We start from the raw sequence: 112226 nt of genomic DNA, 5'->3' as shown, positions 1-112226 counted from the left end.
GGCCGGTGCGCAAACTCGTCGTCAGCCTCCGCGGCACCGAGGCCCGGCGCCGCAGCGAACGCAGCCACGCCGAACTGATCGCCACCGTCGCCCATGAGCTGCGCTCCCCGCTGACCTCCGTCAAAGGCTTCACGGCGACCCTCCTCGCCAAGTGGGAACGCTTCACCGACGACCAGAAGCGGCTGATGCTGGAGACCGTCGACGCCGACGCCAACCGCGTCACCCGCCTCATCGCGGAGCTTCTCGACATCTCCCGCATCGACTCCGGACGGCTCGAGGTGCGCCGCCAGCCCGTCGACCTCGCCGCCGCGGTGCGCCGCCACGTCGACGCGCACGTGGCAGCCGGCCAGACCCCGGACCGGTTCCGGGTCGACGTCACCGGGCCGCTGCCGGACCTGTGGGCCGATCCCGACAAGGTCGACCAGGTGCTCGGCAACCTGCTGGAAAACGCGGTGCGCCACGGCGAGGGAACTGTCACGATCGACATAGCACCCTCGCCGTCTGCCGGCGAGCAGAGCGGTACCGGCACCGCCGTCACCGTGAGCGACGAGGGTCCCGGCATTCCGGAGGAGTCGATGGCACGGGTCTTCACCCGCTTCTGGCGGGGGAGCAAGCGCGGTGGCACCGGCCTCGGGCTCTACATCGTCAAGGGCATCGTCGAGGCCCACGGCGGGACGATCACGGTCGGCCGTGGCCCCGGCGGCGGCGCCCAGTTCCGATTTATCCTGCCCGTCGGCACCCCGGCGCATCTCCAGTAGCGATCCTCACGGATCGGCCGGCGAGAGCGTCCGAGCAGCCCGCGGGCTCATTCACCGTTCCACACCCCGTTAGACTCGACTTTTGGCACCTTTGCGCCCTCGGTCGTCCCTGGTCGACGTGCGGGGTCCCCAGCCAGCCCATCGGAAGTACGGGAAGAGATGTCCGCACCCAATAAGTCGTACGACCCTGTTGAGGTCGAGGCACTGAAACCGGAAGAGATCGAGCGCATGCGGGACGAGGCGCTCGCCGCCTTCGCCGCCGCAGACTCGCTCGAGGCGCTCGCCCACGCGAAGTCCGCGCACACCTCCGGCACCTCGCCGCTCTCCCTCGCCAACCGGGAGATCGGGGCACTGCCGCCGCAGGCCAAGGCCGAGGCCGGCAAGCGCGTGGGCCAGGCCCGCGCCGCCGTCGGCCGCGCGCTCGCCACCCGCCAGACGGAGCTCGAGGCCGAGCGCGACGCCCGGGTGCTCGTCGAGGAGGCCGTCGACGTCACGCTGCCCCACGACCGCGTCCCCGCCGGTGCCCGCCACCCCCTCACCACGCTCTCCGAGCGCATCGAGGACGTCTTCGTGGCCATGGGCTACGAGGTCGCGGAAGGGCCGCAGGCCGAGGCCGAGTGGTTCAACTTCGACGCGCTCAACATCGGCCCCGACCACCCGGCCCGCGGCGAACACGACACCTTCTTCGTGCAGGACGCCGAGGGCGGCGCGGACTCCGGCGTCGTGCTGCGCACCCACACCTCGCCCGTGCAGATCCGCTCACTGATCGACCGCGAGCCGCCGGTCTACGTGATCTGCCCCGGCCGGGTGTACCGCACCGACGAGCTGGACGCCACGCACACCCCCGTCTTCCACCAGGTCGAGCTGCTCGCCGTAGACGAGGGCCTGACCATGGCCGACCTCAAGGGCACCCTCGACCACATGGTCCAGGCGCTGTTCGGCGAGGGCATGAAGACCCGGCTGCGGCCGAACTTCTTCCCCTTCACCGAGCCGTCCGCCGAGATGGACATGGTCTGCTACGTGTGCCGCGGCGAGTCCGTCGGCAACCCCGACCGGCCGTGCCGCACCTGCTCCAGCGAGGGCTGGATCGAGCTCGGCGGCTGCGGAATGGTCAACCCCAAGGTGCTCACCGCCTGCGGCGTCGACCCCGGCAGGTACAGCGGGTTCGCCTTCGGGTTCGGCATCGAGCGGATGCTGATGTTCCGCCACAACGTCGAAGACATGCGAGACATGGTCGAGGGTGACGTCCGGTTCACCCGGCCGTTCGGGATGGAGATCTGATGCGGGTCCCGCTTTCTTGGCTGCGGGAGTACGTCGACCTGCCGGCTACGGAGACCGGCCGTGACGTGCAGGCCAAGCTCATCGCCGCCGGGCTCGAGGTCGAGACCGTCGAGCAGCTCGGCGCGGGGCTCAAGGGCCCGCTCGTCGTCGGCCAGGTGCTGACCATCGAGGAACTGACGGAGTTCAAGAAGCCCATCCGCTTCTGCACCGTCGACGTCGGCCGGGCCAACGGCACCGGCGAGCCGCAGGAGATCGTCTGCGGCGCCCGTAACTTCGCCGTCGGCGACAAGGTCGTCGTGGTCCTCCCCGGCGCCGTGCTGCCCGGCGACTTCGCCATCGCCGCACGCAAGACGTACGGCCGGACGTCCCACGGCATGATCTGCTCCGGCGACGAGCTCGGCATGGGCGACGACGGCAGCGGCGGCATCATCGTGCTCCCGCCCGAGCACGAGGTCGGCACCGACGCGATCAAGCTCCTCGAACTCGTCGACGAGGTCCTCGACATCGCCGTCACCCCCGACCGCGGCTACGCCCTGTCCATGCGCGGCGTCGCCCGCGAGACGGCCACCGCCTACGGCCTGCCGCTGCGCGACCCGGCGCTGCTCGACGTGCCCGGACCCAACTCGTACGGCTACGGCGTCAAGGTGGCCGACCCGATCGGCTGCGACAGCTTCACCGCGCGCACCGTCGTCGGCCTCGAGCCGGAGGCCCGCTCCCCGATCTGGCTGCAGCGCCGGCTGCAGAAGGCCGGGATGCGCCCGATCTCGCTCGCCGTCGACATCACCAACTACGTGATGCTCGAGCTCGGCCAGCCGCTGCACGCCTACGACCGCTCCCGCCTCGACGGGCCGATCGGGGTGCGCCGCGCGGAGCCCGGCGAGAAGCTCACCACCCTCGACGGCACCACCCGCGTCCTCGACGCCGAGGACCTCGTCATCACCGACGACCGCGGGCCCATCGGCCTCGCGGGCGTCATGGGCGGGGCGAACACCGAGATCGCCGACGCGGCTCCCGACCCGGAGACCGGCCGGATCAACGGCACCACCGACGTCGTCATCGAGGCCGCGCACTTCGACCCGGTCGCCATCGCCCGGACCGCGCGCCGGCACAAGCTGTCGTCCGAGGCGTCCAAGCGTTTCGAGCGCGGCGTCGACCCGCAGGCCGCCGCGGCGGCCGCGCAGCGCACCGTCGACCTGCTGGTGCTCCTCGCCGGCGGCACGGCGGAGGGCGGCGTCACCCAGGTCGTCGCCCCCAGCGCCCCGCGCACCATTGCCATGCCGGCGGACCACCCCGACCGCGTCGCGGGTGTCACCTACGGCCGCGAGACCGTGGTGCGCCGCCTCCAGGAGGTCGGCTGCGACGTCTACGGGCAGGACGACCTCGTCGTCACCGTCCCCTCGTGGCGGCCCGACCTCGCAGAGCCCAACGACCTCGCCGAAGAGGTCATCCGGCTCGAGGGCTACGAGAACCTCCCCTCGACCCTGCCCACCCCGCCGTCCGGCCGCGGTCTCACCGCACGCCAGCGGCTGCACCGCCGGGTCGGCCGCGCGCTCGCCGGCGCCGGCTACGTCGAGGCGCCGAACTACCCCTTCATCGGCGAACCGGTTCTCGACCAGCTCGGCCTGGAGGCCGACGACGCCCGCCGCCGGGTCGTCAAGCTCGTCAACCCGCTCTCCGACGAGGAGCCGGCGCTGCGCACCACGCTGCTGCCCGGACTCCTCGGCGCCCTGCGGCGCAACGACGGGCGCGGCAGCCACGACCTGGCGCTCTTCGAAACCGGTCTCGTCTTCCGCCCGACGGGCGAGGAGCGGCCGGCGGTCACGCCGCCGGTGGACCGCAGGCCCACCGACGAGGAGATCGCCTCGCTGAACGCGGCGCTGCCGCGTCAGCCGCGCCGCGTCGCCGTCGTCCTCGCGGGCGCCCGCGAGCAGGACGGCTGGTGGGGCAAGGGCCGCCCGGCCGACTGGGCCGACGCGATCGAGGCCGGCCGGGTCGTCGCCCGCGAGGCGGGCGTCGAGCTGACGATCCGCGCCGACCAGCACGCGCCGTGGCACCCCGGCCGCTGCGCCGCGCTGTACGCGACGGTGGACGGCGAGGAGACCCTCGTCGGCCACGCGGGCGAACTGCACCCGCGCGTCGTCAAGGCGCTGCACCTGCCGGACCGCACCTGCGCGACGGAGCTGGAGCTCGACGTTCTGGAGCAGGCGTCGACCGGCGTCGTCCAGGCCCCGCGGATCTCCACCTTCCCGGTGGCCACGCAGGACGTCGCGCTCATCGTCGCGAACGATGTGCCCGCGGCCGACGTCGAATCCGCCCTGCGCGAGGGCGCGGGCCAACTGCTGGAGTCCATCCGGCTGTTCGACGTCTTCACGGGCGAGCAGATCGGCGAGGGCCACAAGTCGCTCGCGTACGCGCTGCGCTTCCGCGCGGCGGACCGCACGCTGACCGTCGACGAGGCGTCGGCCGCGCGTGACGCGGCGGTGTCGCTGGCGACGGAGCGCACGGGAGCGGTGCTGCGGGGCGCGTGAGCTGTACCGCGTGTTGTGGAAGGGCCCGCCCGGGGCGATCCGGGCGGGCCCTTCCGCGTGGCGGGGGCGGGGTGGTGCCCGCGGCGGGCCCTCACGACTTCTCGCCCGGCCGGCCACCGGTTCCTTGGGCGGTCACGCGCCGTTGACGTCGATCGCGTGGCCGCGACGCGGTGCGGGTCGCCAGGGGTGTCCTCAGGCGCGAGGACGGATCGCCCCCGAGCGGCAGACCAGCGTGTGCGACAGGCGCGAGGCGACCGGGGCGGGATGCGCGACCAGCACGTCGGTCAGGTCATCGCGCAACTCCGCTACCTCGCCGGACCTCCAGTAGTAGTGCTTCCAGCCGTGCGGCACCGGTCCCATCCTGGTCAGGTCGGCCGGGCGCCCGTAGGCGCGCAGCGGTGCAGGCACGACGGTTCCGGCCTCCGGCGGGCCGCGCCGGCAGGGGCGAGCGCACACCCGGCCGTGCAGCGCCTCACAGGCGGGCAGCCGTGGGGTCTCGCGGAGACCGACGATCGCGTCGTTTCAGCCGGACTGTTCGTCCGGGCCGCTCCAGTCGAAGGGGAAGTGCTTGCTCGACTTCCCCGAGCGCTCCCAGGTGAAGCCGTAGGCGTCGGCGCGGTCGGTGGTGGCCCGTCCCCAGGTCGCGATCTGGCCGGGCCCGACCTCGGCGCCGGGTGGGTTGTGCACCTGTACGCGTGCGCCCTCCGGAGTGGTCGGCCCGGTCAGCGCCTCGGCGCGTGCCGTTACCCGCCCGGGGATCTCCGCACGCCAGGCGCCCAGGTCCTCGTCGATCTCGATCCGGATGGGAGCGAACTCCATGCCCCGCATCTCGGGGCCGAACATCTCACCGAACTCCGCGGGCCATCCGCCCGCCTCACCGCCGAAGATGCTCTGAAGGGCGGCGCGCTGCCGCTCGTCGGCGCGCTCGTCGAAGAACACCGCGGCGTACGCGTCGGTGTGCTCGCGGGCCCATGCGTTGCCGACGAAGGAGCCGAGCATCAGCACGTTGAGATCGTCCAGCCGCACGTCGCCGAAGGTGCCTTCCCGGATGTGCCAGGCCAGCACGCCCTCGCAGTCGCCGTAGGTGGGGGGCTGGGCGAACGTGCAGGGGCACGGAATGGCGCACTTGCACACGTCGAACCAGTCGCCGGTCAGGTGCCAGCGCGTACCGGTGGTGGCCTGTTCAGTCATCTCGCTTCCCTCCTGACGAGCCCGTACGAGCTCACTGGGAGTGGCGAGACCGGGTGTCCCGAGCGCGCTCTCGGGTTCGGGAAGCGGCCTCCATTCCAGAGTGCGCCTTACCGGCCCAGGAGGAAAACGGCTACATCGCGGGCTCGGACATGTGGAGGCCGGGCAGCAGCCATTCCTGGAAGGGTGCGAGTGCGGCCAGGACCAGGAAGGCGATGCCGACCGCCCAGGTGAGCCATGGGCCCCACCGCCACAGCTTCTCCAGGAAGATGACCGCCGCCAGGGCGGCCATGGCCGCCACGTTCATCACGCCGAGCGGGAGGAGGACGATCATCAGGCCCCAGCAGCAGCCCACACAGTAGAGCCCGTGATGCGCTCCCACGCGCAGATCGCGGGCCCACGGCCGGAAGCGCGCGTACCGGACGAGGTGCGACAGCGGATTGCGGCAGTGCAGCAGACATACGCGCTTCAGCGGCCCGAACTGGTACAGCCCCGCGAGCAGGAACGCGGCGGCACCCAGCCAGCGGCCTGCCTCGGGACGGCCGTCCACCAGCGTCGCGGTCGCTGCCAATGCCCCGTACGCGACCAGACCGAATGCCGTCCAGGCGATCAGATAGCCCCCGGCGAACTGGGCGATCCGAGCAGCGCGGGCGGCGCCGGCCGACTGCCGGCCGATCGCCCGCGCCCAGGTGATCGCCACCGGCGCCATGGACGGGAACATCATGGCGACCATCATGGTCACCCACAGCAGCAGGAAGAGCGGCAGCGCCAGACCCATGGTTCCCGGCTCCATGGCCATGTCGTGGGACTGGGCGACAGTGAGTACCCATGCCGACGCGGCGAGCAGGGCCATGAGGATCCAGGCGGCAGCGAGATCACGCCGCGGCAGGAGGTTGCCCGACTGTGCCGGCGAGGGGGCGGCAATGTGGCGGTGCAGCATGGAGTTCCTCCCAGGAGGCCGTCCCGCCGCCCGCTGCGACCGCCCGGCGCTTCACCACGGGCTCGCGACTGCCGCATCACCGCTGTCGGCCGCGAGATGACGGACCTGCCCGACTCCTCCAGCACAGCACAGAAACATGCGCTGGAGAAGCCGGGCCGGGTCCGGACCGCCGCCACCTGCCACCCCCACCCGCCCCGCCACGCGAAACGGCGCGGGCCGGAGGGGGAAGCCGGTCCGCGCCGTGCGAGGGGCGGGCCGGTAAGGGTCCGATGGACCGGCCGGGCCGCCCGCGGCCGGCGTCGCCCGCCCTGCCGCGGAGTGTCGGGCAGATCAGCAGGACGGACGACGCGATCGGGGCCGCCGCACTGTACGAGGGGGAGCCGGCGGCCCGGCCGCCTCTGTGAGAGGCAGTTCAGTCAACCGGCCCCGGCCGCACGCCGGGAGCGCACGCAAGGCGTGGAAAAGCGCACTTGTTTCACACCCCGTGCGAAACGGTCTCCACTACCCTGAGCGGACGCAAGTCACCGGAGGTGGCCGTGCAGCCGAACACCCTTCTCGACGCCCTGCTCGAAGAGGCGGGCTTCTCCCACGCGGGCCTCGCCGCCCGAGTCAACCGGGCGGGCTCGGCCAGGGGGCTGTCGTTGCGCTACGAACACACCGCGGTGGCACGGTGGTTGAAGGGCCAGCGGCCCCGCGGCCGGGTTCCCGATCTGATCTGCGAGGTGCTCGCGGAGCGGTTGCAGCGTGCGGTCACTCTCGACGACGTGGGGCTCGGCGTACCGGACGCGCCCGCCTCGCCCCGGGGTTCGTCGCTGTCCGGGTTCGTGGAGCGGGCCACCGCCCTGTGGCGCTTCGACGCCCAGCAGCGGTCCGGGGACGCGGGTGCGCCCGCGGTCACCGGCACTCCCGCGGTGATGCCGGTGTGGGAGTGGGAGAACCCGCCGGAGGACTCGGACGTCTCACGCGACGGACGCACCCGCGTCGACATGTCCGACATACAGATACTCAGATCCGCCCGCGCGCACTACGAGTTGATGTACCGGCGCGCCGGCGGCATCGCGACCCGCTCGCGTGTCGTCGGCTTCCTCCACGCGGAGACGGCGCCGCTTCTGCGCGGCTCGTACGGCGACGCTCTCGGCCGCCAACTGCACCGCGCCGCCGGTGGTTTGGTGGCGGTGGCCGGCATCTGCGCCTACGACTCCGACGCGCAGGGCCCGGCGCAGCGCTACTTCCATCAGGCGCTGCGGCTGGCCAAGGCGAGCGGTGACCGGGGGCTCGGCGCGTATGTGATCGCGCTGCTGGTCAACCAGTCGCTGTTCATGTCGGAGCACCGGCAGGCGGTCGCCTTCACGGAGGCGGCGCTGCGGACGGCGGGCCGGCGGATCACTCCGGCGCTGGCTGCCGACCTGTACGCCATGCAGGCCAAGGCGTACGCGCACCTGGGGGACGGACCGAGCGCGCGGCGCTGCATCGCGCGTGCCGAGTCGGAGGCCGAGCGGATCCGTCCCGGCCACGAGCCGGACGAGACCGGTTACGTCCAGCCGGGTCTGGTCAACGTCCAGGTGGCGGAGGCGCTGCTCGGTCTGGGGGAGCTGGCGGCGGCGAGGGAGCACGCGGCTGCCGCCGTCGGCACGCCGGCGCACGACCGTGGCCGGGTGCACCGGCTCGCCATGCTCAGTCAGATCGAGCTGCGCCAGGGCGAGGTGGACCGTGCGGCGCGGACGGCTGCGGAGATGGTGGAACGTGCCCGGGGGATGGAGTCGCAGCGGCTGAGGGACCGGATGCGGGCGGTGCGCGAGCACCTGGCGGCGAGCGGCTGCGCCGGTGCGGAGGAGGCCGCAGAACTCATCGACGGTGCGCTCCGCGTTCCCCTCTGACCGAGCTCCTGCTGCCATGTTGGCCATCTACTTGTCGGAAGGTGGCAGAAACGTGCAGTGGACGAACTTGAGCGAACAAACCGTGTACGAGAACCGGTGGTTCAGGGTCAACCTCGCGGATGTCGAGCTGCCCGACGGCCGGCACCTGGACCATTTCCTGATCCGTCTCCGCCCTGTCGCCGTCGCGACCGTGGTCAACGACGCCAACGAGGTGCTGATGCTGTGGCGGCACCGTTTCATCACCGACAGCTGGGGCTGGGAACTCGCCGCGGGCGTCGTCGAGGACGGCGAGGACGTGGCGGCAGCGGCGGCGAGGGAGATGGAGGAGGAGACGGGCTGGCGGCCCGGTCCCCTCCAGCACCTGATGACAGTGGAGCCGTCCAACGGCCTCACCGACGCCCGCCACCACCTCTACTGGGCCGAGGAGGCCGCCTACACGGGGCACCCGGAGGACGACTTCGAGTCCTCGCGCCGCGAGTGGATACCGCTGAAGCTGGTGCCCGACATGATCGCCCGGGGCGAGGTCCCGGCCGCCGCGATGGCGGCCGGGCTGCTGATGCTGCACCACCTGCGGCTCACCTGAGGCCGGGTCGGTGGCGGTTCAGGAGTGCCGGCTCGGTGGCGGGGTTCAGGAGTACGTGTAGAAGCCGGAGCCCGTCTTGCGGCCGAGCCGGCCCGCGTCCACCATCCGCTGGAGCAGCGGGGGAGCGGCGTACAGCGGCTCCTTGTACTCCGTGTACATGCTGTCGGCGACCGAGGCCACGGTGTCGAGGCCGATCAGGTCGGACAGCTTCAGCGGCCCCATGGGATGGGCGCAGCCCATCTCCATGCCGTTGTCGATGTCCTCGCGCGACGCGATGCCGGACTCGAACATCCGGATCGCCGAGAGGAGGTACGGGATGAGCAGCGCGTTGACCACGAAGCCCGAGCGGTCCTGGGCGCGGATCGGGTGCTTGTCCAGCACCTGCTGCACCACGGCCTCCGAGCGCTTGATGGTCTCCTCGGAGGTGGTCAGCGCCGGGATCAGCTCGACGAGCCTCTGCACCGGGGCCGGGTTGAAGAAGTGGATGCCGATGACCTGGTCCGGACGGGAGGTCGCGACGGCCAGCTTCACCAGCGGGATCGAGGAGGTGTTGGAGGCGAGGATCGCGTCCTGACGCGTCACCACCTGGTCCAGCACCTGGAAGATCTCCGTCTTGACCTGCTCGTTCTCCACCACGGCCTCGATGACGAGATCGCGGTCGGCGAACTCCCCGAGGTCGGTCGTGAAGCTCAGCCTGTCCAGGGTGGCGTCCCGCTCCTCGTCCGTGATCTTGCCGCGTTCGGCGGCCTTGGAGAGGGAGTTGAACAACCGGGTGCGACCGATCTCCAGAGCCTCGCCCGTGGTCTCGGCCACCTTCACCTCGAGGCCGCTGCGGGCGCACACCTCCGCGATGCCCGCGCCCATCTGGCCGCAACCCACCACTCCGACGCGTGCAATGTCGGCCATTGAGTCCGTCACCTCGTGCCTTTCGCTGATCTTTCTGTCGGCAGGTCCCCCGTATGGTTCCGGCGCCCGCCCGACGCCCCGACGTTACTCCGAACGCGTGGGTGGCCGAGCGCCCGGGGCGGGCATGCTCTGCGGATACGACGGCGGACACCGAGCCCGACAGGGGTGGAAATATGGGGCGAATCGGTAGAAGAGGGTTCGTGGTGACGGCTGCGGGGGCGCTCGCCGCGTTCGCGACAGCCGGTGACGCGGCGGCCCGAGTCCCCGCGGCGGCGTCCCACGGACGGGGGCGCGGCCGCCGATCCGGGCGCGAGTTCCGCGGGATGTGGCTCGCCACCGTGGGCAACCGTGACTGGCCCTCCCGGCCCGGCCTCACGGCCGACCGGCAGCGGGCGGAGCTGCTCGCCTACTTCGACACCGCCGTGGAGCGCCGGCTGAACGCAGTGGTCCTCCAGGTGCGGCCCACGGCGGACGCGCTGTGGCCGTCGCCGCACGAGCCGTGGAGCCAGTATCTGACCGGGGCCCAGGGGCAGGACCCGGGCTGGGACCCGCTCGGCACGGCCGTGCGGGAGGCCCACCGGCGAGGGCTGGAGCTGCATGCCTGGTTCAATCCGTACCGGGTGGCCAGTCACACCGACCCCTCTCGTCTCGTCGAGAATCATCCCGCCCGGCTGCACCCGGACTGGATCGTCGCGTACGGCGGGAAGCTCTACTACGACCCGGGCATCCCGGAGGTCCGGCGCTTCGTCGAGGACGCGATGATGGACGCGGTGGTCCGCTACGACATCGACGCCGTCCACTTCGACGACTACTTCTACCCGTATCCGGTGCCCGACCAGGTCTTCGACGACGACGCGACCTTCGCCCGGTACGGCGACGGGTTCGCCGACAAGGCGGCCTGGCGGCGCGACAACATCAACCGGCTGGTGCGGGAGATGGCGGCCAGGATCAAGGCCGCGAAGAAGCACGTCCGCTTCGGGATCAGCCCGTTCGGCGTATGGCGCAACGCCACCACGGACCCGCTGGGATCCCGTACGGCGGCCGGTGTGCAGACCTACGACGACCTGCACGCGGACACCCGCCGCTGGGTCAAGGAGGGGTGGATCGACTACGTCGTCCCCCAGGTCTACTGGAACATGGGCTTCCCGCCCGCGGACTACGAGGCGCTCGTGCCCTGGTGGGCGGAGGTCGCGGACGGCACCGGCGTCGACCTCTTCATCGGGGAGGCCCTGTACAAGGTGGGCGTGGCGGGGCAGCCGGAGGCCTGGCACGACCCGGCCGAGCTCTCGCGGCATCTGACGTACGCGAAGCGGTACCCGGCGGTGGGCGGGCACTGCTACTTCTCGGCGATGGAGGTCGTGGCGGACCCGATCGGGGCGATGACCAGGGTGGTGGCCGACCACTACCCGACCAGGGTCCGGCCGCCGGCCTGACGCGCCGGGTGGCGTCAGGTCTTCTCGTGGTGCCTGACGACGGTGTCGGGTCCGGGGGACATCAGCGCTTCGTGCCCGTCCTCGAAGCGGACGCGGAACGGCGGATTGCCTTCGGACCCCAGCACCTCGACGACTTCGGCGACCTTGTCGTGCTGGCCCACGGTCCTGCCGTGCACCAGCAGCGTGTCGCCCACGTTCGCTTGCATCGCGACTGACCTCCTCTGAGCGGCTCTATCTATGGATTTGTCCGTTTTCTCGAGTCTACGGCCGAGGGAGTGCACCGCGCCTCAGGTGCGCCTCAGGTACGGGAACGCTGGGTGACGGCGATGCAGACCAGGACGGCCACGGCCGCGAGCGGCGCCGCGGGGGAGAGCTCCTCACCCAGCAGCAGCACCGACCAGACGAGCGTCAGCAGCGGCTGGGCGAGCTGGAGCTGACTGGCCCTGGTGATCCCGATGCCGGCCATGCCCCGGTACCAGACGTACAGCCCGAAGAACGTGGATCCGGCGGCCACCCAGACCAGCCCGATCACACCGCGCACACCGAGGTGGACCGGCTCGTACGCCAGGGCGACGGCCGATCCGGCGACGGCCGGCGGCAGGCAGAGGATCAGGGCCCAGCCGATCACCTGCCAGCCCGGCATCAGCCGTGCGAGCCGGCCGCCCTCCGTGTAGCCCGCGGCACAGACCAGCAGCGCGCCGAACAGATACAGATCTCCGATGTGCAGCGCGCCGCCGCTCTGCTGCACCGTGAACGCGATCACGACCGCGGCGCCCGCGAGCGCCGCGGCCCAGAACGTCCGGGACGGCCGGCGGCCCGTACGCAGTGCGGCGAACGCGGCGGTGGTCAGGGGCAGCAGGCCGACCACCACGGCGGCGTGCGACGAGGTCGAAGTCTGGAGCGCGAGCGTCGTCAGCAACGGGAAACCCACCACCACGCCGGCGGCGACCGTCGCCAGGGAGGCCCAGTGGCGGCGGTCGGGCAGCGGGACGCGGAGCGCCAGAAGGAACGTGCCCGCGATGGTCGCGGCGAGAGCGCTGCGCACGGCGACCAGCGACCAGGGGCCGAAACTCTCGAGCCCCCAGACCGTGGACGGGAACGTCAGGGAGAAGGCGACGACGCCCAGCGCGGCGAGAAGTGTGCCGCTGCTGACTGCTATCGAGCCGGTGCCGGTAGCGCTATCCTGTGCTGTCATGCAAGAGCGTAGCAGTGTGGCCGAATTGGTGCGGTCACTGAAAGCAGAGCTCGACCGCTACCCGATGGGTGGAAAGCTGCCGTCAAGCCGTGCCCTCGTCGAGCGCTTCAGGGTGTCCCCGGTGACCGTGTCCCGCGCTCTCGCGCAGCTCGCCGCGGAAGGTCTCGTCGTGACCCGGCCCGGCGCCGGCGTGTACCGGGCGGAGCCGCGGCCCGACGTGCGCCCCGTGGGCGACACCTCCTGGCAGGAGGTGGCCCTCAGCGCCGACGCCGCGGCCGAGATCGTGCCGCGGGCGGTCGACGCCTCCGGCGTGCTCGTCACCCTCGCCGCCCCGCCGCCGGGTGTCGTCGAGTTCAACGGCGGCTACCTGCACCCCGGCCTCCAGCCGGAGAGCGCCATGGCGGCCGCACTCGCCCGTGCCGGCCGGCGTCCCGGAGCATGGGGCCGTCCGCCCACCGACGGGCTCCCCGAACTGCGTGAATGGTTCGCCCGCGGTCTCGGCGGCTCCGTCACCGCCGCCGACGGACTGGTCACCGCGGGCGGCCAGTCGGCGCTGACCACCGCCTTGCGTGCGCTCGCACCGCCCGGCGCGCCCGTCCTCGTCGAGTCGCCCACCTATCCGGGCATGCTCGCCATCGCCCGCGCCGCCGGCCTGCGGCCCGTTCCCGTCCCGCTCGACACCGAAGGTGTCCGGCCCGAACTGCTCACCGCCGCCTTCCGGGCCACCGGCGCGCGGGTCCTCGTCTGCCAGCCGCTGTTCCAGAACCCGACCGGTGCGGTGCTGGCACCCGCGCGGCGTGGCGCCGTTCTGCGCATCGCGCGAGAGGCCGGGGCGTTCGTCGTCGAGGACGACTTCGCCCGCCGGCTCGTCCACGAGGACGCGGGACCGCTGCCGCCTCCGCTGGTCGCCGACGACCAGGACGGAGTCGTCGTCCACGTGAGCTCGCTCACCAAGGCGACCTCGCCCAGCCTGCGGGTGGGGATGCTCGCCGCCCGCGGGCCGGTCCTCGAACGGCTCCGCGCCATCCATGTCGTCGACAGTTTCTTCGTCCCCCGCCCCCTCCAGGAAGCGGCCCTGGAGCTGGTGGGCGCGCCCGCATGGAGCCGTCATCTGCGCGGCGTCGCCGCCGAACTGAAGAGCCGACGGGACACCATGACCGCAGCGCTGCGGCTCCAGGTGCCCGATCTCGCCCTTCCCCACATCCCCTCCGGCGGCTACCACCTGTGGCTGCGGCTGCCGGAGGGCAGCGAGGAGTCCGCCTTCGTCGCCGCCGCCCTCCGCGCCGGCGTCGCCGTCGCACCGGGCCGTCCGTACTTCTCCGCCGAACCCCCCGGCGGACACGTGCGGGTGAGTTTCGCGGGCGTCGCCGGCGCGGCCGAGATCGCCGAAGGGGTGCACAGGCTGCGTACCGCCTGCGACGAAGTGCTGCGCTGAAACCGTACGGTCGGGCACCGTCTCCGCTCGCGTGGGTGCTCCTTCGTCGGTGCGGCAGGCCTCTCCGCTTGGCGGCCGTGCCTCACGTGAGCCGGACCGATCCGCACGGTCCGGCGGCCCGACCCTGCGGGCGCCGGTGCCGGGCGGGGGGCTGAAGCGGAGAGTCACCGGGGGAACCGTACGGCGCTCTCCCGGTGCGCCCGCCCACGGGAAACCCTTGACCTGCGAGGCTCCGGCCAGCACCATCACGCCATGAGTGTCCGGGTCACACTGATCGCCGCCGCGCGCACGTCCTCGCTGCTCACCGAGCGCTTCGACGACGACCGGCCGCTCGACCAGGCGGGCTGGCACGAAGTGCAGCTCGCCGCCCACGCACTCGTGCCGCTCAGCGCCGCGGAGCTTCGCTACTGCTCGCCGACGCCGCGCAGCCGGGCAACTGGGGAGGCCCTGGGCTTCGCGCCCCTGGCACAGCCCGCGCTGCGCGACTGCGACATGGGCCGCTGGCGCGGCTACACCCTCGCGGAGGTCACAGCCAGGGAGCCCGCCGCCGTCGACGCGTGGCTCTGCGACCCGCGCAGCGCGCCGCACGGCGGCGAACCACTGCTCGCGTTCATCTCCCGCATAGGGGGCTGGCTGGACACCCGCCCGGCGGACGACGGAGGCTCGATCGTCGCCGTCGCGGAGCCCGCAGTGGTCCGGGCCGCTTTCGTGTACGCGCTGCGGGCGCACCCCTCGATGTACTGGAACGTGGACGTCCGACCGCTGTCGACGGTGACCCTGACCGGTGTGCCCGGCCGCTGGAGCCTGCGCCTGGAGGCGGTCGCCTGAACGCGGCCCCGGCGCGGCCCGCCGGCGCCGGACGCCCCGTTTCCTGCCGCCTTTTACGGCTTTACGGTTTCGGTGCCGGGCCCGGCCGATCGAGCAGCACGAAACCCTCGCGGTCGGCCTCGGGTCGAACGCCGGGTCATCGCCAGAAGTGTCCCGACCACACACCGCACACCGCCGTGACGATTCCGAGCCGGCGGGCGCCGCGCCGCGCGATGAGCAGGCCGATCACGGCCACGGTGATCCCCGGATCCTCCTTCACCAGCATCGGCGTCAGCGCTCGGGGGTGCTCCGACGGCCCCGGCCGCCGCCGGCTCGCCGGTCCGCTACGAGCTGCGGCGCGGCTTGCCGCGCCTGCTGCCCTTCGCGCCGGCGGAACCGCTCCGCGGCCGCTTTCCGGCAGCGCTGCCCGCGGCCTTGCCCGCCGTCCGGCCGCCCGAGGACTTTCCGCCCGACGACTTACCGGACGTCTTTCCGCCCGAGGTCTTCGCGCCGGTGGCCTTCCGCCGTGCGTCGCCCGCCTCGGGACGCTTGCCCTTCGGCTGTTCCTGGGCCGGGCGGCCGCGTGAGCTGTTGACGGTCCGGCCCCTGACGATGCCGATGAACTGCTCCACGAGATCGGTGGTCCCGTCCTCCGGCCAGGACAGGGCGACACGCGACACCGGGGCGTCGGAGACCGGCCGGTAGGTGAGGTCCTTGCGGTGGTGCAGCCGGGCCAGCGACTGCGGCACGACGAGCACTCCCACTCCCGCCGCCACCAGTTCGACGGCGTCCGCCGTCGAGGCGGGACGCTCCATCGCGGGCAGCCCCGGCAGGCGCTCCCATTCGAGGGTGTCGTCGAGGGGGTGCAGGACGATGTCTTCGGCGAGGTCCTCGGCGGTCACCTCGTCGACGGCGGCCACGGCGTGGTCCTTCTGGACCACCACCACCGTGGTCTCGGTGTAGAGGGGGATCGCGCTGAGATCGGTCCGGTCGATCGGCGACCGCACGAAACCGGCGTCGGCGTCGCCGCTTCGCAGCATCCCGGGAGCTTCGGCCGCGGAGACGGCGACGAGGGTCAACGGGACGTCCGGGAGCCGCTCGTGCCAGATCCGTACCCACTTGGTCGGCGTCACGCCGGGGACGTACGCGAGCCGGAACGAAGGGGATGTGTCGGAGCCTGTCACTCCGCCAGGTTACCGGTCGTGGTCAGAGGCATCGAACACCTCTCGATACCCTTGACACCATGACGTCGCACCAGACCACCCAGACGATGAAGCCCGCAACAGCGGCGAAGAAGCTGGGTGTGTACCTTCCGGCCACGCCCACCGAGTTCCAGGAGGGTGTCGTCTCGCGCAACGAGCTCAATGCTCTGCAGGCCGACCCGCCCCAGTGGCTGCTGGACCTGCGCCGCGACGGGCCGCACCCCCGGCCGGTGGTCGCGGCGAAGCTGGGCGTCTCCATCGCCGGCCTCGCGCGGGGCGGAGTCACCGAGGCCCTGACCACGGAGCAGATCGACGAGCTGAAGCGGGAGATGCCGGACTGGCTGCGGCAGGAGCGCGCCACCCAGGCCGAGGTCCGCAAGGAAGCCGCCCGCATCAAGGAGAAGAACGCGGCGAGGGCCGAGCAGGCCGGCGAGCGGCGATCCTGACCTGACCTCCGCCACTGAGCGGCGGTGGTCGCCGGCGAACCGCTCTGTCGCGGCGGATCGGGCGCCCCGCCCGCGCCGGTCCGGTCGAGGAACTCTCGGTTCCTCATTCCGTGCCGAGCGCGGCCGGGATGTCGAGGACGGTGAGGAAGGCGGTCGCCGCGGGCGTGCGGCCGACGCGGTTCCAGACGACGTATTCGACGCGGGCCGGCGCGTCGGAGACCTCGATGGTGGTCACGCCGGTGAGCTGGGGCACGTAGGCGGCCGGGAGCATGGCGATGCCGAGGCCCTGCCCGACCAGTCGGGCCATGAAGTCCGCGGTGGTCACTTCGAAGGCGACGTCGCGGCTGAGACCGGCGGCCGTGAAGGCCTGGTCGGACTGGATCCTTCCGGCCGTTCCGGCCGGCAGGTCCACGAACACCTCGGAAGAGAGCCTGCGCAGGTCGACCGTCGGTTCGTCGGCGAGAGGGTGGTCCGGCGCGACCACGGCAACGAGCCGGCCACGGGCGAGTTCGTGGGCGGCGACACCCTGAGGCCGCGCCGTGGTCGGCAGCCCGAGGAAGGCCACGTCGATGACCCCCTGCTCGACCTGCTTGGCCAGGTCCTCGCTCGCGCCAACGCGCAGGCCGATGCGTACGTGCGGGTACCGCCCGCGGAAGTCGCGCAGCGCGGCGGGGACATCGACCGCGGCGACCGTGGGGATCAGGCCCACGGCGAGCCGTCCGCGTACCTCGCCGACAGCCGCGGCCACCTCGGCGGCCGCGCGCTCGGCGGCGTCCAGGCACTGGCGGGCGGCGGGGAGGAACGCCGCGCCGGCCGGTGTCAGCCGCACCCGGCGGCTGGTGCGCTCGAAGAGCCTCGCGCCGAGTTCCTGTTCCAGACGGGCGACCTGGTGGCTGAGGGCGGACTGGACCACATGACACCGTTCGGCGGCGCGGGTGAAGCTGTTCGTCTCGGCCACGGCGACGACGTAGCGCATCTGCTGGAGCTCCATGGATCTATCGTGAATCGAGATCGGTGGAGTGACAAGCATGTGTTGGACTCATTGATCGCAGCCGGACGAGACTGCGGGTGTGACAAGTCCAGGAGCACAGAGAGTCCTTGACCGGACCGGCAGCGGTGTCAGCAGTGTTTCCCGTGGAGGAAACCTGCCGCGGAGCGTCCTGACCGCGCTCGCTCCATTGGCGTGGGGCACGACCTATGTCGTCACCACCGAGCTCCTCCCGCCCGGACACCCCCTGTTCGCGGGACTCCTGCGCGCGTTGCCCGCCGGTCTGATCGCACTGGCCATCACCCGGACGCTGCCGCGTGGCGCGTGGTGGTGGAAGGCCGCGGTGCTCGGAGTGCTGAACATCGGGCTGTTCTTCCCGCTTTTGTTCATCGCGGCCGAACGCCTGCCGGGAGGTGTCGCCGCCACCTTGGCGGCCGCGCAGCCGCTCGTCGTCGCGGTCCTCGCGGTGCCGGTCCTTCGCGAGGGCCTGTCCCCGTGGCGCCTCTTCTGGGGAGCGACCGGGGTCGTGGGCGTCGGACTGGTGGTGATCGGGCCGAACGCGGCGTTCGACGGCCTCGGCGTCGTGGCGGGCCTGGCGAGCGCGGCCACGATGGCGCTGGGGGTGACGCTCACCAAGCGCTGGGGACGCCCGGCCGAGGCCGGTCCCACCGCCTTCGCCGGCTGGCAGCTCACCGCGGGAGGCCTGTTCCTGGTGCCCGTCACCTTCCTCGCGGAGGGGGCACCTCCTCACGTCGACCCGGCCGCCGCACTCGGCTACCTCTGGCTGGGTCTGGTCGGCGGCCTGGCCGCCTATGTCCTGTGGTTCCGCGGCATCGCGACGCTGCCCGTCACCTCTGTCGCGGTGCTCGTCCTGCTGTCGCCGCTGGTCGCCGCGGTCCTCGGCGCCGTCCTGCTCGGCGAGACGTTCGGGCCGGTCCAGCTCGCGGGGTTCGGCCTCTCGCTCGCCGCGATCGTCGCGGGGCAGCTCCCCGCCCCCGCCCGCTCACGGGCCGGTGTCGCGACCTCCCGCCGGGAGTGACCTGTGGACGAGGACTGCCGCCGTCCTCAGCGGCCGCCGGCAGCCGCCGGACCGCGGGGTTCACACGGGTGACCCGCAGACTGGGCAGCCTTGAGGCAGCCGTGGGAAAGGGCGTCGCCGTGAAACCCGGTCAACAGGTCGACGCCAGACGTACGTCGAGCAGCATGCGGACGTCCGGTGCCGTACGGGTTGCAGGAAGGACCCGCCGTCGAGGCCAATGACGCCGCGCGTCACGGTTCTCGGCACCAAAAATCACCGGTGTGCCTGCCGCTCGTGCCGGTTCGACCGGCACGAGCAGCGGAGGCGGCGAGGTCGCGTCACGCGACGGCGGTCCCCTCGAGTTCCACCATCTGGCCGGGGATCGCCAGCCGCGTCACCCCGAGCATCGTGGTGGTCGGCGCCACCCTCGCGGCGCCCAGCCGCGCCGCCAGCACGCCGTAGTGCTGGAACAGCAGATCGACGTCGGTCGTGTAGACGTTGAGCCGGACCAGGTTCGCGAGAGACATGCCGGCCTCGGCGAGCACGGCCTCCACGTTGTCGGTACTCAGCCCCAACTGGGCCGCCATGTCACCGTCATGCTGGGGCTTGCCGTCGTCGCTCATCGCGGTCTGCCCGGAGATGTACAGGGTCCGGGTGTGCCCGGAGACGACCTCGCCCTGGTTGAAACCCAGGTCCAGCGACCACGTCACCGGGTTGACGGCCGTTCGTTCCATTGCCACATCAGGCTCCGTTCGATTCATGGGGAGTACGGACGTCCATCGGCTCGGTAGCCGCCGACTTCGCCGTCGTGTCGAGGAGCCTCGCAGCGAATCACGACACCCATGGTCATGTATTTCGATAAAGTTCTCGTATGCGCGCCGACCGGTTGGTCTCGCTGGTGCTGCTGCTGCGTCAGCGCGGTCGGCTGACCGCGGACACGCTCGCCCGCGAGCTGGAGGTATCCACTCGCACCGTGCTGCGCGACATCGAGGCACTGTCCGCGGCCGGCGTCCCGGTCTACGCCGAACGCGGCCGGCACGGCGGGTTCGCGCTGGCGCCCGGTTTCCGGACCGAGCTCACCGGTCTGAACCGTGACGAGGCCCTTGCCCTGTTGACCGCCGGAACGGGGCGCGGCGAGCAGGTCTTCGGCCTCGGCTCGGCCCTCGCTTCGGCCGTGCGGAAGGTGGTCGACGCGCTGCCCGAGAACCACCGGGCCACCGCGAGCGACGCGGCTCAGCGATTTCTCGTCGACCCGGAGACCGACCTGCTCTCGCGTCGGCTGGTCACCGAGGAGGTACCGGGCACCACGATGATCGAGGTCCGGCGCGCGGTGCTCGCCGGACACAAGCTGCGCATCCACTACGCGGCGACAGGCCAGGCACCGCAGTGGCGCACGGTGGACCCGATCGGCCTGGTCACCGTACGAGACCGGGGCTACTTGCTGGCCACGAGATCCGGTGAGGACCGCACCTACCGGCTGTCGCGGGTGCTGGCCGCGGAGGAACTCCCCGAAACGGCACAGCGGCCGAACCGGGTGGATCTGGACCGGATCTGGCGGGAACGCTCCGCGCAGTTCCTCTCCGGCGGCGACCACATCACCGTGCTGGTACGGGTGAACCCGGCGCGGCGGGAGGAACTGCTGGACACCGCGCTGGCCGTCCGCGCGGAAGGCCCCGACGCAGACGGCCGGCTGCGGCTGGAGGTGACGTTTCAGGATTCACGGCACGCCGAATGGGCGCTGTGGCAGCTCGGTACGGACGCGGAAGCCCTGGCCCCGCAGTCGTTGCGCACCTCCCTGCGCGACCGCGCCGCCGCCATTGCCGCCCGCTACGGCGAGTCGTTGTGAGAGTTGTCGCCCTCCGCGCGCTGCTGCCGATGCGCTCCACCCGAGCCCGCGGCCCGCACGGCGCTAGCGTGGGGACCATGATCGTATGGCTCAACGGCACCCACGGGGCAGGCAAGACGACGACCAGTGCACTCGTGCAGCAACTGATCCCGGATTCAAGGGTGTTCGACGCCGAGAAGGTCGGCGAGACACTCATGGACATCACGCCGGGGCTGCCCTGGACGGGCAACTTCCAGCACTGGCCACCGTGGCGGCCGCTCGTGGTCGAGACCGCCCGCCGCGTACTCGACTACACCGGCGGCACTCTGGTGATGCCCATGACCGTCCTGGTCGAGCAGTACTGGCGCGAGATCAGCGCGGGCCTCGCCCAACATGCCGTCCCGGTGCATCACTTCGTCCTCCACGCCGACCAGGACACCCTTCGCCGGCGTATCGAGGGGGACACGTTCCTCGGCCCCTCCCCCTTCCGTCTGCAACACCTCGAGCCCTACGCCGAGGCGGCCCGCACGTGGTTGCACGACGAGGCCGAGGTCGTCGACACCACGCACCTCACGCCCGCCCAGGCCGCTCTGCGGATCGCGGAGGCCGTCAAGCGGTGAGGCCGACCGCGAAAGCAGGCGCAGGTGGTTCGGTTGTCGCGCTCGCCGGAGCCGGGCTCGTGTCAGGTCGTTCTCAGGAGCCGGAAAAGGGGCAGGCCGGCGCGCCGGCGGCAACTGGTAGCGATCGACTGCTCACTCACAGCCGCTCGGATCCCGGCGTACTCCACCTGATTGCATAAACCTGCATAGCTGCGTATAGTCATGCCATCGATGAGGAGGATTTCGATGACCGTACGAGCAGCAGTGGCAGGGGCGAGCGGGTACGCGGGCGGAGAGCTGCTCCGGCTGCTCCTGGCACACCCCGAGGTCGAGATCGGCGCCCTCACCGGCAACTCCAACGCCGGCCGGCCCCTCGGCACCATGCAGCCGCACCTGCTGCCCCTGGCCGACCGCGTGCTCATGCCGACCACCGCCGAGGTGCTCTCCGGGCACGACGTCGTGTTCCTCGCGCTCCCGCACGGGGAGTCCGCCGCCGTCGCCGAGCAACTCGGCCACGACGTGCTGGTCATCGACATGGGGGCCGACTTCCGGCTGAAGGACGCCGCCGACTGGGAGCAGTTCTACGGCTCCGAGCACGCCGGCACCTGGCCCTACGGCCTGCCGGAACTGCCGGGCGCCCGCGCCGCGCTGGAGGGGTCCAGGCGTGTCGCGGTGCCCGGCTGCTATCCCACCGCCGTCTCGCTCGCGCTGTTCCCCGCGTACCAGGCGGGAATCGCCGAGCCGGAAGCGGTGATCACCGCCGCCACCGGGACCTCCGGCGCCGGCAAGGCGCTCAAGCCGCATCTGCTCGGCTCCGAGGTCATGGGCTCCATGAGCCCCTACGGCGTCGGCGGCGGCCACCGCCACACCCCCGAGATGATCCAGAACCTGAGCGCGGTCGCGGGGGAGCGGGTCACCGTGTCGTTCACGCCCACCCTCGCGCCCATGGCCCGCGGCATCCTCGCCACCTGCTCCGTCAAGGCGAAACCGGGCACGACGGCGCACGACGTGCGGGCCGCGTACGAGAAGGCGCTGGCCGACGAGGAGTTCGTGTATCTGCTGCCCGAGGGGCAGTGGCCCGCCACCGCCTCCGTGTACGGGTCGAACGCCGTGCAGATCCAGGTCGCGTACGACGAGAACGCCGGCCGCGTCATCGCCATCAGCGCCATCGACAACCTCACCAAGGGCACCGCCGGCGGCGCGGTGCAGAGCATGAACATCGCCCTCGGACTCCCCGAGAGCACCGGTCTTTCCACGATTGGAGTTGCGCCGTGAGCGTGACCGCAGCGAAGGGATTCACGGCAGCGGGCATCGCCGCCGGGATCAAGGCGAACGGCAACCCGGACCTGGCCCTCGTGGTCAACACCGGGCCCCGCCGCGCCGCCGCCGGTGTCTTCACCTCCAACCGTGTCAAGGCCGCGCCCGTCCTGTGGTCCGAGCAGGTCCTCACCGGCGGTGAGGTCAGTGCGGTGGTCCTCAACTCCGGTGGCGCCAACGCTTGTACGGGCCCGAAGGGCTTCCAGGACACCCACGCCACCGCGGAGAAGGTCGCCGAGGTGCTCGGGCACAGCGCCGGCGAGGTGGCCGTCGCGTCCACCGGCCTGATCGGCGTCCTGCTCCCCATGGACAAGCTGCTCCCCGGCGTCGAACAGGCCGCCGCCCAGCTCTCCGAGCACGGCGGCGAGAAGGCCGCCATCGCCATCAAGACCACGGACACCGTCCACAAGACCGCGGTCGCCCAGGGCGACGGCTGGACCGTCGGCGGCATGGCCAAGGGCGCCGGCATGCTCGCACCGGGCCTCGCCACGATGCTCGTCGTCCTCACCACCGACGCCGACCTCGAGCCCGCCACCCTGGACAAGGCACTGCGCGACGCCACCCGGCAGACCTTCGACCGGGTCGACTCCGACGGCTGCATGTCCACCAACGACACCGTGCTGCTCCTCGCCTCCGGCGCGAGCACGATCACCCCCCGCTACGAGGAGTTCGCCGAGGCCGTACGGGCCGTCTGCGACGACCTCGGCCGGCAGCTGATCGGCGACGCGGAGGGCGCGAGCAAGGACATCAAGATCGAGGTGATCAACGCGGCCACCGAGGACGACGCCGTCGAGGTCGGCCGCTCCATCGCCCGCAACAACCTCCTCAAGTGCGCCATCCACGGCGAGGACCCCAACTGGGGCCGGGTCCTGTCCGCCATCGGTACCACCCGTGCCGCGTTCGAGCCGGACCGGCTGAACGTCGCCATCAACGACGTCTGGGTCTGCAGGAACGGCTCGGTCGGCGAGGACCGCGACCTCGTCGACATGCGCTACCGCGAGGTCCGGATCACCGCCGACCTCGCCGCCGGCACCGAGTCCGCGGTCATCTGGACCAACGACCTCACCGCCGACTACGTCCACGAGAACAGCGCGTACAGCTCATGAGCACGACCAGGAAGCACACCGCGCTGCCCAAGGCACAGATCCTCATCGAGGCCCTGCCGTGGCTGACCCGCCACAACGGCAAGACCGTCGTCATCAAGTTCGGCGGAAACGCCATGATCGACGAGGACCTCAAGGCGGCCTTCGCCCAGGACGTCGTCTTCCTGCGCCATGCCGGCCTCAAGCCGGTCGTGGTGCACGGCGGCGGACCGCAGATCTCCGCGGCGCTCGACCGGCACGGGCTGGTCAGCGAGTTCAAGGCGGGCCTGCGGGTCACCACCCCGGAGGCGATGGACGTCGTACGGATGGTGCTCGCCGGGCAGGTCCAGCGCGAACTGGTCGGCCTGCTCAACCAGCACGGCCCGTTCGCCGTCGGCCTCACCGGCGAGGACGCCCACACCATCACCGCGACCAAGCACCAGCCGCAGATCGACGGCGAGTTCGTCGACATCGGCCGGGTCGGCGAGATCACCGACATCGACACCGGCGCCATCACGGCGCTCCTCGCCGACGGCCGGATCCCGGTCATCTCCTCGATCGCGCGCTCACAGGACGACGGACATGTCTACAACGTCAATGCTGATACGGCGGCTGCGGCACTCGCTGCGGCGTTGGGCGCAGAGACCCTGATGGTCCTCACCGACGTCGAGGGCCTCTACGAGGACTGGCCCGACAGCGACGAGGTGATCAGCCGGCTCACCGCCACCCAGCTGGAGAAACTGCTGCCGGAGCTGTCCAGCGGCATGGTCCCCAAGATGGAGGGCTGCCTGCACGCCGTGCGCAACGGGGTCAACACCGCCCGTGTGATCGACGGCCGCGTCCAGCACTCGATCCTGCTGGAGATCTTCACGGACGAAGGCATCGGCACCATGGTCGTGCCCGACGAGGTACAGGGGGAAGCATGAACGGCAACGGGAACGAGCAGCTCGCCCAGCGGTGGCAGGACGTCATGTCCGACAACTACGGCACGCCGAAGCTGTCGCTGGTCCGCGGCGAGGGCTCCAAGGTCTGGGACGCGGACGGCACCGAGTACACCGACTTCGTCGGCGGCATCGCCGTCAACGCGCTCGGCCACGCGCATCCCGCCGTCGTCGAGGCCGTCACCCGCCAGATCTCCCGTCTCGGCCACGTCTCCAACCTGTACGTCGCGGAGCCGCCCGTCGCCCTCGCCGAGCGGCTTCTCCAGCTCTTCGGCCGGCCGGGCAGGGTCTACTTCGCCAACTCCGGTGCCGAGGCGAACGAAGCCGCCTTCAAGATCGGCCGGCTGACGGGCCGCAAGCACATGGTCGCCACCACCGGAGGGTTCCACGGACGGACGATGGGCGCCCTCGCGCTCACCGGACAGCCCGCGAAGCAGGACCCGTTCCTGCCGCTGCCGTCGGACGTCACGCACGTCCCGTACGGCGACGTGGAGGCGCTGCGCGCCGCGGTCAGCGAGGACACCGCCTTCGTGATCATCGAGCCGATCCAGGGCGAGAACGGCGTGGTCGTGCCGCCCAAGGGCTACCTCGAGGCCGCCCGCGAGATCACCCGCGCCACCGGCACGCTGCTCGTCCTCGACGAGGTCCAGACCGGCATCGGACGCACCGGCCACTGGTTCGAGCACCAGGCGCACCAAGGCGTCGAGCCCGACATCGTCACCCTGGCCAAGGGCCTCGGCGGCGGGCTGCCCATCGGCGCGACCGTCGTCTTCGGTGACGCGGCGGAGCTGCTGAAGCCCGGCCACCACGGCACCACGTTCGGCGGGAACCCGGTCGCGTGTGCGGCCGGACTCGCCGTCCTCGACACGCTGGCGGCCGACGGAGCGCTCGACACCGTCAAGCGGCTGGGCGAGAAGCTGCGCGGGGAAATCGAGGGTCTCGGGCATCCGCTGGTCTCCCACGTCCGCGGCAGCGGCCTGCTGCTGGGTATCGTGCTCACCGGGCCCCTCGCACCGAAGGTGCAGCAGGCGGCCCAGGATGCAGGGTTCCTGGTGAACGCCCCCGCGCCCGATGTCGTACGGCTCATGCCGGCACTGACCGTCGCGGACGCGGAGGTGGACGCGTTCCTCCATGCGCTGCCCGGCATCCTCGAAGCGAGCACGCCGGCCACGGCGGGCAACGGGGAAGGACGATCCGGGGAATGAGACGACGATGACCGACGCGAACGGCACCGAGCACGGCGGGCCCGCCGTACCGCAGACCCGCACGGCCCGCCACCGCCGGATCGTGGACATCCTCAACCGGCAGCCGGTGCGCTCCCAGAGCCAGTTGGCGAAACTCCTCGCGGACAACGGACTGCACGTCACCCAGGCGACGCTCTCCCGCGACCTCGACGAACTGGGCGCGGTGAAGATCCGCAACACCGGCGGCGAGCTCATCTACGCGGTGCCCAGCGAGGGCGGCTTCCGCACCCCGCAGGCCCCGCTGGGCGAGTCCGCGAAGGAGGAGCGCATGCGGCGCCTCTCCGGCGAACTGCTGATCTCGGCGGAGGCGTCGGCAAACCTCGTGGTCCTGCGCACACCGCCGGGGGCGGCGCAGTTCCTCGCGTCGGCCATCGACCAGGCGGAACTGCACGATGTGCTCGGCACGATCGCGGGGGACGACACGCTGATGCTGATCAGCCGCGATCCGGCGGGCGGCCAGGCGCTGGCGGACCACATGCTGCGGCTGGCCCAGAACGACCGCTAGGCCCCTTCGGGGCTGTTTCCCCCGCCCCCTACGGCCTGGCGGCCGTGGGGGCCACTTCCTGTAACGGGGCTGGGTCCCTCCCCGAACCGGGCTCCACCCGGACCCGGCCCCGCACTCCGCGCGGCCTTCCGGGGGCTCCGCCCCCGGACCCCCGCGCCTCAATCGCCGGCGGGGCTGGGAATGACCCCTCGCGGTAGGCGCAATCACCGGCAGGGCTGGAGCCGCGAGCGAGACCGGTGCCGCCGGCGGGGCTGGAAATGGCCCCTGTCGCGGTAGGTCGCAGCGGTCGGCAGGGCTGAAGCCGCGAGCGAGGCCGGGAGCCACCGGCGCGCCTGGAGCCGCCAGTTAGGCCGGTGCCGCTGGCGGGGCCGGGAATGCCCCTGTCGCGGTAGGTCGCAGTCACCGGCAGGGCTGGAGCCGTCAGCGAGGCCGGAGCCACCAGCAGGGCTTGAGCCGCCGGCGCGGCTGGGAGTGCCCCCGTCGCGGTGGTTGCAGCGACCAGCAGGGTCTTGAGCCGTCAGCGAGGCTGGGGCCTCTGGCAGGGCTGGAGCCGCCGACGGGGCCGGAGTTGCCCAGCAGGTCGGAGTGTCTGCGCCGACGGGCTGAAGTGCCGCGCAGCGGCACTTCAGCCCGCCTGGGGGCACCTCCCACGGCCGCCAGGCCGTAGGGGGAGATTGAGGACACCGCGCGGAGCGCGGTACGGGGTCCGGGGGTTGCCCCGCCCGCGGCGGAGCCGCACATCGGTACAGCGGGAAGGGGCGGGGTGGGGAGCAGGCCCGCCGCGGGCGTCACGCACCCGCGGGCGTCACGCACCCGCAGCCCACGCGCCCCCTCAGTCCGTGCGGGCCGGCAGTGGCAGCGGCAGGGCCGGGAGGCCGTCCAGGCTCACGCCGACCTTCTTCTCGCAGTACGCCGCGAACTCCTCCTCCGACTTCCGCCCGAAGTACTCGGCGTGCTGCGTCCGTTCCTCCCGGTACTCCATGAACGGCACGGCGAAGCCGCAGACCTGGCTGATGCGGCGGGCGTGGACGACGATGATCGCGCGGGCACCCGGGCCGTCGGCGTCCTTGAAGCGGCCGATCAGTCCGGCCCAGCGCGGATCGTCGCGGAAGACCGCCTCGCCCTGGCCGTGCACCCGCACCACCTGCGGCGGCCCGGAGAACGCGCACCACATGAGGGTGATCCGCCCGTTCCCCTTCTCCCGCACGTGCGCGATCGTCTCGGCGCCGCTGCCGCCGAAGTCGAGGTACGCGAGCGTCAACTCGTCGATGACGACGAGCGTGCCGCTGCGCCCCTTGGGCGACAGGTTGACGTGCCCGTCACCGGCCAGCGGGGCGGTCGCCGTGAAGAAGACCGGCTGCTGTTCGATGAAGTCCCGGAGACGGCCCTCGATGCGTTCAAATGTTTTCCCCATGAAGGGATTATCGACGCCGTGCTCCCCCGGCCCCCGGCCGGGCTCCGCGCCGGAGTCATCACGCACGCGCGAGGCCGATCCGCGTGCGCGTCACCGCCATGACGTGGTCGCTGAACAGGTGCACGCACTGCCGGAGCAGCCGGTCCACCTCGGCGTCACCCGGCGGGACCTCGCGCATCCATGTCAGCTGCTGCACCGAAGACTCCGCAGCGCCCCGCAACTTGGGGTCGGCATCCGCCAACAGGGCCACGGAAGCCCGGAGTCGGACGAGACCGCCCTGCTCCCGCAGCAGCCGGAAAGCGGCCCGGCGCGTCGGGGTGGGCCACCCTGGCGACAGCCGCTCGGTGAGCCGGTCCGCGCAGAGCCTGCGGGCGTACGGGAGCAGCGCCCGTGCCGCCTCGCGGGCGACGGCCGCCGCCGGGTCGTCCACCAGGGGGAGCACGGTCTCGACGGAGGCCGATTCGAGCAGCCGCAGTCCGGCCACGGCCTGCGCGCGCACGCCGTCGGAGGGATGCGTCAGCAGCGGTCGGAGCAGTGCGGCGTCCTCCCGCCGGCCGCACTCGGCGAGTCCGGTCACGGCGTAGGGCGCCACGGTGTCGAGGTGCTCGCACAGCTCGAGATGACGGGCGTGCGGATCACCGCCGTCCTGGCTGATGACCCAGCGGGCGCAGGCGCGTACCAGTCCCGACCGGTCGGCGAGGTGGTGCACCGCCTCCTTCGCCCGCCCCGCCCGCCGCAGCGCCGTGACCCCGGCCGACCGTACGAACGGCAGGCGCCCGCCGAGCAGGATGTCGACGGCGCGGTCGTCGGATCCGTCGGCCGCCATCCCTGCGAGTGCCGCGTCCGACCACAGCCGGGCCAGGGCCGGATCCCGGTCGTCCGCGGCGTGGCGTGCCAGTGCCCGTACATCCAGCAGGCCGCGGTCCAGCATGATCCGCGCGGCGAGACGCCGCGTCGCGCTGTCCCGCGTGTCCCGCAGGAGGCTCGGCGCGAGCTGCGGAACGGCGCGCAGCGCCGCCTCGAAGAGGTCGCGCGCCCAGGCGCCCTCCTCGCGGCGGCCCAGACGCAGCACCAGCGGCGTGAGTGCGCGCAGGGTCTGCTCCTGTCCGCTGCGCAGCCGCTCCGTGAGCAGTGCGCGGGCGCGCAGCCGTACCGGCTCCGCCCAGTCGGTGCAGCGGACGACGACGAGGTGCCAGAAGGCGGGCGTCCGGGGGCCGGTGGCGAGCGCGTCCTCGCGGACCCGTCCGTCCGGGTGGCACAGGGCGGTCTCCGGCCGCTGCCGCAGCCGGTGGGACGCCCCTGGGTCGTACTCCTCCCACCCGTACCGTCCGAAGGCCCGGGCTGCCTCGTCCAGTGCCGTCCGGCAGGCCGGGTCGTCGAAGTCCAGCGCCTCGCTCGCCGTGCGCCCCTCCAGCAGGAGCCTCACGGCCTCCCTGGCCGCCGCGTCGTTCCACCGCTTGCCCATGCGCCGCACCCCTCCCGAGCTGATGGACGCGGCCCACCCCAGGAGCGGGAGAGCGGCGCCGACCAGCGGGTTTTCCCGTCGATTGACAAACCATACGGAGGACTGCATAGTTATACCCATCAGCGTATGCACCGTAAGGAGAAACCCGTGACCGAGCGCGTCGTACTCGCCTACTCGGGCGGCCTGGACACCTCCGTCGCCATCGGCTGGATCGCCGAGGAGACGGGCGCCGAGGTCATCGCCGTTGCCGTGGACGTCGGCCAGGGCGGCGAGGACCTGGACGTCATCCGCAAGCGCGCGCTCGCCTGCGGTGCGGTGGAGGCCGAGGTGGCCGACGCCAAGGACGAGTTCGCCGAGGAGTACTGCCTCCCCGCGATCAAGGCCAACGCCCTCTACATGGACCGCTACCCGCTGGTCTCCGCCCTCTCCCGGCCGACGATCGTCAAGCACCTCGTCGCCGCCGCCAAGAAGCACGGCGCGACCACCGTCGCCCACGGCTGCACCGGCAAGGGCAACGACCAGGTGCGGTTCGAGGCCGGCATCGTCGCCCTCGCGCCCGAGCTGAAGTGCATTGCCCCGGTCCGTGACTACGCGATGACCCGGGACAAGGCGATCGCCTTCTGCGAGGAGAAGCAGCTCCCGATCGCCACCACCAAGAAGTCGCCGTACTCCATCGACCAGAACGTCTTCGGGCGGGCCGTCGAGACCGGCTTCCTGGAGGACATCTGGAACGCGCCGATCGAGGACATCTACGAGTACACCTCGAACCCGGCCGAGCAGCGCGAGGCCGACGAGGTCGTCATCTCCTTCAAGGCCGGCGTCCCGGTCGCCATCGACGGCAAGCCCGTCACCGTCCTCCAGGCCATCCAGCAGCTCAACGAGCGGGCCGGCGCCCAGGGCATCGGCCGGATCGACATGGTCGAGGACCGGCTCGTCGGCATCAAGTCCCGCGAGGTCTACGAGGCCCCCGGCGCCATCGCGCTGATCACCGCGCACCAGGAGCTGGAGAACGTCACCGTCGAGCGCGAGCTCGCCCGGTACAAGCGGCAGGTCGAGCAGCGCTGGGGCGAGCTGGTCTACGACGGCCTGTGGTTCTCCCCGCTCAAGCGCGCCCTGGACGGCTTCATCAACGAGGCCAACCAGCACGTCACCGGCGACATCCGGATGACCCTGCACGGCGGCCGGGCCGTCGTCACCGGCCGGAAGTCCGACGAGTCGCTGTACGACTTCAACCTCGCCACCTACGACTCGGGCGACACGTTCGACCAGTCCAAGGCGCAGGGCTTCATCGAGATCTTCGGCCTGTCGCAGAAGATCGCCGCCAAGCGGGACCTGGCGTAACCCGCCTGCGTTGAACAGTGCGCCTCCTCGTCGCGGCGGGGAGGCGCCTTCACACCCTCATCCAAGGAGCTCGAGCTGTGAGCAGCAACAACGGTGACGTCCGGCTCTGGGGCGGCCGCTTCGCCGACGGTCCGGCAGAGGCGCTGGCGAAGCTGTCCGCGTCCGTGCACTTCGACTGGCGGCTCGCGCCGTACGACATCGCCGGCTCCCGTGCCCACGCCCGCGTCCTGCGGAAGGCGGGTCTGCTCACCGACGACGAGCTGACGCGGATGCTCGACGGGCTCGACCGGCTCGAGGCCGACGTGGCGTCCGGCGACTTCACCGGCACCATCGCCGACGAGGACGTCCACACCGCCCTCGAGCGGGGCCTGCTCGAGCGTCTCGGCCCCGACCTCGGCGGCAAACTCCGCGCCGGCCGGTCCCGCAACGACCAGGTCGCCACGCTCTTCCGGATGTACCTGCGCGACCACGCCCGGATCATCGGCGGCCTGATCGCCGACCTCCAGGACGCCCTCGTCGGCCTGGCGGAGGCCCACCCGGACGTGGCCATGCCCGGCCGTACGCACCTCCAGCACGCGCAGCCGGTCCTCTTCGCCCACTACGTCCTGGCGCATGTCCAGTCGCTGTCGCGGGACGCCGAGCGGCTGCGCCAGTGGGACACCCGCACGGCCGTCTCCCCGTACGGCTCCGGGGCTCTGGCCGGTTCCTCCCTCGGGCTCGACCCGGAGGCGGTCGCCGCCGACCTCGGCTTCGAGCGCGGTTCGGCAGGCAATTCCATCGACGGCACCGCGTCGCGGGACTTCGTCGCGGAGTTCGCCTTCATCACCGCGATGATCGGCGTGAACCTCTCGCGGATCGCCGAGGAGATCATCATCTGGAACACGAAGGAGTTCTCCTTCGTGACCCTGCACGACGCCTTCTCCACCGGTTCGTCGATCATGCCGCAGAAGAAGAACCCGGACATCGCGGAGCTGGCGCGCGGAAAGTCCGGCCGGCTCATCGGCAACCTGACCGGGCTGCTCGCCACGCTCAAGGCCCTCCCGCTCGCGTACAACCGCGACCTCCAGGAGGACAAGGAACCGGTCTTCGACTCCTGCGACACGCTCGAAGTCCTGCTCCCCGCCTTCACGGGCATGATGGCCACGCTGACCGTCAACCGCGAGCGGATGGAGGAGCTCGCCCCGGCCGGCTTCTCGCTCGCCACGGACATCGCCGAGTGGCTGGTCAAGCAGGGCGTGCCGTTCCGCGTCGCGCACGAGGTCGCGGGCGAGTGCGTCAAGGAGTGCGAGCAGCTGGGCATCGAACTGGACCAGCTGACGGACGAGCAGTTCGCCAAGATCTCCGAGCACCTCACGCCCGAAGTCCGCACCGTCCTGAACGTGCCCGGCGCGCTGGCCTCCCGCAACGGCCGCGGCGGCACCGCCCCTTCGGCGGTCGCCACCCAGCTCAACGAGGTGAAGGCCGACCTGGTGATACAGCACGCCTGGGCCACGGCCAAGCAGTAACGCGGGGGGCGCCACGGCGCCGCCGCGCTTGCCGGCGCATCGGCGCCGGACCGGTCGACCGGTCCGGCGCCGATGCGCCGCTTCCGTCCCGCCGATGTCAGGAGCTCGTGAGGACGACGAGCTGCCGGGTCGCCCGGGTCATCGCCACGTAGCGGTCGACCGCTCCTTCGACGCCCTCGCCGAACTCTTCCGGGTCCACAAGGACGACCAGGTCGAACTCGAGCCCCTTCGACAGCTCCGGGGTCAGCCACCGGACGCGGGACGTCGATCGGGACGTGCCCTCTTCGACGTCTCCGGTGCCGATGACACAGGCGGTCCCGTCGGCATGCACGGCGAGCCAGCCGTCGAGGATCCCGTCCAGCTCCGAAGCGGATCCGTGGACGACGGGGACGCCGCTGCTGCGGATGGACGTCGGCACGTTGGCGTCGGGGAGCGCCGCCCGGATCACCGGCTCGGCCTCGGCCATGATCTCTTCCGGCGTCCGGTAGTTGACGTTCAGGGACGCCAGGCTGATCCGGTCGAGCCCGACCCGCTCGAGCCGCTCCTGCCACGACTCCGTGAACCCGTGCCTGGCCTGGGCGCGGTCCCCGACGATGGTGAAGCTCCGGGACGGGCACCGCAGCAGCAGCATCTGCCACTCGGCGTCGGTGAGTTCCTGGGCCTCGTCCACGACGACGTGCGCGAACGGTCCGGCGAGCAGGTCCGGTTCGACGGTGGGCAGTTCGGACTCGTCGACCAGACTGACCTTGGCGTCCTCGCCGCGCAGCATCGTCACCAGGCCTTCGCCGTCGTCGCCGTCGGCGCCCGAATCGGCCGCGGCCTGGATCAGGTTGTCGACGACCTGCGCCGTGCGCTCGCGCTGGGCGGCGAGGACGGCCTCGTGCCGACGCCTGCGCCGTGACGCCTCCGGGTCGCCGAGCCGCTGCCGCGCGGCGTCCAGGAGCGGCAGGTCGGACACCGTCCAGGCCTGTGGTTCCGCGCGCTGGAGCTTGTGGACCTCGTCGCGGCCGAGCCAGGGCGCGCACATCCGCAGGTAGGCGGGTACCGACCACAGGTCTCCGACGAGGTCGGCCGCTTCGAGCAGCGGCCATGCGCGGTCGAAGGCCGTGATCAGCTCCCTGTTCCCCCGCAGGGACTTGCGGAGCAGGTCGGGCGGGACGTCGTCCGCGTCGTCCTCGTCGTGCTTGTCCACCAGGATCGTGAGCAGTTCCTCCAGCACCTGGTCGCGCGCCTCGTTGTGCGGCGTACCGGGCTCCGCCGCTTCGAACGCCGCGGCCCAGTCGTGGGCGCTCAGCCGGATGTCGGACCAGTGGGTCGTGACCGTCATGCCCTTGGCGGGCGGTTCCTCGTAAAAGGCGACGGCCTTCTCGATCGCGTGCACCAGGTCCGCGGACGACTTCAGGCGGGCCACCTCCGGGTCGGCCTCGACCTCTGCCACGGCGCCTTCGGCGACGAGGTCACGCAGGGTGCAGGTCTGCACGCCCTCCTCTCCGAGGCTGGGGAGGACGTCGGAGACGTAGCTCAGGTAGGGCCGGCTCGGACCGACGAACAGCACACCGCCGCGGCGGTGACCGAGGCGAGGATCGGAGTAGAGGAGGTAGGCCGAGCGGTGCAGAGCGACGACGGTCTTGCCCGTACCCGGGCCGCCGTCGACGACGAGAGCGCCGCGGGACCCCGCGCGGATGACGGCGTCCTGGTCCGCCTGGATGGTGCCGAGCACGTCCCGCATCCGCGGCGACCGGTTGCTGCCCAGGCTGGCGATGAAGGCGGACTGGTCGTCGAGCGCGGCATGCCCGGCGAACCCGTCCGCCGTGAACACCTCGTCCCAGTAGTCGCTGATCCGGCCGCGGGTCCAGCGGTATCTGCGGCGGCTCGCCAGACCCATCGGGTCGGCGTGGGTGGCTCCGAAGAACGGCTCGGCCGCGGGGGAGCGCCAGTCGAGCAGCAGCCGACGGCCCGTGCTGTCCTTGAGGCCGAGCCGTCCGACGTACACGGGCTCGGGGTCGTCCGCGCCGACCATGTGCCCGAGGCACAGGTCCAGACCGAAGCGTCGCAGTGCGCGCAGGCGAGCGGTCAGCCGGTGGATCTCCATGTCACGGTCCATCGCCTGCCGGCCGGTGCCGCCGGGTGCCCGGCGCTCGGCGTCGAGGCGGTCGGTCAGCTCGGCGATCGACTCCTCGAGGCACTGCGCGACGGCAGCGAAGTGCCGCTCGTCGCCGGCGATCAGTGTCGGGTCGGCCTTGGGGGAGAGGCGGTCGGGAAGGTCGAAGGCGCTGGTGGTCAGGGGGTTCACGTCATTGCTCCGATGTGAGGCCGCTTGCAGTCGTTGCGCGCAGCAAGGCGTCTGGACCGGCGTGACGAATCCGGTGGCCCGGCGGGCGACAGCCATGAGGGCCACGTTCGCGTGCACTTGTATTTCCGGTTCGTGGCTCGGCGGTCGCGTGATGTCACACGGACACGGGCAGCCTTTCCCGGCCTGCCCTATCGAGCAGCAGCTTCGCGGCCACCGTCGCACCGTCGGTGCGGACCTTGCCGGCCACGGCCCGCGCCCGGTCGCGGGTCCCGGGCGTCAGGGCCGTCGCGAGCGCCGCCGACAAGGACTCGAAGGTCGGGGTCGGACCGTCGTGCGCCGCGCCGATGCCCAACTCGGCCACCCGGCCCGCCCAGTACGGCTGGTCCACCGACTGGGGCACCACCACCTGCGGTGCGCCGGAACGGGTGGCCGTCGTTGTGGTGCCCGCGCCGCCGTGGTGCACGACGGCGGCCACCCGGCCGAACAGTGCTTGGTGGTTGGCCTCGCCCACGGCGAAGCAGTCGTCCTGGTCGTCGATCAGTGCCAGATCGGCCCAGCCGCCGGAGACGAGTACGCGGCGGCCCTGCGCGCGGACGGCCTCGACGGCCACGCGGGCGGCGTCCGGCGTGCCGTGCAGGGGCATGCTGCCGAAGCCGACGTACACCGGTGGTTCGCCCGCGGCGAGGAACGCCTCCAACGCGTCCGGGAGCGGGCGTTCGTCCGGCAGGAACCACGCGCCGGTCTGCACCACGTCCAAGTCCGCGGGCTCCAGCCACGGGTCGAGGACCGGGTCCGTCGCCAGCCACGGGCGGTCGCCGATCACGTAGTCGCGGACGTGGTCCACCGGGGGCAGACCGATCGACGCCCTGTGGGTGTTGAGCGCCTCGCCGAACAGCGCGTCGATGCTCTGCTTGTCCAGGTCCCACAGCACCCGGTTGTCGGTCACGTCCGGCGGGAACGGCCTGCCCGCGTACGCCAGCGGCGCGTGGTACGGCGAGGGCAGGGTGAGCTGCTGGAAGGTCACGGACACGGAGCGGATGCCCAGTTTCTCGGCCACCGACAGCGCGCCGGCCGCGGCCGGCATCGGGCCCGTCGCCATCAGCACGTCACATCCCTCGGCGGCCGCGGGGAGCGCATCGAACTGACCGGCGATCAACGCCGCCGCGCGCTCGGGCAGGGACGATGGCGCCGGCGCGGCCGTCGTCAGCGCGCGCGCCGACGGGCCGACCGGCACCATCGGGACGTCCACGCCCGCCAGCCGCTGAGCGAAGTCCTCGTCCGGCGGCGCGCACACCCGCACCTCGGCGCCGAGTTCCCGCAGCCGCACCGCGAGTCCCACCAGCGGTTCGACGTCACCGCGCGACCCGTACGTCGACAACAACACTCGCATTTCGTGACTCTCGCTTCCGCAGATTCCGGCTCAGGCCGGAGATTCTGCGTCACGACAGGGGCCTTGCCGCAAGCCCCCCAGTGCGCTATACCTTGAGAGTGGCAAGGAGTGGGCACAGCCCCCTTGCCCTTTTTCGTACCTCCCGACGGAGCGTTCCGGAGCCCCGACGGGCAGCTTCGTCTCCCCGCGACCTGACAGCCCGTCGGGCGCCGGGATGTCAGGTCGCGGGGATCCGGTCAGTCGATCTGCTCGCAGATGTCCGTCGTCGATCCATGGGCCATGGTGACCTTCTTGTAGCCGGACGGGCTGATGTCCAAGGTGTAGACGCCGTCCACGACGTACAGGCCCCGGTCGAGATTGCCGGCGCCCTCGCCGACCCCGACCAGTACCGGGCCGAGCACCGACCAGAACTGGGAGCCGTCCGTGCGGTAGTCGACGACGGCCGTGCCGCTGACGTCAGCGTCGTAGGAGTCGCCCGTCTCCTCGTTGGTGACCCGCACGATCAGGTCTCCCTTGTAGGCGACCAGTTTCGGCCTCCCGTCGGGGTGGGTGTCCAGCACGCGCCGGACCACCTCGTCCACGACGGGTTCGCCGTGGACGGGGAAGTCGCATCGCAGGCCCGCCGCGACGTCCCACGGCGCGGACGGCGCCGGCTCCCAGCCGGCGTCGATGCCGGCGGCGAGTCCGGCGTCGACACCGGCGGACCGCTCGGCGGGCGCGGCGGCGGACGCGGGCGCGGCGCCCATGAGTGTGGTCGCGGCAACTGCCGCCAGGGCAACGGCGATTCGTCGCATGGAGACTCCTTGAAGAAGTGGTCCGACCGAGACGTGACCGGGCCGGGAAGGACCGGACCGGGCAGTGGTCCCGCTGTCCGCCCCAGCCTGTCCCCGCCGTCTGACCACGCGCTCACCACCGCTGTGCACCGTCGCACCCGCCGGTTAGGCTCGCGGCTGCCATGGAGTTCCAGCTGCTGGGTCCGTTCGAGGCCCGTCACGAAGGAGAGCGGGTCCCGGTGGGCAGCCGCCGCCAGGAGCGCTGTCTGCTGTCGATCCTCCTGCTGGAGGCGGGCCGGGTCGTGACCACCGGCCGTCTCATCGAGCTGCTGTGGGACGGCGACGGGCCCGCGTCCGCGCGGGGCACCGTCCACACCTACATCGGCCGGCTCCGCGCCCGGCTGGGCGCGTACGGGGTCCGCGTCGAGACACGCCACGACGGTTACGTCCTCGACCCCGGCGTCCACGCGGTCGACGCCCACCAGTTCATGGACCTCGCCCGCCGCGCCGGGGGCGTCGCCGACGCGGCCCAGCGGGTGCGCCTGTTCGACCGGGCCCTCGGGCTGTGGCGGGGGCCGCTGCTCGAAGACGTCGCGGACGACGGACTGCGGGAACGGCTCGGCGAGTCGCTCGCCGAACTCCGGCTGTCCGCGCTGGAACAGCGGGCGGAGGCCCAGTTGGAGCTCGGTATGCACGACAGGGTCGTCACCGACCTGACGCCGCTCGCCCGCGCGCATCCCGGCAGGGAACGGCTCGTCGCCGCGCAGATGACCGCCCTGTACCGGAGCGGCCGGCAGGCGGACGCTCTCGAGCTGTACCGCGTCACCCGCAGGGCGCTGGTGACCGGCCTGGGCATCGAGCCCGGCGCCGCGCTGAACACCCTCCACGACCGGATGCTGCACGGCGATCCCCGGCTGAACCGCCCGCCCGCGCCCCTCTACGCGGTACGGGTCGACGAGGAGTGGCTGCCCTGGACCACCAGCGGCCATCCGGCGCTCGAGTTCTGCAACACCTACGCCGGCTGGGGCGGGCCGGGCCTGCCCGGATCGGAATGGCTGCGCGGCTACCGGACGCTCGCCGTCTGGGCGGGGCATCTGGATCTCGCGGAGGACTGGCTGGTGACCGGGCTGCTGAAGCGGGCGCGGCAGCGGCCGGAAGAGGCCGCGGCCGTTCTGGAGGAGGCGCGGGAGTTCCGTGCGCAGCTGTACGCCGCTCTGACCGGTCCCGACGACGTGAGGGCGTTCAAGGCGGTGGCGGATGTCGCGGAGGACGCCGCGAAGGAGTCGGTGTTCGTCCGGGGCGAGGACGGCCTCGGCCACTGGCGGATGTCCCCGTCCGCCGGTCTGCGGCTGCCCGTGCTCGCCGTGGCCCGCAGCGCCGCCGAGCTGCTGGCGGACCCGGGCAGATTCACCGTCCGTGCCTGTCCCGGTGCCGACTGCGGCTGGCTGTTCCAGGACAAGAGCGGCCGGCGCAGATGGTGCAGCCTCCGGACCTGCGGTAAAGAGACATCTGCGTACTGAATGAGACGTTGACGTCTCATATGGTTTATGCTTGTCCCATGGCCATGGATCGAGACCACGTGCTGCGCGCCGCCGCCGCCCTCCTCGCCCGGAAATCGACCGCCACCATGGACGAGGTCGCCCGGGCCGCGGGCATCGGCCGCGCCACCCTGCACCGGCACTTCGCCGGCCGGGACGCGCTCGTCAGGGCGCTGGAGCAGCTCGGCATCCAGGAGTTCGAGGCGGCGATCGACCGGGCCCGCCTCGACGCGGACGGCGCCGGCGAGGCTTTGCGCCGGCTGATCGGCGAGATGCAGCCGGCCGCGGACCTGCTGGCCTTCCTCTACACCGAGAACCAGCTCTTCGAGGGCGACGAGATCAACGAGGGCTGGTCCCGCCTCGACGCCCGCGTCTCCGACCTGTTCCGGCGCGGCCAGAACGAGGGCGAGTTCCGCATCGATCTGACACCGGCCTGGCTGACCGAGGCGCTCTACGCCCTCGTCGGCTCCTGCGCCTGGGCCGTCATGGACGGCCGTGTCGCCAAGAAGGACTTCCAGCACATGACCGCCGAGCTGCTGCTCGGCGGAGCACTACGGAGAGTGGATCAATGAGCACCACCGTCCTGCCCACGAACGGGACGGACGAGACCGTGTACCGCCCCGGCCGCTGGCTGGCCCTCGCGGTCCTGGTCCTCGCCGTCCTCCTCGTGGCCGTCGACGCCACCGTGCTCGGCCTCGCCACCCCGTTCCTCAGCGAGGACCTGGCACCGACCGGTACCCAGCTGCTGTGGATCGGCGACGTCTACTCGTTCGTCATCGCCGGCCTGCTCGTCTCCATGGGCAGCCTCGGCGACCGCATCGGCCGTAAGAAGCTGCTGCTGAGCGGAGCCGTCGCCTTCGGAGCCGTGTCGGTTCTCAACGCGTACGCCACCACCCCGGAGATGATGATCCTCGCGCGGGCGCTGCTCGGCGTCGCCGGTGCGACCCTGATGCCCTCCACGCTGGCGCTGATCCGCAACATCTTCCACGACCCCAGGGAACGCAGCTTCGCCATCGGCATCTGGGGCGCCACCGCGTCCGCGGGCGCGGCAGTGGGCCCCGTCGTCGGCGGCCTTCTGCTGGAGCACTTCTGGTGGGGCTCCGTCTTCCTGATCAACCTGCCCGTGATGGCGGTCCTCGTCGTCGTCGGCGTCAAGCTCCTGCCGGAGTCGAAGAACCCGGTCACCGGCCCGTGGGACGTGCTCAGCGTGGCACTGTCCCTCGTCGGCATGGTCGCCGTCGTCTACGCCGTCAAGGAGGCCGCCACGCACGGGGTGAGCTGGGAAGCGGGCGTGGCGGCACTCGCCGGTGCCGCCGGCCTGTACGGCTTCGTCCGCCGGCAGCTCACCCTGAGCGCCCCCCTGCTGGACATGCGGCTGTTCCGGCACCGCGGATTCTCGGGCGCGGTGCTCGCCGACCTGCTGACCATCCTCGGCCTGTCGGGTCTCGTGTTCTTCCTGTCCCAGTTCCTGCAACTGGTCCAGGGCCGTGCACCGTTCGAGGCGGGACTCGCGGAACTGCCCGCCGCGATCGGCGCGGTGGCGACGGGGCTGGTCGCGGGCAGGGCCGCCCGCCGGTTCTCCGTACGGTCCGTCGTCGCCGGCGGCCTGGCCGCCGTCGGGCTGTCCCTCGCCGTGCTGACGCTGCTCACCGGGTCGACCGGCTACCCGCTGCTCGGCGCGTCGCTGCTGATCGTCGGCGCGGGCGCGGGATTCTCGTTCACGGTCACCGCGGACGTGATCCTCTCCAGCGTTCCCAAGGAGCAGGCCGGAGCCGCGTCCGCGGTGTCGGAGACGGCGTACGAGCTGGGCGCGGCGCTCGGCATCGCGCTGCTCGGTTCGATCGTCACCGGCGTCTACCGTGGCTTCACCGCGCCGGACGGTACGCCCTCGGACGTGGCCGCGGCCGCCCACGAGTCGCTCGGCGGCGCGGTGGAGGCCTCGGCCGCCCTCCCGCCGGCCCGCGCGGAAGCCCTGGTCACGGCGGCGCAGGAGGCGTTCACCGAGGGCCTGCGGATGGCGGCCGGGGTGGGGGCGGTCGTGCTCCTCACTACGGCGACGGTGGCGTGGTTCCTGCTGCGGGGTCAGAAGCTGGCGGAGGACGTCGAGCACTGACGGGGTCGGCGGGGCGGGGTGCCTTTCCCCTCCCCGCCCCTTCCCGAACCGGGGCAAGCCCCGGACCCCGCCCCGCGCTGCGGCGCCGTCTCGGGGGGCTCAGCCCCCGGACCCGCGCGCCTCAATCGCGCGGGGCTTGGATGGCGTCCTGGCAGCGCGGGGAGCCCTCGCGGGGATTGAAATGCCTTCCCCCGGCGGGGTCGGGCCCCTGGCAAGGTGGGAGCCCTGGGCAGGGTAGGAGCCCTCCGGCTGCCCCTGGCAGGGCGTTGCGTCCTGGCATGGCCGGAGTGCTCGGCGGGGCGTGAACTGCCGACATGGCCGGAGCCCTCCGGCTGGTCGGAGCCCCTGGCGTGGCGTGAATGGCCTTCCCCCGGTAGGGCGGGAGCCCCCGGCGGGGCTTGAATGCCTCAGCCGGCAGGGGTGCGTGTCGCCCGGCACGGTCGGAGCCCTTCGCAGGGCAGGGAGTCCCCGGCAGCGGGCCCCCGCAGGGCGGGAGCCCTCGACAGGGCGAATGCCCTCCGGCTGGGTCGGAGCCCTTCGGCATGGTCGGAAGCCCCCGGGTGTCCAGAGCCTCCGCCGGGGCTTGAGCCCCCGGCGCGCGTGAATTGCCTTCGCCCCGGCAGGGCACGGAGTCCCCGGCAGCGGGCGCCCGGCAGGGCGCGAGCCCTCGACAGGGCGGGAGCGGCCCTGGCAGTGCGGGAGCGCCTGGCAGGCCGGAGTCCCCGGCGGGGCGTGAACTGCCGGCACGGCGGAAGCCCTCCGGCTGGGCCGGAGCCCTTCGGCACGGCGGGAGTCCTCGGCACGGGGCCGCTGGCGGGGCGTGGAAGGCCTTCCCCGGTAGGGCGTGAGCGAGCCCGGCGGGTTCTGACTGCCTCCGCCGACAGGGGTGCGTGCCGCCCGGGACGATCGGAGCCTCTCGGCAGGGCGGGAGTCCTCGACAGGGCAGGAGCCCTTCAGCAGGGCCGCCCCCGGCGGGGCGTGAAATGTCTGCCGCCGGCGAGCTCGTCTCGCGGAGCGCGAGCCGGCCCGTCCGGCGTTCGAGGGCAGCGCGGGAGGCGGTACGGGGTCCGGGGCCTGCCCCGGTTCGGGAAGGGGCGGGGTGGGGAAACGGCCTCGCGCAGCGGCTTACGCCGCCTTCGCCTTGGTCGCGTACATGTCCACGTACTCCTGCCCCGACAGCCGCATGACCTCCGACATCACCGAGTCCGTCACCGCGCGCAGCACATAGCGGTCACGGTCCATCCCCTCGTAGCGCGAGAACTCCATCGGCTCACCGAAGCGCAGCGTGACCCGGCCGGGCCGGGGCAGGCCCGCGCCGCCGGGCTGGAGCTTGTCGGTGCCGATGACGGCGAAGGGGACCACCGGCGCGCCGGTCATCAGGGTGAGGCGCGCGATGCCGGTACGGCCCCGGTACAGACGGCCGTCGGGGGAGCGGGTGCCCTCGGGGTAGATGCCGAAGATCTTGCCCTCCTCGAGCACCCGGCGGCCCGTCATCAGCGCGGCCACGCCGCCGTTGGCGCCGTCCCGGTCGACCGGGATCATGCCGCAGCCGGTGAAGAACCAGGCCATCGCGCGGCCCTTGATGCCCTTGCCCGTGACGTACTCGTCCTTGCCGATGAAGTACACCGGGCGGTCGCAGACCAGCGGCAGGATCATGGAGTCGATGAAGGTGAGATGGTTCCCGGCGAGAATCACGGCCCCCGTCCCGGGGATGTTCTCCGCCCCTTCCACACGCGGGCGGAACATCAGGCGCAGGATCGGCCCGAGCACTGCCTTGATGAGCGTCAAGCGGGACAACGGGTCCTCCGGTGTCATGGGACGGGCGGTTATGACCGGTGAAGTCTGTGCAGGTGAGGACGATACTCGCGGGTCGCCCTCGCTCGCACATCGGGTTCACCGAGGTGATACGCAGTGTTGACGTGTGTTTCCGACGCGTTCGCGCAGGGTCTGCCGCAGGTAAGAGGTAACTGCCTACCATCAGGCGTCCCTTGGCAGGTGCGGGACATCACACGCGGTACATCACATGGAGGAACGTTTCATGACACACGGTGCGAGCAGCAGTCCGGCGCGTCGGAGCGTGCTGGGAGCCGCGGTCCTCACCACCGCGGCCCTCGGGGCCGGTGCGGGCGCGGCGCGGGCGGGTGAGCGCACCGGCGCTGTCCGCCCGTCCGGCGAGGACCGGGGCGGCCTGCCCGTTCCCACCGTGATCGCCCACCGCGGTGCCAGCGGATACCGGCCCGAGCACACCATCGGCGCGTACCAGTTCGCCCTCGACATGGGCGCGCACGTCATCGAGCAGGACCTGGTGCCCACGAAGGACGGGCACCTCGTATGCCGTCATGAGAACGACATCACGGGCACGACCGATGTCGCCGCGCACCCCGAGTTCGCCTCTCGCCGGACCACCAAGTCGGTCGACGGCGTCAGCCTCACCGGCTGGTTCACCGAGGACTTCACGCTGGCCGAGCTGAAGACGCTGCGTACCAAGGAGCGGATCCCCGGCACCCGCCAGGAGAACACCCTCTACGACGGCCGCTGGACGGTGCCCACCTTCGAGGAGGTGCTGCAGTGGGCCGAGAAGGAGGGCCGCCGCCGCGGCCGCCCCGTGTGGCTCTACGTCGAGACCAAGCACCCCACCTACTTCCGGAACATCGGTCTCGGCCTGGAGGAGCGCCTGGCGAAGCTGCTGCGCCGGTACGGACGGCACCGCGCGAGCTCCCCGACGTTCCTCCAGTCCTTCGAGCCGACGAGCATGGAGCGCATGGCCCGTCTCGTGGGCACTCCGCGTGTCGTCCTGCTCTGGACCCCGGACGACCGCCCGTGGGACTTCCGCGAGTCGGGCGACCCGCGCACGGTGGCCGATCTGGTCGAGCCGGACGGCCTGGACTGGATCGCGGGCTTCGCCCAGGGGATCGGCCCGCTGCTGGACCTCGTCATCCCCAAGGACGCGAACGGCCGGCTCACCGAGCCCACGACGCTGGTGCGGGACGCCCACGCGCGGGGCCTGGTCCTGCACCCGTACACGATGCGCAACGAGAACACCTTCCTGCCCGCCGACTTCCGGCGCGGCACCGATCCGAACGCGTACGGCGACGTCTTCGGTGCGTACAAGGCGTACTTCGCGACGGGCATCGACGGCATCTTCACCGACAACCCGGACACCGGCCTGCTGGCCGCGTCCGACTTCACCGCCTGACACCGGCTGCCCGGCGGCGTCGACCTCTCGCGGCCGGTGCGTTCCCGGGAGGTTGACGCCGCGTCACGGGCGCGGCACGGGAAAGGGGCGCGGACGGCACCCCGTACGGGTGATCGTGTCCCGGCCGGGCAACCACGGCCGGGCCCCGGGCCGTCCCGCCCGGCATGACCGTTCTCGAAGAGATCCCCACCTCCGGACAGGTCGTCGGCGCCCTCAAGGCGCTGGTGAGCGCGGAGGCGACGGCGGAAGCGCCCGGCGCCGCCATGGAAGCCGGCGACCTCGAACAGGCCGTGTGGGTACGGCTCCTGGAACGCCTCGGCGACGGCGGCCCGCCGCCCGACGCCGCCCGCTGGGTCAAGGCCGCCGTACGGGCGGAGGCCCGCCGCGCCCGCCGGACGGCCGCACGCGAACTCCCGTACCGCCACGAGCCCTCCGCCGACCCCGCGCGCGGCCCCGAGCGCGCCGCGCTGCTGGGGGAGCGGCGCCGGGTGCTGCGGGCGGCCGTCGCCCGCACCCCCGGGAACTGCCCCCGTCTGCTGACTGCGATGTTGGCGCCGCACGACCCCACCTACCGGGAAATCGCAGGGACGTTGGGTATCTCACAAGGAAGTCTGGGGCCGATGCGTTCCCGTTGCCTGGGATGTCTGCGCAGAATGCTGGCGGCAGAGGTTGCAGCTCCTGAACATCGGGGAAAGGAGCGGTAGACAACCGGCGGTGACAGGTGAGCGGGAGGCGTGCGCACATGGGCATGAGCGTGACCATCTCGGCGGCGGCGGAGACCGACGCGGAGCACATCCTCAAGCTGCAGTATCTGTGCTATCAGACCGAGGCCGAACTCTACGGCGACTACGGCATCGAGCCCTTGACCCAGTCGCTCGCCGACCTCCGCGCCGAGATCACCCAGGGTCCGGCGCTCGTGGCCAGGCTCGGTGACGAGGTCGTCGCCTCCGTGCGCGCGAGCATCGACGCCACGGGGACGGCCCGTATCACCAAGCTCATCGTCCATCCGCGGATGCAGCGCCACGGTCTTGGCGGCAGGCTGCTCGACGCGATCGAGGCGCGCTTCACTGGGGACCCGGCCGCCAAGCGGTTCCAACTGTTCACCGGCCACCGCAGCGAGAGCAATCTGCGGCTGTACCGCAGCAGGGGATACGTCCCGGTCTCCCGCGAGGAGGTCGGCCCGCGGCTGACGCTGGTCACCCTGGAGAAGGAGACCTCCGCCGGCGCGTACGTCGCCAGCGCCTGACGGCCTCCGTACCGCCCCGCACCTCTGTGCGTCAGCCGCGGGCGCGGCGCAGCCAGAGCATCCCGGTGACCGGAAGCAGCACCGGGATGAAGATGTAGCCCATCCCGTACTCGGACCACACCGTCGAGTCGGGGAACGCCGACGGATCGAGGACCGTCCACGTCCCGACGATCAGGACGCCCGCCAGCTCGGCGGCGCAGCACACCAGCGCCGCCTTGCGGGCCGTCTCGCCGCCCCGCACCAGCGTGTACGTGATGAAGGCGTACACGACGGCGGCGACGGCCGACAGCACATGAGCGAGCGGTGCGCTGCCGAAGTCGGTGAGGATCTGGTAGACGGAGCGGGACACGGCGCCGACGGACATCACGCCGTAGAGCCAGACCAGCAGCAGTCCCGGGCCGGCGACCAGCTTCGCCGGCCGCTTCGCGTCCGTGGTGGGCTCGGCCATCGTCAGCCTCCCCAGATGTCGTGGAGCCGGACCTCGAGCACCGCGAGCACCACCGCGCCGGCCGCCACCGTCGCGGAGCCCCAGCGGGTCCGCTCCGCCAGCGAGAGGAAACCGGCCGCCGGCACCGCGAGGGCCGAACCGATCAGGTACGACACGAAGATCGCGGTGCCCTCCGACGCCTCGTCGCCCTGCGCCAGCCGCACGATTCCCACGACCAGTTGTGCGAACGCCAGCACCGTCACCACGGCCATTCCGATGAAGTGCCAGTCCTTGGTGGGCTGGTCCTTGTAGGCGGCGAAACCGCACCAGGCGGCGAGGGCGAGCGCGGTCACACCGACCGCGACCGTCAGGGCGTCAAGCATGGGCTCGAGGGTATTACGGGCCGCAGGCCGCGATGCGCCCGGCCCCGGGCGCACGGCCGGCAGCGCACCGTCGCTCGTGGCCCGCTCGCGGGCGTGCGGCCGGCAGGGGCCTCCCGGCGGTAGTCCCGCGCAGGGGCGTGCGGGCGGTGCCCCGACCGTGGTCTTGACCACAGCCGTCGACCGCTACGGCCCGCCGGGCGCCGCACGGGCCCCCGATGCAGGCAGCGTGTCCACGCAGGTCACGACGGGTAAAGCCGGTCCCGGCGGGACCGCCCGCGGAGATCACGGGTGCGGACCGATCTGTCCACATGGCGCAACCGCACTGTCCGCTATACGGACAAGCCCGGTCCGGTCGCCCGCTCGTCTGTTTTACTTGCAGCCATGACCACGACGAGCAGCCGCACCCTTGCGACCGAGGCGGACACGACGCCCGGTGCTCGCCGCATGTGTCGAATGTGCGCCATCTGAGGGCCCCTGCCTGAGCCTCGCGCCCCGAAGCGAGACCGACAGCCGCGCCGCGTCCGAACGTCCCCGGAGATCAGGAACGCCTCGGACCGAGCCTGCCCCGCGCACGCGTTGCCCCGGCCACCAGCCGAACCAGCCGTGCCGCGTCGGAACCGAAATGCCCCGTGCCCGGCGGACACCTCGCCGTGCACTCGACAGTGACGGATACCCCTGTGATCACCACTACGGGCCTTACCAAGGTCTACCAGTCGCGCGGCGGCCGCGAGGTCACCGCTCTGGACGGCGTCGACCTGCACGTCCGTGAAGGCGAGGTCTTCGGCGTCATCGGCCAGAGCGGCGCCGGCAAGTCCTCGCTGATCCGCTGCGTCAATCTCCTCGAGCGCCCCACCTCCGGCACCGTGACGGTCGCCGGAACGGACCTCACCGCCCTCGCCGGCCGCGGCCGCCGCGCCCCCAAGGAGCTGCGCGAGGCCCGCAGCCGCATCGGCATGGTCTTCCAGCACTTCAACCTGCTGTCCTCGCGCACCGTCAAGGACAACGTCGAACTGCCCCTGGAGATCCTCGGCGTCCCCGGCGCCCAGCGCTCCCGCAAGGCCCTGGAACTGCTCGACCTGGTGGGTCTCGCCGACAAGGCAAAGGCCTACCCGGGCCAGCTCTCCGGCGGTCAGAAGCAGCGCGTCGGCATCGCCCGCGCCCTCGCCGGCGACCCCAAGGTGCTGCTCTCCGACGAGGCGACCAGCGCCCTCGACCCCGAGACCACCCGCTCGATCCTCCAACTGCTGCGCGACCTCAACCGACAGCTCGGCCTCACCGTGCTGCTGATCACGCACGAGATGGACGTCGTCAAGACGATCTGCGACTCGGCCGCCCTGATGAAGAAGGGGAAGATCATCGAATCCGGAACAGTGAGCGAACTGCTCGCCACCCCGGGCTCGGAGCTCGCCCGGGAGCTCTTCCCCGTGGGCGGCGACGCCTCCGGCCCCGGCCGCACCGTCATCGACGTCACGTTCCACGGCGAGGCCGCCACCCAGCCGGTCATCTCGCAGCTCTCGCGCACGTACAACATCGACATCTCGATCCTCGGCGCCGCGATGGACACCGTCGGCGGCAGGCAGATCGGCCGCATGCGCATCGAGCTCCCCGGCCGTTACGAGGAGAACGTCGTCCCCGTCGGCTTCCTGCGCGAGCAGGGACTCCAGGTCGAGGTCGTCGGCCCCGGCCCCGCGCGCGTCCCGGCGCAGAACGCCCCCGAGCCGGTCAAGGAGGTCGCGAAGTGACCTGGTCCGAGATGCAGCCCCTGCTCAGCCAGGGCACCTTCGACACCCTTTACATGGTGCTCTGGTCCACCCTCGTCACCGTCGCCGGCGGACTGCCGCTCGGTGTGCTCCTCGTCCTCACGGACAAGGGCGGACTGCTGCAGAACACTCCGGTGAACAAGGTCGTCGGCGTGATCGTGAACATCGGCCGCTCGCTGCCGTTCATCATCCTGCTGATCGCGCTGATCCCCTTCACCACTCTCGTCGTCGGCACCTTCATCGGCCCCACCGCGATGATCGTGCCGCTCGCCGTCGGCGCCATCCCCTTCTTCGCGCGCCTCGTCGAGACGGCGATCCGCGAGGTCGACCACGGGCTCGTCGAGGCCGTCCAGTCCATGGGCGGCTCCATCCCCACCATCGTGCGCAAGGTGCTGCTCCCGCAGGCCCTGCCCTCGCTCGTCTCCGCCGTCACCACCACCGTGATCGTCCTCGTCGGATACTCCGCGATGGCCGGCGCGGTCGGCGGCGAAGGCCTCGGATCCAAGGCCGTCACCTACGGATTCCAGCGCTTCGAGACGCAGTTCATGCTCATCACGGTCGTGATCCTCATCGCCATCGTCACCGTCGTCCAGCTCATCGGCGACGGAGCCGTACGGCTGCTGGCCCGCCGGGGCCGCGCCGCGAGCTGAACCCCCGAACCTTCTCCCCACACAGCCCGCACTCCTTGTCCGGGCGTTGTTCCACCACCAGAAAGAGGCACTCTTCGTGCGTAAGAACATCAAGCTCACCGCGGCCGCCGCCGCCACCGCCGCGCTCGCCCTCGGTCTCACCGCCTGCGGCACGGCCTCCGACCCGGGAGCCGGCGCGGACGGCGGCGGCAAGGCCGACGCGTCCAAGGCGCTCGTCGTCGCCGCGTCCCCGACGCCGCACGCCGATATCCTGAACTACGTCAAGGACAACCTGGCGAAGAAGGAAGGCCTCACCCTCGAGGTCAAGGAGTTCACGGACTACGTCCTGCCCAACACCGCCACCCAGCAGGGCCAGGTCGACGCCAACTTCTTCCAGCACAAGCCGTACCTGGACGACTTCAACAAGAAGAACAAGACGACCATCGTCCCGGTCGTCGACGTCCACCTCGAGCCCCTCGGCCTCTACTCCAAGAACGCCAAGGATCTCAAGGACATCAAGGCCGGCCAGACGATCGCCGTCCCCAACGACACCACCAACGAAGGCCGCGCGCTGGCGCTGCTCGCCGACAACGGCCTGATCACCCTCAAGGACGGCGCCGGCACCGACGCCAAGCTCTCCGACATCGCCGACGCCAAGGGCCTGAAGTTCAAGGAGCTCGAGGCGGCGACGCTGCCCCGCGCCCTGAACGACGTCGACGCCGCCGTCATCAACGGCAACTACGCCATCGAGGCCGACCTCAAGCCCGCCCAGGACTCCCTGGCCCTCGAGAAGGCCGAAGGCAACCCGTACGCCAACTTCCTCGCCGTCAAGGAGGGCAACGAGGACGACGCCCGCGTGCAGAAGCTCGCGAAGCTCCTCAACTCGCCCGAGGTGAAGAAGTACATCGAGGACAAGTACGACGGCTCCGTCGTCGCCGCCTTCGGCGCTGCGGGCTGAGACCCCGCGCACCTGTCAAGTGGCGCTCCAGAGCAGCCACTTGACTCCGGCCCCGTGCACCTACCAAGGTGCGCGGGGCCGCCTCGTACCGGCACCCGGCCATGCACGGCCCGCACCCGATGTTGCATGCTGTGCCTTTACGGCCAATACGCCGTCAGGTTCGACCCGTAAACGACAGTCTTCGGCATGGAGCTGCGCATGACTACCACCTTCCCGGACGTGTCCATCAGCACGGAGCGGTTGGTGCTGCGCCCCTACGAGGAAGCCGACATCGCGGCCCACACCGAGATGATGAACGACGAGATGGTCACCGCCTGGACCTCCGTGCCCCACCCCTACACGGCGGCCGACTCCGAGGACTGGGTGCGCAGGATCGCTCCTGCGGAGCGCACGGAAGGCCGCGGCATCGTGCTCGCCGTCACCGAGTTCCTCACGCAGCGGCTCGTCGGCGTCGTGCACCTGCAGAACACCAACTGGCGCACCCTCTCCACCGAGGTCTCCTACGTCACCGCCCCCTGGGCGCGCGGCGAGGGCTACGCGACCGAGTCAGTGCTCGCCGTGGCCCGATGGCTGTTCCGCAACCAGAAATTCGAGCGTATGGAACTGCGCACCGCCGCCGACAACACCGCCTCCCAGCAGGTGGCACAGAAGATCGGCTGCATCAGCGAAGGCGTCCTGCGCAACGCGTGGATAGCGCGCACCCGGCCCGACGACGGCACCGGAGCCTGGGTGGACATCCGCACCGACCTCATCGTCTGGAGCCTCCTCCCGGAGGACCTCGAGGCCGACCGCCTCGCGGAGGCGGGCTACGCCTCCTACACCGACTGGAACTGACTTTCCCGGGCGGAACGACGCCCCTCCAGAGGGCCGCCCGACCGGTCCGCCAGGTACCCTCACGTGCGACGCGTACCCGCGGAACTGCTCCGACCTGCGACAACCCCAGGAGACTGACGACGATGGCCGACCGGGTCACGGTGATCGGCTGGGACGGTTCGCCACTCACCCGAGCGGCCAGGTCCGCCCTCTCCGCGGCCACCCTGGTCGCCGGCGCCGCCCATCATCTGGCGCTGCCCGAAGTGCCGCCCGGCGCCGAGCGCATCCGCCTCGGCAGCGTCGGCCTCGCCGCCCGGCGGATCGCCGGACACCGCGGCAGCGCCGTCGTCCTCGCCGACGGCGACCCCGGACTCTTCGGCGTCGTCCGCACCCTGCGCGCACCCGAGTACGGCCTCGAGGTGGAGGTCGTCCCCGCCGTCTCCTCCGTCGCCGCCGCATTCGCCAGGGCGGGCATGCCGTGGGACGACGCCCAGATCGTCGTCGCACACCGCCGTACGCTGCGCCGGGCCGTCAATGTGTGCCGCGCGCACACGAAGGTCGCCGTCCTCACCTCCCCGGGCGCCGGACCCGCCGAACTCGCGCTGCTGCTCGACGGCATCCATCGCACCTTCGTCATCTGCGAGGAACTGGGCACCGACCGCGAACAGGTCACCGTCCTCACCTCCGACAAGGTCGCCGACCACATGTGGCGCGACCCCAATGTCGTCATCGTCATCGGCGGCACCGCCGGCCCCGCCCCTCTCACCGGGACCGGCGGCTGGATCGCCGGACGGGACCCCGGCTACCCACCGGCCGTACGCGGCTGGGCCCTGCCGCCCGCCGAGGCGCCCACGCGCGGCGAGGGCGAGTTCGCCGGCCTGCGGGCCGCCCAGCTGGCCCGGCTCGGACCCCGCACCGGCGACCTCGTGTGGGACATCGGCTCCGGCAGCGGCGCACTCGCCGCGGAGGCGGGCGGGTTCGGCGCGGCGGTGATCGCCGTCGACAACGACCCCGAGGCCTGCCGCCGCACCGAGGCGGCGGCCCGCCGCCTCGGCGTCCAGCTCCAGGTGGTCCACGGGCGGGCTCCGCACGTTCTCGAGCGGCTGCCCGAGCCTGATGTCGTACGGATCGGCGGCGGGGGAGTGCCGGTCGTCACCGCCGTCGCCGACCGCAGGCCGCAGCGCATCGTCACCCACGCGTCCACACGGGACGAGGCGGAGGCCATCGGCGCCGCGCTCGCCGCCGGCGGATACAGCGTCGAATGCGCCCTCCTCCAGTCCGTCGAGCTGGACACGTCCGACTGGTCGGAGCGGGAACGCTCCGTGGTCTTCCTGCTCTGCGGAAGGCAGCCCGACCCTCGCCCCCGGCCCCCCTCGACGGGTGGTCCGGGGTAGGCTGGCCGATTGTTGTACCGCAGCCGGACGTTCGTCGCTTCGTTCGTCAATGTCCGGAAAAGGGAGCCACTTTGGTTCCCGTATGTGGTACGTCGATACCGGGGGGTCGCGCGACGTGGCGCAGCCCACAGCGAACCGCGGCGGATCTTGCTGCCGCAGTGGCGAACGACCGCGACAATGCTTTGGTCCGTGGGTCGATCGTGCCGCGCGGCGCACACGCTCGTTCTTGTTCAAGGGCGTCAGGTGTGCCGCTGTCGGACGCCCCGGGCGAAGGGCGAAGGAGCAACCGATGGGCGAGGGGTACGCGCATGACTGACACCGGCCAGATCCCGGGTGAGGGGCTGCCGGAGGACGCAGGCATGGTGGAGCAGCCGGGCGTCCCCGCTTCCGGCACGTACACCTTCCTCGAACCCTCCGAGAACAGCCCGGAAGAGGACGACCTCCTGCTGATGCCCGGCGCACAGGGTGCGTGGAGCGACTCCCACCAGCACGTGCCCGCCGCCCAGCCGGCGCCCGCCGCCGACCAGTACGCGGCCGCGCCCGCACCGGCGACGGCGCACCAGGACGGGGCGACGCAGCACCACAGCGGCCAATACCAGGTGGACTACGCCGCCGCCGGTTACCCGGCACAGGACTACGCGGCCGCCCCGGCCGTGCACGGAGCCGAGCAGGCCGCGCCCGCCCCGGCCGGCACGGCGTACGCGGAGCAGCCGGCGGTGCAGAACGCCGCGGCGCCCGCCCCGGCCTTCGTCGAAGTGACCCCGGCTGCCCAGGCGGCCGACGCCACCCCGCCGCAGGAGCCGCAGTTCCACGAGGTCCGGTCCCCGGAACCGCAGGAACAGGCCTTCCAGCCGCACGACCCCCAGCAGGCCCGGGCCCAGGCGCAGGAAGCTGCCGCCCAGGAGCCGTTGGCGCAGGTGCAGGGCACCATGTCCGTCGTCCCCGGCGTGGCGCCGGCAGGCCCGGAGGCCGTCGCGGGCGAGGCGGGCTCCGACGCCGGCCACGCGGTCCCGGTCCCGCAGGAGGCGCCGGCCGCACAGCGGGAACAGGCCCCCGCGCCGCAGGAGAGCGGTGCCCACGAGGCCGGCGGCCGTGATTCCGGAGCCGTCGACCTCGGTGCCGTACGGACGCCGGCCGCCGCCACCTCCGCCATGCCGACGCCCGCGCGCCGGCCGCTCCACATGGGTCCGCCCGTGCCCGACACCTCGAGCGGCGTGGTCCGTTCGCTCGCCGACCGCGGCCCGGCCGGTACGCCGCCGCATCCGATGGTCGTCCGCTCGGCCGCGGCGCAGTCCGCCACCACCGGCGTGGAGTACCTCGACGTGCCGCGTGAGGAGCCCGCCGCCGAACTGCCCGGACCGCAGCTCGGTGAGATCCCGCCGCAGGCCGGTGCCCCGTGGGATCCCCAGCCGCCGCAGAACCAGGTGCCCGTCGCAGGGTCGGGGGCGCCCGCAGAAACGGTCGTCCCGTCGGACGCGGCGGCCGAACCGGCGAACGCGGAAGCCACCGTGCCCGCGCCCAGGACCGGCGACGTCGAGCAGCCCGCTGCCGAGGCGGAGCCGGCCGTGGCGCCCGCGCCGGACGAGCCGCAGCCGCACGCCGAGGCCGAGCCCGAGAACCAGGCCGTCGTGCACCAGCCCGCTCCCGAGTCCGTCGAACCCGCCGCGCCCGAGACCACTGTGCGGGAAGCCGTGACCGAGCCGGTCGCCGAGCAGCCTGCCGTCGAGCCCGTGGCATCCGCGCAGGCACAGGCCGTGGCGCCGGAGGCCCCGGCTCCCGCGGTCGTGCAGGAGCCGGTGGCCGTCGCGCCCGAGGCCGTCGAGGCCGCCGTGCAGGCAGCGCCCGCGGAGCCGGGCGAGCCCTCGGCGGACGTCGCTGCGGCGCCCGTGGAGGCGCCGGAGCCCGCTGACGTGTCCGCCCCGGCCGTCCCGTCGGAGGAAGCCGCCCCCGCACCGGCCGCCGAAGCACCTCGGACCGAAGTCCTTCAGACCGAAGCCCCTCCGACCGAAGTCCCGCAGGAGCAAGCTCCGCAGGCCCGGGCCCCTGAGGCCGAGGCTCCGCAGGAGGAAGCCCCGCAGGACGACGTGAACGAGGTCCCCGCCCCGGCGGACGCCGACCCGTCGGCGCGGTCCGTCGCGGACGACGCCGCCCCGGCCGCCGTAGAGGCTCCCGAGGAGGGCGAGTCGCCCGAGCCGCAGCCCGCCGCCGCGACGCCCCCCGCACCCGGCTACGACGACGCCGAACGCGAGGCCGTCCTGCGCGTGATGCGCGAACGCCGCGACATCCGCAACGGTTTCCGCAGCGACCCCATCCCGCACGAGGTCCTGCTGAGGGTCCTCGAAGCGGCGCACACCGCGCCCAGCGTCGGGCACTCCCAGCCCTGGGACTTCGTCGTCATCCGCTCCGCGGAGACCCGGCGCACCATGCACGAACTGGCGCAGCGCCAGCGCGAGGCGTACGCCAAGTCGCTGCCCAAGGGCCGGGCCAAGCAGTTCAAGGAACTGAAGATCGAGGCCATCCTCGACACCCCGGTGAACATCGTCGTCACCGCCGACCCCACCCGCGGCGGCCGCCACACCCTCGGCCGGCACACCCAGCCGCAGATGGCGCCCTACTCGTCCGCCCTGGCCGTTGAGAACCTGTGGCTCGCGGCCCGCGCCGAGGGCCTCGGCGTCGGCTGGGTCTCCTTCTTCGACGAGCGCGAGATGGTGCGCACGCTCGGCCTGCCCGAGCACCTCGAGGTCGTCGCCTACCTCTGCGTGGGGTACGTCGACGAGTTCCCGGAGGAGCCCGAGCTGATGCAGGCGGGCTGGTCCAAGCGCCGCCCCCTGTCCTGGGTCGTGCACGAGGAGACCTACGGACGCCGTGCGCTGCCCGGCGAGGAGCCGCACGACCTGCTGCAGGAGACCGTCACCAACATCCGCCCGCTCGACGCCAAGGCGCTCGGCGAGGCGTGGGAACGCCAGAAGCGGATGACCAAGCCCTCCGGCGCCCTCGGCATGCTGGAGATCATCTCCGCCCAGCTCTCCGGCCTCTCCCGGATGTGCCCGCCGCCGATCCCCGAGCCCGCGGCCGTCGCGATCTTCGCCGGTGACCACGGGGTTCACGCCCAGGGTGTCACCGCCTGGCCGCAGGAGGTCACGGGCCAGATGGTGGCCAACTTCCTCGGCGGCGGGGCGGTCTGCAACGCTTTCGCGAACCAGGTCGGCGCCGAGGTCTGCGTCATCGATGTCGGCGTGGCCTCCGACCTGCCGGCCACTCCCGGTCTGCTGCCGCGCAAGGTGCGGCCCGGCACCGCCGACTTCACCACCGGTCCCGCCCTGACCCGCGAGGAGGTCCTCTCCGCGATCGAGGTCGGCATCGAGACCGCCCGCGACCTGGTGGCCGCCGGCAACAAGGCGCTGCTGACCGGTGAGATGGGCATCGCCAACACCACCGCGTCCGCGGCGCTCATCTCCGTCTACACGGGTGCCGACCCGTCGGAGATCACCGGGCGCGGCACCGGCATCAACGACGAGATGCATGCCCGCAAGGTCGACGTCGTCCGCCGTGCGCTCGAGCTCCACCAGCCCGACCCGGCTGACCCGATCGGCGTCCTGGCGGCCGTCGGCGGCCTCGAGCACTGCGCGCTCGTCGGACTGATCCTCGGCGGCGCCTCCCTGCGGACCCCGGTCATCCTCGACGGCGTCAGCACGGGTGCGGCGGCCCTGGTCGCCCGCGCCGTGGCACCGGAGGCGCTGGCCGCCTGCATCGCGGGCCACCGCAGCGCGGAGCCCGGCCATGTGGCGGCCCTCAACAAGCTGGGTCTGCGCCCCCTTGTCGACCTGGACCTCCGCCTCGGCGAGGGCACGGGCGCCCTGCTGGCACTCCCGGTGGTCCAGAGCGCCGCCCGGGCGATGCACGAGGTGGCGACCTTCGACTCGGCAGGCGTCACGGAGAAGTAGTCCGGGGTCCGGCCCGCGCATCCGGTCCGCAGTGGACCGGGTGCGCGGCGGCGCAGGCTCCGGAGGCAACCGTTCCGCAACGGTCCGGCCCGCCCCCCGCACCGGGGCCGTATCGTGTTCGCCAGGACCCTCACCCGTTCCCACCAGCCGCTTCACCGTCGCAGCGGCCTCACTCCCGCATCGCACCGCCCGAGGAGCCGCACCGCCATGGCTGAGCACGTCCCGCACGCCGAGCACCCCGCCTACCCCGTCGGCCTCCGACTCGCCGGGCGCCGCGTCGTCGTCATCGGCGGTGGGCAGGTCGCCCAGCGAAGGCTCCCCGCCCTGGTCGCGGCCGGTGCCGATGTCACTCTGATCTCCCCTTCCGCGACGCCGTCCGTCGAGGCCATGGCCGAGTCCGGCGAGATCACCTGGACCCGCCGCCGCTACGAGGACGGCGACATCGCCGACGCCTGGTACGCCCTGGTGGCCACCAGCGACGCCGACGCCAACGCCCGCGCCTCCGCGGAGGCCGAGCGCACCAAGACGTGGTGCGTCCGCAGCGACGACGCCGACGCCGCCACCGCCTGGACCCCGGCGACGGGCCGCAGCGACGGCGTGACCGTCGCCGTCCTCACCGGCCGCGACCCGCGACGCTCTGCCGCGGTGCGCGACGCCATCGTCGAGGGCCTGCGCGACGGCACCCTTGCCGCGCCCCACCACCGCAGCCGCGCCCCGTTCGTCGCCCTCGTCGGCGGCGGCCCCGGCGACCCGGACCTGATCACCGTCCGCGGCCGCCGGCTGCTCGCGGAGGCGGACGTCGTCATCGCCGACCGGCTCGGTCCGCGCGACCTCCTCGACGAACTCCCGCCGCACGTGGAGGTCATCGACGCCGCCAAGATCCCGTACGGGCGGTTCATGGCGCAGGAGGCCATCAACAACGCGCTCATCGAGCACGCGAAGGCCGGCAAGGCCGTCGTCCGCCTCAAGGGCGGCGACCCGTACGTCTTCGGCCGCGGCATGGAGGAGGCGCAGGCGCTCGCGGAGGCGGGCATCCCGTACACGGTCGTGCCCGGCATCTCCAGCTCCATCTCCGTCCCCTCCGCCGCCGGAATCCCCGTGACCCACAGGGGCGTCGCCCACGAGTTCACCGTCGTCAGCGGCCATGTCGCGCCCGACGACCCGCGATCGCTCGTCGACTGGAAGTCCCTCGCCCGCCTGCGCGGCACGCTCGTGATCCTCATGGGCGTCGACAAGATCGGCGCCATCGCCGAGGCCCTCATCGCGCACGGCAAGGCACCCGAGACGCCGCTCGCGCTCGTCCAGGAGGGCACGACCGCCGCCCAGCGCCGGGTGGACGCCACCCTCGCCACCGTCGCGGAGACCGTCAGGGCCGAGGACGTGCGGCCCCCGGCCGTCATCGTCATCGGGGACGTCGTCGCCGTCGGCCCGCGCAAGTAACCACCGGTAACCCGACCTTGCGGGAACCGTTGGCACCGCACATCCAAGAAGGCAGTATCACCCTGTGGCCGATCTCATCACCATCGACGACCCCGACGACCCCCGTCTGCGGGACTACACGGGCCTGACCGACGTCGAACTGCGCCGCCGCCGCGAACCCGAAGAGGGCCTGTTCATCGCCGAGGGCGAGAAGGTCATCCGCCGTGCCGGACAGGCCGGCTACGAGATGCGCTCCATGCTGCTCTCCGCCAAGTGGATCGAGGTGATGCGCGACGTCATCGACGAGGTCCCCGCACCCGTCTACGCGGTCGATCCGGCCCTCGCCGAACGCGTCACCGGCTACCACGTCCACCGCGGCGCGCTCGCCTCCATGCAGCGCAAGCCGCTGCCGGACGCGGCCGAACTGCTCGGCACGGCCCGTCGCGTGGTCGTCATGGAGTCCGTCAACGACCACACCAACATCGGCGCCATCTTCCGCAGCGCCGCCGCCCTCGGCATGGACGCCGTGCTGCTCTCACCGGACTGCGCCGACCCGCTCTACCGCCGTTCCGTGAAGGTTTCCATGGGAGCGGTCTTCTCCGTTCCGTACGCCCGCCTCGACGCCTGGCCGAAGGGCCTGGAAGCGGTCCGCGAAGCGGGCTTCCGGCTGCTCGCCCTCACCCCCGACGAGAAGGCCACCTCCATCGACGAGGCGGCCCCCCACCGCCTGGAGCGGGTGGCGCTGATGCTGGGCGCCGAAGGGGACGGGCTGTCCACCAAGGCCCTCATGGCCGCCGACGAGTGGGTGCGTATCCCCATGTCACACGGCGTCGACTCGCTCAACGTGGGCGCGGCGGCCGCGGTCGCCTTCTACGCGGTCGCCACCGGCCGCCCCGGAGCCTGACCCGTCACAGCTTCTGGGCGGCCGCGATGCCCAGCGCCACGATCAGCGTCACCACGAAGAAGACGGTGATCCGCTGACGCAGCAGCCGCGGATTGGCCGGCCGCCGGCCCGTCGAGGTGGTCCGCACCCCGGGTCTGGTGCCCGGCCGGCCGTTGGTACGGCCGGTGCCCCGAGGCTGCTGGGGCCGGGACCCGCCACCGGTGCGGGACGACGTCTGCGGCCTGGGCAGCGACCCGCCCGTACGCCGCTCCATGCGCTCGGTGCGATCCACACGCTCCGGATACCGCGCCGTCGGCCGGTTGAGCTCGACCCGCTCCCGCTGCACGGGCGGCCGGGCGTCATGCAGTCCCTGGGCCTCCCTGGCGGCGATCTCCTTGAGCCGCATGGACAGTTGCAGCGTGCTCGGCCGCTCCTCCGGATCCTTCGCGAGGCACGCGGAGACCAGCGGCGCCAGCGCGTCGTGCACCCCGTGCAGCTGCGGCTCCTCGTGCACCACCCGGTACAGCATCACCTCGGAACTGCCGTGCCCGAAGGGCGAGTCGCCCATCGCCGCGTACGCCAGGGTCGCCCCCAGCGCGAACACGTCGGTCGCGGGCGTCACCGCCGCACCGCGCACCTGCTCGGGCGCGAGGAAACCGGGCGACCCCACGGCCGTGCCCACATGCGTCAGGGTGCTCGCGCCGGTGGCCCAGGCGATACCGAAGTCGATGATCCGCGGCCCCTTGGGCGACAGCAGGATGTTGGACGGCTTCAGGTCACGGTGCACCACACCGGCCTCGTGGACCGCCACCAGCCCCTCGGAGAGCGCGGCACCCACGGCGGCCACATCCGCGGCCCGCAGCGGACCCTCCTCGACCACCTTGTCGTGCAGCGACGGCCCCGGCACGTACTGCGTGGCGAACCACGGCCGGTCCGCCTCCAGGTCCGCCGCGACCAGCCGGGCCGTGCAGCCCCCGCGGATACGCCGCGCCGCCGACACCTCGCGCGCGAAGCGCGAACGGAACTCCTGATCCTCCGCCAGGTCCGGCCGGATCACCTTCAGCGCGACCCGCTGCCCCCGCCGGTCCGAGCCCAGATACACGACACCCATGCCGCCCGCGCCCAGCCGCCGGTGCAGCCTGAACGAGCCGACGACACGCGGGTCCTCGCGCCGGAGCCGCATCATCGCCATGTCCGTCCCCTACCTACGGTGGGGAGGCCCCACCCCGCTGCCCGGTCGTCCGCTTTTGACGTGGCACAGCTTACGTACCCCCGCGCCGGTGCGCTCATAGGCCGCGCCCTCCCGACCGGATCGTTTGTCAGTGCCGGGTGGGAGAATTGAGCAGTGGTCAGGGGAGGGCGGATCCATCTCCCCTGACCCGTGCGTGATCTCAACGGTCAGTCGCAGAAGGGGGATTGGATCGATGAAGGGTGACCGCGTGGAGATAGTCGTGGACGCGGGAGACACGACCCGTACGTATGAAGTGGTGGCAAGCCGGGCGGGCCGCAGGGTCGAGACGGCGGTGCGCAGAGGGGTGGTCGAAGTGAGCGAAGTCACCCGTTCCGGGTCTGTCGTCCGGACGGCCCGATTCATGGCCACTCGGGTGCTTGCCCTGGTGGAGCAGCCAGTCCCGCGGGCCGACACCGCGGAGTGACGCACGACCCCTCCGGGAAGACCCCAACTCCCCGCCCGCCGTCTCCACCCAGGGGAGTACGCCGGGGGGTGACGGCTCATCCTCCGGGAGGCCCGGCAATCGGTACGAGGGCATGACGTCCGGGGCCCTCGGTTTCCCTAATGTTGATGTCAAGCGGCGGGTGCAGCACTCGTCCCCCGAGGTCAGACACCCGCCGCTGCCAACCACGACAGGAGAAGGACCATGGCGGACACGGCAACGCGGACACTGATCCGCACGCAGGGACGCAAGGCATCCGCCGCGTTCGGCGGCCGCCAGTCCGGCACGCGCCACCCTCTGGTGGCGACGGCCATGGTCCTTCCCCTCGCGGCACTGCTGGTGGTCGTCTTCGGCGGCTGGGACGCAGTGGTCACACAGGCGTCGTCCGTAGGCGTGATGCTGGGGCGCTGAACGGCGCCCCGGGCCCGGAAGAGCGGTCCGGGCCGGGGACATCCGGCCAACAACCCCGTGGGGACGGGGGTGCGGCGGACGGCAGTGATGGCCGGTCAGCTGGGGAGCTGACCGGCCATCACGCATGCCCTGACGCCCACCGGCACTCACCCGGTGCCCCGCGGGCCCCGTCACGCACTCGACCAGGCAACGCCGGACCGCTCCGGCACCGCCGGGACCGGGCCCCGCCCGACCGGGGCCCGCCCCCGATACGCTCCCCCCGTGACCGCCTCAGTCGTCCGCGCCCTCGCCACCGTCGCTCGCGACGCCGCCCACCTGGTCACCCCCCGCGGCTCCTGCCGCGCCTGCGGCGCCCACGACGCCGAGACCCAGACGCTCGCCGACCGCCCTGACGGCATTGTCGTGCGCCATGGCGCGGCCGTCGCGAAGGCCCACGCTCCCGACACCGACCGGGCGGCGCACGAGATACGTGTCGCCCTGGCGGCCCACCCCGCGCTGGCGGGAATCCTGCTGCCGCCGCTCCCGGCCGGCCCCCTGACGGGAGCAGGTCCACTCTCGAGCGAACCACGCCCCGTCACGACCTGGCCCTACGGCGTCCCTGTCGACCCCGCGGACCCGGCCGCCGCGCCCTGGGAGGAAGCCGCGGTCCTGCTGGCGCGCCTGCACCGCGTCGCGCCGTCCCGGCTGTCGTGCGCAGCCCCGGGCAACGCCACCGCCGTCGACCCAACAGCCACCACCCCCGGCCCCGCAGCGCCCCCCGGCCCCAACCCCGCCATCCGCCCGGCCCCCCTCCCACCCATGCGCGGTCCCGCCAAGGCCGCCGCCGCCGTGGCCCGCATGGAGGCGGCCGCGCCGGACCACCCGGCCGCGCCCGACGTGCGACGCGCCTGGGAGCGCCTGCCGGCCTGGGCGCGGGGGGAGGCGCCGTCCCCGCGCCGGGACGCGGTGTGCCACGGTGACCTGCACCTCGGCCAGCTCGTGCGCCATCCCGCCCCGGACGGCCCGTGGTTGCTGATCGACGTGGACGACATGGGGCTGGGCGACCCGGCCTGGGACCTGGCCCGTCCCGCTGCGTGGTTCGCGACGGGCCTGCTGGCGCCGGAGATCTGGCAGCGGTTCCTCGGCGCGTACACCGCCGCGGACGGCGGTGCTGTTCCTTCCGTCGGCGACCCGTGGCCCCAACTGGATGTGCCCGCGCGGGCGCTGACCGTTCAGACCGCGGCGCTCGCTCTGGCGAAGTCGGCTGCGGAGGGGCGTCAACCGGACGAGGTCGAGCGGGCGGTGCTGGACGCCTGTACCCGAATCGGGACACTGTGACCCGAGTTGGAGTTCGACGCTCCGTCGTAGGGTGAAGTCATCGTCGCCGGGCATGCATCCGGGCGACGTCGACCGAACGGCGAGGAGCTGACCAGACGATGCAGTGTCCCAAGTGCCATGCAGCGATGCACACGTACAACCGCAATGGTGTTCAGATCGAGCAGTGCAGCGGCTGCCGGGGCATATTTCTCGACTACGGCGAGCTGGAGTCGCTGACGCGGCTGGAGTCGCAGTGGACCCAGCAGGCCCCGCCCGTGCCGCCGGCCCCGCAGGCCTACCCGGCCGCGCCCCCGGCTCCGGCGTGGGGCGCCCCGCACCATGGTGGTCACCACGGGCACAACCGTCAGCGTAGCTTCGGCCGGATGCTGTTCTCTTCCTGAGTGCCTCCGGGTGCGCCGGCCGGGCCACTGGCCCGGCCGGCCCTCCCGGCCCCCGCCGGGTCCCCGCGGGCACCGGCCCTACCCGCCCCGCGGCGGCCTGCCACGTACGACGGAGCCCCCGGCCGTCGAGACGGCCGGGGGCTCCGGGTGGTGCGCGATACTGGGATTGAACCAGTGACCTCTTCCGTGTCAGGGAAGCGCTCTCCCGCTGAGCTAATCGCGCGGGGTGACCTGCGTTACAGCGTTGCGTACTGCCGATCGGCATCCCTCGCCGAGGGCTGTGTGATCACTGCGTACTGTTTCCTGCGTGCGCGATACTGGGATTGAACCAGTGACCTCTTCCGTGTCAGGGAAGCGCTCTCCCGCTGAGCTAATCGCGCTCGGACCCTCGCGGGTCCAGTGGACGATACTGGGATTGAACCAGTGACCTCTTCCGTGTCAGGGAAGCGCTCTCCCGCTGAGCTAATCGTCCTTGGAGGTGGAGACGGGATTTGAACCCGTGTAGACGGCTTTGCAGGCCGTTGCCTCGCCTCTCGGCCACTCCACCCGGAGTGCAGGGGGTTCGGGAAGATCCCCCACTTTCTCGAGCGGACGACGAGATTCGAACTCGCGACCCTCACCTTGGCAAGGTGATGCTCTACCAACTGAGCCACGTCCGCTTGTCGGTTCCGTTCCGCTTGCGCGTCCCGGCGACGTGTTGAACTCTAGCGGATTCCTGGGCCAGTACAAAAACGCGTTTGTGCAGCTTGCCGCCATGTGTTCACGTCGCAGCAGCTCACCGGCGGCTCACCGGTGACTCTTCGGCGGCTCAGTGGCGGCTGATCGGCAGCTCGCCGCCGGCTCGTCCGCCCCTCGTCGTCGGCCGAGCAGCGGCTGTTCGGCAGCTCGTGCGGGGCCCGGCGGGCCGGGCCGTCCGCACCCCGTCCTCGCCGGTCATACACTCACAGACGTGCACGACCTCGCTCCTCTGGCCCGCTTCGGCCCCCTCGTCGCCACCGGCCTCCGGGACGTCACAAGCGACCCCGCAGCCCTTGACTCCCGCGGCTTCTGGGCCGTCGCCGCCGACTTCGAGGGCCGTCTGACCTGCGCCCGCTTCGGCGATGTCCGCAGTGAACCGGTTCCCGAGCCCGTCCCGGGCCGCTGGCGGGGGCCGGCCGCCGAGGAGTGGACGTCGTCCCTGGACCGGGCCGCCTACACCGCCGGCGTGCGCCGCATCCGCGAGCACATCGCGGCCGGCGAGGTCTACCAGGCCAATCTGTGCCGGGTGCTGTCGGCCCCGCTGCCCGACCCGGCCGCGGCCGATGTCGACGAGCTGACGGCGCTGCTGGCGCGGGGCAACCCGGCACCGTACGCAGGAACGATCCGCCTGCCCGCGCACGGCGTGGAGATCGCGACCGCGTCCCCCGAGCTGTACCTGAGCCGCGACGGGCGCACCGTCGAGTCCGGCCCCATCAAGGGCACGGGCAGGACGGCGGACGATCTCCTCGAGAAGGACCACGCGGAGAACGTCATGATCGTCGATCTGGTCCGCAACGACCTGGGCCGGGTCTGCACCACCGGCAGCGTCACCGTGCCCGCTCTCTGCGCGGTCGAGCCCCACCCCGGCCTCGTGCATCTTGTCTCCACCGTCCGCGGTGAGCTCGCCCCCGGAGCGGGCTGGGGCGAGCTGCTCGCGGCGACCTTCCCGCCGGGCTCGGTCACCGGCGCCCCCAAGTCCAGCGCGCTGAAGATCATCGACGCGCTGGAGACCGCCCCGCGCGGCCCGTACTGCGGCGGTGTCGGCTGGGTCGACGCCGACCGGCGCACCGCGCAGCTCGCCGTCGGCATACGGACGTTCTGGATCGACCGCGCGGCGAACGTCCTGCGGTTCGGCACCGGCGCCGGCATCACCTGGGGGTCCGACCCGGAACGGGAATGGGCGGAGACGGAACTGAAGGCATCGCGACTGCTGGCGGTAGCGTCGGGCGCGTACGCGGCAATCGGAAGGACAGCTCGATGAAGGTTTGGGTCAACGGCGCGCTCTCGGAGCTCGAGGACGCCCGGGTGTCCGTGCTCGACCATGGGATGACCGTCGGCGACGGCGTCTTCGAGACCGTCAAGGCGGTCCACGGTCAGCCCTTCGCCCTCACCCGCCACCTGGAACGGCTGGCCCGCTCCGCCGACGGCCTCGGCCTGCCGGAACCCGATCTCGACGAGGTCCGGCACGCGTGCGCCGCCGTGCTGGCAGCGAACCCGATGCCGCTCGGACGGCTGCGCATCACCTACACCGGCGGACTGTCCCCGCTCGGCTCCGACCGGGGGACCGACGGTCCGACGCTGGTCGTCGCGCTCGGCGCGACCACGCGCCGCCCGGACGCCACATCGGTGATCACCGTCCCCTGGACCCGCAACGAACGCGGCGCGCTGACCGGGCTGAAGACCACCTCGTACGCCGAGAACGTCATCGCTCTCGCCAGGGCGCACCAGCACGGCGCCTCCGAGGCCCTGTTCGCGAACACCGTCGGGCGGCTCTGCGAGGGCACCGGCTCGAACGTCTTCGTCGTACTCGACGGTGAACTGCACACTCCGCCCGTTTCCTCCGGGTGCCTCGCAGGCATCACCCGCGCCCTGACCGTCGAGTGGACGGGCGCCAAGGAGACGGACCTGCCCATGGACGTCCTCGACAGCGCGGAGGAGATCTTCCTGACCTCCACGCTCCGCGACGTCCAGTCGGTCGTACGCGTCGACGGCCGCGACGTCAGCGCCGTCCCGGGGCCCGTGACGACGAAGGCCATGCGCGTCTTCGAGGAGCGCGCGGCGGCCGACCCCGACCCGAAGTCCGTGTAGCGGGCCAGGGAGCCGTTGGAAAACCTGGTGTCGGAGGGTCGCGGGGCAGGTAGAAACTCCTCGATGACCACAACCCTGCGGCCCACGGGGCCGATCCAGTACGACGCCGACGGCGCCGCCTCCCGCGGCTACGACGTCTGCGTGAACGGCCGGCCGGTCGGGACGGTCGAACTCGCCACGGACACCGGCGGCGGCCGTCCGGTCGGCTCCATAAGGTCGCTGCACATCGACGAGGCCGACCGCAGACGGGGCCGCGGCACCGTCGCGGCCCTCGCCGCCGAGGAGGTGCTGCGCGGCTGGGACTGCACCGAGATCCGCGCGGCCGTCCCGGCCGACGCCGGCCCCGCCCTGCGTCTGGTCACCGCGCTCGGCTACACCGAACGCGGCCGCAACATGATCAAGGAGACGTCCCGGCCGCTGCCGACGCTGCCGGAAGGCGTCGAGGGCCGCCCGATGGACGAGGAAGAGTTCGGCCGCTGGCTGTCGCACGCCGTACGTCACTTCGCCCGGGACTGGGTCTCGCGCGGCGTGCCGGAGGAAGAGGCACTCGCCCGCTCCGAGGCCGTCCACGCCCGCCTGCTCCCGGAAGGCCGCGCGACCCCCGGCGCCCACGTCCACTCGCTGCTCGCCGAGGGCACCGTCGTGGGGCACGTCTGGGTGTCGGAGTGCGAGGTACGCCCCGGCGAGGACGGCGCGTACGTCTTCGACGTCGAGGTGGCGGAGGCCCACCGGGGCAGGGGCCACGGAAGGGCCCTGATGCTGCTCGCCGAGCGCATCGCCGGCGAGGCCGGCCGGCCGCTGATCGCCCTGCACGTCTTCGAGGGCAACCGTCCCGCGCTCGCGCTCTACGAGTCCCTCGGCTACCGCACCACGCACCGCAACTTCGTCAAGCGGCTCCTGTAGCCGGACCCGGCCGCATCACTGCCCGGCCAGGAGCCGGTCTGCGATCTCCTCGATACGCGCCCGCAGCCCCTCCTGGCTCTTGCCGCCGTCGAGCCGCTCGCCGCCGATGACGTACGTGGGCGTGCCGGTCACCCCGATCGCCTTGCCCTCGGCCTGGTCGGCGTCGACGATCAGGATGTGCCGCCCGTCGATCAGCGCGGTGTCGAACTCCTCCACGTCCAGGCCCAGTTCGCCGGCGACCTCCAGGAGGAACGGCTCACCCTTGGCGGCCAGCTCCTCGGCGCGCGCCAGCACGGCCTCCGCGTACGGCCAGGCCTTGCCCTGTGCCGCGGCCTCCTCGGCTGCCTGCGCGGCGGCGAACGCGTGCTTGTGCTTGTCGAGGGGGAAGTGCCGCAGCCGCAGCTCGAGCCGGTCGCCGTAGCGGTCGCGAAGGGCCCGCAGGTCCTCCAGCGCGGTGCGGCAGTCGGTGCACTGGAGCTCGCACCACACGTCGAGGACGGCGGGGGAGCCGGTCGGGGAGTCACTCATGCGGCCAGTCTCCCAGCCCGGCGTCCCGTGCCCCAACCGGGACCTGGGGAGGAGGGCGTCCCGGAGATCTCCCCCAGATATGCCCACCCCCGCCTCGCACCGTGGCCCGGAACGGCCGGGGCGGTGCAGGATGGAGGGGACGCAACCGCTCAAGCCGCCAACGCCTGGAGGACCGGATGCTTGCCGAGACCATTTGTTCCGCGGTGTCCGCGGCGGGCCTGGGCATCGCCGCGATCACGGCGTACCGCAGGCGTTTCCTGTCCGCGGCGCGTATCGCGGCCTACTCGCTGCTGCCGCTCGGCCTCGTCCTCACCGGGGCGGTCGAGTGGGCGGTCGGCACGGCGTTCAGCCTGACCGCCTGGGTCGGCTTCGGCCTCCTCGGCGCCGCCTGGCTGCTCTTCCTGACGACCAGGGCCGTGGAGCGCCGGACGGGCGGGACCCGCAAGGAACGCAAGGCCGCCGCCGCGGCCGCCCGCCGCGAGGCCGCCGAGCCGGCCGCGTCCCGGCCCTCGCTCGGCCGGTCCGCTCCGGCGACCGACCAGGCCGCGCCGGCGAAACCGAAGGCGTCCCGCGCGGACGACGACTTCAGCGACATCGAGGCGATCCTCAAGAAGCACGGCATCTGACCGACCGTCCTCGAGGCATATCCACAGGGCGGGCCACCCGCCCACGGCCTTCCACGGCCGACGCCACCGCGCCCACCGCCTTCCGCGGCCGTCGGACCGGGCCACGGGATGTGATGAACCACCTTTGCCGCAGGGCGTGTTGGTCGATCATCGCCGCCCTGGCTGCGCCATGATCACCCCGAGATGCTCGATACCTCGCGGGGCCAGGCCCCCGTACCGACCCAGGAGCCGCGCGGATGCCTTTTCGCGCTCTCCCAGCCGCCCCTGATGATCTTCCTCGGGGTGATCGGCGTCCTGCTGCTGATGGCCGCCGTGCATGACCTCTTCTGGCTGTGAGGGACGCGGTGGGACAGCACGGACACCGCGGACACTGCGGTCCGCTCAGCCCGCGGCCTCCTTGCGGCGCGCCCGGTAGGCCGCGACATGCAGTCGGTTGCCGCATGTGCGGCTGTCGCAGTAGCGGCGCGACCGGTTGCGCGACAGGTCCACGAACGCGCGCCCGCAGTCCGGCGCCTCACAGCGCCGCAGCCGCTCCTGCTCGCCCGCGACGACGATGAACGCCAGCGCCATCCCGCAGTCCGCCGCGAGATGGTCGGCGACCGACGCGCCCGGTGCGAAGTAGTGCACATGCCAGTCGTAGCCGTCGTGGTCGGTCAGCTGCGGGGTTGTGCCCGCGGCCGCGACCAGCCGGTTGATGACCTCCGCGGCCGTCTTGCTGTCCGGCGCGGCGAACACCTGCGCGAACAGCGTCCTGATCGCCTGCACCGCCTTGATGTCCCGCTGGGTCAGCTCCCCCACCCCGCTGACCTTGTGGCTGCGTACGAAGTCGTACAGCGCCGCCACGTCCGTCAGCCTGTCGTCCTGCCCGCTCTCCGGTGCGGTGTTCACCAGATCGACGACGGTGTCGAGGGCGATACGGGTGTCGTGGGGGATCAGCACGAATTCGCTCCCTGGCCGGATGCGGGCCGGTGCCCGCCGAATTGCGCTGACTCTAGCGGTTCGTGCCGAGAGCGCACCGGCGCCGTCGCCGCGGTGGATTCCGCGACGACGGCGCCGGTGGCATTCCGTATGAGGTTGTCCACGCGGCGCCGTCTCCCCGAGACGGACGGCGCCGTGCGGTTCTTCGCCGGCCGGACTGGGCTCAGCTCTCGGCCAGAATGTGCGACAGCTCCGTGTCGAGATCGAAGTGCCGGTGCTCGGTGCCTGGCGGCACCGCTGCGTCCGTCCGCTTGAGGAACGATTCCAGGGCCCGCGCCGGGGCCTCCAGCAGGGCTTCGCCCTCCGGGGAGCTCAGCGCGATGCAGACGACGCCCTGGCCATGGCTGCGTGAGGGCCAGACCCGTACGTCGCCCGTGCCGGTGGGCCGGTGCAGGCCCTCGGCGAGAAGGTCGCGGGCGAAGACCCACTCGACCGTCTCTTCGGCTCCGGTGTGGAAGGTGGCGTGCACGGCATAGGGATCGGCCGTGTCATACCGCAGGCCCGCGGGTACAGGCAGTGAGGACTCGCTCGATACAACGAGGCGCAGGTGCAGCTCGCAGCTGACCGTGGTGTTCATAAGCGCCAGGGCCTTTCGCTCAGTGTGCGCTCGGGGATTCGCACGTCGGCGAAATCGACATGCCACCTACGGTGCCGTTGTAAACCCCTCTGACCGTTTTGGGATCCTTCAGGTCGCTCGTACGGCGGTGCATTACTTTGCGTTATACGGCCATTCTGGTGACGGAGTTCGATCCGGTAGATTTGGATTCATGAACGCGCAGAGTGACGAGCGGGACGAGGCCGTCGCGGCGACGACGACCGACCCCGCCACGGGGGACGTGACGGACGGAGCGGCACAGCCGCTCCAGGAGGCGGCGAAGGAGGAACCCGCGCTCGGCTCGAGGGCGCCGCACTTCATCAAAAGGTCCAAGCCGCTGCATGTGAGCTGGCAGGTCGGCGTCTTCATCGTCGGCCTGGCCGTGGTCGGGGCCGGCGTCTCCATGCTGGTGCTGCCCGGACCGGGCTGGGTCGTGATCTTCGGCGGTATGGCGATCTGGGCGACCGAGTTCGTCTGGGCCCAGCTCGTGCTGCGCTGGACCAAGCGCAAGGTCACGGAGGCGGCCCAGCGGGCGCTCGACCCGAAGGTCCGGCGGCGCAACATCATCCTCACGACGATCGGTCTGGTCATCGTCGCGGCGCTCTGCGGCATCTATCTCTGGAAGTTCGGCCTCGCCCTGCCGTGGGACATCGACGAGTGACCGCCAAGTGGTCCGGGGCACCGGCTGACATGGGGTAATGTTTGCCGTGCGCCCGGGCGATTAGCTCAGTGGGAGAGCGCTTCGTTCACACCGAAGAGGTCACTGGTTCGAACCCAGTATCGCCCACCCGGAACGGATGCCCCGGAGACTTGACGGTCTCCGGGGCATCCGTCGTTCCCCCTGCCTCACCGCATGCGGCTCAGGCTCTCCCGCAGCCTGCGGGCGTCCCGGAGCCGCTGCTCGTAGGTCGCGCCCACACCGAGCAGCAGCAGGCCCACGAGCGCGGGCGGCAGCCAGCGGGGCAGCGCTCCGACGACCTGCGCCACGTACGGGGCGAGCTCGTGCAGCGCGTCCAGGGCCAGCACCGCGCCGCCGAGGACGAGCAGCGCCTGGAGCCTCAGCCGGGCGCCGGCCAGGGTCACCGCCAGGGCCGCGAGCCCCAGCAGCAGCGGACGCAGCCAGTGCTCGTCGCCCCAGGCGGCGACGAGGCTCGGGACCAGGGTCGCGGCCAGGCCCGGACCGTACGCCGTCCATGAGGATGCCTGCGGGTCCTTGCGGCGGCGCAGCACTCCGAGCGCCAGCGCCGCGGCGGTGACGGGCAGGGTGTACGCCTCCGGGGACGTCACGTCCCAGGCGGCCAGCCGGACCCAGGTGGCCGCCACGAAGCACACCGCGGCCAGGTGGCCGGCCACCGGGCGTCGCTCCTCCCGCACGGCCGTACCGGCGGCGACGACACCGCACAGCGCGAGGGCCAGCGCCAGCGTCGGCGCGTCGCCCGCCGCGAGCGGCAGCGCGACCAGGCCGACAGTGGCGCCGGTGATCTCCACCGGCAGGGCGGCGGTGTGACGGCGCAGTACGGCGCCGAGCACCGCGGTGAGCACCGGCACGGACAGCAGCACCAGCGCGGTCCGGTGCGCCGGGAGGTCGAACGCCGCGGCGCCCGCTCCGGCGAGGACGGCCGCGTAGAACGTCGCGGTGCAGGCGAGCAGTGCCTGTACCGGGCCCTTCGTCCGCAGGGCCGCGAGGGCGAGGGCCCCGACGAGCACGCCGAGGACGACGAAGGTCGCAGGACGCGTCGCGAGCGACAGCAGCGCCACGCTCACCGAACCGCCGAGCCCGCACACCAGCGCGGTGATCGAGACGTCCGGGAGCCGCACGGCGGTGGCGAGGGCGAGGACCGCGAGGGTGAGGACGAGCTGCCAGGCGACGGCCGCGGAGTGGCCGAAGCCGAACACGACCGGCACCGTGACCGCGGCGGCCCAGGCCACCGCGACGGCGCCGCACCGGGCGGTCGCCCGTATGCGGTCGCCGTGAGCGCGCCGGACCGCCGCGGGGGACCACGGCGCCCCGGGCGGCCGGGCCGGGGCGCCGGGCGGTGTGCCGGGCCCGGCAGCGGGCGGGACGGGGGTCGCCTGCCCGGCCTCGTCCCGGGCCCGGTCGGGGGCGTCGTCCCGGTAGCGGGCCACGGCGGCCAGGACCGCCGCGACGGTCAGGAGCGTCAGCGGGGCCGGGAGCAAGGTCGTCGTCGTGGCGTCCAGGTCCGGCAGGCCGGACCCGCCGGACCAGATGTCCGTCAGCGTCGTCGCCGGGCCCGCCAGCGCCAGCGCCGTCAGCGGAAGCACCGCGAGGAGCGCCGCCGCGTGCACGGCCGCCGCCGCACCGGCGAGGCCGCCGAGCAGCCGCCGCGGCAGCGGGGTCCGTACGGCGCCCAGCACAGCCACCGCGCACAGCACGTAGCCGAGCACCGCCCAGCCGCCGGGGACCACCGCGCGGATCACGCCGCCGACGCCCGCCACCACGGCCAGGCCCGCCACGGCGGAGACCCAGGCGGCGGAGGTGCGCCACGCGGCGAACAGGGCGACGGCCGCCGCCACGGTCAGCAGCACCGCCGGACCGGCGGCAGCCGCGGCGTCGTCCGCCGTCAGCGACCTGAGCACACCGGTCAGCAGCGCCCCGCCGCCCGTCGTCGCGGCACCCGTCCAGGCGACCACCTTCACGGCGGCCGGCCGGCCCCACAGCACGACGGCGACGTCCAGCGTGGCGGTCAGCAGCAGCGCCCACTCGATCGGCGGCGCGGCAGCGTCCGCGGTCAGCGCCCAGAGGGGCAGCGGGAGCTGCGCCGCCACGACGGCGGCCGGCAACGGGGTCCGCAGCCGGGGCAGCGCGACGCCGTACGACGACCACAGCGTGGCGAGCGCCGCCGACGCCAGGGCCGAGTATCCGAGCCCGTCGGTCTCCGGCAGCCCCACCCGGTGCAGGGCGTACGCGTCGAGGACCGTCAGAACCAGCCCGAGCACGGCCACGGACTCGGCCGTGGCGAACAGGCCCCTGCGGAGCAGGACCACCGGCGTGCCGAGAGCGGCGACCGTCACGGCGCCCAGCACCGCGGAACGGCCGCCGATGCCCATCTCCCCCCAGCTGACGAGGGTGAAAGCGATCGCGGCGATCGCCAGCAGCAGCCCGCCGAGCGTCAGCAGCAGGTTCTGCACGCCGGGCGGTGACGTCTCGGCCGCGGCGGGCGCGGCGAACGGCCCGCCGGAACCGGCGGGCGGCGGGGCGGCGGGCGCGGCGAAGGGGGCGGCGGGCCGCAGCGCGGCCAGCAGCCAGGCCCTGCGGGCCAGCAACTGCGCGCGCCGCGCCTCCAGTTGGCGCAGCTCACGGTCGAGTGTCGCCAGTTCCTCGGCCGGTGGTGGCACGTTCTCCATGGCCGAAGTGTGGCCCCGGCCACAGCCGGCGGCATGGGTGCGGATACTCAATTCCCGGTGAGTACCCACCGGCAGGTGACGCAGACTGGCCCCATGGACTGGTGCCGCTACAACTTCCGCAGCGTCTGGGACCTGCCCGCCGCACCCGGCGACGTCTACCAGGCGCTGTCACGGGTGGAGGACTACCCGCGGTGGTGGCCGCAGGTGCGGGAGGTGACGGAGGTCGAGGAAGGGGTCGGCACCGCGCGGTTCCGCTCGTTCCTTCCGTACGACCTGTGCGTCACGGGCAGCGCACAGCGCAGCGATCCGGTGGACGGTGTGCTGGAGGTGCGGATGGCGGGGGACCTCGACGGCTGGTCGCGATGGACCGTGCGGGCCGGCGGCCGGGGCACCCGCGCGTTGTACGAGCAGGAGGTCGTCGTGCGAAGGCCCCTGATGAGACGGCTCTCCGTCCCGTGCCGCCCGGTGTTCCGGGCCAATCACGCGTTCATGATGCGCGGCGGGAGGCGTGGTCTGGAGGCATACCTGGAAGGAGTTTGAACCGAGCCCGCGGTGCCCTGTATTGTTCAGTCCGTTCCCGGGCGATTAGCTCAGTGGGAGAGCGCTTCGTTCACACCGAAGAGGTCACTGGTTCGAACCCAGTATCGCCCACCGGGAGAGGCCGGTCCGTCATCGACGGACCGGCCTCACTTGTTCCACCGTCAGGCCGCGGCCGCCAGTCCCGGCCGCAGCGGCCACGCGGGATCGACCGTCTCCGGTGTACCGCTGCGGGCGAACCACGCCTGGAGCCCGCGAGCCTGAGCCGCGTGCCACACCGCCTGGAGCGTGTGCAGTTCCGCCGGCGACAGGCGCTCCAGCCGAGCGTTGAAACGTCGCCCGACCGCCCGTACGACCTCCAGCGCCGCCAGCGCGTCGGCCGCCGCGTCGTGCGCCCCGTCGAGCACCACCTCGTACTGCGCGCACAGGTCCGTGAGCGTCCGCCGGCCCTTGCGGTAGCGGTCCAGATGCTTGTCCAGCACCCGCGGATCCAGTACGCACAGCGGTGAACGGTCCAGGTAGCGGCTCAGTGACGACGCCCGATGCCGCCTCAACTCCCGGTCCAGCAGCGTCAGATCGAACGGCGCGTTCATCACCACCAGCGGCCGGCCCGCGGCGCACTGCTCGGCCAGCGACCTGGCTATCTCCTCCATCACCGGCGCGGGCCAACGGCCGTTGCGCTGAAGGTGGTCGTCGGTCAGCCCGTGCACCTCGATGGCGCCCGGCGGCACGGGCACCCCCGGATTCACCAGCCAGCGCGTGATCCTCGGCCGCCCGCCGGGCGAATCCTGGACCACGACGGCCGCGGACACGATGCGGTCCTCCTCGACGTCCACTCCGGTTGTCTCTGTGTCAAATGCGGCCAGGGGGCCGTCATACCAGTGCGTCATCCGCGAACTCCTCGCACGTACCCGGCAGATGGCGACAACCCCTGCCCGAATCGGTGATACCCGGGCTGTTTGCACCGTACGCAGGCCGGTGACAACACAGGTGACGGGGAAGGAAATTGCCATGGCGCTCGCCCAGCCCGAGCCGGGAGGGCTGTCCCCTGCAAGCGGGCGGCTGCCCCCGCCGCAGCGGACGCCCCCGCTGCGCGGAGCACTCGCCACCACCGCCTGCATGGAGACGCTCCAGGTGGGCTATCTGCACGCCGTCGCCGCCGCGGCGGGGTGCTCGCTCTCCCAGCCGTTCCCTGACAACGGAATCGACTGGCACCTCAGCCACAGCTCGGCCGGGCACACGGTCGACGACGAAGTGACCATCAAGGTGCAGCTCAAGTGCACCTACCAGATCCCACCGCACCCGCCGGGGCCCGCGTTCTCCTTCACCCTCGACAACGACCACCTGGTGAAGCTGGCCCGCAGCCCCGTCTCGGTGCACAAGATCCTGGTCGTGATGCTCGTCCCGAGGACCCAGGACGAATGGCTGCGGGCCAGCCACGACCGGCTCGACCTGAGGCACTGCTGCTACTGGACCAACCTGGCCGGCCACGCGGTGACCGGCAGGCACCGGACCACCGTGCGCATCCCGACCTCGCGGATCTTCGACGACCGGGCGCTCTGCGAGATCATGACGCGCGTCGGGGCGGGAGGGAGACCCTGATGCACCGGCCCTTCGACGACCATGTGCGTCCGCATCCGAGCGCCGCGGAGCCCTCCGGCCCCTGGCGCGGGGCGGCGGAACCCGATCCGGCGGAGGTCGATCCCGTCGTCCTCGGCGCGCTCCTGGACCGGCACGGCTGGCGCCGCCGCGGCGGCGCCGCGGGCCGCTACACCCGCTGGACCCCGCCGGGACACCTCACCGGCGGCACCAGCCTGCTCGTGCCGGAGAGCAAGGCCTTCCCCGACTGCGAGGACCTGCTCGGCGAGGCCATCACCGCGCTGGTCCGCAGCGCCGCGCCCTCCGCCAAGGACGTCCTCGTCGGGCTCACCGTCCCCAGCGACGAGATCCGCTGGTGGCGAGACACCCCCGCGGGCGGCCCCTCGGGCACCGCCTCATGGACCGTCCAGGAACAGCTCCGCTCCGCCGCCCGGCAGATGCTGCTCGCCGGCGCGCTCGCCGCACGGGAACGCGCCGGTTACTACGGCGGGCGCCACCGCAGGCAGGCGCAGGCACTGCTCGACGGCGTCCTCGTCGGACCGGCGCCCGGCGGGCGCTCCCTGACCGCCTTCGTGCCCGTCGACTCCGGCCGGGCACTGGCCGTACGGCTCTGCCACGCCGTGCAGGCCACCAGGGAGGCCATCGACTACCAGCGGGCGACGGGCGGCACCGAGGCGTTCGACGCGGCGGTCAGGGCCGGGGTGAGCCGCGAACTCACCGAAGCGGTCATCGCCCTCGTGCGCGGCTCCGAAGGGGCCCGCGTCTCCGTCGAATGGTCCCCGGCCGCCGGGGTTCCGCAGGGCTGCGCCGCCCGCATGGAACCGGTCGAGTTCTCGCCGGGCGACCTGCCCGTCCTGCGCGAGGCCGGTGCCCGTTACCTCCAGGACGAGCCCTCCGTGCCGGTACGGATCACCGGCACCGTGGTGCGGATGCGGCGCTCGGGACCGCGTGGCGCCGGAACCGTGCGGCTGCGGGTGCTGTCGGGCGCCGACGTGCCGCACGTGCGTGTGGCGCTCGACGAGGACGCCTACCGCACAGCCGGCCAGGCACACCTGGTGGGACTGCCGATCCGGGTGGCGGGACGGCTGGAGAGCCGGGGCGGTTTCCGCCGGCTGAGCGACGCGTCCGGGGTGGCGCCCGTACCGGTCGACGAGGCGGAGCGCGACCGGCTGATGAAGTCGCTCCAGGAGAATCCGGACTTCTTCGACGAGGCGGGCGAGCAGGAGGGCGAGGGGCCGCCGCCATAACCGTTTCGCGAGCGGCCCCTCCGGCTCGGTACGATTCCGTGTGCGTACGCACTACGAATCGGGTACGCGCCCGCCTTCAGTCAGGAGAGACCGGTGTCAGACGTCCGTGTGATCATCCAACGCGATTCCGAGCGGGAAGAGCGCGTGGTGACGACGGGCACTACGGCCGCCGACCTCTTCCCCGAGCGCACCGTCGTCGCCGCCCGCGTGGGCGGGGAGCTGAAGGACCTCGCGTACGAGCCGAAGGACGGCGAGGAGGTCGAGCCCGTCGAGATCTCCTCGGAGGACGGCCTCAACATCCTGCGCCACTCCACCGCGCACGTCATGGCCCAGGCCGTGCAGGAGCTCTTCCCCGAGGCGAAGCTCGGCATCGGCCCGCCGGTCAAGGACGGCTTCTACTACGACTTCGACGTCGAGAAGCCCTTCCACCCCGATGACCTCAAGGCCATCGAGAAGAAGATGCAGGAGATCCAGAAGCGCGGCCAGCGCTTCTCGCGCCGCGTCGTCACCGACGAGGCCGCGCGTGAGGAGCTCGCCGACGAGCCGTACAAGCTGGAGCTCATCGGCCTCAAGGGCTCGGCGTCCTCGGACGACGGCGCGGACGTGGAGGTCGGCGCGGGCGAGCTGACCATCTACGACAACCTGGACGCCAAGACCGGCGAGCTGTGCTGGAAGGACCTCTGCCGCGGTCCGCACCTGCCCACGACCCGGAACATCCCGGCGTTCAAGCTGATGCGCAACGCCGCCGCGTACTGGCGCGGCAGCGAGAAGAACCCGATGCTCCAGCGCATCTACGGCACCGCCTGGCCGTCGAAGGAAGAGCTCAAGGCGCACCTCGAGTTCCTCGCGGAGGCGGAGAAGCGCGACCACCGCAAGCTGGGCAGCGAGCTGGACCTCTTCTCGATCCCGGAGCAGATCGGTTCCGGCCTCGCGGTCTTCCACCCCAAGGGCGGCATCATCCGCCGGGTCATGGAGGACTACAGCCGCAAGCGGCACGAGGAGGAGGGCTACGAGTTCGTCTACACCCCCCACGCCACGAAGGGGAAGCTCTTCGAGACCTCGGGCCACCTGGACTGGTACGCCGACGGCATGTACCCGCCCATGCAGCTCGACGAGGGCGTGGACTACTACCTCAAGCCCATGAACTGCCCGATGCACAACCTGATCTTCGACGCGCGGGGTCGTTCCTACCGTGAGCTGCCCTTGCGGCTCTTCGAATTCGGAACGGTCTACCGCTACGAGAAGTCGGGTGTCGTGCACGGCCTGACCCGCGCCCGCGGTTTCACCCAGGACGACGCGCACATCTACTGCACCAAGGAGCAGATGGCGGACGAGCTGGACTCGACGCTCACCTTCGTGCTGAACCTGCTGCGCGACTACGGTCTGACCGACTTCTATCTGGAGCTGTCCACCAAGGACCCGGAGAAGTTCGTCGGCTCGGACGAGATCTGGGAGGAGGCCACGGAGACGCTGCGGCAGGTCGCCGAGAAGCAGGGCCTTCCGCTGGTCCCGGACCCGGGCGGCGCCGCGTTCTACGGGCCGAAGATCTCGGTGCAGGCGAAGGACGCCATCGGCCGGACCTGGCAGATGTCGACGGTGCAGCTCGACTTCAACCTGCCGGAGCGCTTCGACCTGGAGTACACCGGTCCCGACGGCACCAAGCAGCGTCCGGTGATGATCCACCGTGCGCTGTTCGGTTCGATCGAGCGGTTCTTCGCCGTGCTGCTGGAGCACTACGCGGGAGCGATGCCGCCGTGGCTGGCCCCGGTGCAGGCGGTCGGCATCCCGATCGGTGACGCGCACGTCGAGTACCTGCAGGACTTCGCGGCGGACGCCAAGAAGAAGGGCCTGCGGGTCGAGGTGGACGCCTCCTCGGACCGGATGCAGAAGAAGATCCGGAACCAGCAGAAGCTGAAGGTCCCGTTCATGATCATCGTCGGTGACGACGACATGAACGCCGGCACGGTCTCCTTCCGCTACCGCGACGGCTCGCAGGAGAACGGCATCCCGCGCGAGGACGCCCTGGCGAAGATCGCCGACGTGGTGGAGCGCCGCGTCCAGGTCTGAGCCCGCCGGCGAGGGGCGGTCCCTTCCCGGGGCCGCCCCTCGCCTGCCTCTCGTTTCGAAAGACCCTCGCCGCATGCCGCGAGCAGCGCCGAATATGCTGGCCCGCATGACGACAGAGCAGCCGGAGCAGCAGATCGGAGTCGGGACGCCTGACGCGTTCCAGCGACTGTGGACGCCCCATCGGATGGCGTACATCCAGGGCGAGAACAAGCCCACGGGTCCCGGTTCCGGAGACGGCTGCCCGTTCTGCTCGATCCCCTCCAAGAGCGACGAGGACGGCCTGGTCATCGCCCGTGGGGAACGCGTCTACGCCGTGCTCAACCTCTACCCCTACAACGGCGGGCACCTCATGATCGTCCCGTTCCGCCACGTCGCCGACTACACGGACCTGGACGACGCCGAGACCGCCGAGCTCGCCAAGCTCACCAAGCAGGCGATGACCGCGCTGCGCGCGGCGTCCGGCGCGCACGGGTTCAACATCGGCCTGAACCAGGGCTCCGCGGCGGGCGCCGGCATCGCCGCCCATCTGCATCAGCACATCGTGCCCCGCTGGGGCGGCGACACCAACTTCATGCCGGTCATCGGCAACACCAAGGTGCTGCCCCAACTGCTCGGCGACACCCGCAGGATGCTCGCCGAGCACTGGCCGAAGGGCTGACGCTCACGCGTCGTAGACGTCCGCCTTGCCGGGTGTCGGGTCCTGGATGAAGCCGCTGACGACGGTGGCGCGGTTGCCGAATTTCGATGTGTCGACGCCGTTGTCCTCGAGGACCTTCAGCGCGGCCGTGTGCGCCACGCGCAGCACCGGTGCGGCGGCGCGCATCGCGTCGTCGGCCATGAACCGGTGGCGCCACGGCTTCTCGGCCCAGGCGTGCCGCAGGCCGAAGGGCTCGGGCAGCACCAGTTTGCCGCCGAGGAAGTCGAGCAGCGGCGGGTACCAGGTGAAGGGGGCCCGCACGGCGAGGCGGACGACCTCCTTGGCGTCCACGAGGGGCAGGACCCGGTCCACGGTCTCCCAGAACCGGACGGTCTTGCTGACGGTGACCGTCTTGGGCTCCGGCTTCGTGGTGAACAGGGAGTGCACGGGGCCGAGCGCGTGGCCGGTGACCTCGACACGCAGCGTCTCGTGGAGCACGGTGACGGTGATCAGCATGGTGATGACCAGCTGGCCGTCCCAGAGAGTGAACTGCACGCCCAGGTAGTGGCGGTTGCCGCTGCCGAACTGCTGGTGGTTGCAGATGCGCTGTATCTCGTGGCCCTTGATCTGGAAGGTCTCGACCTCCTGGCCCTCCGGCCGGGCGACGGCGGAGGCGTTCTCGCCGACGGGGGAGACGATCCAGTGCTTGACCGAGGGGGGCGGGAAGCCGCCGGAGTTCAGCGGGCCGCGTTCCAGGAGCTTGAGCTTGTCGTGGATGGCCCGTACGACGTCCCAGCTGCGGAACTGATTGATCTCCTTGGCGGGGTCGTGGGAGACGAGCTCCTCCGCCATCTGCCAGCTGCCCCAGCGGGTCCCCATGCCGAGTATGCCCTTGGGGCCGGCGTAGAAGACGACATTGGACTGCTGCTCGGCGGTGAGCTTCTCCAGCCCCTGGCGGAGCTGTTCGCGGGCCGCGTCCCCGGGATTCCCCGGTACCGCCTCCGGCACCTTGGCGCCGATGCCGCCGCCGGAGAGGAGGGCGTCCCAGCGGGCGCGCATGTCCTTGGCGGACGACTCGCAGATGCGTTTGGCGAGGAACCAGCCGAGGACCGGTGCGACGAGCATCGCGCGGATGTAGTACGCCCAGAAGCCGCCGAACGGAAGCCGGACGAGGAAGATCACGGCGAGGATGCCGATCGCCGCCAGCAGCAGGCTGCCGAGGGCGCCGGCGCGCTTGTTCTGTGAGCCGGCGAGGGTACGGCGCAGCTGGAAGACGCCCAGCCACAGGAGGAGGCCGGGCAGGAAGAGCAGTCCGCACACGGCCATCACGGCGGTGAGTCTGCTGTCGCGTTCGCGGCGCAGCCGGTTGGCGGCCAGGCAGTGTTCGACGACGGACTGGGGTTCGGTGCCGAAGGACTGGATGAGGGCCTTGCGGGCGCCGCCGAGCATCCGGACCTGGACGGCCCGGGAGAAGGCTTCTCCGAGGTTGGGTTCGAAGAGCGAGATCTTTCCCGGTGTCACCTCGGACTTGTGCCACTCGCTGTTGGCTTTGAGGATCTCCTTGAGCTCTGTGTCCCGGTAGGCGGCCGATGCGAGGGCGTGCGTCGCCGCGGTCTGTCCGGCCGCCCCCATGAGCGGGACCTGCGCCCCGGGCGTGAAATCGAATACGTCGTTGGCCACTACCGCCCCCATCGCCGCGTGCTTCCGCACTGCGGCCTGTTCCCAACTACCGTGCCCCGCACACCTTCTGAGCTGGGCAGCCCAGTCGGTGCGGTCAGCCTATCGAGGCTGCGGCCCTCGGTTAAGGGCGCGTTCGGCCGTCCGCCCGCCCCGGCGGCCGAAGCCGGCCGTGGGCGGGCGGCGGGGTGAAGAGGCGGGCCGTCAGGCGCCGTTCGTCTGTTCGCGCACCTTGTCGGCGACCTGCTGGGGCATCGGCTCGTGCCGGGCGTAGCGGCGGCTGAACCGCCCGGTGCCGTGGGAGATGGAGCGGAGGTCCACGGCGTATCTGCCGATCTCCAGTTCCGGCACCTCCGCGCGAACGAGGGTGCGGGAGCCGGGCGTCTGCTCCGTGCCGATGACTCTGCCGCGGCGGCCGGACAGGTCGCTCATCACCGGTCCGACATATTCGTCGGAGACGAGGACATGTAGTTCGGCGACCGGTTCGAGCAGATTGATACGGGTGTCCGCGGCGGCCTCGCGCAGGGCGAGGGCTCCGGCCGTCTGGAAGGCGGCGTCGGAGGAGTCGACGGAGTGCGCCTTGCCGTCGCGCAGGGTGACCCGCACGTCGACCAGGGGGTAGCCGGCGGCGACGCCGCGGGCGGCCTGGGCGCGCACGCCCTTCTCCACGGAGGGGATGAACTGGCGCGGTACCGCGCCGCCGACGACCTTGTCGACGAACTCGATCCCGGAGCCCGGGGGCAGCGGATCGACGTCGATCTCGCAGATCGCGTACTGGCCGTGCCCGCCCGACTGCTTGACGTGGCGGCCCCGGCCGGCAGAGCTGTCGCTGAACGTCTCCCGGAGCGACACCTTGTACGGCACGGTGTCGACCTGCACGCCGTAGCGGTTGCGGAGCCGTTCCAGGGCGACATCGGCGTGCGCCTCGCCGAGGCACCACAGGACGACCTGGTGGGTGTCCTGGTTCTGCTCGAGCCGCATCGTCGGATCCTCCGCGACGAGGCGGGACAGACCCTGGGAGAGCTTGTCCTCGTCCGCCTTGCTGTGGGCCTGGATGGCCAGCGGGAGCAGCGGGTCGGGCATGGCCCACGGCTCCATCAGGAGCGGCCGGTCCTTGGCGGAGAGCGTGTCGCCGGTCTCCGCCCGGGACAGTTTCGCGACGCAGGCCATGTCCCCGGCGATGGCGTGGGGGAGGGGTCGCTGCTGTTTGCCGAAGGGGGCGGACAGGGCGCCGACCCGTTCGTCGACGTCGTGGTCCTCGTGGCCCCGGTCGGCGAGCCCGTGCCCCGACACGTGGACCGTGTCGTCGGGCCGCAGCGTGCCGGAGAAGACACGGACCAGCGATATCCGGCCCACGTAGGGGTCCGACGCGGTCTTGACGACCTCGGCGACGAGCGGGCCGTTCGGATCACAGGTGATCCGCGGGCCCGGTGCGCCGTCGGGGGTGGTGACCACCGGCGGTTCGGGTTCGAGAGGTGTGGGGAAGCCGGCGGTGATCAGATCGAGCAGTTCGACGGTGCCGAGGCCCTGCTTGGCGCCGTTCCCTGCGGGCGCGGCGGCGAGGACCGGATGGAACGTGCCGCGCGCGACGGCCTTCTCCAAGTCGTCGACGAGCGTCTTGAGGTCGATCTCCTCGCCGCCGAGATAGCGGTCCATGAGGGTCTCGTCCTCGCTCTCGGCGATGATCCCTTCGATCAGGCGGCCGCGGGCCTCCTCGATCAACGGCGTCTGTTCGGAGTCCGGCGGGTTCTCCTTCCGCTCGCCGGACGAGTAGTCGAAGATCTTCTGGGTGAGCAGGCCGACCAGGCCGGTGACGGGCGCGTGCCCGTCCGCGTGCTGCGGTCCGTACTGCGGCAGGTACAGCGGCAGCACGGCGTCCGGGTCGTCGCCGCCGAAGATGCCGGCGCAGACGGCGGTGAGCTCGTCGAAGCCGGTGCGCGCGGTCTCCAGGTGTGTCACGACGATCGCGCGTGGCATGCCGACCGCGGCGCACTCCTCCCAGACCATGCGGGTCGCGCCGGCCACGGCCTCCGCCTCCTGCGCGGCGGAGACGACGAACAGGGCCGCGTCCGCGGCCCGCAGACCGGCCCGCAGCTCGCCGACGAAGTCGGCGTATCCGGGGGTGTCCAGCAGGTTGATCTTGCACCCGCCCCATTCGAGGGGGACGAGTGAGAGCTGTACGGAGCGTTGCTGGCGGTGTTCGATCTCGTCGTGGTCGGAGACGGTCGTACCGTCCTCGACCCGGCCGGCCCGGTTGACCGCTCCCGCGGTCTGTGCCAGTGCCTCCACGAGGGTCGTCTTGCCTGATCCGCTGTGGCCGACCAGCACCACATTCCGTACGGATGCGGGGCGGTCGGCCGTTACTGCTCTGCCGGCGGCCCCGGGGTGGTGTGCATGCGCCTTGTCGCCCATGATCTTGCCTCCCGATCGATTCACGGCTCGATTGCACGGCGAGGGAAGGAAGCCGCGGGCGGCGGGGGAGCCATGAAGGCGTCCCGAAGGGCGTCCGGGGCAGCTCCGGCGTTGCCCGCGGTGGTCTTTCGAGCTTTCCACTCCCGTCACTGTGCGTCCATACGTCGGACGCCGCCTCCCGGGACGGGTGCGCGGCGCTGCGCCCGTACGGTCCTGGCTACGATGGGCCAGCCGGTGGCCGTAGGGGCCACGCGGCCCACCGAACCCTCGGGAAGGCCATGCTGAACAAGTACGCGCGTGCATTCTTCACGCGTGTCCTCACACCGTTCGCCGCGTTTCTGCTCCGCCGCGGGGTCAGCCCCGACGCGGTGACTCTCATCGGCACGGCCGGAGTGATGGCGGGAGCACTGGTCTTCTTCCCCCGCGGAGAATTCTTCTGGGGCACGATCGTCATCACGCTGTTCGTCTTCTCCGACCTGGTCGACGGCAACATGGCGCGCCAGGCGGGGATTTCGAGCAGGTGGGGCGCCTTCCTCGACTCGACGCTGGACCGGGTCGCCGACGGGGCGATCTTCGGCGGCTTCGCGCTCTGGTACGCCGGCAGCGGCGACGACAACGTGCTGTGCGCGGTGGCCATCTTCTGCCTCGCAAGCGGCCAGGTCGTCTCGTACACCAAGGCACGCGGAGAATCGATCGGCCTCCCGGTGGCCGTCAACGGGCTCGTGGAGCGGGCGGAGCGGCTCGTGATCTCGCTGGTCGCGGCGGGCCTCGCGGGCCTGCACGGCTTCGGCGTCCCCGGTATCGACATCCTGCTGCCGATCGCGCTGTGGATCGTCGCCGTGGGCAGCCTCGTGACGCTCGGTCAGCGGGTCGTGACCGTCCGGCGCGAGTCGGCGGAGGCCGACGCCGCGGCGGCGCAGGGAAGCGGGGCGGAGGCGTCATGATGCGGGACAAGCTGACGGACGCCCTCTACGGGCTCGGCTGGAGCGCCGTCAAGAAGATGCCGGAGCCGATGGCCGCCCGCCTCGGCCGCACCATCGCGGACACCGCCTGGAAGCGGCGCGGCAAGGGCGTGCTGCGGCTCGAGGCCAACCTCGCCAGGGTCGTGCCCGACGCCACCCCCGAACGGCTCATGGAGCTGTCCAGGGCCGGCATGCGCTCGTACATGCGCTACTGGATGGAATCGTTCCGTCTGCCGACCTGGAGCAAGGAACGCGTCGCACGCAGCGTCGAGATCCAGGACGTGCACCACCTGACCGACGGCCTCGCCTCCGGACGGGGCGTGATCCTCGCCCTGCCGCACCTGGCCAACTGGGACCTCGCCGGGGTATGGGTGACCAGGGCCCTCGGGGTGCCCTTCACCACCGTCGCCGAACGGCTGCGGCCCGAGTCGCTGTACGACCGGTTCGTCGCCTACCGCGAGAGCCTCGGCATGGAGGTCCTTCCCCACTCGGGCGGCGCGGCCTTCGGCACCCTCGCGCGCCGGCTGCGCGCCGGCGGCCTCGTCTGCCTCGTCGCCGACCGCGACCTGTCGGCATCCGGGGTCGAGGTCAGGTACTTCGGCGAGACGGCACGCATGCCGGCCGGACCGGCGCTGCTCGCGCAGCAGACCGGGGCCCTGCTGCTGCCCGCGACCCTCTGGTACGGCGAGGAGCCCTTCATGCACGGGCGGGTCCACGCTCCCGTCGACGTACCGGAGACAGGTACGCGCGCCGAGAAGACGTCCTCCATGACACAGGCGCTGGCCGATGCCTACGCCACCGGCATTGCCGAACACCCGGAGGACTGGCACATGTTGCAACGGCTGTGGCTCGCGGACCTCGAGGAGCGCCGGGCGTGAAGATCGGCATCGTCTGCCCGTACTCGTGGGACGTACCCGGCGGTGTGCAGTTCCACATCCGCGACCTCGCCGAGCATCTGATCCGGCTCGGCCACGACGTGTCCGTGCTCGCCCCCGCCGACGACGAGACCCCGCTGCCGCCGTACGTCGTCTCGGCCGGGCGGGCCGTGCCCGTCCCGTACAACGGCTCCGTGGCACGGCTGAACTTCGGCTTCCTCTCCGCGGCCCGGGTACGGCGCTGGCTGCACGACGGCACCTTCGACGTGATCCACATCCACGAGCCCGCGTCACCCTCGCTGGGGCTGCTCTCGTGCTGGGCGGCCCAAGGCCCCATCGTGGCCACGTTCCACACCTCGAACCCGCGCTCCCGCGCAATGATCGCCGCGTATCCGATCCTTCAGCCGGCGCTGGAGAAGATCAGCGCGCGCATCGCCGTCAGCGAGTACGCGCGGCGGACGCTCGTCGAGCACCTCGGCGGCGACGCCGTCGTCATCCCCAACGGCGTCGACGTCGGCTTCTTCGAGAAGGCCGAGCCGAAGAAGGAATGGCAGGGGAACACGATCGGCTTCATCGGCCGCATCGACGAGCCCCGCAAGGGACTGCCGGTGCTGATGAAGGCCCTCCCCACGATCCTGGAACAGTGCCCCGGCACACGGCTGTTGGTCGCCGGACGCGGCGACGAGGAAGAGGCCGTCGCGACCCTGCCGGCCGCCATGCGATCCCAGGTCGAGTTCCTCGGCATGGTCAGCGACGAGGACAAGGCGCGACTGCTGCGCAGCGTCGACGTGTACGTGGCGCCCAACACCGGCGGCGAGAGCTTCGGGATCATCCTCGTCGAGGCGATGTCGGCGGGCGCGCCGGTGCTCGCCGCCGACCTCGACGCGTTCGCCCAGGTACTCGACCAGGGCGCCGCCGGCCGGCTCTTCGCCAACGAGGACGCGGACGCGCTGGCCGCCGCGGCGGTCGCGCTGCTGCGCGACCCCGAGGGGCGGGCGGAACTCCGGGCGCGCGGCAGCGCGCACGTGCGGCGGTTCGACTGGTCGACCGTCGGCGCGGACATCCTCGCGGTGTACGAGACCGTGACGGACGGGGCGGCGTCGGTGGCGACGGACGAACGCACGGGGCTTCGGGCACGCTTCGGGCTGGCGGCCCGCGACTGATCGCCCCGCGCGGGCGTCGGGGTCCCGGGCGTGGCCCGGTCCCGGTTCGTGATTGCCCCTGCCGGCTTGGCTTCCGGCCGGGTGGGTGTTGTGGCCGTGCGGGGCGTTGCTTGGTGGCTGTGCGTTGCGCCCCTGCGGGGCGGATCCGGGCCGGGGTCGGTCGTGAGCGTGGCGGTCCCGGTGCGCGCGGTCCGTGCGGGTGTGTTGCGCCCTTGCGTGGCGTGGCCCCGGTGCGGTGTGTTGCCCTCTGCGGGGCGTGGCCCGGCGCCTGTTGCGTTGCCCCGTGCGGGGCGGGCCCGGTCCGGTTGCGCTGCGCCCCTGCGGGGTGTGGCCCCGGGTGCGTTGCGCCCCTTGCGGGCGTGAGCTGCCCGGGTGGGTGGTGCGGGGGGCGGGGCCTCCGGAGGGGGGTGCCCGGAATGGCTGTCCCCACCGCGGCGCGCGAGTTGCGACGCTTCACTTCCGGACACCCCCCTCCTACGACCCCGCCCCCCTCACGTCCGGTGCCGCCCCTTCCGGCCGGTCGTCGTCTGGTTCCGTGCGGGCGGAGTCTCGGCCCGGGGACGGTGGGTGGCCGAGTCTCTGGTGCCAGGCGCGCGGGTCGGGCGTCTGGCGGTGCGAAGCTGCCGTCCTGGGGGCGTGGGGGCGTCAACCCCCACCGAACCTTCCTCCCTTCCGGACGAGGCAAGGGGCGGCAGCCCCTTGGGGTCCGGGGCTTGCCCCGGTTTCGGGAAGGGGCGGGGTGGGGGAAACGCCCCGCGCAGCGGCAAGGGCCGGGTACACGACCGGGCCGGGCAAGGGGGCGCCAGCACCGACCAATCCCTCGCCGGGAGGCGGCAAGGGGCGGCAGCCACTTGGGGTCCGGGGCTTACCCCGGTTTCGGGAAGGGGCGGGGCTGGGGAAACGTTCCGCGCAGCGGTATCGGGGCGGATCGCCCAGGGGGAGTGCGGGGCGTTCGGGCCCCACAGTCCCTCCGCCGGCGGGGAGGGGGCACGGGGTCGGCCCCACGGGGCCCGGGGCGTGCCCCGGTTCGGGAAAAGGCGGGGGAGGGGGAAGCGTCGCGCGGGCGCCCGCCGAGGGCCCGGTAGCCTTGCCGCCCGTGAGCACCCTGATCTGGATCGTCGTGGCCCTCGTCGCCATCGGCATGTACCTCAGCTGGACCGCCGGGCGGCTCGACCGGCTGCACGCGCGGATCGACGCCGCCCGTGCCGCGCTCGACGCCCAACTCCTGCGGCGGGCCTCCGTCGCGCAGGAGCTCGCGACCTCCGGCGTGCTCGATCCCGCCGCGTCGATCGTGCTCTACGAGGCCGCCCACGAGGCCCGTCAGGCCGAGGAGGAGCACCGTGAGGTCGCCGAGAGCGAGTTGAGTGCCGCGCTGCGGGCCGTGTTCGGCGCGCAGGAGCAGGTGGAGGCGGTGCGTCAGGTGCCGGGCGGTGAGGAGGCCGCCGGGGAGCTCGCGCAGGCGGTGCGCCGGGTGCCGATGGCGCGGCGTTTCCACAACGACTCCGTGCGTGCGGCGCGCGCGCTGCGACGGCACCGGACGGTCCGCTGGTTCCGGCTGGCGGGCCACGCCCCGTTCCCGCTGGCCTTCGAAATGGATGACGAACCGCCCGCAGCGCTGGCGGACCGGCCCACCTGACCGGCGAAAACGATCCACTGCCTTTCCATTGGCCCTTGCAGTGGCCTGGTCGGTGGATGTTCCATCGATGACGCATCGCAACGTCGTCATCGAGTGAGGTCCCCGTGTCCACCAGCCCCCTCCCGCAGACCGCTGACTCTTCGGCGATCGGCACCTCTCGCGTCAAGCGCGGCATGGCCGAGCAGCTCAAGGGCGGCGTGATCATGGACGTGGTCAACGCCGAGCAGGCGAAGATCGCCGAGGACGCCGGCGCCGTCGCCGTCATGGCCCTCGAGCGTGTGCCCGCCGACATCCGCAAGGACGGCGGCGTGGCCCGGATGTCCGACCCGAACATGATCGAGGAGATCATCGACGCGGTCTCCATCCCGGTGATGGCCAAGTCCCGTATCGGCCACTTCGTCGAGGCCCAGGTCCTCCAGTCGCTCGGCGTCGACTACATCGACGAGTCCGAGGTGCTGACCCCGGCCGACGAGGTCAACCACAGCGACAAGTGGGCGTTCACCACGCCGTTCGTGTGCGGCGCCACCAACCTCGGTGAGGCCCTGCGCCGCATCGCGGAGGGCGCGGCCATGATCCGCTCCAAGGGCGAGGCCGGCACCGGCAATGTCGTCGAGGCCGTCCGCCACCTGCGCCAGATCAAGAACGAGATCGCCAAGCTGCGCGGCTTCGACAACAACGAGCTGTACGCCGCCGCCAAGGAGCTCCGCGCCCCGTACGAGCTGGTCAAGGAGGTCTCCGAGCTGGGCAAGCTGCCGGTCGTGCTGTTCTCCGCCGGCGGTGTGGCCACCCCCGCGGATGCCGCGCTGATGCGCCAGCTCGGCGCCGAGGGCGTCTTCGTCGGCTCGGGCATCTTCAAGTCGGGCGACCCGGCCAAGCGCGCCGCGGCCATCGTGAAGGCCACCACCTTCTACGACGACCCGAAGATCATCGCCGACGCGTCCCGCAACCTGGGCGAGGCCATGGTCGGCATCAACTGCGACACCCTGCCCGAGGCCGAGCGCTACGCCAACCGGGGCTGGTGATGACCACTCCCGTGATCGGTGTCCTGGCGCTCCAGGGCGACGTACGGGAGCACCTGATCGCCCTGGCCGCGGCCGACGCCGTGGCCAGGCCGGTCCGGCGCCCCGAGGAACTGGCGGAGATCGACGCCCTGGTGATCCCGGGCGGCGAGTCCACCACCATCTCCAAGCTGGCCGTGCTGTTCGGTCTGATGGAGCCGCTGCGCGAGCGGCTGCGTGCGGGCATGCCCGTGTACGGGACCTGCGCCGGTCTGATCATGCTCGCGGACAAGATCCTCGACCCGCGCTCGGGTCAGGAGACGTTCGGCGGCATCGACATGATCGTCCGCCGTAACGCCTTCGGGCGGCAGAACGAGTCCTTCGAGGCGGCTGTCGCGATCAAGGGAGTGGAGGGCGACCCGGTCGAGGGCGTCTTCATCCGCGCCCCCTGGGTCGAGTCGGTCGGCGCGGAGGTCGAGGTGCTGGCGGAGCACGACGGGCACATCGTCGCCGTACGCCAGGGCAACGCGCTGGCGACGTCCTTCCACCCCGAACTGACGGGCGACCACCGGGTGCACGTGCTTTTCGTGGACATGGTGCGCGATAGGGCCTGACGGGATCCCGGTAGGATCTCTGGGGTTCGTTCAGTAAAGGGTTACGCGAAGGAGACAGGCAGATGTCCGGCCACTCTAAATGGGCTACGACGAAGCACAAGAAGGCCGTGATCGATGCCAAGCGCGGCAAGCTCTTCGCGAAGCTGATCAAGAACATCGAGGTGGCGGCCCGTACCGGCGGCGCCGACATCGACGGCAACCCGACGCTCTTCGACGCCATCCAGAAGGCGAAGAAGAGCTCCGTGCCCAACAAGAACATCGACTCCGCGGTCAAGCGCGGCGGCGGTCTCGAGGCCGGCGGCGTCGACTACGAGACGATCATGTACGAGGGTTACGGCCCGAACGGTGTCGCGGTGCTCATCGAGTGCCTCACCGACAACCGCAACCGTGCCGCTTCCGACGTCCGTGTCGCCATGACCCGCAACGGCGGTTCCATGGCCGACCCCGGCTCGGTGTCGTACCTCTTCAACCGCAAGGGCGTCGTGATCGTCCCCAAGGGCGAGCTGACCGAGGACGACGTCCTCGGAGCGGTTCTCGACGCCGGCGCGGAAGAGGTCAACGACCTCGGTGAGTCGTTCGAGGTGCTCAGCGAGGCCACCGACCTGGTCGCGGTCCGCACCGCCCTCCAGGAGAACGGCATCGACTACGACTCGGCCGAGGCCAACTTCGTCCCGACCATGCAGGTCGAACTGGACGAAGAGGGCGCGCGCAAGATCTTCAAGCTCATCGACGCGCTCGAGGACAGCGACGACGTGCAGAACGTCTTCGCCAACTTCGACGTCTCCGACGAGGTCATGGAGAAGGTCGACGCCTGACGCACAGTCATACGGCACCCACGGACGGGCCGACGGGACACGATCCCGTCGGCCCGTCCGTGCTCTGTCGGTGGCAGCCGATAGCCTGCACAAACAGATGAACGATGGGAGGGGCGCGTGCGCGTACTGGGCGTGGACCCGGGGCTGACCCGGTGCGGCGTGGGCGTGGTGGAAGGCGTCGCGGGCCGTCCGCTGACGATGCGCGGAGTCGGAGTCGTGCGGACCCCGCCGGACGCCGAGCTGGGCGCCCGGCTCGTCGCCATCGAGCAGGGCATCGAGCAGTGGCTCGACGAGCACCGGCCCGAATTCGTGGCCGTGGAGCGGGTGTTCAGCCAGCACAATGTGCGCACGGTGATGGGCACCGCCCAGGCCAGCGCCGTCGCCATGCTGTGCGCGTCACGGCGCGGCATCCCGGTGGCCCTCCACACGCCCAGCGAGGTCAAGGCCGCCGTCACCGGCAGCGGCCGGGCCGACAAGGCGCAGGTCGGCGCGATGGTGACCCGGCTGCTGCGGCTCGACGCGCCGCCCAGGCCGGCCGACGCCGCGGACGCCCTCGCCCTCGCCATCTGCCACATCTGGCGCGCCCCCGCGCAGAACCGCCTCCAGCAAGCCGTCGCCGCGCACCGCACGACGTACGCATCGAAAGGACGTACCGCATGATCGCCTTCGTGAGCGGCCCCGTCGCCGCGCTCGCACCGACCACCGCGGTGATCGAGGTCGGCGGCATCGGCATGGCCGTCCAGTGCACCCCGAACACCCTCTCCGAGCTGCGGATCGGTCAGGACGCGAAGCTCGCCACCTCGCTCGTCGTCCGTGAGGACTCGCTCACGCTGTACGGCTTCGCCGACGACGACGAGCGTCAGGTGTTCGAGCTGCTGCAGACGGCGAGCGGCGTCGGACCGAGGCTGGCGCAGGCCATGCTCGCCGTGCACAGCCCCGACGCGCTGCGGATCGCCGTCGCCACCGGCGACGAGAAGGCGCTCACCGCGGTGCCGGGTATCGGCAAGAAGGGCGCGCAGAAGCTGCTGCTCGAGCTGAAGGACCGGCTGGGCGAGCCGCTCGGCTCCGGCCCCGCCGTCGGCGCCCCGGTCAGCCACTCGTGGCGCGACCAGCTGCACGCCGCGCTGATCGGCCTCGGCTATGCCACCCGGGAGGCGGACGAGGCGGTCGCCGCGGTGGCGCCGCAGGCGGAGGCGATGGGGGCGGCCCCGGAGGTGGGCCCGCTGCTGCGGGCGGCGCTCCAGTCGCTGAGCCGGACGCGGTGACCTGTCCGAGAGGGGCCGCCTCCCCTGACCGCCCCACCCACCACCGAGAAGGCAGACACACGTGAACTGGGAAGACGAGACCACCACCGCCGCGGACGCCCGGCTGGTCGCGCCCTCCGCCGACACCGAGGACAGTGCCGTCGAGGCGGCCCTTCGGCCGAAGACGCTCGACGAGTTCGTCGGCCAGGAACGCGTCCGCCAGCAGCTGGACCTCGTCCTGCGGGCCGCCCGGCAGCGCGGGGCCACAGCGGACCATGTCCTTCTCTCCGGCGCGCCGGGCCTCGGCAAGACCACCCTGTCGATGATCATCGCGTCCGAGATGAACGCGCCGATCCGCATCACCTCCGGCCCCGCCATCCAGCACGCGGGCGACCTGGCGGCCATCCTCTCCTCCCTCCAGGAGGGTGAGGTCCTCTTCCTCGACGAGATCCACCGGATGTCCCGGCCCGCCGAGGAGATGCTGTACATGGCGATGGAGGACTTCCGGGTCGACGTCATCGTCGGCAAGGGTCCCGGCGCCACCGCCATCCCGCTCGAGCTGCCGCCGTTCACCCTGGTCGGGGCCACCACCAGGGCCGGCCTGCTGCCGCCGCCGCTCCGGGACAGGTTCGGCTTCACCGGGCACATGGAGTTCTACGAGCCGGTCGAGCTCGAGCGCGTCATCCACCGGTCCGCGCAGCTCCTCGACGTCGAGATCGACCCCGACGGCGCCGCGGAGATCGCCGGCCGTTCCCGCGGCACGCCCCGTATCGCCAACCGCCTGCTGCGTCGTGTGCGCGACTACGCGCAGGTCGAGGCCGACGGCCGGGTCGACCGCGAGGTGGCCGCCGCGGCACTGCAGGTCTACGAGGTCGACACCCGCGGTCTGGACCGCCTCGACCGGGCCGTGCTCCAGGCTCTGCTCAAGCTGTTCGGCGGCGGGCCCGTCGGCCTGTCGACGCTGGCGGTGGCCGTGGGGGAGGAGCGGGAGACCGTCGAGGAGGTCGCAGAACCGTTCCTCGTGAGGGAGGGACTGCTGGCCCGTACTCCCCGTGGCCGGGTGGCCACGCCCGCGGCGTGGACACACCTCGGGCTGACCCCGCCCCAGCAGGCGCAGGGCGCAAGCGGACAACAGGGTCTGTTCGGGACGTGACGGCGAGGAGACTCGCACGCCCAGGAACCACGGTGGGATGCTGGGCGTTGTTCCATCGATGCGGACTCGCTTAGACTCCGCCGATGCCGCCCGTACAGGTCGGCGTGCCCACCCCCGTAGATCGGCCGCTCACACAGCGCGGTCATGCGAAGGAATTCCCCCGTGGATATCTTGACCCTCCTCCCTTTCATCGTGCTCATCGGGGCCATGTTCCTGATGACCCGCTCCGCCAAGAAGAAGCAGCAGGCGGCCGCCAACATGCGCGACCAGATGCAGCCCGGAACCGGCGTGCGGACCATCGGTGGCCTCTACGCCACCGTCAAGGAGGTCAATGACGACACGGTCCTCCTCGAAGCCGCTCCCGGCGTCCACCTGGTGTTCGCGAAGAACGCGATCGGTGCCGTGCTCTCCGACGAGGAGTACAACCGCATCGTCCACGGCGACGACCCTTCGGCCGACACCGACGTCGTTCCCGACGACGCCTCCTCGCTGACCGCCGACGACGCGGACCAGCCCGCGGACGACGCCAAGCTCGACCTCGGCAAGAAGACCGAGAAGACCGAGGACGGCGAGACGGCCGAGAAGGACGGCGCCGAGCCGAAGGACGGCAAGGCCGACGGCGAGGCCGACGCGAAGTAGCCACGATTCGGGGACCGCGGCGGCGCCGGCAGGCGCCAGTGCGGTCCCCCGGGCGTGCCGACTGATCGCGGGGGCAGGCCCCCACAACACTTCGTGGCCGCCCCGGGCGCACACCCTGCGCCGTGGGCGGTTGGACAGGGAGAAACGAGAAGGTGGCAGCACCGAACAGGGGCCGAAGGCCCGCGGGGGCTCAGGGCAAGCCGGGGCGTGCCCTGGCTCTGATCCTGATCGCCATGGTCGCGCTCACGGGCGGGATGTTCTGGGCCGGTCAGCTCACGCCGCGTCTGGGCATCGATCTGGCGGGCGGTACGACCATCACGCTCGAGGCCAAGAACCAGCCTGGCCAGGAGAACGCGGTCAACGAGACCAACATGAACACCGCGGTCGGCATCATCGAGCGCCGTGTCAACGGTCTCGGCGTCTCCGAGGCCGAGGTTCAGACCCAGGGCAACAGTCACATCATTGTGAACATCCCCAAGGGCACGAACTCCGAGCAGGCCCGTGAGCAGGTCGGTACGACCGCCCAGCTGTTCTTCCGGCCCGTTCTGACGGTCGCCGCCGGCGGCCCGGCCGCCCCGGAGCCCTCGCCGAGCGCCTCGGCCGGCGGTGCGGCCAAGGACGACAAGGACAAGGAGACGGCCACCCCGCCGTCCGGTTCCCCGTCCGGCACGCCGTCGCCCAGTGCCACCACCCAGGGCCGCGCGGTCACCGAGGGCCTCAAGGCCCCGGCCGCCACCCCCAGCCCGTCGGGGTCCGGATCGCCCAAGGCGTCCGAGAGCCCCAAGCCCGGTGAGAGCCCGGTGCCGACGCCGTCGGCCGACCCGGCCACCGCGGCGCTGGAGAAGCAGTTCACCACGTTGGACTGCACCGACGACAAGGCCCGCGGCACGCTCGGCGACAACGTCAAGCCGACCGAGCCGACCGTCGCCTGTGGCAAGAACAGCGCCGGCCAGTGGGAGAAGTACATCCTCGGTCCCGCCGAGGTGAACGGCAAGGACGTCGACGACGCCAAGGGCCAGCTCGACCAGCAGCGCGGCATGTGGATCGTCACGATGGACTTCACCGAGGCCGGTGCCAAGAAGTTCCAGACGATCACCAGCCGGCTCTCGCAGCAGCAGCCCCCGATGAACCAGTTCGCCATCGTCCTCGACGGTGAAGTGGTCTCGGCCCCGCAGGTCAACCAGACCCTGAGCGCCAGCGCCGAGATCACCGGCAACTTCGACCAGGACTCCGCCCAGAACCTGGGCAACATCCTGTCCTACGGCGCGCTGCCGCTGTCCTTCGAAGAGGACAGCGTCACCACCGTCACGGCCGCACTCGGCGGCGAGCAGCTCAAGGCCGGTCTGATCGCCGGTGCGATCGGTCTCGCCCTGGTCGTCATCTACCTGGTCGTCTACTACCGCGGCCTGTCGCTGATCGCTCTGCTCAGTCTCGGCGTCTCCGCGATCCTCACGTACACGATCATGACGCTGCTCGGCCCCGCCATCGGCTTCGCGCTGAACCTGCCGGCCGTCTGCGGCGCCATCGTCGCCATCGGTATCACCGCCGACTCGTTCATCGTCTACTTCGAACGCATCCGTGACGAGATCCGGGAAGGACGCACCCTGCGGCCCGCCGTCGAGCGCGCCTGGCCGCGCGCCCGTCGCACCGTCCTGGTCTCCGACTTCGTGTCGTTCCTCGCCGCCGCGGTGCTGTTCGTCGTCACCGTCGGAAAGGTCCAGGGCTTCGCGTTCACGCTGGGTCTGACCACCCTGCTCGACGTGGTCGTGGTCTTCTTCTTCACCAAGCCGGTGATGACGCTCATGGCCCGCCGGAAGTTCTTCGCCAGCGGCCACCCGTGGTCCGGACTCGACCCGAAGCGGCTCGGCGCCAAGCCGCCGCTGCGCCGTTCGCGCCGTACCACCGCCCCGACGACCGAACCGAAGGAGGCGTGAGATGTCGCGACTCGGCAATCTCGGCGCCAGGCTCTACCAGGGCGAGGTCGGTTACGACTTCGTCGGCAAGCGCAAGGTCTGGTACGGCGTCTCCATCCTGATCACGATCACCGCGATCGTCGCCCTCGCCGTCCAGGGCCTCAACATGGGCATCGAGTTCAAGGGCGGAGCCGTCTTCACGACCCCGAAGGCGGACGTGAGCGTCAGCCAGGCCACGGAAGTGGCCGAGGAGATCTCCGACCACATCCCGATCGTCCAGGAGCTGGGCACCGGCGGTCTGCGGATCCAGATCAGCGGCGTGGACACGGCCGAGGCCGACCGCGTCCAGGCGGAGCTCGCCAAGGCCCTGAACATCGAGGCCGCCAGCATCAACGCCGACCTCGTCGGCCCCAGCTGGGGTGAGCAGATCGCCAACAAGGCCTGGACCGGCCTCGGCGTCTTCATGCTCCTGGTCGTGATCTACCTGGCCATCGCCTTCGAGTGGCGGATGGCCGTGGCGGCCCTGGTCGCGCTGATCCACGACATCACCATCACGGTCGGCATCTACTCGCTCGTCGGGTTCGAGGTCACCGTCGGTACGGTCATCGGTCTGCTGACCATCCTCGGTTACTCGCTGTACGACACGGTGGTCGTCTTCGACAGCCTCAAGGAAGGCCAGAAGGACATCACCAAGCAGACCCGCTTCACCTACAGCGAGATCGCCAACCGCAGCATCAACAGCACCCTGGTGCGTTCCATCAACACCACGGTCGTCGCGCTGCTGCCGGTCGCCGGCCTGCTGTTCATCGGCGGCGGCTTCCTCGGCGCCGGCATGCTCAACGACATCTCGCTGTCGCTGTTCGTCGGCCTCGCGGCCGGTGCCTACTCCTCGATCTTCATCGCCACTCCGCTCGTCGCCGACCTCAAGGAACGCGACCCGCAGATGAAGGCCCTGAAGAAGCGGGTGCTCGCCAAGCGCGCGGCCGCGGAGGCCAGGGGCGAAACCGGCGAGGACCAGCAGGGCGAGGCGCCGGACGACGCGGTGCCGGACGGCGCGGCGCCCGCCGGCGCGGTCGTCGGACCCCGCGGCCGTGGCCGCGGCCGTCCCTCGGGCAGGCGCTGATGACGCTCAGCACCCAGGAGCTGCTGCTCAGCCGCATCCGTGACGTCGCCGACTATCCGAAGCCGGGCGTGATGTTCAAGGACATCACGCCGCTGCTCGCGGACCCGGTCGCCTTCACGGCGCTGACCGAGGCGTTCACCGAGTTCTGCGTCCGGCACGGCGCGACGAAGATCGTGGGCCTGGAGGCCCGCGGCTTCATCCTGGCCGCGCCGGTCGCCGTCCGCGCCGGCATGGGATTCATCCCGGTCCGCAAGGCGGGCAAGCTCCCCGGGGCGACGCTCTCCCAGGTTTACGAGCTGGAGTACGGCACCGCCGAGATCGAGGTGCACGCCGAGGACCTCAGCGCGGGTGACCGCGTCATGGTCATCGACGACGTCCTCGCCACCGGCGGCACCGCGGAGGCGTCCCTCGAGCTGATCCGCCGGGCCGGAGCCGAGGTCGCAGGCGTCGCGGTCCTGATGGAGCTGGGATTCCTCGGCGGCAGGGCCCGGCTCGAGCCGGCGCTCGCCGGCGCCCCGCTGGAGGCCCTGATCACCATCTGACGCGCCTTTGAGCTGCGGATTCACCGACAGCCAGGAGCGCTCACCCGCCGAGGCGGGCACCCGGGAACAACCGGGTGCCCGTCTCGCGTTGTGAGCAGCCTCCCCTCCCCGCGCGATCGGGGCGGCAGAGGTCGATACCATGGCCTTTCCGGGCCTGACCCGGGGGACCCGGACCCGCACGAGGAGCGCTCTTGCCAGACGAGGCCCAGCCCGCCGCCGCGCAGCCCGACCAGAAGGCCGACAAGGCTGCGGCATCCCCTGTCACGCCCGAGCCGAAGCGGGCGGAGAGGCCGGGGCCGGCCGCGCCCGAGCGAGTGAGCCAGGTCCCCGTCACGGCGCCCAAGCCGTTGCCCCCGAGCACGGCGCGCACCGGCGGCTCCTCGAACCGGGTACGCGCGCGTCTCGCGCGCCTGGGCGTGCAGCGCTCCTCCCCGTACAACCCGGTGCTCGAGCCGCTGCTGCGGATCGTGCGCAGCAACGACCCCAAGATCGAGACGTCGACGCTCCGCCAGATCGAGCGTGCCTACCAGGTCGCCGAGCGCTGGCACCGCGGGCAGAAGCGCAAGAGTGGCGACCCGTACATCACGCATCCGCTGGCCGTCACCACGATCCTCGCCGAGCTGGGCATGGACCCGGCGACGCTGATGGCCGGGCTTCTGCACGACACGGTCGAGGACACCGAGTACGGCCTCGACCAGCTCCGCCGGGACTTCGGCGACTCGGTCGCGCTGCTCGTCGACGGCGTCACCAAGCTCGACAAGGTCAAGTTCGGTGAGGCCGCCCAGGCCGAGACCGTGCGCAAGATGGTCGTCGCCATGGCCAAGGACCCGCGCGTCCTGGTCATCAAGCTCGCCGACCGGCTGCACAACATGCGCACCATGCGCTATCTCAAGCGGGAGAAGCAGGAGAAGAAGGCCCGCGAGACGCTCGAGATCTACGCGCCCCTGGCCCACCGCCTGGGCATGAACACCATCAAGTGGGAGCTCGAGGACCTCGCCTTCGCGATCCTCTACCCCAAGATGTACGACGAGATCGTCCGTCTCGTCGCCGAGCGGGCGCCAAAGCGTGACGAGTACCTCGCCATAGTGACCGACGAGGTCCAGTCCGATCTGCGCGCCGCCCGCATCAAGGCCACCGTGACCGGCAGGCCCAAGCACTACTACAGCGTCTACCAGAAGATGATCGTCCGCGGCCGGGACTTCGCGGAGATCTACGACCTGGTGGGCATCCGCGTCCTCGTCGACACGGTCCGCGACTGCTACGCGGCACTGGGCACCGTCCACGCCCGCTGGAACCCGGTTCCGGGGCGGTTCAAGGACTACATCGCGATGCCCAAGTTCAACATGTACCAGTCGCTGCACACGACGGTCATCGGGCCGAACGGCAAGCCGGTCGAGCTGCAGATCCGCACCTTCGACATGCACCGCCGCGCCGAGTACGGCATCGCCGCGCACTGGAAGTACAAGCAGGAGACCGTCGCCGGCGCCTCCAAGATCCGCACCGACGTCCCCAAGGCAGGCAAGGGCACGGCCGGCCAGGACACCGTCAACGACATGGCGTGGCTGCGGCAGCTGCTCGACTGGCAGAAGGAGACCGAGGACCCCGGCGAGTTCCTCGAGTCGCTGCGCTTCGACCTCTCCCGCAACGAGGTCTTCGTCTTCACGCCCAAGGGCGACGTCATAGCGCTGCCCGCGGGCGCCACCCCGGTCGACTTCGCCTACGCGGTGCACACCGAGGTCGGTCACCGCACCATAGGGGCGCGGGTCAACGGGCGTCTCGTGCCGCTCGAGTCGACCCTCGACAACGGCGACCTGGTGGAGGTCTTCACCTCCAAGGCCGAGGGCGCCGGCCCGTCCCGTGACTGGCTGGGCTTCGTCAAGTCGCCGAGGGCGCGCAACAAGATCCGCGCCTGGTTCTCCAAGGAGCGCCGCGACGAGGCCATCGAGCAGGGCAAGGACGCCATCGCGCGCGCCATGCGCAAGCAGAACCTGCCGATCCAGCGGATCCTCACCGGCGACTCCCTGGTCACCCTCGCCCACGAGATGCGCTACCCCGACATCTCGTCGCTGTACGCGGCGATCGGTGAAGGCCATGTGGCCGCGCAGGGCGTCGTGCAGAAGCTGGTGCAGGCCCTCGGCGGCGAGGAGGCCGCCAGCGAGGACCTCGCCGAGTCCACCCCGCCGTCCCACGGCCGCAGCAAGCGCCGCAAGAGCGCGGACCCGGGCGTGGTGGTCAAGGGCGTCGAGGACGTGTGGGTGAAACTGGCGCGCTGTTGCACACCGGTGCCGGGCGACCCGATCATCGGGTTCGTCACCCGCGGCAGCGGCGTGTCCGTGCACCGCGCGGACTGCGTCAACGTCGACTCGCTCTCGCAACAGCCCGAACGGATCCTCGACGTCGAATGGGCCCCCACCCAGTCGTCGGTGTTCCTCGTCGCAATCCAGGTCGAGGCACTCGACCGGTCCCGTCTGCTGTCCGACGTGACCCGGGTCCTCTCCGACCAGCACGTCAACATCCTCTCCGCGGCCGTGCAGACCTCACGCGACCGGGTGGCCACCTCGCGCTTCACCTTCGAGATGGGCGACCCCAAGCACCTGGGTCACGTCCTGAAGGCGGTTCGTGGCGTGGAGGGCGTCTACGACGTCTACCGTGTGACCTCGGCGCGGCGGCCGTAGGTCGCGGACGACAAGGGCCGGTTCCGTCGGAACCGGCCCTTCGGCGTGCCTGGGCCGCACGTGCACGGACGGCTCGTCGGATCCGCGCCTGCCCGGGCGGACCACATGGGGGTGGTCCTCGACCTCATCTCCCTCACGGTGGCCGGAGGTCTTTCCGCCGCACAACTCGCCGTGGCGGTCAGCCAGTGGAGAGCCGCTCGGCGCGCCGCCCCGGCGGTCACGATCCGGCACGGTGACGTAGAGATCGACGTGCGGTCCGGCGACGCCGCGACGGCACTGGCGATCGCCGAGCTGCTGCGGGAACAGGCGCACGGAGGGCAGCAGGGTGACGACCGCGGGACTGCCTGACCCGTCGGCGTCGGCGGCGGTCCTCATCGGGACCTCCTCGTACCTGCACCTGCCGCAGCTCTCCGCCGTCACGACGAATCTCGAGGACCTCGCGTCCGCGCTCAAGGACTCGACGGTGTGGGGACTGCCCGGCGCCCACACCTTCACCGTGGCCGAGCCCGAGACACCGGCCGGACTGCTCGACCCCGTCTACGCGGCAGGGGAGCGGGCGCAGGACACCTTGCTGGTCTACTACTGCGGTCATGGGCTGCGTGATTCGGAGTCGGCCGACTTGTATCTCGCGCTTGTCGGCTCGAGGGAAGGCTCCGGCTACACAGCTGTCGAATATCGGCATTTGCGGACCGCGATCCTCGCGTCACCGGCCCGGCGCAAGGTGGTCGTCCTCGACTGCTGCTTCAGCGGCCGTGCGGCGCGCACGCTCAGCAGCCCCAACGCACTGGCGGCGCAGGCGGGGATCCAGGGAGCCTACGTACTGACCGCGTCGCCGAAGGACCATGTGGCGCTGGCCCCGGAGGGAGAGCGCCACACCGCCTTCACCGGTGAACTGCTGCATGTCCTGAACGAGGGCCTCCCCGACGCTCCCGAGATGCTCGATCTCGAAACGCTCTACCGGGCGGTCGACGCCCGCCTCGGTTCACGTAATCGGCCACGGCCGCAGCGCAGCCAGGAGAACGACGTCGGGCGCCTGCCCATGGTCCGCAACCGCGCCAAGGCGTCCCGCACCACTCCTGCGGGACCTGTCATCGACGCCGAGGTCCAAGGGGCGATGATTTCCTCCGGCCTGCAGCTGGCACGGCTGCTCACGTCGGTCGGGCGCAGCAGGGACGCCCTGCCGGTGCTGCGGATGATCCAGCAGACGAGCACGCCTGACGCCGACGGCGACGCCATCACCGTGCACCTCGAACCGGCGGAGCTGCTCACCGAGACCGGACAGGACAAGCAGGCCATCGAGGTGCTCGAGACGGCCTTTCACCGTACGCGCAAGCGTTTCGGGCCCGAGGCGCTTCTCGTGTGCCGGCGCCTGGCCGATCTGCTCCAGACCGCGGGCAACCACAGCCAGGCGTGCGAAGTGCTCCGGCATGCGCTCGACAGCCTCCACGACAGGCCGGCCTCGTCCGCCGCGGGCGGGGCGGCCGCACCGTAGACCGTCCGTCACACGCCCGGGCCGGGGACCGACCCGGCGGCGGGCGACCGAGCACGCAACAGCCGGCACGGCAGACGGAAGCGGCCCGGAACGCCGTCACGTTCCGGGCCGCTTTCACCAGGGCAGAGTGCCTCAGCCCCCGAACTCGTGCAGACCCTTCAGCGCCTGGTCCAGCAGCGCCTGACGGCCCTCGAGCTCCTTCGCGAGCTTGTCGGCCCGAGCGTTGTTGCCCGAGGCGCGGGCCGCGTCGATCTGGCCGCGCAGCTTGTCGACGGCCGCCTGGAGCTGGCCCGTCAGACCCTCGGCACGCGCACGCGCCTCCGGGTTCGTCCGGCGCCACTCGTTCTCCTCGGACTCCTGCAGGGCCCGCTCCACCGCGTGCATCCGGCCCTCGACCTTGGGACGGGCGTCCCGCGGCACATGACCGATGGCCTCCCAGCGCTCGTTGATCGAACGGAAGGCGGCACGGGCGGCCTTCAGGTCGGTCACCGGCACCAGCTTCTCCGCCTCGGCCGCGAGCTCCTCCTTGAGCTTGAGGTTCTCCGCCTGCTCGGCGTCCCGCTCGGCGAAGACGCCGCTGCGGGCAGCGAAGAACACGTCCTGGGCGCCGCGGAAGCGGTTCCAAAGATCGTCCTCGGCTTCGCGCTGGGCGCGGCCGGCGGCCTTCCACTGCGCCATCAGGTCCCGGTACCGGGCCGCGGTGACACCCCAGTCCGTGGAACCGGAGAGCGCCTCGGCCTCCGCGACCAGCTTCTCCTTCGTCCTGCGGGCCTCCTCGCGCTGCGCGTCCAGCGACGCGAAGTGCGCCTTGCGGCGCTTGGAGAACGCGGAGCGCGCGTGCGAGAACCGGTGCCACAGTTCGTCGTCGGACTTCCGGTCGAGCCGGGGCAGGCCCTTCCAGGTGTCCACCAGCGCACGCAGCCGCTCGCCCGCCGACCGCCACTGCTCGCTCTGGGCCAGCTCCTCCGCCTCGGCGACCAGGGCCTCCTTGGCCTTGCGCGCCTCGTCGGTCTGCTTCGCCCGCTGTGCCTTTCGCTCCTCACGGCGCTTCTCGACCGTCGCCACGAGTGCGTCGAGCCGCACCCGGAGTGCCTGGAGGTCGCCCACCGCGTGGTGCTCGTCCACCTGCTGACGCAGATGGTCGATGGCGGCCTGGGCGTCCTTGGCCGACAGGTCGGTGGTCTTCACGCGCCGCTCGAGGAGGCCGATCTCGACCACCAGGCCCTCGTACTTGCGCTCGAAGTAGGCCAGAGCCTCCTCTGGAGTCCCGGCCTGCCACGATCCGACGACCTGCTCGCCCTCGGCAGTACGCACGTACACGGTGCCCGTCTCGTCGACGCGGCCCCACGGGTCGCTGCTCACAGCGCCTCCTCAACCTGATGCCGACGAGGGGTTCCTCCCCCGGGCATCGTCCACAGTTTCCCGGACGGGCCTCGCCCGCCCTCCACGGCGCGCGTCCAGCACGCGCCGTACAACGCCCAATCTAGGCGACCGGCCGCCCGGCTGTCCGCACTCAGCGCGGCCGAAATTGCCCGGCTACGCCTTCGGGACGGTGGCCTTCTCGATGGTCACGGCCTTCTTCGGCGGACCGTCCGCGCCGCCGCCCTCGACTCCGGCCTTCGCCACGTCCTGGACGGCCTTCAGGCTCTTCCCGTCCATGGTGCCGAACGGCGTGTAGGTGGGCGGCAGTTTGGTGTCCTTGTAGACGAGGAAGAACTGGCTGCCGCCCGAGTCGGGCTGGCTGGTGTTCGCCATCGCGACCGTGCCCGCCGGGAACGTGACCGTGCCGTCGGCGCCTGCCTTGCCGAGCGCGTCGAGGTTCTCGTCGGGGATCGTGTAGCCAGGACCGCCGGTGCCGTCGCCCTTCGGGTCGCCGCACTGCAGCACGAAGATGTTCTCCGTGGTCAGACGGTGACACTTCGTACCGTCGAAGTAGCCCTTGTCCGCCAGCGACTTGAACGAGTTCACCGTGTGCGGCGTCTTCGCGGCATCCATCGCGATCGCGATGTCACCCTGGTCGGTCTTCAGCCGGAACGAGTACTTGGCCTTCTTGTCGATCGCCATCGCCGGTGCCGGCGTGCTGCTCTCGGAAGGGGAGGCGCTCGGCGGGGGATCGAGCGGCGCGGCGTCGTCCTTCTTGTCCTCCCCGGTGAGGCCCAGCGCATAGACGGCGCCGCCGCCCGCGAGCACCACGGCGAGTGCCGCCGCGATCACGGAGTTGCGGACCTTGGCCTTCTTCCGCGCCTGCTCCCTGCGCTGCTGCTGGCGCTCGAACTTCTCCCTGGCGAGCTGCCGCCGTCGCTGATCGCTGCTGACCACCGGGTCTTCTCCTTGTAACTCGTGGGTCGAAGGTCGTTCAAGGCGCGTACGTCGGATGAGGCCGACCGCCGGGCTTGCCCGTACCGTATACGGGTTGGCTGTGTGATGAGCAGCGCCGGTAGGCTCTGATCTGCTGCAATCCACTGCAAACCACGCAGCGGCCGACCGACGACGACCGAACTGAGGACGATCGTGCTTATTGCCGGGTTCCCCGCCGGGGCCTGGGGGACCAACTGCTATCTGGTCGCCCCCGCCGCAGGCGAGGAGTGCGTGATCATCGACCCGGGCCACCAGGCCACCGAAGGCGTCGAGGAAGCGCTGAAGAAGCATCGGCTCAAGCCCGTCGCCGTCGTCCTCACCCATGGGCACATCGACCATGTCGCCTCCGTCGTCCCCGTCTGCGGCGCCCATGACGTCCCGGCCTGGATCCACCCCGAGGACCGCTACATGATGAGCGACCCGGAGAAGGCGCTCGGCCGCTCCATCGGGATGCCACTCATGGGCGAACTCACCGTCGGGGAGCCCGACGACGTCAAGGAGCTCACCGACGGCGCCGCGCTCAGCCTGGCCGGCCTCGATTTCTCCGTCTCGCATGCGCCCGGCCATACCAAGGGGTCGGTGACCTTCAAGATGCCCGAGTCGGCGGACGTCCCGTCCGTCTTCTTCTCGGGCGACCTGCTGTTCGCCGGCTCCATCGGACGCACGGACCTGCCCGGCGGCGACATGGACGAGATGCTCGAGTCGCTGGCACGGGTGTGCCTGCCCCTCGACGACTCGACCGTGGTGCTGTCCGGCCACGGCCCCCAGACGACCATCGGCCGCGAGCGCGCCACCAACCCGTATCTGCGGGAAGTGGCCGCCGGCCTCGGGAGCGGTCGGCCCGCTCCCCGACGAGGAATGTGACGAGACTCCACAGGTGAATACCTTCCAGGCCCCCAAGGGCACGTACGACCTGATCCCGCCGCGGTCCGCGACGTACCTCGCGGTGCGCGACGCGATCTCCACTCCGCTGAAGAACTCGGGCTACGGCTACATCGAGACGCCCGGCTTCGAGAACGTCGAGCTGTTCGCGCGCGGCGTCGGCGAGTCCACCGACATCGTGACCAAGGAGATGTACGCCTTCGAGACCAAGGGCGGCGACAAGCTGGCCCTGCGGCCCGAGGGCACGGCGTCGGTGCTGCGCGCGGCGCTGGAGGCCAACCTGCACAAGGCGGGCAACCTGCCCGTCAAGCTCTGGTACTCGGGCTCGTACTACCGCTACGAGCGCCCGCAGGCCGGCCGTTACCGGCACTTCTCCCAGGTGGGCGCCGAGGCGATCGGCGCCGAGGACCCGGCGCTGGACGCCGAGCTGATCATTCTGGCCGACCAGGCGTACCGCTCGCTCGGTCTGCGCAACTTCCGGATCCTGCTCAACTCGCTCGGCGACAAGGAGTGCCGCCCGGTCTACCGCGAGGCGCTCCAGACCTTCCTGCGCGACCTCGACCTCGACGAGGACACCCGCCGCCGTATCGAGATCAACCCGCTTCGGGTCCTCGACGACAAGCGCGACGCGGTGCAGAAGCAGCTGGTCGGCGCGCCCATGCTGCGCGACTACCTGTGCGACGCGTGCAAGGCGTACCACGAGGAGGTCCGGGCGCTGATCACCGCGGCCGGTGTCGCCTTCGAGGACGACGAGAAGCTGGTGCGCGGTCTCGACTACTACACCCGCACCACCTTCGAGTTCGTCCACGACGGTCTCGGCTCGCAGTCCGCGGTGGGCGGCGGAGGCCGCTACGACGGGCTGTCCGAGATGATCGGCGGCCCCGCGCTGCCGTCCGTCGGCTGGGCCCTCGGCGTGGACCGCACCGTGCTGGCGCTGGAGGCGGAGGGCGTCGAGCTCGACATCCCGGCGGCCACCAGCGTGTACGCGGTGCCGTTGGGCGACGAGGCGAGGCGCGTCCTGTTCGGCGTGGTGACCGAGCTGCGCAGGGCGGGCGTCGCGGCCGACTTCTCGTACGGCGGGAAGGGCCTCAAGGGCGCGATGAAGAACGCCAACCGCAGCGGGGCCCGGTACGCGATCGTCGCCGGTGAGCGTGATCTCGCCGACGGCGTGGTCCAGCTCAAGGACATGGAGTCGGGCGAGCAGGAGCCGGTGCCGGTCGACGAGGTCCTCACCCGGCTGCGCGGCCGGCTCGGCTGAGACGCCGCGCGGTCCGGCCGGCAACGGCGGTCGCGGGGGCCCGGGGCGGACAACTGCCCCGGGCCCCCGCTCTGTTACGGGCCCGGCGGGCCGGCCGGAGCGGATCTTCCTTATCCGGATCGAACGGAGAAGATCCGTACCGGTGCGGCAGAATGGCCGTGCCCAACAGCCCCGGAGCGATGGAACGGCGAAATGACGAGTGCAGCGGCCAAAGACGTGTCCCCCGACGAGGAGGCACCCGGTGGGCGCAGGGTCGGCGCAGGCAGGGCCTTCGCCTGGCTGCTCGTCGTCACCGGCGCCGCCGGTGTGCTGGCCGCGTGGGTCATCACGATCGACAAGTTCAAGATCCTCGAGGCGAAGATCGCCGGCACCACCTTCACACCGGGGTGCAGCCTCAACCCGGTGGTCTCCTGCGGCAGCGTCATGGAGAGCGACCAGGCCGCGGCCTTCGGCTTCCCCAACCCGATGCTCGGACTGGTGACTTACGGCATCGTGGTCTGCGTCGGCATGAGCCTGCTCGCCGGCGCCCGGTTCCGCCGCTGGTACTGGCTGACCTTCAACGCGGGCACCCTCTTCGGCGTCGGCTTCTGCACCTGGCTGATGCAGCAGTCGCTGTACGAGATCAACGCGCTGTGCCTGTGGTGCGGCCTGGCCTGGGTCGCCACGATCTTCATGTTCTGGTACGTGACCTCGCACAACGTCCGCCACGGGCTGCTGCCCGCGCCGTCCTGGCTGCGCGGCTTCCTCGACGAGTTCACCTGGGTGCTGCCCGTCCTGCACACCGGCGTGATCGGCATGCTGATCCTGACCCGCTGGTGGGGCTTCTGGACCTCCTGACCGGATCCGGCGCTGTCAGTGGGCTGACATAGGCTTCACAGCGTGGAGCCCGACCTCTTTACCGCCGCAGCCGAAGAACGCCAGGAGAAGGACCCGACCAGCAGTCCACTGGCGGTCCGGATGCGCCCGCGCATCCTCGACGAGGTCGTCGGCCAGCGGCATCTGCTCAAGCCCGGTTCACCGCTGCGCCGCCTGGTCGGCGAAGGCGGCGGGGGAGGGCCGGCCGGCGTCTCGTCCGTGATCCTCTGGGGCCCGCCCGGCACGGGCAAGACCACGCTGGCCTATGTGGTCTCCAAGGCGACGAACAAGCGCTTCGTCGAGCTCTCCGCGATCACCGCGGGCGTCAAGGAGGTCCGGGCCGTCATCGAGGGCGCCAAGCGCGCCGCGGGCGGCTTCGGCAAGGAGACCGTCCTCTTCCTCGACGAGATCCACCGCTTCTCCAAGGCCCAGCAGGACTCGCTGCTGCCCGCGGTCGAGAACCGCTGGGTCACGCTGATCGCCGCCACCACCGAGAATCCGTACTTCTCGGTGATCTCCCCGCTGCTCTCCCGTTCGCTGCTGCTCACCCTGGAGCCGCTGACCGACGACGACGTCCGTGGCCTGTTGCGCCGGGCGCTCACCGAGGAGCGGGGGCTCGGCGGTGCCGTGTCGCTCCCCGAGGAGGCGGAGGCGCATCTGCTGCGCATCGCGGGCGGCGATGCCCGCCGGGCGCTGACGGCCCTGGAGGCCGCGGCCGGTGCGGCCCTCGACAAGGGGGAGGACGGGATCAGCCTGGTGACCGTGGAGGAGACGGTCGACCGGGCGGCGGTGAAGTACGACCGCGACGGCGACCAGCACTACGACGTCGCCAGCGCGCTCATCAAGTCGATCCGTGGTTCCGACGTGGACGCGGCACTGCACTATCTGGCGCGGATGATCGAGGCGGGGGAGGACCCGCGGTTCATCGCCCGGCGGCTGATGATCTCGGCCAGCGAGGACATCGGTCTGGCGGATCCGACCGCGCTGCCGACGGCGGTGGCGGCGGCCCAGGCCGTCGCCATGATCGGTTTCCCCGAGGCGGCGCTGACCCTCAGCCATGCCACGATCGCCCTCGCGCTCGCCCCCAAGTCGAACGCGGCGACGACGGCGATCTCCGCGGCCCAGCAGGACGTGCGCAACGGCCTGGCCGGCCCGGTCCCGCGTCATCTGCGTGACGGCCACTACAAGGGGGCCGCGAAACTGGGCCACGCCCAGGGCTATGTCTATCCGCACGACGTCCCCGGCGGTATCGCGGCCCAGCAGTACGCACCGGACGCCGTCCACGGCAAGCGTTACTACGAACCGACGCGGTACGGCGCGGAGGCGCGGTACGCGGACGTGGTGGAGAAGGTGCGTGCGCGCCTGCGCGGCGAGGAGGACTGAGCGGCGTCAGAGGGACGCCGCGTCGAACAGTGTGTGCATCGCGCGGCGCAGCTCGGTCACGTCCGCGACGGGTGCGGGGAAGTCGAAGCGGGCGTCGAAGCAGCGCTCGCCGGTGAACCGCACCCGCAGCCCGAACCGGTCCAGCGCCAGCGGTACCGCTCGCCGTCCTTCCTCGGCGGCCGTTCCTTCCCGCTCGCCGAGCAGTGAGCCCAGGGCCTGCACCTGGTCGCTGTGCGCGGAGTGCAGGTGCTGGAGCAGTTCGGTCTCGTGGGAGACGAGGGGGTCGACGGCCGCGTTCGCGAACTCCTCGGGTTCCACGCGGGCGGTACCCCACAGATCGTCGACGCTCGCCTCGCCGACCTCGAGACGCAGCATCATGTACCCGGGCTCGGCCGCCAGGCCCGGGACGCTGGTCAGCCAGCCGGAGACCCAGGCGCGGCCCCGGATACGGTCGCGCACGGCGACGGGCGCGACGTCGGTGAGCTCCAGTACCGCCGACAGCTCGTCGTCCTGTGCGTGGGTCGCGGCCCGCACGGCGGGCGAGTCGGCGGCGAACAGCAGGAAGACCTCGCCGTCGGTGCCGACCGCCCTGGCGTGGGGGCTCAGCTGCTCCGGCCGGGCGCCCTCCAGCCCCGGGACGAGCAGCACCGCTGAGCATGTACTCTGTACGAGAGTTCGTGTGCGCTCGGCTGCTGACGGCATCCGAGTGATTTCAAGCCCGCTGGGACGCGGCTGACCATGAGCTGATCGGACCTCCGTCACCTCGATGCCCGAAGAGGCATCGGCGTTGTTTGTGCTGTCCGTGATGCGCTTGGTGTTCCCAGGGCGAGACATGCGATCTCCTTGAGTAAGGTGAGCCTAACCTAACCTACAACGGAGGTCTGGAGAACGTGCCTAACCAGTCGCGTCCCAAGGTCAAGAAGTCGCGTGCGCTCGGTATTGCGCTGACGCCGAAGGCCGTCAAGTACTTCGAAGCCCGCCCCTACCCGCCGGGCGAGCACGGCCGTGGCCGCAAGCAGAACTCGGACTACAAGGTCCGTCTGCTCGAGAAGCAGCGCCTGCGTGCGCAGTACGACATCAGCGAGAAGCAGATGGCCCGCGCCTACGACCGCGCGCGCAAGGCCGAGGGCAAGACCGGCGAGGCGCTGGTCGTCGAGCTCGAGCGCCGCCTCGACGCCCTGGTCCTGCGTTCGGGCATCGCCCGCACCATCTACCAGGCCCGTCAGATGGTCGTCCACGGCCACATCGAGGTCAACGGCGGCAAGGTCGACAAGCCGTCCTTCCGCGTCCGTCCCGACGACGTCGTGATGGTCCGCGAGCGCTCCCGCGAGAAGACCCTCTTCCAGGTCGCCCGCGAGGGTGGCTTCGCCGCCGACGGTGAGACCCCGCGCTACCTGCAGGTCAACCTCAAGGCCCTGGCGTTCCGCCTGGACCGCGACCCGCAGCGCAAGGAAGTTCCGGTCATCTGCGACGAGCAGCTCGTCGTCGAGTACTACGCCCGCTGATCCTGGCGGTCCCTCCCGGCGTCAGCCGGGGGAGGCGGCCGCTCACAGCGCTTCAGCCCGCCGCTTCCCCACCGTTCCCGGTGGGGGAGTTGGCGGGCTCCCGCGTTTCCCGGGGCCGTACCCGCTGCGTACCGACCAGCCCCGGCCGCGGGCCGCCGGGCGCCGCGAGCGCACGCTGCACCGCCGCGTCGAGGGAGAGCCCCCGGCCGTCGCGTACGCACTCCTCGAACCGCTCGTCACCCAGCAGCCGTCTCGCCCGCTCCTCGGACAGGGCGCGCGGCGCACCGAAATAGCCGGAGCCGAACAGGGACGGGCCCACCGAGCCCCAGAGCGTGGCCGCCGCGCCCTGCAGGACCGCGGCCTCCGCCGGATCCCCCTCGCTGGCCGTCACCAGAGCCAGCAGCTCGAGGGCCAGAACCAGACCGACGAGGTCGTTGAACCGGTGGTCGATGGCGACGCACTCGTTGAGCAACTCCCGTGCCCTGTCGTACGTGTTCGACTCCCAGGCCGCGTAGGCGAGCACATAGAGCGCGTACGCGCGGGCCCACTGCTCGCCGTGGTCCTCGCAGACCTCCTTGACGGCCTCGCACAGCGTGACCGCCGCGTCCAGCCGGTCCTGGAAGACCAGCGTCATCGCCAGTTCGACCCGGCCCATCAGGACGTTGCTGTTGAGCTCGCCCAGTTCCTCGTACGAGGCCAGCGCCGAGCGCAGCAGACCCTCGGCGCGCGGCATCTCGTCGGCGAGCAGGGCCAGGCAGCCCTTGCGGTGCCTCGCATAGGCGGCGGCGAGCCGGTCCCGCGCCCGGTCCGCCCGCTCGGCGCACTCGTGCAGCGCGGCCGCCGCGGCCGCCGGGTCGCCCTGCAGGATCGCCACGTAGCCGAGCACCCACAGCGCTTTGAGCCGTGTCTCCTCGTGCCCCGATTCATGGGCGAGGCACCGGTCGAGCCAGTGCCGGCCCTCGGCGAGCCGGCCGCAGCCGACCCAGTAGAACCAAAGGGTCCCTGCCAGATGCCGGCCCAGATGGGCGTCCTCCGGCTGTTCCAGGCACAGTTCGAGCGCCGCCCGCAGATTGGGGAGCGCGCTGTCGGCGCAGGCCGCCACCTCCGCCTGACGCGGGCTGAACCACTCCAGTTCGCACCATGTGGCGAGCCCCATGTACCAGTCGCGGTGCCGTCTGCGCAGCCGCTCCGCGTCGCCGATCGCGCGAAGCCACTCCGCCCCGTACTCCCGGACCGTGTCCAGCAGGCGGTAACGCAGGCCGGCCGGCGTCTCCTCGCGGCAGACCACGGACTGGGCGACCAGCTCGCCGAGCACGTCGAGGACGCCGTCGGCGGGCAGGTCCGGGCCGGTGCAGATGTACTCGACCGCGTCCAGGTCGAACTGTCCCGCGAAGACCGACAGACGGGCCCACAGCAGCCGTTCCTCCGGTGAGCACAGCTCATGGCTCCAGCCGACGGCGGTACGCAGGGTGCGATGGCGCGGCAGGGCTCCCCGGCAGCCGCCGGTGAGCAGTCCGAAGCGGTCGTCGAGCCGGTGCAGCAGCTGGTCCAGGGAGAGCGCCGGCAGGCGTCCGGCGGCGAGTTCGAGCGCCAGCGGGATGTGTTCGAGGCGGCGGCACACCTCGAGGACCGCGGGCCGCTCGGCGTCGGTGGCGCGGTGGTTCGGCAGCACGGCGGCGGCCCGGGCCTCGAAGAGCGCCGCGGCGTCCTCCTCGGACATCGAGGCCAGCTCGAAGATCTGCTCCCCGTCGAGCCGCAGCGGTCTGCGGCCCACCGCGAGGACCTGCACCCCGGGAGCGCGGCGCAGCACGTCCCGTACGAGCTCGGCGCACTCGTCGACGATCTGCTCGAAGCCGTCCACGACGAGCAGCAGGCTGCTGCCCGCGAGTTCGTCGGTCACGACCTCGCGGGGCGGCCTGGAGGTGTGATCGGTGACGCCGAGGCTCTCCGCGAGGGCGTGGGCCAGCAGATCGGGGTCTCGTAACAGGGACAGCTCGCACAGCCGCACTCCGTCGGCGTACCGATTCTGCACGGCCGCCGCGGCGTGCACCGCCAGGCGGGACTTGCCGACGCCGCCCGGTCCGACGACGGTGATCAGACGGGAGCTGTCGAGGGCGCCGATGAGCGCGGACAACTCGTCGTTGCGACCCACGAAACGGTTCAGTTCCGCGGGAAGACTGCTGTGGCGACGTCGCATAGGACACGCAGAGTACTCATGCGTAAGCACTGCGTACAATCGGCCCGGAGAACCGGGCCGGAGCGCGCCGGTAATGCGGTACGGGCCGCCGTCGAGGGCGCGATAGGCTCGGAGGGCGATTTCCCGTACACCCGAAGACGATGCAGAGAGCGGTGCGCAGTGACCGGTGGAGAGGTTGCCGGGATTCTGGTGGCCGTCTTCTGGGCGATCTTGGTCTCCTTCCTCGCCGTGGTGCTCGTGAGGCTGGCCCAGACGCTCAGGGCGACCACCAAACTCGTGGCGGACGTGACCGAACAGGCGGTGCCCCTGCTGGCCGACGCCTCGGCGACCGTGCGCTCCGCGCAGACCCAGCTCGACCGGGTGGACGCCATCGCGACCGACGTCCAGGAGGTCACCTCCAACGCCTCCGCGCTCTCCACGACGGTCGCCTCCACGTTCGGCGGCCCGCTGGTGAAGGTGGCCGCCTTCGGCTACGGCGTCCGCCGTGCCATGAGCCGCAAGGGCGACGACAAGCCCGCCGCGCCGTCGCGCCGTTCGGTGATCGTCGGCCGCACCGTGCCGGCCGCCCGGCGCTGGAACCGGAAGGGCTGAAGCATCATGTTCCGCCGCACGTTCTGGTTCACCGCCGGCGCAGCAGCCGGCGTATGGGCCACCACCAAGGTCAACCGCAAGCTCAAGCAGCTCACCCCCGAGAGCCTCGCCGCCCAGGCCGCGAACAAGGCCGTCGACGCGGGCCACAAGCTCAAGGACTTCGCGCTCGACGTCCGCGCCGGGATGGTGCAGCGCGAGGGCGAACTCGCCGAGGTACTGGGGCTGCACGCGCCCGTCGACGGCGAGCTGCCGGCCCAGCGGGGGCCGGCGGCGGTCGGGCGGGGAAAGCCCGCGCAGATCACGTACCTGCACGGCGGGAAGCCGGGCGGGAAGTCGCACCGCAAGCATTCGAACACCGAGCAGCCGCGCGGCGAAGAGCCGCACGGCGAGCATTCGTACAACCGGAATGAGGACCACTGATGGAGTCGGCTGAAATCCGCCGCCGCTGGCTGAGCTTCTTCGAGGAGCGCGGGCACACCGTCGTGCCTTCGGCGTCGCTCATCGCGGACGACCCGACTCTGCTCCTCGTCCCCGCGGGCATGGTCCCCTTCAAGCCGTACTTCCTCGGTGAGGTCAAGCCGCCCGCCCCGCGCGTGACCAGCGTGCAGAAGTGCGTGCGCACGCCGGACATCGAAGAGGTCGGCAAGACCACCCGGCACGGCACGTTCTTCCAGATGTGCGGCAACTTCTCCTTCGGCGACTACTTCAAGGAAGGCGCCATCAAGTTCGCCTGGGAGCTGCTCACCAGCCCCCAGGACAAGGGTGGTTACGGCCTCGAGCCGGAGAAGCTCTGGATCACGGTCTACCAGGACGACGACGAGGCCGAGCAGATCTGGCGCGACGTGATCGGCGTACCCGCCGAGCGCATCCAGCGCCTCGGCATGGGCCCCAACTTCTGGTCGATGGGCGTCCCCGGCCCCTGCGGACCCTGCTCCGAGATCAACTACGACCGCGGTCCGGAGTTCGGCGAGGAGGGCGGCCCCGCCGTCAACGACGAGCGCTACGTGGAGATCTGGAACCTGGTCTTCATGCAGTACGAGCGCGGCGCCGGCGAGGGCAAGGAGGACTTCCCGATCCTCGGCGACCTGCCGAGCAAGAACATCGACACCGGTCTCGGCCTCGAGCGCCTCGCGATGATCCTGCAGGGCGTGCAGAACATGTACGAGACCGACACCCTGCGCGTCGTGATGGACAAGGCCACCGAGCTCACCGGCGTCCGCTACGGCGACAAGCACGACACCGACGTCTCTCTGCGGGTGGTCGCCGACCACATCCGCACCTCCACGATGCTCATCGGCGACGGCGTCACCCCCGGCAACGAGGGTCGCGGCTACGTGCTGCGCCGCATCATGCGCCGCGCCATCCGCAACATGCGCCTGATGGGCGCCACCGGCCCGGTCGTCAAGGAACTCGTCGACGTCGTGGTCGACACGATGGGGCAGCAGTACCCGGAGCTGATCACCGACCGCAAGCGGATCGAGACCGTCGCCCTCGCCGAGGAGGCCGCGTTCCTCAAGGCCCTCAAGGGCGGCACCAACATCCTCGACACCGCCGTCACGGAGACCAAGGCCAAGGGCGGCACGGTCCTGCCCGGCGACAAGGCCTTCCTGCTCCACGACACCTGGGGCTTCCCGATCGACCTCACCCTCGAGATGGCCGCCGAGCAGGGCCTGTCCGTGGACGAGGACGGCTTCCGCCGCCTGATGAAGGAGCAGCGGGACCGGGCCAAGGCCGACGCCAAGGCCAAGAAGACCGGTCACGCCAACCTCACCGCCTACCGCGAGATCGCCGACACCTCGGGCAACACCGAGTTCACCGGCTACACCTCCACCGAGGGCGAGTCCACCGTCGTCGGCCTGCTCGTCGACGGCGTCTCCTCCCCGGCGGCCTCCGAGGGCGACGAGGTCGAGGTCGTCCTGGACCGCACGCCGTTCTACGCCGAGGGCGGCGGCCAGCTCGCCGACCAGGGCCGGATCAAGCTGCACTCGGGTGCCGTCATCCAGGTCCGCGACGTGCAGCAGCCGGTCCCGGGCGTCAGCGTCCACAAGGGTGTCGTCCAGGTCGGTGAGGTCACCGTCGGCGCCTCCGCCTACGCCGTCATCGACGTACGCCGCCGCCGGGCCATCGCCCGCGCCCACAGCGCCACCCACCTGACCCACCAGGCCCTGCGCGACGCCCTCGGACCGACGGCAGCCCAGGCCGGCTCGGAGAACTCCCCGGGCCGCTTCCGCTTCGACTTCGGCTCGCCGAACGCCGTCCCCGGCACGGTCCTCACCGACGTCGAGCAGAAGATCAACGAAGTCCTCGCCCGTGAACTCGACGTGCACGCCGAGGTCATGAGCATCGACGAGGCCAAGAAGCAGGGCGCCATCGCCGAGTTCGGCGAGAAGTACGGCGAGCGGGTCCGCGTCGTGACCATCGGCGACTTCTCCAAGGAGCTGTGCGGCGGCACGCACGTCCACAACACCGCCCAGCTGGGTCTGGTGAAGCTGCTCGGCGAGTCCTCCATCGGCTCCGGCGTGCGCCGGGTCGAGGCCCTCGTCGGCGTCGACGCGTACAACTTCCTCGCCAAGGAGCACACGGTCGTCGCCC

The 112226-nt window shown here is 71.6% G+C and carries 103 protein-coding genes and 7 tRNA genes (2 of these 110 only partly in view); 75 read left to right on the top strand and 35 right to left on the bottom strand.

Going from position 1 to position 112226, the window contains the following annotated elements:
* From ACTMTU_RS22960 to pheT, 3 genes are all read left to right on the top strand, one after another.
* Nucleotides 1–758, top strand: the 3' portion of a protein-coding gene (locus ACTMTU_RS22960) for an ATP-binding protein (protein ID WP_441265368.1). Its footprint begins 370 nt before the window's first position; 758 of the gene's 1128 nt are visible here — the last part of the coding sequence; its start codon lies off the left edge, out of view; its stop codon occupies nt 756–758.
* Nucleotides 759–917: 159 nt separating this feature from the next.
* Nucleotides 918–2039, top strand: coding sequence for a phenylalanine--tRNA ligase subunit alpha (gene pheS / locus ACTMTU_RS22955; protein ID WP_441265367.1), 1122 nt, complete (start codon nt 918–920; stop codon nt 2037–2039).
* Complete coding sequence (gene pheT, locus ACTMTU_RS22950) at nt 2039–4567, top strand: phenylalanine--tRNA ligase subunit beta (RefSeq protein ID WP_441265366.1); 2529 nt, start codon at nt 2039–2041, stop codon at nt 4565–4567. Before pheS ends, pheT begins: the two co-directional genes overlap by 1 nt.
* Before the next feature lie 192 nt (nt 4568–4759).
* Here the strand turns inward: pheT and ACTMTU_RS22945 are convergent, their stop codons facing one another.
* From ACTMTU_RS22945 to ACTMTU_RS22935, 3 genes are all read right to left on the bottom strand, one after another.
* A complete protein-coding gene (locus tag ACTMTU_RS22945; protein WP_441265365.1) occupies nt 4760–4975 on the bottom strand; it encodes a hypothetical protein in 216 nt (71 codons plus the stop codon).
* 114 nt (nt 4976–5089) lie between these two features.
* Nucleotides 5090–5758, bottom strand: coding sequence for a DUF1326 domain-containing protein (locus ACTMTU_RS22940; RefSeq protein ID WP_441265364.1), 669 nt, complete (start codon nt 5756–5758; stop codon nt 5090–5092).
* 130 nt (nt 5759–5888) lie between these two features.
* Nucleotides 5889–6695, bottom strand: coding sequence for a DUF2182 domain-containing protein (locus ACTMTU_RS22935; protein WP_441265363.1), 807 nt, complete (start codon nt 6693–6695; stop codon nt 5889–5891).
* Nucleotides 6696–7231: 536 nt separating this feature from the next.
* On the opposite strand from ACTMTU_RS22935, the gene ACTMTU_RS22930 reads away from it, so the two are divergent.
* Both ACTMTU_RS22930 and ACTMTU_RS22925 read left to right on the top strand, forming a co-directional pair.
* A complete protein-coding gene (locus ACTMTU_RS22930; RefSeq protein ID WP_441265362.1) occupies nt 7232–8572 on the top strand; it encodes a transcriptional regulator in 1341 nt (446 codons plus the stop codon).
* Nucleotides 8573–8624: 52 nt separating this feature from the next.
* Complete coding sequence (locus ACTMTU_RS22925; RefSeq protein WP_441265361.1) at nt 8625–9155, top strand: NUDIX domain-containing protein; 531 nt, start codon at nt 8625–8627, stop codon at nt 9153–9155.
* 45 nt (nt 9156–9200) lie between these two features.
* Here ACTMTU_RS22925 and ACTMTU_RS22920 read toward each other — a convergent pair whose 3' ends face one another.
* Nucleotides 9201–10061, bottom strand: a complete 861-nt coding sequence (locus tag ACTMTU_RS22920; RefSeq protein WP_441265360.1) for a 3-hydroxybutyryl-CoA dehydrogenase — start codon at nt 10059–10061, stop codon at nt 9201–9203.
* Between the two features lie 173 nt (nt 10062–10234).
* Between ACTMTU_RS22920 and ACTMTU_RS22915 the strand changes: the two genes are divergently transcribed.
* Nucleotides 10235–11494, top strand: a complete 1260-nt coding sequence (locus tag ACTMTU_RS22915; RefSeq protein ID WP_441265359.1) for a glycoside hydrolase family 10 protein — start codon at nt 10235–10237, stop codon at nt 11492–11494.
* A 14-nt stretch (nt 11495–11508) separates the two neighbouring features.
* On the opposite strand, the gene ACTMTU_RS22910 is transcribed toward ACTMTU_RS22915, so the two are convergent.
* Both ACTMTU_RS22910 and ACTMTU_RS22905 read right to left on the bottom strand, forming a co-directional pair.
* Nucleotides 11509–11700 (bottom strand): DUF1918 domain-containing protein, encoded by a 192-nt coding sequence (locus ACTMTU_RS22910; RefSeq protein ID WP_159693722.1) that lies wholly within the window; start codon nt 11698–11700, stop codon nt 11509–11511.
* Nucleotides 11701–11792: 92 nt separating this feature from the next.
* Nucleotides 11793–12689 carry a DMT family transporter gene (locus ACTMTU_RS22905; protein ID WP_441265358.1) on the bottom strand — a complete coding sequence of 299 codons (897 nt, stop codon included), beginning with the start codon at nt 12687–12689 and terminating at the stop codon, nt 11793–11795.
* Here ACTMTU_RS22905 and ACTMTU_RS22900 point away from each other — a divergent pair.
* Nucleotides 12688–14124 (top strand): PLP-dependent aminotransferase family protein, encoded by a 1437-nt coding sequence (locus ACTMTU_RS22900; RefSeq protein ID WP_441265357.1) that lies wholly within the window; start codon nt 12688–12690, stop codon nt 14122–14124. The two genes, ACTMTU_RS22905 and ACTMTU_RS22900, sit on opposite strands and share 2 nt — an antisense overlap.
* A gap of 252 nt (nt 14125–14376) precedes the next feature.
* Nucleotides 14377–14952: a histidine phosphatase family protein gene (locus ACTMTU_RS22895; protein WP_364591176.1), complete on the top strand. Its 576-nt coding sequence runs from the start codon at nt 14377–14379 to the stop codon at nt 14950–14952.
* 136 nt (nt 14953–15088) lie between these two features.
* Here ACTMTU_RS22895 and ACTMTU_RS22890 read toward each other — a convergent pair whose 3' ends face one another.
* Nucleotides 15089–15217 (bottom strand): hypothetical protein, encoded by a 129-nt coding sequence (locus ACTMTU_RS22890; RefSeq protein ID WP_441265356.1) that lies wholly within the window; start codon nt 15215–15217, stop codon nt 15089–15091.
* Between the two features lie 58 nt (nt 15218–15275).
* The gene (locus tag ACTMTU_RS22885) at nt 15276–16115 is read right to left on the bottom strand and encodes a LysR substrate-binding domain-containing protein (RefSeq protein ID WP_441265355.1); all 840 of its coding nucleotides are present in this window, start codon (nt 16113–16115) and stop codon (nt 15276–15278) included.
* 59 nt (nt 16116–16174) lie between these two features.
* Between ACTMTU_RS22885 and ACTMTU_RS22880 the strand changes: the two genes are divergently transcribed.
* Entirely contained in the window at nt 16175–16579 is a 405-nt protein-coding gene (locus ACTMTU_RS22880; RefSeq protein WP_441265354.1) for a DUF5997 family protein, read from the top strand.
* Nucleotides 16580–16682: 103 nt separating this feature from the next.
* On the opposite strand, the gene ACTMTU_RS22875 is transcribed toward ACTMTU_RS22880, so the two are convergent.
* Nucleotides 16683–17570, bottom strand: coding sequence for a LysR family transcriptional regulator (locus ACTMTU_RS22875; protein ID WP_441265353.1), 888 nt, complete (start codon nt 17568–17570; stop codon nt 16683–16685).
* Between the two features lie 154 nt (nt 17571–17724).
* Here ACTMTU_RS22875 and ACTMTU_RS22870 point away from each other — a divergent pair, with 154 nt between their 5' ends.
* Complete coding sequence (locus tag ACTMTU_RS22870) at nt 17725–18606, top strand: EamA family transporter (protein ID WP_441265422.1); 882 nt, start codon at nt 17725–17727, stop codon at nt 18604–18606.
* A 317-nt stretch (nt 18607–18923) separates the two neighbouring features.
* Here ACTMTU_RS22870 and ACTMTU_RS22865 read toward each other — a convergent pair whose 3' ends face one another.
* Nucleotides 18924–19319 carry a RidA family protein gene (locus tag ACTMTU_RS22865; protein ID WP_441265421.1) on the bottom strand — a complete coding sequence of 132 codons (396 nt, stop codon included), beginning with the start codon at nt 19317–19319 and terminating at the stop codon, nt 18924–18926.
* Between the two features lie 137 nt (nt 19320–19456).
* Here ACTMTU_RS22865 and ACTMTU_RS22860 point away from each other — a divergent pair, with 137 nt between their 5' ends.
* From ACTMTU_RS22860 to ACTMTU_RS22830, 7 genes are all read left to right on the top strand, one after another.
* Entirely contained in the window at nt 19457–20431 is a 975-nt protein-coding gene (locus ACTMTU_RS22860) for a helix-turn-helix transcriptional regulator (protein WP_441265352.1), read from the top strand.
* A gap of 77 nt (nt 20432–20508) precedes the next feature.
* On the top strand, nt 20509–21030 hold the full coding sequence (locus ACTMTU_RS22855) for an ATP-binding protein (protein ID WP_441265351.1): 522 nt from the start codon (nt 20509–20511) through the stop codon (nt 21028–21030).
* Nucleotides 21031–21255: 225 nt separating this feature from the next.
* A complete protein-coding gene (argC, locus tag ACTMTU_RS22850; RefSeq protein WP_441265350.1) occupies nt 21256–22284 on the top strand; it encodes an N-acetyl-gamma-glutamyl-phosphate reductase in 1029 nt (342 codons plus the stop codon).
* Nucleotides 22281–23432, top strand: a complete 1152-nt coding sequence (gene argJ / locus ACTMTU_RS22845) for a bifunctional glutamate N-acetyltransferase/amino-acid acetyltransferase ArgJ (RefSeq protein WP_441265349.1) — start codon at nt 22281–22283, stop codon at nt 23430–23432. Before argC ends, argJ begins: the two co-directional genes overlap by 4 nt.
* On the top strand, nt 23429–24334 hold the full coding sequence (gene argB, locus ACTMTU_RS22840; RefSeq protein WP_441265348.1) for an acetylglutamate kinase: 906 nt from the start codon (nt 23429–23431) through the stop codon (nt 24332–24334). Before argJ ends, argB begins: the two co-directional genes overlap by 4 nt.
* Nucleotides 24331–25554: an acetylornithine transaminase gene (locus tag ACTMTU_RS22835; RefSeq protein ID WP_441265347.1), complete on the top strand. Its 1224-nt coding sequence runs from the start codon at nt 24331–24333 to the stop codon at nt 25552–25554. The genes argB and ACTMTU_RS22835 overlap by 4 nt, the downstream gene beginning before the upstream one ends.
* Before the next feature lie 7 nt (nt 25555–25561).
* Nucleotides 25562–26098, top strand: a complete 537-nt coding sequence (locus ACTMTU_RS22830; protein WP_307705459.1) for an arginine repressor — start codon at nt 25562–25564, stop codon at nt 26096–26098.
* A gap of 832 nt (nt 26099–26930) precedes the next feature.
* Here the strand turns inward: ACTMTU_RS22830 and ACTMTU_RS22825 are convergent.
* Together ACTMTU_RS22825 and ACTMTU_RS22820 are read right to left on the bottom strand one after the other, a co-directional pair.
* On the bottom strand, nt 26931–27512 hold the full coding sequence (locus ACTMTU_RS22825) for a pyridoxamine 5'-phosphate oxidase family protein (protein ID WP_441265346.1): 582 nt from the start codon (nt 27510–27512) through the stop codon (nt 26931–26933).
* Between the two features lie 58 nt (nt 27513–27570).
* Complete coding sequence (locus ACTMTU_RS22820) at nt 27571–28977, bottom strand: hypothetical protein (RefSeq protein ID WP_441265345.1); 1407 nt, start codon at nt 28975–28977, stop codon at nt 27571–27573.
* Between the two features lie 147 nt (nt 28978–29124).
* On the opposite strand from ACTMTU_RS22820, the gene ACTMTU_RS22815 reads away from it, so the two are divergent.
* Both ACTMTU_RS22815 and argH read left to right on the top strand, forming a co-directional pair.
* On the top strand, nt 29125–30318 hold the full coding sequence (locus ACTMTU_RS22815; protein WP_037775206.1) for an argininosuccinate synthase: 1194 nt from the start codon (nt 29125–29127) through the stop codon (nt 30316–30318).
* A 77-nt stretch (nt 30319–30395) separates the two neighbouring features.
* Complete coding sequence (gene argH / locus ACTMTU_RS22810; protein ID WP_441265344.1) at nt 30396–31823, top strand: argininosuccinate lyase; 1428 nt, start codon at nt 30396–30398, stop codon at nt 31821–31823.
* Between the two features lie 97 nt (nt 31824–31920).
* On the opposite strand, the gene helR is transcribed toward argH, so the two are convergent.
* From helR to ACTMTU_RS22795, 3 genes are all read right to left on the bottom strand, one after another.
* Nucleotides 31921–34116 (bottom strand): RNA polymerase recycling motor ATPase HelR, encoded by a 2196-nt coding sequence (gene helR, locus ACTMTU_RS22805; RefSeq protein ID WP_441265343.1) that lies wholly within the window; start codon nt 34114–34116, stop codon nt 31921–31923.
* 154 nt (nt 34117–34270) lie between these two features.
* Nucleotides 34271–35506 carry a glycosyltransferase gene (locus ACTMTU_RS22800; protein ID WP_441265342.1) on the bottom strand — a complete coding sequence of 412 codons (1236 nt, stop codon included), beginning with the start codon at nt 35504–35506 and terminating at the stop codon, nt 34271–34273.
* A gap of 236 nt (nt 35507–35742) precedes the next feature.
* Nucleotides 35743–36300: a hypothetical protein gene (locus ACTMTU_RS22795; RefSeq protein WP_441265341.1), complete on the bottom strand. Its 558-nt coding sequence runs from the start codon at nt 36298–36300 to the stop codon at nt 35743–35745.
* Nucleotides 36301–36461: 161 nt separating this feature from the next.
* Here ACTMTU_RS22795 and ACTMTU_RS22790 point away from each other — a divergent pair, with 161 nt between their 5' ends.
* From ACTMTU_RS22790 to ACTMTU_RS22780, 3 genes are read left to right on the top strand one after another with little or no spacing between them, the layout of a single operon-like run.
* Nucleotides 36462–37799: a BTAD domain-containing putative transcriptional regulator gene (locus tag ACTMTU_RS22790; protein ID WP_441265340.1), complete on the top strand. Its 1338-nt coding sequence runs from the start codon at nt 36462–36464 to the stop codon at nt 37797–37799.
* A 38-nt stretch (nt 37800–37837) separates the two neighbouring features.
* On the top strand, nt 37838–38389 hold the full coding sequence (locus tag ACTMTU_RS22785) for a TetR/AcrR family transcriptional regulator (protein ID WP_441265339.1): 552 nt from the start codon (nt 37838–37840) through the stop codon (nt 38387–38389).
* The gene (locus tag ACTMTU_RS22780; RefSeq protein ID WP_441265338.1) at nt 38386–39930 is read left to right on the top strand and encodes an MFS transporter; all 1545 of its coding nucleotides are present in this window, start codon (nt 38386–38388) and stop codon (nt 39928–39930) included. The genes ACTMTU_RS22785 and ACTMTU_RS22780 overlap by 4 nt, the downstream gene beginning before the upstream one ends.
* A 1125-nt stretch (nt 39931–41055) precedes the next feature.
* Here the strand turns inward: ACTMTU_RS22780 and ACTMTU_RS22775 are convergent.
* Nucleotides 41056–41718 (bottom strand): lysophospholipid acyltransferase family protein, encoded by a 663-nt coding sequence (locus ACTMTU_RS22775; protein WP_159693764.1) that lies wholly within the window; start codon nt 41716–41718, stop codon nt 41056–41058.
* A 250-nt stretch (nt 41719–41968) separates the two neighbouring features.
* Here ACTMTU_RS22775 and ACTMTU_RS22770 point away from each other — a divergent pair, with 250 nt between their 5' ends.
* The 3 genes from ACTMTU_RS22770 to ACTMTU_RS22760 all read left to right on the top strand — a co-directional run bounded on the left by ACTMTU_RS22770 (nt 41969) and on the right by ACTMTU_RS22760 (nt 44372).
* Entirely contained in the window at nt 41969–43126 is a 1158-nt protein-coding gene (locus ACTMTU_RS22770; RefSeq protein ID WP_441265337.1) for a glycerophosphodiester phosphodiesterase, read from the top strand.
* Nucleotides 43127–43290: 164 nt separating this feature from the next.
* Nucleotides 43291–43830 carry a sigma-70 family RNA polymerase sigma factor gene (locus ACTMTU_RS22765; RefSeq protein WP_441265336.1) on the top strand — a complete coding sequence of 180 codons (540 nt, stop codon included), beginning with the start codon at nt 43291–43293 and terminating at the stop codon, nt 43828–43830.
* Between the two features lie 38 nt (nt 43831–43868).
* Nucleotides 43869–44372, top strand: coding sequence for a GNAT family N-acetyltransferase (locus tag ACTMTU_RS22760; RefSeq protein ID WP_441265335.1), 504 nt, complete (start codon nt 43869–43871; stop codon nt 44370–44372).
* Nucleotides 44373–44403: 31 nt separating this feature from the next.
* Here the strand turns inward: ACTMTU_RS22760 and ACTMTU_RS22755 are convergent, their stop codons facing one another.
* A complete protein-coding gene (locus ACTMTU_RS22755; protein ID WP_441265334.1) occupies nt 44404–44820 on the bottom strand; it encodes a hypothetical protein in 417 nt (138 codons plus the stop codon).
* Between the two features lie 2 nt (nt 44821–44822).
* On the bottom strand, nt 44823–45182 hold the full coding sequence (locus ACTMTU_RS22750; RefSeq protein ID WP_441265333.1) for a hypothetical protein: 360 nt from the start codon (nt 45180–45182) through the stop codon (nt 44823–44825).
* A 677-nt stretch (nt 45183–45859) separates the two neighbouring features.
* Here ACTMTU_RS22750 and ACTMTU_RS22745 point away from each other — a divergent pair.
* The 8 genes from ACTMTU_RS22745 (at nt 45860) to ACTMTU_RS22710 (ending at nt 57003) form a co-directional block, all read left to right on the top strand.
* Entirely contained in the window at nt 45860–46924 is a 1065-nt protein-coding gene (locus ACTMTU_RS22745) for a methionine ABC transporter ATP-binding protein (RefSeq protein ID WP_441265332.1), read from the top strand.
* Nucleotides 46921–47592, top strand: coding sequence for a methionine ABC transporter permease (locus ACTMTU_RS22740; protein WP_307705442.1), 672 nt, complete (start codon nt 46921–46923; stop codon nt 47590–47592). The genes ACTMTU_RS22745 and ACTMTU_RS22740 overlap by 4 nt, the downstream gene beginning before the upstream one ends.
* 76 nt (nt 47593–47668) lie before the next feature.
* Nucleotides 47669–48529, top strand: coding sequence for a MetQ/NlpA family ABC transporter substrate-binding protein (locus tag ACTMTU_RS22735; RefSeq protein ID WP_441265331.1), 861 nt, complete (start codon nt 47669–47671; stop codon nt 48527–48529).
* 186 nt (nt 48530–48715) lie between these two features.
* Entirely contained in the window at nt 48716–49363 is a 648-nt protein-coding gene (locus tag ACTMTU_RS22730; RefSeq protein WP_441265330.1) for a GNAT family N-acetyltransferase, read from the top strand.
* A 122-nt stretch (nt 49364–49485) separates the two neighbouring features.
* The gene (gene cbiE, locus ACTMTU_RS22725; RefSeq protein ID WP_441265329.1) at nt 49486–50736 is read left to right on the top strand and encodes a precorrin-6y C5,15-methyltransferase (decarboxylating) subunit CbiE; all 1251 of its coding nucleotides are present in this window, start codon (nt 49486–49488) and stop codon (nt 50734–50736) included.
* Between the two features lie 308 nt (nt 50737–51044).
* On the top strand, nt 51045–54680 hold the full coding sequence (cobT, locus tag ACTMTU_RS22720; protein WP_441265328.1) for a nicotinate-nucleotide--dimethylbenzimidazole phosphoribosyltransferase: 3636 nt from the start codon (nt 51045–51047) through the stop codon (nt 54678–54680).
* 207 nt (nt 54681–54887) lie between these two features.
* The gene (gene cobA / locus ACTMTU_RS22715) at nt 54888–56120 is read left to right on the top strand and encodes a uroporphyrinogen-III C-methyltransferase (RefSeq protein ID WP_307705437.1); all 1233 of its coding nucleotides are present in this window, start codon (nt 54888–54890) and stop codon (nt 56118–56120) included.
* A gap of 64 nt (nt 56121–56184) precedes the next feature.
* Nucleotides 56185–57003, top strand: coding sequence for a TrmH family RNA methyltransferase (locus ACTMTU_RS22710; protein WP_441265327.1), 819 nt, complete (start codon nt 56185–56187; stop codon nt 57001–57003).
* A gap of 4 nt (nt 57004–57007) precedes the next feature.
* Here the strand turns inward: ACTMTU_RS22710 and ACTMTU_RS22705 are convergent, their stop codons facing one another.
* On the bottom strand, nt 57008–58174 hold the full coding sequence (locus tag ACTMTU_RS22705) for a serine/threonine-protein kinase (protein ID WP_441265326.1): 1167 nt from the start codon (nt 58172–58174) through the stop codon (nt 57008–57010).
* A 232-nt stretch (nt 58175–58406) separates the two neighbouring features.
* Between ACTMTU_RS22705 and ACTMTU_RS22700 the strand changes: the two genes are divergently transcribed.
* The 4 genes from ACTMTU_RS22700 to ACTMTU_RS22685 all read left to right on the top strand — a co-directional run bounded on the left by ACTMTU_RS22700 (nt 58407) and on the right by ACTMTU_RS22685 (nt 60763).
* Nucleotides 58407–58637 (top strand): hypothetical protein, encoded by a 231-nt coding sequence (locus tag ACTMTU_RS22700; RefSeq protein ID WP_441265325.1) that lies wholly within the window; start codon nt 58407–58409, stop codon nt 58635–58637.
* A gap of 222 nt (nt 58638–58859) precedes the next feature.
* Nucleotides 58860–59066: a hypothetical protein gene (locus ACTMTU_RS22695; RefSeq protein WP_159693780.1), complete on the top strand. Its 207-nt coding sequence runs from the start codon at nt 58860–58862 to the stop codon at nt 59064–59066.
* Nucleotides 59067–59327: 261 nt separating this feature from the next.
* Complete coding sequence (locus ACTMTU_RS22690; protein WP_441265324.1) at nt 59328–60383, top strand: phosphotransferase family protein; 1056 nt, start codon at nt 59328–59330, stop codon at nt 60381–60383.
* A gap of 98 nt (nt 60384–60481) precedes the next feature.
* Entirely contained in the window at nt 60482–60763 is a 282-nt protein-coding gene (locus ACTMTU_RS22685; protein ID WP_441265323.1) for a zf-TFIIB domain-containing protein, read from the top strand.
* A 148-nt stretch (nt 60764–60911) separates the two neighbouring features.
* On the opposite strand, the gene ACTMTU_RS22680 is transcribed toward ACTMTU_RS22685, so the two are convergent.
* From ACTMTU_RS22680 to ACTMTU_RS22660, 5 genes are all read right to left on the bottom strand, one after another.
* Nucleotides 60912–60986, bottom strand: a tRNA-Val gene (locus tag ACTMTU_RS22680).
* An 85-nt stretch (nt 60987–61071) separates the two neighbouring features.
* Nucleotides 61072–61143 (bottom strand) — tRNA-Val (locus tag ACTMTU_RS22675).
* Between the two features lie 20 nt (nt 61144–61163).
* Nucleotides 61164–61235, bottom strand: a tRNA-Val gene (locus tag ACTMTU_RS22670).
* A 1-nt stretch (nt 61236) separates the two neighbouring features.
* Nucleotides 61237–61310: transfer RNA gene (locus ACTMTU_RS22665), tRNA-Cys, on the bottom strand.
* A 39-nt stretch (nt 61311–61349) separates the two neighbouring features.
* Nucleotides 61350–61422, bottom strand: a tRNA-Gly gene (locus ACTMTU_RS22660).
* Between the two features lie 290 nt (nt 61423–61712).
* Between ACTMTU_RS22660 and ACTMTU_RS22655 the strand changes: the two genes are divergently transcribed.
* From ACTMTU_RS22655 to ACTMTU_RS22645, 3 genes are all read left to right on the top strand, one after another.
* Complete coding sequence (locus tag ACTMTU_RS22655) at nt 61713–62762, top strand: chorismate-binding protein (RefSeq protein WP_441265322.1); 1050 nt, start codon at nt 61713–61715, stop codon at nt 62760–62762.
* Nucleotides 62759–63589 carry an aminotransferase class IV gene (locus ACTMTU_RS22650; protein WP_441265321.1) on the top strand — a complete coding sequence of 277 codons (831 nt, stop codon included), beginning with the start codon at nt 62759–62761 and terminating at the stop codon, nt 63587–63589. Before ACTMTU_RS22655 ends, ACTMTU_RS22650 begins: the two co-directional genes overlap by 4 nt.
* 63 nt (nt 63590–63652) lie before the next feature.
* Nucleotides 63653–64492, top strand: a complete 840-nt coding sequence (locus ACTMTU_RS22645) for a GNAT family N-acetyltransferase (RefSeq protein ID WP_441265320.1) — start codon at nt 63653–63655, stop codon at nt 64490–64492.
* Nucleotides 64493–64507: 15 nt separating this feature from the next.
* Here the strand turns inward: ACTMTU_RS22645 and ACTMTU_RS22640 are convergent, their stop codons facing one another.
* A complete protein-coding gene (locus tag ACTMTU_RS22640; protein WP_441265319.1) occupies nt 64508–65020 on the bottom strand; it encodes a DsbA family protein in 513 nt (170 codons plus the stop codon).
* Between the two features lie 176 nt (nt 65021–65196).
* Between ACTMTU_RS22640 and ACTMTU_RS22635 the strand changes: the two genes are divergently transcribed.
* Together ACTMTU_RS22635 and ACTMTU_RS22630 are read left to right on the top strand one after the other, a co-directional pair.
* Nucleotides 65197–65646, top strand: a complete 450-nt coding sequence (locus ACTMTU_RS22635) for a hypothetical protein (RefSeq protein WP_441265318.1) — start codon at nt 65197–65199, stop codon at nt 65644–65646.
* Between the two features lie 183 nt (nt 65647–65829).
* Complete coding sequence (locus ACTMTU_RS22630; protein WP_005319706.1) at nt 65830–65982, top strand: hypothetical protein; 153 nt, start codon at nt 65830–65832, stop codon at nt 65980–65982.
* A gap of 45 nt (nt 65983–66027) precedes the next feature.
* Here the strand turns inward: ACTMTU_RS22630 and ACTMTU_RS22625 are convergent, their stop codons facing one another.
* Nucleotides 66028–66585 (bottom strand): CGNR zinc finger domain-containing protein, encoded by a 558-nt coding sequence (locus ACTMTU_RS22625; protein WP_441265317.1) that lies wholly within the window; start codon nt 66583–66585, stop codon nt 66028–66030.
* Between the two features lie 202 nt (nt 66586–66787).
* The gene (locus tag ACTMTU_RS22620; protein WP_003959770.1) at nt 66788–67201 is read right to left on the bottom strand and encodes an SsgA family sporulation/cell division regulator; all 414 of its coding nucleotides are present in this window, start codon (nt 67199–67201) and stop codon (nt 66788–66790) included.
* 190 nt (nt 67202–67391) lie between these two features.
* Here ACTMTU_RS22620 and ACTMTU_RS22615 point away from each other — a divergent pair, with 190 nt between their 5' ends.
* Both ACTMTU_RS22615 and ACTMTU_RS22610 read left to right on the top strand, forming a co-directional pair.
* A complete protein-coding gene (locus ACTMTU_RS22615; protein ID WP_441265316.1) occupies nt 67392–67880 on the top strand; it encodes a TIGR02611 family protein in 489 nt (162 codons plus the stop codon).
* A gap of 54 nt (nt 67881–67934) precedes the next feature.
* Nucleotides 67935–68006, top strand: a tRNA-Val gene (locus ACTMTU_RS22610).
* A 59-nt stretch (nt 68007–68065) separates the two neighbouring features.
* On the opposite strand, the gene ACTMTU_RS22605 is transcribed toward ACTMTU_RS22610, so the two are convergent.
* Nucleotides 68066–70585, bottom strand: a complete 2520-nt coding sequence (locus tag ACTMTU_RS22605) for an SCO7613 C-terminal domain-containing membrane protein (RefSeq protein ID WP_441265315.1) — start codon at nt 70583–70585, stop codon at nt 68066–68068.
* Between the two features lie 93 nt (nt 70586–70678).
* Here ACTMTU_RS22605 and ACTMTU_RS22600 point away from each other — a divergent pair, with 93 nt between their 5' ends.
* Complete coding sequence (locus tag ACTMTU_RS22600; protein ID WP_441265420.1) at nt 70679–71125, top strand: SRPBCC family protein; 447 nt, start codon at nt 70679–70681, stop codon at nt 71123–71125.
* 39 nt (nt 71126–71164) lie between these two features.
* A tRNA-Val gene (locus ACTMTU_RS22595) sits at nt 71165–71236 on the top strand.
* A gap of 50 nt (nt 71237–71286) precedes the next feature.
* Here the strand turns inward: ACTMTU_RS22595 and ACTMTU_RS22590 are convergent.
* Nucleotides 71287–72012 (bottom strand): 3'-5' exonuclease, encoded by a 726-nt coding sequence (locus tag ACTMTU_RS22590; protein WP_005319721.1) that lies wholly within the window; start codon nt 72010–72012, stop codon nt 71287–71289.
* 121 nt (nt 72013–72133) lie between these two features.
* Between ACTMTU_RS22590 and ACTMTU_RS22585 the strand changes: the two genes are divergently transcribed.
* The 4 genes from ACTMTU_RS22585 to ACTMTU_RS22570 all read left to right on the top strand — a co-directional run bounded on the left by ACTMTU_RS22585 (nt 72134) and on the right by ACTMTU_RS22570 (nt 76693).
* Nucleotides 72134–72724: a DUF4365 domain-containing protein gene (locus tag ACTMTU_RS22585; protein WP_441265314.1), complete on the top strand. Its 591-nt coding sequence runs from the start codon at nt 72134–72136 to the stop codon at nt 72722–72724.
* On the top strand, nt 72724–73968 hold the full coding sequence (locus ACTMTU_RS22580; RefSeq protein WP_441265313.1) for a hypothetical protein: 1245 nt from the start codon (nt 72724–72726) through the stop codon (nt 73966–73968). Before ACTMTU_RS22585 ends, ACTMTU_RS22580 begins: the two co-directional genes overlap by 1 nt.
* A 93-nt stretch (nt 73969–74061) precedes the next feature.
* A complete protein-coding gene (thrS, locus tag ACTMTU_RS22575; protein ID WP_441265312.1) occupies nt 74062–76035 on the top strand; it encodes a threonine--tRNA ligase in 1974 nt (657 codons plus the stop codon).
* A 94-nt stretch (nt 76036–76129) separates the two neighbouring features.
* Nucleotides 76130–76693, top strand: coding sequence for an HIT family protein (locus ACTMTU_RS22570; RefSeq protein ID WP_441265419.1), 564 nt, complete (start codon nt 76130–76132; stop codon nt 76691–76693).
* 3 nt (nt 76694–76696) lie between these two features.
* On the opposite strand, the gene ACTMTU_RS22565 is transcribed toward ACTMTU_RS22570, so the two are convergent.
* Together ACTMTU_RS22565 and ACTMTU_RS22560 are read right to left on the bottom strand one after the other, a co-directional pair.
* On the bottom strand, nt 76697–78352 hold the full coding sequence (locus ACTMTU_RS22565) for a hypothetical protein (protein ID WP_441265311.1): 1656 nt from the start codon (nt 78350–78352) through the stop codon (nt 76697–76699).
* Nucleotides 78353–78553: 201 nt separating this feature from the next.
* Nucleotides 78554–80761 carry an elongation factor G-like protein EF-G2 gene (locus ACTMTU_RS22560; protein WP_441265418.1) on the bottom strand — a complete coding sequence of 736 codons (2208 nt, stop codon included), beginning with the start codon at nt 80759–80761 and terminating at the stop codon, nt 78554–78556.
* Between the two features lie 278 nt (nt 80762–81039).
* Between ACTMTU_RS22560 and pgsA the strand changes: the two genes are divergently transcribed.
* From pgsA to ACTMTU_RS22475, 17 genes are all read left to right on the top strand, one after another.
* Nucleotides 81040–81705: a phosphatidylinositol phosphate synthase gene (gene pgsA, locus ACTMTU_RS22555; RefSeq protein WP_441265310.1), complete on the top strand. Its 666-nt coding sequence runs from the start codon at nt 81040–81042 to the stop codon at nt 81703–81705.
* Nucleotides 81705–82601, top strand: coding sequence for a phosphatidylinositol mannoside acyltransferase (locus ACTMTU_RS22550; RefSeq protein WP_441265417.1), 897 nt, complete (start codon nt 81705–81707; stop codon nt 82599–82601). The genes pgsA and ACTMTU_RS22550 overlap by 1 nt, the downstream gene beginning before the upstream one ends.
* Entirely contained in the window at nt 82598–83761 is a 1164-nt protein-coding gene (locus ACTMTU_RS22545) for a glycosyltransferase family 4 protein (RefSeq protein WP_441265309.1), read from the top strand. Before ACTMTU_RS22550 ends, ACTMTU_RS22545 begins: the two co-directional genes overlap by 4 nt.
* A 1141-nt stretch (nt 83762–84902) precedes the next feature.
* A complete protein-coding gene (locus ACTMTU_RS22540) occupies nt 84903–85397 on the top strand; it encodes a hypothetical protein (RefSeq protein WP_441265416.1) in 495 nt (164 codons plus the stop codon).
* A 104-nt stretch (nt 85398–85501) separates the two neighbouring features.
* Nucleotides 85502–86419: a pyridoxal 5'-phosphate synthase lyase subunit PdxS gene (gene pdxS / locus ACTMTU_RS22535; RefSeq protein WP_189473589.1), complete on the top strand. Its 918-nt coding sequence runs from the start codon at nt 85502–85504 to the stop codon at nt 86417–86419.
* Nucleotides 86419–87009, top strand: coding sequence for a pyridoxal 5'-phosphate synthase glutaminase subunit PdxT (gene pdxT, locus ACTMTU_RS22530; RefSeq protein ID WP_441265308.1), 591 nt, complete (start codon nt 86419–86421; stop codon nt 87007–87009). The genes pdxS and pdxT overlap by 1 nt, the downstream gene beginning before the upstream one ends.
* Before the next feature lie 62 nt (nt 87010–87071).
* On the top strand, nt 87072–87824 hold the full coding sequence (locus ACTMTU_RS22525) for a YebC/PmpR family DNA-binding transcriptional regulator (protein ID WP_005319764.1): 753 nt from the start codon (nt 87072–87074) through the stop codon (nt 87822–87824).
* Nucleotides 87825–87941: 117 nt separating this feature from the next.
* Nucleotides 87942–88484: a crossover junction endodeoxyribonuclease RuvC gene (gene ruvC, locus ACTMTU_RS22520; protein WP_441265307.1), complete on the top strand. Its 543-nt coding sequence runs from the start codon at nt 87942–87944 to the stop codon at nt 88482–88484.
* Nucleotides 88481–89089 carry a Holliday junction branch migration protein RuvA gene (gene ruvA, locus ACTMTU_RS22515; RefSeq protein WP_441265306.1) on the top strand — a complete coding sequence of 203 codons (609 nt, stop codon included), beginning with the start codon at nt 88481–88483 and terminating at the stop codon, nt 89087–89089. The genes ruvC and ruvA overlap by 4 nt, the downstream gene beginning before the upstream one ends.
* Before the next feature lie 61 nt (nt 89090–89150).
* Nucleotides 89151–90221, top strand: a complete 1071-nt coding sequence (gene ruvB / locus ACTMTU_RS22510) for a Holliday junction branch migration DNA helicase RuvB (protein ID WP_441265305.1) — start codon at nt 89151–89153, stop codon at nt 90219–90221.
* 162 nt (nt 90222–90383) lie between these two features.
* A complete protein-coding gene (gene yajC / locus ACTMTU_RS22505) occupies nt 90384–90860 on the top strand; it encodes a preprotein translocase subunit YajC (protein WP_441265304.1) in 477 nt (158 codons plus the stop codon).
* Nucleotides 90861–91012: 152 nt separating this feature from the next.
* Nucleotides 91013–92794: a protein translocase subunit SecD gene (gene secD, locus ACTMTU_RS22500; RefSeq protein WP_441265303.1), complete on the top strand. Its 1782-nt coding sequence runs from the start codon at nt 91013–91015 to the stop codon at nt 92792–92794.
* Nucleotide 92795: 1 nt separating this feature from the next.
* Complete coding sequence (secF, locus tag ACTMTU_RS22495; protein ID WP_441265302.1) at nt 92796–93896, top strand: protein translocase subunit SecF; 1101 nt, start codon at nt 92796–92798, stop codon at nt 93894–93896.
* Nucleotides 93896–94438, top strand: coding sequence for an adenine phosphoribosyltransferase (locus ACTMTU_RS22490; RefSeq protein ID WP_441265301.1), 543 nt, complete (start codon nt 93896–93898; stop codon nt 94436–94438). The genes secF and ACTMTU_RS22490 overlap by 1 nt, the downstream gene beginning before the upstream one ends.
* 314 nt (nt 94439–94752) lie before the next feature.
* The gene (locus tag ACTMTU_RS22485; RefSeq protein ID WP_364594456.1) at nt 94753–97113 is read left to right on the top strand and encodes a RelA/SpoT family protein; all 2361 of its coding nucleotides are present in this window, start codon (nt 94753–94755) and stop codon (nt 97111–97113) included.
* Nucleotides 97114–97158: 45 nt separating this feature from the next.
* Nucleotides 97159–97461: an effector-associated constant component EACC1 gene (locus ACTMTU_RS22480; RefSeq protein ID WP_441265300.1), complete on the top strand. Its 303-nt coding sequence runs from the start codon at nt 97159–97161 to the stop codon at nt 97459–97461.
* Nucleotides 97439–98605: a caspase, EACC1-associated type gene (locus ACTMTU_RS22475; RefSeq protein ID WP_441265299.1), complete on the top strand. Its 1167-nt coding sequence runs from the start codon at nt 97439–97441 to the stop codon at nt 98603–98605. The genes ACTMTU_RS22480 and ACTMTU_RS22475 overlap by 23 nt, the downstream gene beginning before the upstream one ends.
* A 132-nt stretch (nt 98606–98737) precedes the next feature.
* Here ACTMTU_RS22475 and ACTMTU_RS22470 read toward each other — a convergent pair whose 3' ends face one another.
* Nucleotides 98738–99967 (bottom strand): DUF349 domain-containing protein, encoded by a 1230-nt coding sequence (locus ACTMTU_RS22470; RefSeq protein ID WP_441265298.1) that lies wholly within the window; start codon nt 99965–99967, stop codon nt 98738–98740.
* A 174-nt stretch (nt 99968–100141) separates the two neighbouring features.
* Nucleotides 100142–100924 carry a peptidylprolyl isomerase gene (locus ACTMTU_RS22465; protein WP_441265297.1) on the bottom strand — a complete coding sequence of 261 codons (783 nt, stop codon included), beginning with the start codon at nt 100922–100924 and terminating at the stop codon, nt 100142–100144.
* A 192-nt stretch (nt 100925–101116) separates the two neighbouring features.
* Between ACTMTU_RS22465 and ACTMTU_RS22460 the strand changes: the two genes are divergently transcribed.
* The 4 genes from ACTMTU_RS22460 (at nt 101117) to ACTMTU_RS22445 (ending at nt 105341) form a co-directional block, all read left to right on the top strand.
* Nucleotides 101117–101827, top strand: coding sequence for an MBL fold metallo-hydrolase (locus tag ACTMTU_RS22460; protein ID WP_005319802.1), 711 nt, complete (start codon nt 101117–101119; stop codon nt 101825–101827).
* 13 nt (nt 101828–101840) lie between these two features.
* Complete coding sequence (hisS, locus tag ACTMTU_RS22455) at nt 101841–103103, top strand: histidine--tRNA ligase (protein ID WP_441265296.1); 1263 nt, start codon at nt 101841–101843, stop codon at nt 103101–103103.
* A 192-nt stretch (nt 103104–103295) separates the two neighbouring features.
* Entirely contained in the window at nt 103296–103940 is a 645-nt protein-coding gene (locus ACTMTU_RS22450) for a vitamin K epoxide reductase family protein (protein WP_441265295.1), read from the top strand.
* A 42-nt stretch (nt 103941–103982) separates the two neighbouring features.
* Nucleotides 103983–105341 (top strand): replication-associated recombination protein A, encoded by a 1359-nt coding sequence (locus ACTMTU_RS22445; RefSeq protein ID WP_441265294.1) that lies wholly within the window; start codon nt 103983–103985, stop codon nt 105339–105341.
* A 6-nt stretch (nt 105342–105347) separates the two neighbouring features.
* Here ACTMTU_RS22445 and ACTMTU_RS22440 read toward each other — a convergent pair whose 3' ends face one another.
* Nucleotides 105348–106043, bottom strand: coding sequence for a DUF2470 domain-containing protein (locus ACTMTU_RS22440; RefSeq protein WP_441265293.1), 696 nt, complete (start codon nt 106041–106043; stop codon nt 105348–105350).
* A gap of 188 nt (nt 106044–106231) precedes the next feature.
* On the opposite strand from ACTMTU_RS22440, the gene rpsD reads away from it, so the two are divergent.
* Nucleotides 106232–106846 (top strand): 30S ribosomal protein S4, encoded by a 615-nt coding sequence (gene rpsD, locus ACTMTU_RS22435; RefSeq protein WP_005319815.1) that lies wholly within the window; start codon nt 106232–106234, stop codon nt 106844–106846.
* A gap of 52 nt (nt 106847–106898) precedes the next feature.
* On the opposite strand, the gene ACTMTU_RS22430 is transcribed toward rpsD, so the two are convergent.
* Nucleotides 106899–109043, bottom strand: coding sequence for an ATP-binding protein (locus tag ACTMTU_RS22430; protein ID WP_441265292.1), 2145 nt, complete (start codon nt 109041–109043; stop codon nt 106899–106901).
* 159 nt (nt 109044–109202) lie between these two features.
* Here ACTMTU_RS22430 and ACTMTU_RS22425 point away from each other — a divergent pair, with 159 nt between their 5' ends.
* The 3 genes in view from ACTMTU_RS22425 to alaS are tightly spaced (at most 6 nt apart) and all read left to right on the top strand, a layout consistent with a single transcriptional unit that may run on beyond the window.
* Nucleotides 109203–109634, top strand: coding sequence for a DUF948 domain-containing protein (locus ACTMTU_RS22425; protein ID WP_441265291.1), 432 nt, complete (start codon nt 109203–109205; stop codon nt 109632–109634).
* A 6-nt stretch (nt 109635–109640) separates the two neighbouring features.
* Nucleotides 109641–110054 (top strand): hypothetical protein, encoded by a 414-nt coding sequence (locus ACTMTU_RS22420; RefSeq protein ID WP_441265290.1) that lies wholly within the window; start codon nt 109641–109643, stop codon nt 110052–110054.
* Nucleotides 110054–112226, top strand: partial view of an alanine--tRNA ligase gene (gene alaS, locus ACTMTU_RS22415; protein ID WP_441265289.1) — the 5' portion only. The gene runs 497 nt beyond the window's last position; only the first 2173 of its 2670 coding nucleotides appear in the window; its start codon is at nt 110054–110056; its stop codon lies beyond the right edge, outside the window. The genes ACTMTU_RS22420 and alaS overlap by 1 nt, the downstream gene beginning before the upstream one ends.

This window comes from Streptomyces sp. OZ13, assembly GCF_052068155.1.
GTDB lineage: Bacteria > Actinomycetota > Actinomycetes > Streptomycetales > Streptomycetaceae > Streptomyces.
This window is presented reverse-complemented; position numbering and strand designations above follow the sequence as displayed.

Bases quoted from the DNA above. Each gene is read 5' to 3' on its own strand.
- pheS (WP_441265367.1), top strand. From the start codon at position 918: ATGTCCGCACCCAATAAGTCGTACGACCCTGTTGAGGTCGAGGCACTG.
- pheT (WP_441265366.1), top strand. From the start codon at position 2,039: ATGCGGGTCCCGCTTTCTTGGCTGCGGGAGTACGTCGACCTGCCGGCT.
- ACTMTU_RS22940 (WP_441265364.1), bottom strand. From the start codon at position 5,758: ATGACTGAACAGGCCACCACCGGTACGCGCTGGCACCTGACCGGCGAC.
- ACTMTU_RS22935 (WP_441265363.1), bottom strand. From the start codon at position 6,695: ATGCTGCACCGCCACATTGCCGCCCCCTCGCCGGCACAGTCGGGCAAC.
- ACTMTU_RS22920 (WP_441265360.1), bottom strand. From the start codon at position 10,061: ATGGCCGACATTGCACGCGTCGGAGTGGTGGGTTGCGGCCAGATGGGC.
- ACTMTU_RS22915 (WP_441265359.1), top strand. From the start codon at position 10,235: ATGGGGCGAATCGGTAGAAGAGGGTTCGTGGTGACGGCTGCGGGGGCG.
- ACTMTU_RS22910 (WP_159693722.1), bottom strand. From the start codon at position 11,700: ATGCAAGCGAACGTGGGCGACACGCTGCTGGTGCACGGCAGGACCGTG.
- ACTMTU_RS22900 (WP_441265357.1), top strand. From the start codon at position 12,688: ATGCAAGAGCGTAGCAGTGTGGCCGAATTGGTGCGGTCACTGAAAGCA.
- ACTMTU_RS22905 (WP_441265358.1), bottom strand. From the start codon at position 12,689: ATGACAGCACAGGATAGCGCTACCGGCACCGGCTCGATAGCAGTCAGC.
- ACTMTU_RS22895 (WP_364591176.1), top strand. From the start codon at position 14,377: ATGAGTGTCCGGGTCACACTGATCGCCGCCGCGCGCACGTCCTCGCTG.
- ACTMTU_RS22890 (WP_441265356.1), bottom strand. From the start codon at position 15,217: ATGCTGGTGAAGGAGGATCCGGGGATCACCGTGGCCGTGATCGGCCTG.
- ACTMTU_RS22880 (WP_441265354.1), top strand. From the start codon at position 16,175: ATGACGTCGCACCAGACCACCCAGACGATGAAGCCCGCAACAGCGGCG.
- ACTMTU_RS22875 (WP_441265353.1), bottom strand. From the start codon at position 17,570: ATGGAGCTCCAGCAGATGCGCTACGTCGTCGCCGTGGCCGAGACGAAC.
- ACTMTU_RS22865 (WP_441265421.1), bottom strand. From the start codon at position 19,319: ATGGAACGAACGGCCGTCAACCCGGTGACGTGGTCGCTGGACCTGGGT.
- ACTMTU_RS22860 (WP_441265352.1), top strand. From the start codon at position 19,457: ATGCGCGCCGACCGGTTGGTCTCGCTGGTGCTGCTGCTGCGTCAGCGC.
- ACTMTU_RS22855 (WP_441265351.1), top strand. From the start codon at position 20,509: ATGATCGTATGGCTCAACGGCACCCACGGGGCAGGCAAGACGACGACC.
- argC (WP_441265350.1), top strand. From the start codon at position 21,256: ATGACCGTACGAGCAGCAGTGGCAGGGGCGAGCGGGTACGCGGGCGGA.
- argB (WP_441265348.1), top strand. From the start codon at position 23,429: ATGAGCACGACCAGGAAGCACACCGCGCTGCCCAAGGCACAGATCCTC.
- ACTMTU_RS22835 (WP_441265347.1), top strand. From the start codon at position 24,331: ATGAACGGCAACGGGAACGAGCAGCTCGCCCAGCGGTGGCAGGACGTC.
- ACTMTU_RS22830 (WP_307705459.1), top strand. From the start codon at position 25,562: ATGACCGACGCGAACGGCACCGAGCACGGCGGGCCCGCCGTACCGCAG.
- ACTMTU_RS22825 (WP_441265346.1), bottom strand. From the start codon at position 27,512: ATGGGGAAAACATTTGAACGCATCGAGGGCCGTCTCCGGGACTTCATC.
- ACTMTU_RS22820 (WP_441265345.1), bottom strand. From the start codon at position 28,977: ATGGGCAAGCGGTGGAACGACGCGGCGGCCAGGGAGGCCGTGAGGCTC.
- ACTMTU_RS22800 (WP_441265342.1), bottom strand. From the start codon at position 35,506: ATGCGAGTGTTGTTGTCGACGTACGGGTCGCGCGGTGACGTCGAACCG.
- ACTMTU_RS22795 (WP_441265341.1), bottom strand. From the start codon at position 36,300: ATGCGACGAATCGCCGTTGCCCTGGCGGCAGTTGCCGCGACCACACTC.
- ACTMTU_RS22790 (WP_441265340.1), top strand. From the start codon at position 36,462: ATGGAGTTCCAGCTGCTGGGTCCGTTCGAGGCCCGTCACGAAGGAGAG.
- ACTMTU_RS22785 (WP_441265339.1), top strand. From the start codon at position 37,838: ATGGCCATGGATCGAGACCACGTGCTGCGCGCCGCCGCCGCCCTCCTC.
- ACTMTU_RS22780 (WP_441265338.1), top strand. From the start codon at position 38,386: ATGAGCACCACCGTCCTGCCCACGAACGGGACGGACGAGACCGTGTAC.
- ACTMTU_RS22770 (WP_441265337.1), top strand. From the start codon at position 41,969: ATGACACACGGTGCGAGCAGCAGTCCGGCGCGTCGGAGCGTGCTGGGA.
- ACTMTU_RS22765 (WP_441265336.1), top strand. From the start codon at position 43,291: ATGACCGTTCTCGAAGAGATCCCCACCTCCGGACAGGTCGTCGGCGCC.
- ACTMTU_RS22760 (WP_441265335.1), top strand. From the start codon at position 43,869: ATGGGCATGAGCGTGACCATCTCGGCGGCGGCGGAGACCGACGCGGAG.
- ACTMTU_RS22755 (WP_441265334.1), bottom strand. From the start codon at position 44,820: ATGGCCGAGCCCACCACGGACGCGAAGCGGCCGGCGAAGCTGGTCGCC.
- ACTMTU_RS22750 (WP_441265333.1), bottom strand. From the start codon at position 45,182: ATGCTTGACGCCCTGACGGTCGCGGTCGGTGTGACCGCGCTCGCCCTC.
- ACTMTU_RS22730 (WP_441265330.1), top strand. From the start codon at position 48,716: ATGGAGCTGCGCATGACTACCACCTTCCCGGACGTGTCCATCAGCACG.
- cbiE (WP_441265329.1), top strand. From the start codon at position 49,486: ATGGCCGACCGGGTCACGGTGATCGGCTGGGACGGTTCGCCACTCACC.
- cobT (WP_441265328.1), top strand. From the start codon at position 51,045: ATGACTGACACCGGCCAGATCCCGGGTGAGGGGCTGCCGGAGGACGCA.
- cobA (WP_307705437.1), top strand. From the start codon at position 54,888: ATGGCTGAGCACGTCCCGCACGCCGAGCACCCCGCCTACCCCGTCGGC.
- ACTMTU_RS22705 (WP_441265326.1), bottom strand. From the start codon at position 58,174: ATGGCGATGATGCGGCTCCGGCGCGAGGACCCGCGTGTCGTCGGCTCG.
- ACTMTU_RS22700 (WP_441265325.1), top strand. From the start codon at position 58,407: ATGAAGGGTGACCGCGTGGAGATAGTCGTGGACGCGGGAGACACGACC.
- ACTMTU_RS22695 (WP_159693780.1), top strand. From the start codon at position 58,860: ATGGCGGACACGGCAACGCGGACACTGATCCGCACGCAGGGACGCAAG.
- ACTMTU_RS22685 (WP_441265323.1), top strand. From the start codon at position 60,482: ATGCAGTGTCCCAAGTGCCATGCAGCGATGCACACGTACAACCGCAAT.
- ACTMTU_RS22650 (WP_441265321.1), top strand. From the start codon at position 62,759: ATGAAGGTTTGGGTCAACGGCGCGCTCTCGGAGCTCGAGGACGCCCGG.
- ACTMTU_RS22645 (WP_441265320.1), top strand. From the start codon at position 63,653: ATGACCACAACCCTGCGGCCCACGGGGCCGATCCAGTACGACGCCGAC.
- ACTMTU_RS22640 (WP_441265319.1), bottom strand. From the start codon at position 65,020: ATGAGTGACTCCCCGACCGGCTCCCCCGCCGTCCTCGACGTGTGGTGC.
- ACTMTU_RS22635 (WP_441265318.1), top strand. From the start codon at position 65,197: ATGCTTGCCGAGACCATTTGTTCCGCGGTGTCCGCGGCGGGCCTGGGC.
- ACTMTU_RS22630 (WP_005319706.1), top strand. From the start codon at position 65,830: ATGCTCGATACCTCGCGGGGCCAGGCCCCCGTACCGACCCAGGAGCCG.
- ACTMTU_RS22620 (WP_003959770.1), bottom strand. From the start codon at position 67,201: ATGAACACCACGGTCAGCTGCGAGCTGCACCTGCGCCTCGTTGTATCG.
- ACTMTU_RS22615 (WP_441265316.1), top strand. From the start codon at position 67,392: ATGAACGCGCAGAGTGACGAGCGGGACGAGGCCGTCGCGGCGACGACG.
- ACTMTU_RS22605 (WP_441265315.1), bottom strand. From the start codon at position 70,585: ATGGAGAACGTGCCACCACCGGCCGAGGAACTGGCGACACTCGACCGT.
- ACTMTU_RS22600 (WP_441265420.1), top strand. From the start codon at position 70,679: ATGGACTGGTGCCGCTACAACTTCCGCAGCGTCTGGGACCTGCCCGCC.
- ACTMTU_RS22590 (WP_005319721.1), bottom strand. From the start codon at position 72,012: ATGACGCACTGGTATGACGGCCCCCTGGCCGCATTTGACACAGAGACA.
- ACTMTU_RS22585 (WP_441265314.1), top strand. From the start codon at position 72,134: ATGGCGCTCGCCCAGCCCGAGCCGGGAGGGCTGTCCCCTGCAAGCGGG.
- ACTMTU_RS22580 (WP_441265313.1), top strand. From the start codon at position 72,724: ATGCACCGGCCCTTCGACGACCATGTGCGTCCGCATCCGAGCGCCGCG.
- ACTMTU_RS22570 (WP_441265419.1), top strand. From the start codon at position 76,130: ATGCTGGCCCGCATGACGACAGAGCAGCCGGAGCAGCAGATCGGAGTC.
- ACTMTU_RS22560 (WP_441265418.1), bottom strand. From the start codon at position 80,761: ATGGGCGACAAGGCGCATGCACACCACCCCGGGGCCGCCGGCAGAGCA.
- pgsA (WP_441265310.1), top strand. From the start codon at position 81,040: ATGCTGAACAAGTACGCGCGTGCATTCTTCACGCGTGTCCTCACACCG.
- ACTMTU_RS22550 (WP_441265417.1), top strand. From the start codon at position 81,705: ATGCGGGACAAGCTGACGGACGCCCTCTACGGGCTCGGCTGGAGCGCC.
- ACTMTU_RS22540 (WP_441265416.1), top strand. From the start codon at position 84,903: ATGTACCTCAGCTGGACCGCCGGGCGGCTCGACCGGCTGCACGCGCGG.
- pdxT (WP_441265308.1), top strand. From the start codon at position 86,419: ATGACCACTCCCGTGATCGGTGTCCTGGCGCTCCAGGGCGACGTACGG.
- ACTMTU_RS22525 (WP_005319764.1), top strand. From the start codon at position 87,072: ATGTCCGGCCACTCTAAATGGGCTACGACGAAGCACAAGAAGGCCGTG.
- ruvA (WP_441265306.1), top strand. From the start codon at position 88,481: ATGATCGCCTTCGTGAGCGGCCCCGTCGCCGCGCTCGCACCGACCACC.
- secF (WP_441265302.1), top strand. From the start codon at position 92,796: ATGTCGCGACTCGGCAATCTCGGCGCCAGGCTCTACCAGGGCGAGGTC.
- ACTMTU_RS22490 (WP_441265301.1), top strand. From the start codon at position 93,896: ATGACGCTCAGCACCCAGGAGCTGCTGCTCAGCCGCATCCGTGACGTC.
- ACTMTU_RS22450 (WP_441265295.1), top strand. From the start codon at position 103,296: ATGACGAGTGCAGCGGCCAAAGACGTGTCCCCCGACGAGGAGGCACCC.
- ACTMTU_RS22440 (WP_441265293.1), bottom strand. From the start codon at position 106,043: ATGCCGTCAGCAGCCGAGCGCACACGAACTCTCGTACAGAGTACATGC.
- ACTMTU_RS22430 (WP_441265292.1), bottom strand. From the start codon at position 109,043: ATGCGACGTCGCCACAGCAGTCTTCCCGCGGAACTGAACCGTTTCGTG.
- ACTMTU_RS22420 (WP_441265290.1), top strand. From the start codon at position 109,641: ATGTTCCGCCGCACGTTCTGGTTCACCGCCGGCGCAGCAGCCGGCGTA.